Origin of the sequence: Flagellimonas yonaguniensis, assembly GCF_029193885.1 — a bacterium.
GTDB classification, from domain to species: Bacteria; Bacteroidota; Bacteroidia; order Flavobacteriales; family Flavobacteriaceae; genus Flagellimonas; species Flagellimonas yonaguniensis.
Genome location: NZ_JARFVB010000006.1, coordinates 57672 through 173014 on the forward strand (window position 1 = coordinate 57672; position 115343 = coordinate 173014).

The window sequence follows — 115343 nt, forward strand, 5'->3', positions numbered from 1 at the left end:
AGGTCGCCCCTTCAACTTAGTACCGTAAAAGGAGACCGTATTTTCAACTTTGTCAGCGAGTCGGACCGATTGGTGTTCGATCTTTCCATAGACCATTACAATCAATGTTTGACTGATGGAGTGGCACCCGTTTACATGGAAAAGGCAGGTCCGAGACAGGATATATTTTTTGATGGCAAGAATACCACTGCGGCCATTGTTACCTGTGGAGGACTTTGTCCTGGAATCAACAATGTGATTCGGGGCCTGGTCATGGCCCTGCATTATTTTTACGGGGTCAAAAAGATTGTTGGAATACCTTATGGGTATGAAGGCCTAAATCCTCAAAAGGGGCATGATCTTGTGGAATTAACGCCTGATAAAGTCAAGGATATCCATCAATTCGGGGGTACCTTTTTAGGCTCGTCTCGAGGTGGACAAGATGTATCGGTCATGGTGGATACCCTTGAGAACAACAAGGTGGACATGCTTTTTGCCATTGGGGGCGATGGAACCTTGAAAGGAGTGAACGCCATAGGTGAAGAAATTTCCAAAAGAAAAGCAAAGATCAGCGTAGTAGGGATTCCAAAGACGATTGATAATGATATTGACCTGATTGACGAGTCCTTCGGATTTGAAACCGCCTTTGATGTGGCCAGTCCCATTTTACGTGATGCCCATAACGAGGCTACAGGTGCCTACAATGGTATTTCCATTATCAAATTGATGGGAAGGGATAGTGGCTTTATTGCCGCATCGGCTGCTTTGTCCATGCCTGTGGTCAATTTTGTATTGATTCCGGAAATGGATTTTGCCCTCGATGGAGAAGATGGTTTTTTGAAAGCTCTGGAAAAGCGGTTGCATCAGAAAAAACATGCCGTAATTGTGGTGGCAGAAGGTGCGGGCCAACAATTGTTCAAAGAACGAAAGATTGTAAAGGATGCTTCGGGAAATGTACAACATGAGGACATTGGGGTTTTCCTAAAGGAAAAAATATCCGAATACTTCAAAGGGAAGAGCCCTGTGACCATCAAGTATATCGATCCTAGTTACATCGTGCGATGTGCACCGGCCAACTCGAGCGATAGTGTTTATTGTAGTCGATTGGCCTATCATGCGGTGCACGGGGCCATGGCTGGCAAGACAAAATTTGTGGCCAGTAGGGTCAACAACAGGTATGTGTATATCCCGATTGACGAAGTCACAAAAAAGAGGAAAAAAATTGATGTGGAGGGGGAGTTTTGGTTCTCCGTGCTCCAAAGTACAGGTCAGCCCTTCTTCTTGGGATAGGAATCAATTTTTAACTGACAATTGTCATTAAATTTTAGCGGCAGTAGTCATAGATTTGAATATAATCAAAACAATAATCATGGAAGTACAAGTTCAATATCAAAAGATGATGACCAGTGAATCACTAACCGAACTGTTAATGAAAAAACTGGAAGGTTTGGAAAATAAATATAACTGGTTGATCAAAGCCAATGTGCTTTTTAAAACAGAGAACGATAAAACCGGGGAAGGTAAGATTTGCGAAATTGAACTGAGTGCCCCTGGACCGAGAATCTTTGCCAAGTCCAATACCGATGATTTTGAAAAGTCCATGTCCAAAACCATTGAGGATTTGAGAAGACAACTTGAAAAAAGGCAAGCTACATTTGCCGCACATAAATAGAAACAAAATCCTTGCTGCGCATGAATCTTTAAAACTGCGACGATGAAACTCAAATTGATAGGCATAAGTTTACTGCTCCTTATGGGATGCTCTTCAACCAGATTGGTTGGTACCTGGAAGAATCCGGATATTGTACTTTTTGATGCATACCAAGTACTTGTAGTGGGTATGGTGCGGGATGACAATGCACGCATGGAGTTCGAGACCAGTTTTGTGGACGCCTTGAAAGAACAGGGCGTGGATGCCGTGCGCAGCATTGATCTTTTTGATGTGGAATTTACATCATCGGAAAGGTCTGAAGAGGAACTGGCGGAAGTGGAGCAACAATTGTTGGACAAAGGGTTTGATGCCATTTTGTTTACCAAGGTCGTGGGAACCGAGAACCGCAGAACATTCAGGGAACACATTAATAATGTGGACCAAATGCTTGTTCGGTTCAGTACGGATTATCTGGAGCATCAAGAAATCTACTATAACCCAGAATACTACGATACTTTCAACATATATCATTCAGAGACTTCCCTGTACTGTATATGTATTGGAAAGGAAATTGAATTGATTTGGCGGGGGGAAGTGGATGTCACAGAGCCCGAAAACGTGAATAGGGCCATAGACTCCTACATTAAGTTGGTGACCAAGTCAATGGGGGAGCAAGATGTCATTTTTAATCAGAAAGTCCAATAGCCTCCAATACCCCTAGAAAATCCAATGCGATCAAAATGGGAATTGCAATCAATATTACGATCAATACAAAAACCATGATTCGTAAAAACCCGACCATGAGTTTGTTTCCTATGCTAATTTCATCTGCCATAATAGTGTAATTTCCATCAATTTAAGAAATTATTCGCGTATACCCCTTAAGATAAAGCCCACTGATCGATTAACGGATGTTTTTTTGGCATGTGCTGTAAACCAATCACTTGGATTTGTCCTGCTTTCCACTGAGCAATTTACCGAGCTCCTCAAGTGTGATTCCTTTGGTTTCCGGCATCATGAACATAACCCATAGCAATTGTAATACCATCATTACTGCGAAAAAGATAAAGATAGGCCAAGGATTGTCCTTGAAGATGCCGATGTCAGCATCCAAAAAGGTAGGGGTAAGCAAGGTGATCAAAGCCGCAAACACCCAGTGTGTTCCCGTTCCCCAAGACTGTCCATAGGAACGAACGTTGTTGGGGAATATTTCCGAGATAAATACCCAGATAACGGCGCCTTGCCCTACGGCATGAGAGGCGATGAATATCAAAATAAAGGTAAGCAGTAGCAAAGAACTGGCGCCCGAATAGAAACACCAACCTACCATGGACAAACTCACAATATAGCCGATGGAACCAATGTACATGAGTTGTTTTCTGCCCAACTTGTCAATGAGGGATATGCCCACAAAGGTAAAAATCAAGTTGATGACCCCGATGGATATGGAACTGAACAGCGATTCGCCAGAGGCCAATCCTGCCCGTTCCAATATTTCAGGGGCGTAGTACAGTACAAAATTTATACCCGATAACTGATTGAAAAATGCAATCAGAAATGCCAGTAACAAGGGTTTGTTGTATCTACCCGAGAACAAGCTTTCATTTTTCTTTTCCTTTGTTTCGACAATAGCAACCTTGATTTGCTCCAGATGAAGCGAGGCCTTATCCTTTGCAATGCCCAAGAGCGTGATGGATTCCATGACCATTGCATCCGTTCGGTCTTTCATTAAAAGCCATCTAGGGCTGTTGGGTATTTTAAAGACCATGAAGGTATATATCAGTGCAGGAAGTCCCTCAATGCCCAGCATCCAACGCCAAGCTATGCTTTCATCAAAAATCATCCCGATGAGGTAGTTGGAGATAAAAGCCAATAGAATCCCAAAAACTATGTTGAACTGGTACATCGCCGTTAGTCTTCCTCGTGTCTGAGCAGTGGAAATTTCGGAAATGTACACGGGTGCTGCCACCGATGATGCACCCACACCGACCCCGCCGATAAACCTAAAAAATGAAAAGCTATAAGCTTCGGGAGCCAGGGCAGAACCCATTGCGGAGGCAAAATAAAGGATACCTATCCAGAAGAGGGTCTTTTTTCTGCCCAATCGGTCTGTGGGAATGCCTCCAAACAGTGAGCCTAGAACAGTCCCCCATAGGGCCATGGACATAATAAAGATGCCATGAAAAGTAAAAATGGAATCGCCCAAAAACCAGTTGGTGTCCCATATTTCCTTTATGGGTTGATTGGCGCCTGAGATAACCACCGTGTCAAACCCAAACAAAAAGCCCGCTAGGGCCGCTGTCAATGAAATTCTGAAAATACGCTTGTCCATAAGAGGATGAATTTTGCTAAAGCTAACCAAATTTTACAAAATCCCGGAAATGTATTTCAGGATCAAGTCGGCAGCTCCTCGGTTGGAGTTGATATAATTGGAGTTGATATCCCCTGTGTTTTTGATGGAAATGGGGTTGTTCAACAGGTCGCCCATTAAATTGTTGAAGCTATCTTGACTGGAAATGGGAATAATCCCCCCTTCGTTGACCAAGTCCTCGGCTTCCTTGAAACCCTGAAACTGTGGCCCTATGATAATTGGGATGCCAAAAACCGCTGGCTCCATGGTGTTGTGCAGCCCTGTGGCAAAGCCACCACCAACGTAGGCAATGTTGGCATAGCTATAAATTTTGGTCAGCAAACCAATGGTGTCAATAATAAGGACATCGATTTCCTTTAGGTTTTGGTTGTCCAATTCGGAATAGCGTACCACGGTTTTTTCAAGGGATGAGGTGATTTTATCAATATGGACAGACTTTATCTCGTGTGGAGCGATGACAAACTTTAGTTTTTCGTTGGTGCTGTTGATGTAATTGACCAGGATTTTTTCATCTTCGGGCCATGTACTGCCAGCTACCAAGCACAGTTGGTCATTTTTGAATCGATCCATGAAATCCAATTGGTTGTTCCGTTTCAATATCTCGGAAACACGGTCCAATCGGGTATCGCCACCAATACTGGAATTGTTTAAACCAATGGATTCCAAAAGCTCTTTGGACTTTTTATCCTGAACAAAATAATGGTCGAACTTCCCTAAGCTTTTTCGCATAAACCCTCCAAAGGATTTGAAATAAACCTGCCTCTTAGAAAAAATGGAAGAGACCAAAATGGTCGGGACGTTTCTTTTTCCAAGATGATACAGATAATTGGGCCATACTTCATATTTAACAAAAATGGCCAGCTGTGGATTTACCAGATTTAAAAAACGCTTCACTTTGGAATTGCTGTCAATGGGCAGGTATACCACAATATCGGCTACCGAGGTGTTCTTTTTAACCTCGTAGCCCGAGGGCGAAAAAAAACTGAGAACCAATTTGTGTTCGGGATATTTGGACCGCAATCGTTCCAAAATGGGAAGACCTTGTTCAAACTCGCCCAAGGAAGCTACGTGCATCCAAATGGTGTTGTCCGTGGGGCTGAGTTTTTCTTCCAACAAGGGAAAAGTGCTTTTTCTGCCTTTTACGAACAATTTGATCTTGGCATTGAAAAGTGCGACCACTTTCAAAGCAAGCCAAACGATGTTGATCAAAATATTATATAGAAAACGCAAGGGCATCATTTTTCGCTAAAATACATTCTTTCGATCAGAGACCATTATGGCATCTTAATTTCTTAATTTTGACCTATTAATTTATTCCGATGAAAAAAATACAAATGGTTGACCTCAAAGGTCAATACGAAGGCATAAAAACCGAGGTCAACGACGCCATTGCGGAAATCTTGGATTCCTCCGCATTTATAAACGGACCCCACGTTCACGCGTTTCAAAGTGAATTGGAAGAATATTTGGGTGTAAAGCATGTGATTCCCTGTGCCAACGGGACCGATGCGCTCCAAATATGTATGATGGGCCTTGGATTGCAACCAGGGGATGAAGTGATTACGGCGGATTTTACCTTTGCTGCTACCGTGGAAGTGATCGGTCTGTTACAATTGACACCAGTTTTAGTGGATGTGGAACCCGATACCTTCAATATAGATGTGAAGGCCATTGAAAAGGCGATAACACCTAAAACAAAGGCAATTGTCCCCGTGCATCTTTTTGGACAGTGTGCCAATATGGATGAGATCATGGAGTTGGCCAAAAAGCACGATTTATTTGTTATTGAAGATAATGCACAGGCTATTGGAGGGTCTTACTTCTCCAAAGATGGTTCCAAACAAAAGGCTGGGAGCATCGGGCATGTTGGTGCAACATCATTTTTCCCATCCAAGAACTTGGGTTGTTATGGTGATGGCGGCGCTATTTTTACCAATGATGATGATTTGGCGCATACCATTCGCGGTATCGTGAACCATGGAATGTACAAAAGGTATTATCATGATGTGGTCGGTGTAAACTCACGTCTGGACTCTATTCAAGCCGCTGTCTTGAGAGCAAAATTGCCAAAATTGGACTTTTACAATCAAAAACGTTGGGAAGCTGCATCAAAATATTCCAAGGCATTTGAAGCTCAGGAACACATTTTAGTGCCAAAAGTGTCTTGTAATTCTAAATCAAGCGAAAGCAATCATGATTGCCATGTGTTCCATCAGTATACCCTAAGAATCACAAATGGCAAAAGGGATGCTCTGGTGCAACATTTAAATGATAACAACGTTCCTTGTGGGGTATATTATCCAGTTCCATTGCACAAACAGAAGGCGTATGTTGATGACCGTTACAACGAGGATGATTTCCCTGTGACCAATCAGTTGGTGAACGAAGTGATTTCACTTCCCATGCACACCGAATTGGATGATGAGCAAATAGAATACATAACCAAGTTGGTGATTGACTTCGTAAACAAATAAATATGAAAATACTCGTGACCGGTGGTTTGGGCTTTATCGGTTCCCATACCGTTGTTGAATTACAAAATGAAGGCTTTGAGGTAGTGGTTGTGGATAATCTGTCCAACTCATCCATCAATGTTTTGGAAGGTATTGAAGCCATAACTGGCAAAAGGCCCATTTTTGAAGAATTTGACCTTCGGGATAAACCAAAGGTCCAGGATTTCTTTCAAAAGCATGATGATATTGCAGGAGTCATTCATTTTGCGGCATCAAAAGCAGTGGGGGAAAGCGTGGAAGAACCTTTGCTGTATTACGAGAACAACCTTGGGGTATTGGTCTACGTACTACAAGAGTTAAAGAAAAAAGGAGATGCAAGCTTTATCTTCAGTAGTTCTTGTACCGTATATGGTCAGGCGGACGAAATGCCGATTACAGAGGCTGCACCTGTAAAGCCGGCAGAATCACCCTATGGCAATACCAAGCAAGTGGGTGAGGAGATCATTAGGGATACCTGCAAGGTAAATCCAGAGCTGAAAGCCATCTCGTTACGGTATTTCAATCCCATTGGGGCGCACCCTTCTGGAAAGATTGGGGAACTTCCCATTGGAGTTCCTCAAAACTTGGTGCCATTCATCACGCAAACAGGTGTTGGTCTTCGTGAGCAATTGTCTGTTTTTGGCGATGATTACCCCACGGAAGATGGTACCTGTGTCAGGGATTACATTCATGTAGTCGACTTGGCCAAAGCACACGTGGCTGCCTTACAACGTTTGTTGGAAAATAAAAATGAAGGCAACTACGAAGTATTCAATTTGGGTACGGGAACAGGAAGCTCCGTATTGGAAGTCATTCAAAGTTTTGAACGCGTATCCGGCGAAAAGTTGAACTATAAAATTGTGGGCAGAAGGCCTGGAGATGTAATCCAAGCTTATGCCGATACCAAAAAAGCAAATGAAATCTTGGGATGGAAGGCAAAATCCAGTCTGGATGATGCCATGAAATCCGCTTGGGAGTGGGAGAAGATCGTAAGAAGTTAGGGCCGAAAAAATCCTAAAACATTTTTTGGTCGTACATACTGTATGTTACCCAGTTACAATAACAGTTTGGAGTTGCTGGAAGGTGTTCGGCACGAGCAACTCTATCAAAACCTACTGCTGCAACTCAAAAAGGATTTTGAATTGGCCAATGTGCCCATCAATATCCCTATGGATATATCCCCCGAGGAACTTAAAAGTACCATTCACGAAAAAATCTACTTTTTGATCGTGGAAAAGTTTCCGGAGTACCTCAATTTATTATATGTGGTGGACATCTCTGAGAGCAAAGTCAAAAAGATAGCTCCGTCCGATGTTGTTGATATTTCGGCGGAGGTATCTTTTTTATTGTTGAAAAGGGAATGGCAAAAAGTGTGGTACAAGGCCAAATATAGCAGCTGACCTTTGGTCATACCTTTACATAAATGCCTTTTTTGTCCATAAAATAGCCCACGACCCAACAAGTGAGCATTACCCAAAGAGCAAATAGCAAAGAACCCACATGTCCGCCAGACCACGAAATAAATATATTGTCGGCAATCCATCTATATAAAGATTCTCCGTTGATATCGATGGCAAAAAGGGTTATGATGAATAGTTCCGACAACAAATAAATGAACAAGGTGTTTTTGCCGAAAACCTCGAAAAAGTAGCTCCAACTTTTGGCCTTTTTCATGTCCAGGATATAAATAAGTATGGCAATGGCAAAAAGGTCTATGCCGCAAGTGAGCAGTACAAAGGAACTTGTCCAAAGTTTTTTGTTGATAGGCAGAATAAGGTCCCATGCCAATCCTGCAAAGACCAAGGCAACCCCAACCATCATTAATTTGGCCACCGTTTCAAAGTTTTGTCCATTGTTCTGGATAAATCGACCCGCTAAGTAACCAATGATCACATTTACAATGGCGGGAAGTGTACTTAATAATCCTTCGGGATCAAAGGCAATGCCCTCCCCATGGTACATGTGGCTGGGACCAATGAGCCATTCATCCAATTTTAATACAGCGTTGCCCGTTAAGGTAAGGTCCCCAAAACCAATTAAAATGAGATGGTAGCCCACTAAAAACAAAGCGCTGAGCCAAATGGCGGTTTTGCTCTTCACAAAGTGAAGGATGATGGAGGCGAACATATAGCACAGTGCAATACGCTGCAATACCCCAAATACCCTTGTCTCTGAAAACGGTTTTAATTGTCCATCATCAAAAAACGGATACCAGTACATTAAAAAGCCCAAAAGGAAAATAATGGCCGTTCGCTTCAATATTTTCTTGAAAACGGCGGATTGCCCCATGCTCTCATATTTCTTCATGCTAAAACTCATGGAATTTCCCACGACGAATAAAAAAGTGGGAAAAACAAGGTCGGTCAATGTAAAACCGTTCCAATTGGCATGTAACAATGGCGAAAAGGTGGTAGAGCCGTTCCCCGGTGAGTTGACAATAATCATCAAAGCGACATCCAGCCCCCTGAAAACATCAAGGGAGAGGTATCTGTTTTTAAGTTTGGACATATTAAGTTGGTTTAGCTGGTAGCTCAAGTTAAATTATTTTTAGTTTCCCCTGTTAATTTCAGTTAAAAATTTCATTTTTATTGCTTTGGTGTTCATTCTGTGATATAGTTGTAAATTTGAATAATAAATTAAAGGGAATGCAAGTATATAAATGCTAAAACCCGTATTTTTGACAAAATTTTCCATAAAGTTTTGGAGAAACAGAAAGAATGGACAAATATTCATTTTTAAATGCTGCGCACACATCGTTTTTTGCGGAGCAATACGATAAATATCTAACGAATCCCGATACTATAGAGCCCAGTTGGAGGGCTTTTTTTCAAGGATTTGATTTTGGTTTGGAAGGTTCCCTCGAAGATTTGGGTGTCGAATCCGACAAGGGGGGCATGGTTGTGCTCTCCAACGGAAAGAAAGTGGAAATGCCGGAAGCGCTCCAAAAGGAGTTTCAGGTCATTCGCTTGATCGATGGTTACCGTTCCCGAGGACACCTCTTTACCGAGACCAATCCGGTAAGGGAAAGAAGAAAGTATGTCCCTACTTTGGACATCGATAATTTTGGGTTGAACCAAGAAGACCTTGATACTGTTTTTGATGCAGGAAAGATATTGGGTATCGGCCCAGCTTCATTAAAGGAGATCATCCGTCATTTGGAAAGTATCTATTGTGATGCCATTGGGGTGGAGTACATGTATATCCGTACACCGGAACGTATACAATGGATCCAGGATTGGCTCAACAAGAACGATAATCATCCAAATTACACTGCGGACGAGAAGAAGAACATTCTCAGGAAATTGAATGAGGCCGTTTCTTTCGAGAGCTTTTTGCACACGAAATATGTGGGGCAAAAACGATTTTCGTTGGAAGGAGGCGAATCTTTGATTCCGGCTTTGGATGTAATCATTGAAAAAGCTGCGGACAAAGGCGTAAAGCAGTTTGTGGTGGGTATGGCCCACAGGGGACGCTTGAACGTTCTTACCAATATTTTTGGGAAATCGCCGAAAGACATCTTCAGCGAGTTCGATGGAAAGGATTACGAAGAAACCATCTTTGATGGTGATGTGAAATATCACTTGGGATGGACCTCAAAACGTGAAACGGATTCTGGAAAGATGATCAATATGAACATTGCCCCGAACCCATCGCATTTGGAAACAGTGAACTCCATTGTTGAAGGCATTTCAAGAGCCAAGCAAGATCACGACCATAGTGAAGAAATATCCGAGGTATTGCCGATCTTGATTCATGGTGACGCCGCTTTTGCAGCCCAGGGAGTCGTTTACGAAACAATTCAAATGGCACGTTTGGATGGATATACCACAGGAGGTACCATCCATATTGTGGTGAACAACCAGATTGGATTTACCACGAACTACTTGGATGCAAGGTCGTCAACTTACTGCACGGATGTGGGCAAAGTGACACTTTCGCCCGTATTGCACGTAAATGCCGATGATGCTGAGGCCGTTGTGCATGCCACAACCTTTGCCTTGGAATATAGGATGCGTTACAAACGTGATGTTTTCTTGGATTTATTGGGGTACAGAAAGTATGGCCACAACGAGGGGGATGAGCCCAAGTTTACCCAGCCCTTGTTGTACAAATCCATTTCCAAGCACAAGAACCCAAGGGATATTTACGCAGAGAAATTGATTGCCGAAGGAGTGATTGATGAAAACTACGTGAAAGAACTTGAGGAAAAATATAAAAACGATCTCGAGGAGGATCTTTTGGATTCCCGTAAAATAGAGAAGACCAGAATAACCCCTTTCATGCAAGATGAATGGGAAGGGTTTGAGCAGGTGGCCGAAGAGGTGATGCTGAAACCTATGGACACCACGTACGACCTTAAAAAGTTGGACGAGGTGGCCCAAAGCATTACCAAGCTTCCCGAGGATAAGAAGTTCTTGAGGAAATTGGTAAGGCTGGTGGAAGGTCGCCATAAAATGTATTTTGAGGACAACAAGCTCGATTGGGCCATGGGAGAACTTTTGGCCTATGGATCATTGATTGAGGAAGGTTACGATGTTAGGATGACAGGCCAAGATGTGGAAAGGGGAACCTTTTCTCACAGGCATGCGGTCATCAAAACAGAAATGCACGAGGAAGAAGTAGTGTTGTTGAACGAAATGGGAGATAACCAAAATGGAAAGTTCCATATCTACAACTCTTTGCTATCGGAATACGCTGTGATGGGATTTGATTATGGCTATGCCATGGCAAGCCCAAAAACCTTGACCATTTGGGAAGCGCAGTTCGGGGACTTCAGTAACGGAGCCCAGATTATCATAGATCAATATTTATCCTCTGCGGAAGACAAATGGAAACTGCAGAACGGATTGGTGCTCTTGTTGCCCCATGGTTACGAAGGTCAGGGGGCGGAACACTCATCAGCTCGTATGGAAAGGTACCTGCAATTGTGTGCTAAGGACAATATGTACGTGGCGGATGTGACCACTCCAGCCAACCTGTTCCATCTTTTCCGTAGACAAATGAAGGCCAAATTCCGTAAGCCATTGGTGGTATTTACGCCTAAAAGTTTGTTGAGGCACCCAAAAGTGCATTCCACAAAAGAGGAAATGGCGAAGGGTAGTTTCCAAATGGTAATAGATGATGCAGATGCTAAAGCTGCCAAGGTAAAAACGTTGGTCTTCTGTACAGGCAAGTTCTACTACGATCTTCTGGACAAGAGAGAAGAATTGGAGAGGGATGATGTGGCTTTGGTTCGCGTGGAGCAGTTATTCCCATTGCCAGCTGAGGAAATGCGAAGCATCATCAAAAAATACAAGAACGCCGATGATATTGTTTGGGCCCAGGAAGAGCCAAGAAACATGGGAGCTTGGAGCCACATGTTGATGCATTTGGACGAAGCCAAGCGATTCAGGGTGGCATCCCGTAGATTCTATGGTGCGCCAGCTGCAGGTAGTGCAGTGCGTTCAAAAAGACGTCATGCCCAAGTGTTGGACTACGTTTTTGATAAGAGTAAGGACAATATGCAAATAAGATAATACAAGTATATAAACTACAATAAAGATGGTTTTAGAAATGAAAGTTCCCTCGCCAGGGGAATCCATTACAGAAGTAGAAATCGCCGAGTGGTTGGTTGAGGATGGAGACTATGTGGAGAAGGACCAAGCCATAGCCGAGGTGGACTCGGATAAGGCAACATTGGAGCTTCCTGCAGAGGAGAGCGGAATTATTACCCTTAAGGCCGAAGTGGGTGACGCCGTAGCTGTTGGCGAGGTAGTTTGCCTCATCGATACGAGTGCGGAAAAGCCTGAAGGTTCATCGGACGCATCCGAGAAAAAGGAGGACACCAAGAAGGAAGAACCTAAAAAAGAGGCACCCAAGAAAGAGGAGCCTAAAAAGGAAACCTATGCTTCTGGTACGCCATCTCCTGCGGCCAAGAAAATATTGGACGAAAAAGGAATCGAGCCTTCATCGGTTTCAGGGAGTGGAAAAGATGGGCGTATCACAAAGGATGATGCGGTAAAAGCAAAGCCATCCATGGGAACCCCGACAGGAGGTAGCCGCGGTGAGAGCCGTTCCAAATTGTCCATGCTGCGTAGAAAGGTGGCCGAGCGTTTGGTTGCTGCGAAAAACGAGACGGCAATGTTGACCACCTTCAACGAAGTGGATATGTCCGCTATATTTGAATTACGTAGCCAGTATAAGGAGGAGTTCAAGAACAAACATGGTGTTAGTCTTGGATTTATGTCCTTCTTTACCAAAGCCGTGATTCGTGCATTGCAAATGTATCCTGCCGTAAACTCTATGATCGATGGCAAGGAAATGATCACCTACGAATTCTGTGATATCAGTATTGCGGTATCAGGACCTAAAGGTTTGATGGTTCCGGTAATCAGGAATGCGGAAAACTTGACATTCAGGGGAATTGAATCCGAAGTAAAACGTTTGGCCATCCGTGCTAGGGAAGGTGAGATCACTGTGGATGAAATGACCGGTGGTACTTTTACCATTACCAACGGAGGTGTGTTCGGTTCCATGTTGTCTACCCCTATAATCAACCCACCGCAAAGTGGGATTTTGGGTATGCACAACATTGTGGAGCGCGCCATTGTTAGGGATGGGGCCATTGCCATTGCACCTGTAATGTACGTTGCACTTTCTTATGATCACAGAATTATCGATGGTAAGGAATCTGTTGGGTTCTTGGTTGCCGTGAAAGAAGCTTTAGAAAGTCCAGAAGAATTGTTGATGGACGGAAACGTGAAAAAAGCGTTGGAATTGTAAATATAAGATATGCCAGCAGGCGGTCCGTTAGATCATCCATTGTCTGATATATTGACTCATGGTTTAAATGTATACACTCCGGAATGTGATAGGATGATTCGAGAATTGAACAAGATTGTAAGTAGGAAGGAGTTGTTTGAAATGTTTGATTGGTTAGATGACTTAAGTGCATCTGAAAGTGATAAACTAGAGTTTGAAAAGAAAGTCAGGATAAAATACCTGATGTTAAAAGGGAAATGATGATTTGAAATTAGGTGCGCTTTTCATTAAATTATATGGCTCGAACTGACAAAAGCCTTTACTTTTTTAAGTAAAGGCTTTTTTTATTGTAGTCGATTACGGCCTTTCCTTTTTTAAGTACATCGGCACCGATAATCCCGTCTACAGGCAATGCGTTATGCGCTACCAAGGCTTGGTTTACGTGGGTAAGGTCAAAAAGGACGACTTTCTGCTTTTTCTTTTTCCAGTCCCCGATCTGGATTTTGTTTTTATTGGAGATCAACGTTTCCATTTCCGTGGCGCCGGCACCGGCCGCTTTGATGTCCGTGGCTTCTGAGGCCATTTCAAAAAACTCGATTTTGTCCATCCCCACACAAGTGTTGGAGGCTCCCGTGTCCAAAATGAACTTGCCAGTAACCCCATTAATGCTGGCAACGAGTTCAAAGTGGTTGGTTTCGGTCAATACCAAAGGTATTTTAATGTATTCTTTGGATTTGAGGAATTTTTTGAGTGATGCCATAGGGAAATATGCTCTTGAGGAATCTTTAATCGGAAACAAAGTTTTGGGTCGTCTAAGATAAGCCTATTTTTGCGATATGATTGTTACAGATACCCATACCCATTTATATAGTGAAGCCTTTGATGAGGATAGAAGTGAAATGATGCAACGTGCCATGGATGCAGGGGTGGAACGCTTTTTTATCCCCGCCATCGACTCAACTTACACCCAGTCCATGTTGGATTTGGAAACCGGCTATCCCGACAATGTGTTTTTGATGATGGGCCTACATCCAACGCATGTAAAAGAAAATTACAAGGAAGAGTTGGCCCATGTGGAAGAGTGGCTGACCAAAAAGAAGTTCTACGCTGTGGGCGAAATAGGGGTAGATCTATATTGGGACAAGACCTTTTTGAAGGAGCAGCAAGAAGCTTTTGCCTATCAGATTTGGTTGGCGAAAAAACATCAATTGCCCATTGTGATCCATTGTCGCGATGCCTTTGACGAGGTTTTCGAAGTGTTGGAGCAAGAAAAAGGAAATGACCTCTTCGGGATTTTTCATTGTTTTACAGGAACTTTGGAACAGGCGCATCAAGCCATGTCCTATAATATGAAGTTGGGCATTGGGGGAGTGGCCACCTTTAAAAATGGTAAAATCGATAAATTTTTGAATCAAATCGACCTAAAGCATATTGTACTGGAAACCGATGCTCCGTATTTGGCACCGACACCCTATCGCGGAAAACGAAATGAAAGCTCTTACATCATAAAGGTGTTGGAAAAACTATCTTCCATATATGGTATGCCCGAAGAAGAAATCGCGGCAATAACCACGGAAAACTCCAAGGAAATATTCGGAATCTGATCTATGAAAAAGAAGACCAACATATTACTGATCTATACTGGGGGTACCATCGGTATGGTAAAGGATTATAAAACCGGTGCGCTCAAGGCCTTCAATTTTGAGGAACTGGTAAAAAATATTCCAGAGCTGAAGCAGTTGGATTGTAACCTAAGGGGTGTCTCGTTCGATGACCCCATTGATTCTTCCAATATGAATCCACATCATTGGGCGGTTATCGCATCCATTATCGAGGAGCATTATGAAGACAATGATGGTTTTGTGGTACTGCACGGTAGCGATACCATGAGTTATTCTGCATCGGCATTGAGTTTTATGTTGGAAAATTTACAAAAGCCGGTCATCTTCACCGGTTCTCAATTGCCCATTGGGGATCTGCGTACCGATGCCAAAGAAAATCTGATCACGTCCATCGAAATAGCTGCCCTTCAGAAAAAGGGGGAGCCAGTTTTACAGGAAGTCGGACTGTATTTTGAGTACAAACTCTATCGGGCCAATAGGACCACAAAGATAAATGCCGAACATTTTGAAGCCTTTGATTCGTTGAACTATCCACCTTTGGTGGAATCGGGGGTCCATTTGAAGGTGCATCAGAATTATTTGATTAAAAAAGTGACCAAAAACAAGTCGCTTCAGGTCCATAAAAAAATGGACAATCGAGTGGCGATCTTAAAATTGTTCCCAGGTCTCAACCAAAATGTGCTCCGATCCATGTTGGGCATTCCCGATTTAAAGGCACTTATTCTGGAAACATACGGTGCCGGGAACGCCCCAATGGATGAATGGTTTTTGAATGCGATAAAAAATGCCGTGGAAAATGGATTGCACATAATTAATGTGACACAATGCTCGGGAGGAAGTGTTTTTATGGGACATTACGAAACCAGTGAAAAACTTAAGGAGATGCAACTGGTTAACGGAAAGGATATTACAACAGAGGCGGCCATCACAAAAGTGATGTACCTTTTGGGGACAGGGGTTCCCGACAAATTGTTCAAGACGATTTTCGAGACACCACTTCGTGGTGAAATGGTGTAAAATTAACGCCTCAAATTTCTATAACTGATTATTTTTTTGTTTATTGGTCGGCCTAAATGAAACAATAGAGAGGTGGCCGAGTGGTCGAAGGCGCACGCCTGGAAAGTGTGTATACACCAAAAGTGTATCGAGGGTTCGAATCCCTTCCTCTCTGCTAGGTATTTTAATTTTTCAATTGTAAAATTTTTATATCTTTATATTATTAACTAACTAAATTTAAGTTTAAGTAAAATGAAAAAAATATCCTTTACTCTGGCTGCTGCCGGAATGTTTGTGATGGGAACTACAACTGCATCTGCAGCAATGTTGCAAGAAGAAGCTGAAGCCAGCAAAGGTTTCACCCAAGTATTGAAAGAGCAATTTATCCAAGGGGGACCTGATTTTATGGGTATTGTATTGCTTTGTTTGATTTTGGGATTGGCTGTAGCCATCGAAAGAATTATTTATTTGAATTTGGCAACTACAAATTCCACTAAGTTGAAGCAACAAGTTGAGGACGCTTTGGCTTCAGGTGGTGTAGAAGCTGCTAAAGAAGTTTGTAGAAACACAAAAGGACCTGTTGCTTCCATCTACTACCAAGGTTTGGATAGGGTTGATGAAGGAATCGAGTCTGCTGAAAAAGCTGTTGTGGCATACGGTGGTGTACAAATGGGTCAATTGGAGAAAAACGTTTCTTGGTTGTCTTTGTTTATCGCTATTGCTCCCATGCTAGGGTTTATGGGTACGGTAATTGGTATGATTCAGGCGTTCCAGAAAATTGCAGCAGTAGGTAACTTGAGTGCTTCCTTGATTGCAGGTGACATCCAGGTTGCGTTGTTGACGACCGTATTCGGTTTGATCACGGCGATTATCCTTCAGATTTTCTACAACTATATTATTGCTAAAATCGATAGTATCGTAAATGACATGGAAGACAGCTCAATTGCATTGATTGACATGTTGGCTGCCCACAAGAAATAATTACGAATTAAAAACTATCGAGAATCATGAATAAAATAGTAAAAATATTACTCATCGTCATCGGATTGGTTGCAGCCGTGCTTTGGTTCTCCCTTCCGTCTGCCGATGATCCAAATGCCATTAGTAGTGGAGCAATGAACTTTATGTTCATTATCATGTACATCCTATTGGCTATTGCGGTAATCACTTCAGTAGTTTTTGGATTGGCAAAATTGTTCACTACCAAAGGTAGTATTAAGAAAGCCCTTTTCGCCATTGGCGGATTGGCTATCGTCGTAGCCATATCTTACGGGATTTCTTCAGATAACATGGCTGTGGTGGAAACTATGTCCGATAGAGGCATTGAGACCACGGAAGGAACTGTGAAAAACATTGGAATGGGATTGAATGTATTTTTCATCCTAACAGCAATAGCTGTGGTTCTAATGGTATTCCCAGGATTGAAAAGAATGTTTGTTAAGTAAAAAGTTGAATTATGCCTAGAAGAAAAGGAGCACCGGAAGTAAATGCCGGCTCCATGGCGGATATTGCATTCCTCTTGCTTATCTTTTTCTTGGTGACCACCACCATTGAAACAGATGCAGGTCTGGACCGTATGTTGCCGCCGTTTGAGCCGCCAAATGAGGAACCGCCTATAATTAAGCAGAAAAACATTTTTACTGTAAGTATCAATAGAAATGGTCAGTTGCTGGTTGAAGATCAATTGATGGAAATCGAAGATTTGAGAGAAGCTGCTGCAAAGTTTCTTGAAAACGGAGCCGATGGAACTTGTGACTATTGTAAAGGTAGAAAAGATCCTTCATCATCCGATAACCCAGTAAAAGCGATTATCTCATTGAAGAACGACAGGGAAACCAAGTACAGTACTTATATTACAGTTCAAAACGAATTGGTAGGTGCGTATAATGACTTGCGTAACCGAGAAGCTCAACGTTTGTACGGAAGGGATTTTACCGAAATGGAAGCGGACTACCTGAATCCAGAAACTCCTTCCAGCGTTAGAGATGACTTGAAAGACAAAGTGAAACGTGTCCAGGATATGTTCCCGCAGAAGCTTTCAGAGGCAGAAACATCAACCAATTAAAAACTATTTATATGGCTAAGTTTACCAAAAAGAAGGAAGGGGATTTGCCAGCGGTGTCAACGGCTTCATTGCCAGATATCGTTTTCATGCTCTTGTTCTTCTTTATGACAGTGACCACAATGAAAGATAGTTCTTTAATGGTTGCCAACACTCTTCCCAACGCTTCGGAAATAAAGAAGTTGGAAAAGAAGGATCGCGTTATTTACATTTATGTAGGAACACCTACCCAAGAATATCAAAAGGTTTTTGGTACAGAACCAAAAATCCAATTGAATGATAAATTTGCCAATGTGGACGAAGTAGGTTCATTTATTTTGGCAGAACGTGCAAAGAAACCGCAAGAACTTCAAAATGTATTGACTACTGCTTTAAAAGTCGATAAGGAGGCCAATATGGGTCTTATTACCGATATTAAGCAAGAATTGAGAAAAGTAAATGCCCTTAAAGTGAATTATACCACTTACGAAGGAAACGCTTTTAACAATCTACAGTAGGCAATAGCTTAGATTTAGTGGGAAACGCTCCAAATTTTTAATTTGGGGCGTTTTTTGTTTTAAATTGTCACATGATTCGAACCGTTTTATTTACGATTAGTGCACTGCTTTTATTGATTCCCATTGCTGTTTTGGGTCAAGAAGAAGAGGATGGTTTAACAGTGACGGACAACCGTTATCTGGAAGATCAGTTTTATATCGGTGTTGGTTACAATGTTTTATTTGATGGGCCAGATGCTATTGATCAGCGTAATCTTTCCTATAATCTTCAGGCTGGTTTTATTAAGGATATCCCGTTTAATCGTCAAAGAAATTTTGGAATGGGTCTTGGCTTGGGTTATGCTGTGAATTCGTATTATTCAAATATGGTGGCCACCCTAGATAACAATGGCATAACATACGATATATTGGATGACGCTGACTTTAACCGCAGTAAGTTGGCCACGCATACCATTGAGATCCCTTTTGAAATAAGATGGCGAACATCAACTGCCAGTGAGTATAAATTCTGGAGGGTTTATGCAGGCGCAAAGGTGGGATATGTATTTTCAGGTAGGTCGAAATTGGTAGTGGACAGTGGTAATGATTCCTTTTCCAATAATGATATCGAAAAGTTTCAATACGGATTAATGTTGAATTTTGGCTATAATACCTGGAATATCCATGTGTATTATGGGTTGAATCCTTTGCTTAAAGATGAAGCAATGTTGGCTGGTGAGGCCATAGACTTGAAAGTACTTAGGGTTGGGCTTGTTTTTTATATCCTATAACCAGTATTTCAAAATAATCAGCTGAGAGCAACAGCCCAGAAGAAATCCTATCAACAACTCATTTTTGGTATGCGCCCGTAGATACAATCTTGACGTGGCCACCAAACCCGTAAAAAGAGTGAACAAACTTATGGCGATGGTAATGTTGATCTCAAAATGGATGCTCAACGCCACCATAAAGGTCAAAATGCTGCCCATGCCCAAAAGATGCATACTGGTCTTAAATTTGAAGAATAGTAAAATCAATGTGGCACTTGTTGCCGTTAGAAGGCCGGTAAAGTAGTAAAAGAGCTCGTGTACGTAGTTATTGGGTATTACTTTGTACAATATCATTAAAAATATAATACAACTAATATAAAGTGGGTATTTGCGTTCTTGAATCGTGGGCAGGAATATGGAGTTGATCACTCCTAGGTTTTTCAATATCAGAAAAAAGATAATGGGAATGATTACCGTAAGGATGAAAATGGGGAGGATATTTCCGCTTTGAGTCTCCAAGGTACTGTAAGGTGCCACCATAAAATACATTGCCGTGCCTCCAATCGGTATGAACAATGGGTGGAAAATGTAGGAGATGATGTTGTGTACGTGGTGCATCAAATTTCTTTACGTAGCCTTGCCACCGGGATATCGAGCTGTTCCCGATATTTGGCCACGGTTCGTCGGGCTATGGGATACCCTTTTTCTTTTAGCATTTTTGCCAGTTTCGCATCGGTAAGCGGTTTTTTCTTGTCTTCGTCCCGGATAACGGTCTCCAATATCTTTTTGATTTCCCTAGTGGATACATCTTCGCCTTGTTCGTTCTTCATGGATTCGGAAAAGAAATCCTTGATCAGTTTGGTACCGTAGGGTGTGTCCACATACTTACTGTTGGCGACCCGTGAGACCGTGGAGACATCCATGTCTATTTTATCGGCGATATCCTTTAGGATCATAGGACGTAATTTCCGCTCGTCCCCCGTCATGAAATATTCCTTTTGGTATTCCATAATGGTGTTCATGGTAATGAACAGGGTTTGCTGGCGCTGTCGAATAGCATCAATGAACCATTTGGCGGCATCCAACTTCTGTTTGATGAACATGACCGTGTCCTTCTGTGATTTTGATTTTTCCTTGGCATTTTTGTACCCCTCCAGCATATTACTGTAATCTTTGGAAACATGTAGCTCTGGGGCATTTCTACCGTTAAGGGTAAGCTCCAGCTCGCCATCCACGATTTTGATTGAAAAATCGGGAACTATATGCTCTATCATCCGGGTGTTTCCAGAATAGGAGCCACCAGGTTTTGGATTCAGCTTTTCAATTTCCGAAATAGCATCCTTGAGCTCTTCTTCGGAAATATGGTGCTTTTGTATGAGTTTGGAATAGTGCTTTTTTGTGAAATGGTCAAAAGATCGTTCCAAAATATTAATGGCCAATTCCACCGAAGGTTTTTGTTCTTTGCGTTTTAATTGGATAATCAGACATTCGTCCAAAGATCGTGCAGCTACCCCTGGCGGGTCCAAATCCTGTACAATTTTTAGAACTTCCACTATTTTATCCTCTTCTACATATATATTTTGGGTAAAGGCGAGATCGTCCATAATATCAGGAAGTGGTCTGCGTATGTAACCGCTTTCATCCACACTGCCCACCAAAAATTCGGCAATAGCCCATTCCTGGTCATCCAGATACACGGTGTTCAGTTGATTCAGTAAATATTGATTGAAGGAGGTTCCAGCAGCGTAAGGCACCCTTTTGTCCTCATCGTCAGTGCTATAATTGTTGGCTTGGGTGCGATAATCAGGGATTTCATCATCACTCAGATAATCATCAATGTTGATTTCATCTGTGTCGATGTTCTCATTGTCGGCAGAATCATCGTAGGTGTCCTCATAGATATCATCCAAAGCATCAGTTTCCTCTTTACCACTCTCCAATGCAGGATTTTCTTCCAACTCTTGCTTCAATCGCTGTTCAAAAGCCTGTGTGGGCAGTTGAATAAGCTTCATGAGCTGAATCTGCTGTGGAGACAGTTTTTGGGAAAGCTTAAACTGTAGATGTTGTTTCAGCATACGGATCGATGATTTACAATCTTACCTTCTTTAAAATAACAAAAACAAATCAAAACTCGGCATTCTGCGGTGTTCTGGGGTATGGAATTACATCTCTGATGTTGCCCATTCCCGTGGTAAATTGGACCATGCGCTCAAAACCTAGTCCAAAACCACTGTGCACTGCAGTACCGAACTTTCTCAGGTCCAGATACCACCAAAGCTCTTTGGCATCGATATCCAGTTCTTTGATTTTCTGTTCCAGTACATCCAATCGTTCTTCTCTTTGGGAACCTCCCACGATTTCCCCGATGCCCGGGAAAAGTACATCCATGGCACGTACGGTTTTGCCGTCTTCGTTCAATCGCATGTAAAATGCCTTGATGTTTGCGGGATAATCAAAAAGAATCACAGGACACTTAAAGTGCTTTTCCACCAAGAAGCGTTCGTGCTCACTCTGTAGGTCCGCTCCCCATTCATCAATCGGGAATTGGAACTTCTTCTTTTTGTTCGGTTTGCTGTTCTTCAATATGTCAATGGCCTCTGTGTAAGATACCCTTTTGAAATTGTTATCAACAACAAACTTTAGTTTTTCTATCAAGGCCATTTCGGAACGTTCGTTCTGAGGTTTGGTCTTTTCCTCGTCCAGCAAACGCTTCTCTAAGAACTGTAAATCGTCCTGACAATGGTCCAGTACATACTGAATGATATACTTGATGAAATCTTCGGCCAGGTCCATGTTTGCGTCCAAATCATAGAAGGCCATTTCGGGCTCGATCATCCAGAATTCCGCCAAGTGGCGTGATGTGTTGGAGTTCTCGGCTCTAAAGGTGGGTCCAAAGGTGTAGACTTTGCCCAATCCCATGGCGTAGGTCTCGGCTTCCAATTGTCCCGATACGGTCAGATTGGTCTCCTTTCCAAAAAAGTCTTCGGAATAATCCACTTCACCCAAATCATTTAGAGGTGGTTTCTTGGCATCCAATGTGGATACACGGAACATTTCGCCCGCACCCTCGGCATCCGAACCGGTAATGATTGGGGCGTGCATATAGTAAAATCCGTTCTGCTGAAAATAGCTGTGAACGGCAAACGAAAGTACCGATCTAACCCGCATTACTGCGGAAAAAGTGTTGGTTCTTACTCTAAGATGTGCCTTTTCCCTTAAAAACTCCAACGAATGTTTTTTGGGTTGAATGGGGTAGGTCTCAGGGTCGGCGGTACCATGCACAAATATGTCGGTAGCTTGTATTTCCACACTTTGTCCCCTTCCTTGGCTTTCTTCCAAAGTCCCTGTTATCTTTAGGGCTGCCCCGCTAGAAATTTGTTTGAGCAATGCTTCGTCCAATTTTTCAAAATCCACGACACATTGTAGGTTATGTATGGTGGAACCATCGTTCAAGGCGATAAATCGGTTACTTCTAAATGTTTTTACCCATCCATTTACTTCAACGGAATCTCCTACGGGTTGCTTTTCTAGCAATTCTTTTATGGAATAAGACATCATTCTAAAACTATCGTAATTTAGTTGGTAAAGATAGCTTTTTGATAAAAAACGATGGCAATGGAATGGCCTAATTTATGGCCCTTGCAACCACTATTTGTCCTTGAGGTTGTCCTCGTCCTTGGGTAAAATGTCGATTTGGGGCTTTTTAAGCACTTCTTTGTTGGCAATGCTTCTTTCCAAAGAAAGTAACAGAGATGGCAATAATATCAGATTGGATAGCATAGCGAACAGCAAGGTTGCCGATACCAATCCTCCCAATGCTTTGGTCCCTCCAAAATCAGAAATAATGAAAACAGAAAATCCGAAGAACAGGACAATGGAGGTATAGAACATACTTACCCCCGTTTCCCGCAAAGCAGCATAAACAGATCGTTTTATGTGCCAACGGTGTGTGGCCAGTTCTTGTCGGTACTTGGCCAAAAAGTGAATAGTATCGTCTACCGAAATACCAAAGGCAATACTAAACACCAGAATAGTGGAAGGTTTTATGGGAACGCCCAAAAAGCCCATAACCCCGGCGGTAATAACCAATGGGAGTAGGTTGGGGACCAGTGATATGATAACCATTCTGAAGGAACGGAACAGGTATGCCATGAATAAAGAGATCAGCCCAATCGCCAGAGCGAGCGATAATAAGAGGTTTTTGACCAGATACTTTGTGCCTTTTAAGAACAGTAATGCTTTTCCCGTCATGAAAACATTGAACCGATCCGCTGGAAATTCTTTTGTGATGGCCTGTTGTACGTCTTGTTCGATTTCTTCCATACGGTCGATTTTCACATCGCGCATATAAGTGGTCAAACGTGCAGTTTGCCCAGTGCTGTCCACAAAACTCTGCAACAGCTCATTGGTCCCTTCAGTCGATGATTTTTGAACAGCATTCATGATGAAGGTATTCTCTTGACTAGTGGGTAGTTGATAGTATTTGGGTATTCCGTTGTAAAAAGCTTGTTTGGAATATTTTACCAAATCAACAATGGAAATGGGTCGGGATAATTCCGGTATTTCATCAATTACAGCACCCAATCGGTCCATGCGTTTCAGGGTGGCAGGTTTGGTCGCCCCATTTTTACGTTTGGTGTCCACCACGATTTCCATGGGCATGATGCCATCAAACTCTGCTTCAAAAAATTGGATATCCTTATAAAAGTGGCTTTTTTTCGGGAGGTCTTCAATTCGACTTCCTGTAATCCGCATTTGGTAGATTCCAATTATGCTCAAAACCAAAACAGCCACAGTGGTAATGTACACGGCAATTCTATGGTTCCGAACCATGTTTTCCATCCAGTTCACAAAAATGTCCATCCACTTTTTGTTCAAGTGCTTTAAGTGCTTCGTCTTGGGAAGTGGCATAAAGCTATAAACGATAGGGATGATCAAAAGGGAAAGAATGAATATCCCGACGATATTGATAGAAGCTACGATACCAAATTCCTTGAGCAGGTCGCTATCCAAAATGATGAAGGTGGCAAAACCTGAAGCCGTGGTAATATTGGTCATCAAAGTGGCATTTCCGATTTTGGAGATGACCCGTTGTAAGGATAAAGCCTGGTTTCCGTGCTTTTTTACTTCTTGCTGATATTTATTGATGAGGAAAATACAGTTGGGAATTCCGATTACGATGATCAATGGTGGAATCAGTGCAGTGAGAATCGTGATTTCGTATTGCAAAAGTCCAAGTATTCCAAAGGCCCACATTACCCCAATGATCACTACGCACATGGAGATGAAAGTGGCCCTAAAGCTTCTAAAGAAAAAGAAGAAGATGAGGGAAGTGACAAGTAATGCACCTACGATAAAAAGGCCGATTTCATCAATAATTGATTTTGTGTTCCAAGTTCTGATATAGGGCATTCCCGAAACCCGGACATCCATTTGTGTTTCCTCTTCAAAATCGGCCACAAGTTCCCCAAGGTCGTTTAGAATGAACTGGTTTCTCACTTCCGTGTTCATAATGTCCTTATCCAGATAGACCACGGTTTGAATGGTGCCGCTCTTAGGGTTGTACACCAAATTGTCGTAAAAAGGAAGCTCCTTGAACAGATGATTGGTAAGGGAATCTATTTCTTGTTTGGTTTGCGGAGCGGACGATATCAAAGGCTCCATGGAGAAGGTCTGGGTGTCGCTGTCCTTTATGAGCTCTTTCAGATTCTCAAGGGAAATTACATAATCAACCTCGGGGAAGGCATCGAGTTGTTTGCTCAGCGTGTTCCACCGATTGAAATTTTTAGGGGTAAACAAAGCGGAATCCCTAATGGCCAAGACTATGGCGTTGCCTTCTTCGCCAAAAATTTTGGTAAAGGCGTTGTATTGTATGCTTGCGGGATGGTCGTTAGGTAGAATATTGGCTTCGGTATTGGAAAATTGCATGTTTTTCCATTGTAAAGCCAAAAAAACGGTAAAACCAGCAACCGCTAAAAGAATAAGGATTCTATTACGGAGTATGATTCTTGCGACCTTGGGCCAAAATCCTTTAGTAAGCTTTGCTACCATGTGATTTTTGTTGGGCGCAAAGGTAGAAAATGATATGTTGTGTTCCTAGAAAAGAGGTAGTGCAAAATCCAAGTTTTACACCTTCATGATCTCGGCCTCTTTTGCGGATAGGATGGCATCCACTTTATCGCCATAAGTATTGGTCAGTTCTTGGACATCAACTTCAGCGTTGCTCAATAAGTCTTCGGAAATATCCAAGGCCTTGAGTTCCTTGTTGGCGTCTTGTCTTGCGCTACGGATACTTACTTTGGCGTCTTCGGCCTCAGACTTTGCTTGTTTAGCCAGTTGTAGCCTTCTTTCTTCGGTCAATGGGGGTACGTTGATGATCACCATCTCACCATTGTTCATGGGGTTGAAGCCCAAATTGGCGTTCATGATGGCTGTTTCTATCTCGGTCAACATGCTTTTTTCCCATGGCTGGACGGAGATGGTTCGGGCATCGGGCGTATTGATATTGGATACTTGGGAAAGTGGGGTTTGCGAACCATAATAATCCACCATAACCGTGGAGAGCATCATGGGGCTGGCTTTACCTGCCCTGATTTTGGTCAACGCTTTTTGCAAGTGTTCGATACTTGCATCCATACTTTCTTTCGTACTATCGAGAATAAATTTTACTTCTTCGCTCATAACCTTCAAATTTATAAAATTGAAACCAAAGTTTATGCCCACTTAGACATTGACCACCGTTCCTATATTTTCTCCTGAAACTATTTTCATTAAGTTGCCTTTAGTGTTCATATCAAAGACTACAATGGGCAACTCGTTTTCTTGGCTCAATGTAAATGCGGTGGTGTCCATTACTTTTAGTCCTTTGGAAAGCACTTCGTTAAAGGAAATGGAATCGAATTTAGTGGCATTCTTATCTTTTTCGGGGTCGGATGTGTAAATACCATCTACACGGGTTCCTTTTAAAATTACATCCGCCTTTATTTCGATGGCCCTCAAAACTGCAGCGGAATCCGTAGTGAAATATGGATTTCCCGTTCCACCTCCAAAAATGACCACTCTTCCTTTTTCCAAATGACGAATGGCTCTTCTTCTGATGAAGGGTTCTGCTACTTCATTGATTTTAATGGCTGATTGTAATCGAGTTTGCACACCTTTGAGTTCAAGGGCACTTTGTAATGCCAAACCGTTGATTACCGTGGCCAACATGCCCATGTGATCTCCTTGTACTCGGTCCATGCCTTGACTGGCACCTGCAAGGCCTCTGAAAATGTTTCCCCCGCCAATTACGATGGCAACTTCAACACCCTTTTCCATTACGGATTTTATCTCCTCGGCGTATTCATCCAATCGCTTGGCATCAATACCATATTGTTGTTCGCCCATTAGGGCTTCTCCACTTAACTTTAATAAAATTCTTTTGTAATGCATTGAGAGTTTCTTGAAGTCCGGACAAAAATAATCAAAATTATTTATGGGAAATGAAGAATTTTGGGATTGGTATGGGTATAAAAAAACCGCCTCTTTCGGGAGGCGGTTTTTTAAAAGTATTGTTATGGTAATTAACCAAGTGCCACTCTGCTGAAACCAGTAACTTCCAAACTGGAATCTACGGATTTAACGTATTGGGCAACACTTTGCTTGTTGTCTTTGATGAAATCCTGGTTTACCAAAGTATTGTCTTTGAAGAAACGCTTCAATTTACCTTGAGCGATCTTATCCAACATTTCTTCTGGCTTGCCTTCTTGACGCAATTGGTCCTTTGCAATCTCGATTTCCTTGTCGATGATGGATTGGTCAACACCGTCCTCGTTCAAGGCTACGGGATTCATTGCGGCAGCTTGCATGGCTACATCCTTTGCAGCTTCGGCAGCACCGTCCACATTGGCGGACAGGCCTACCAAAGTGGCAATTTTGTTGCCAGCGTGGATGTATGAGCCCACGAACGGAGCGTTCAATTTTTCAAAGCTTCCGATTTCGATTTTCTCACCGATGACACCAGTTTGCTCGGTTAATTTATCGGCAACGGTCATTCCATCAAAGGAAGCGGCAAGGAAATCATCTTTGCTGTCGAAACCAAGTGCCAAATCGGCCAAATCATTGGCTAGTTTCACAAAGCTGTCGTTCTTGGCAACAAAGTCTGTTTCGCAGTTCAAAGAGATAACCGCACCTTGGGTACTATCTCCATTTACTTTTGCGATGGCTGCACCTTCTGAAGATTCTCTGTCAGCTCTTTTTGCAGCGACTTTTTGTCCTTTTTTCCTAAGGATTTCCACTGCTTTATCAAAATCGCCTTCTGCTTCGACCAAAGCTTTTTTGCAATCCATCATTCCAGCTCCAGTGGCCTTTCTTAATTTATTTACTTCTGCGGCGGTAATCTTTGCCATTTTCTTTTCTTTTTAAATTTTATGTAAAGTAAAACACTATGAAAGTGTTTTTGTTTAGGACAATGTTAAATCAGTGAGTTTATTCAACACCACCTTTTACGTTGTCTTGCCATTCTTTAAGTTCGTCCCATTTTCCATCAGCAGCCATTTTAGCTTGTTTTGGCCAAGATGTAGGATCCAAGTGAGCTAAAGTTGAACTTGCCTCTGTAAGGATTTCCTTGATTTTTTCAGCATCTGCTTCAGCAAGTTCAGCGTAAGTTTTAACTCCGTTGGCTACCAAGGCTTCAGCGGCTTTTGGTCCTACACCTTCGATTTTGGTAAGGTCTTCAGGCTTTGCTTCTTCTTTGGTTTCTTTTTTAGGAGCAGCTTCAGCTTTTTTGGCTGGCTTTTCTTCAGCGGCTTTTTCTTCTTTCTTTGGAGCTTCTTCTGTTTTGGCAGCTTTAGCTTCTTCCTTTTCTTTGTCTTTTCCGTTGTTTTTCTCGCTCTTGCGCTCTTCCAAACCTTCGGCAACAGCACTTGTTACGGATTCCAAAATTGCTTCGATGGATTTACCTGCATCGTCGTTGGATGGGATGGCATAATCAACATCACGAGGATCGGAGTTGGTATCGACCATGGCGAAAATTGGAATATTCAACTTTTGGGCTTCTTTTACGGCAATGTGTTCACGCATGGTGTCTACGATAAATAGTGCACCTGGCAAACGGGTCATGTCGGCGATGGAGCCCAAGTTTTTCTCCAATTTGGCACGCAAACGGTCAACTTGCAATCTTTCCTTCTTTGAAAGTGTGTTGAACGTACCGTCTTTCTTCATGCGGTCGATAGCTGCCATTTTTTTGACAGCTTTACGAATGGTCACAAAGTTGGTCAACATACCACCTGGCCACCTTTCAGTGATGTAAGGCATGTTTACTTTGGATACTTTGTCCGCTACAATGTCCTTTGCTTGTTTTTTTGTGGCTACAAAAAGGATTTTTCTTCCTGAGGCAGCAATCTTTTTAAGGGCTTCATTGGCCTCGTCAAGTTTTGCAACCGTTTTGTAGAGATTGATCACGTGAATCCCATTACGCTCCATGTAGATGTAGGGAGCCATGTTCGGGTTCCACTTTCTAGTAAGGTGTCCGAAATGCACACCTGCTTCCAGTAAGTCTTTTACTTCAATTTTACTTGCCATTTTTTGTACTTAGTTTACGTTCCGTTGTAAGTAGCAATGCACTGGTGGTCACAAAATTTTGTTCGCCCAGCCCATTTAGATGCTAAACTAGTTTCCAAAAAGTTGAATTGTTTATCCCTTTTGGAACAACGACAACTTGGTTAAAAATTTAACCCTGAAAATATATGGCATAGTTTCAGGGTTTTCAATGAACTTATCTATAGTTGAATGCCAAAGGCATCCAGAATATATTAACGTTTGGAGAATTGGAATTTCTTACGGGCTTTCTTCTGACCGAATTTCTTTCTTTCCACCATCCTTGGGTCTCTTGTCAACAAACCTTCTGGCTTAAGAACAGCTCTGTTCTCTGCGTCTATTTCGCACATAGCTCTTGACAAAGCCAAACGAACAGCTTCTGCTTGACCGGTAATACCACCACCGTAAACATTTACTTTTACGTCGTAGTTACCTTCTGTTTCAGTTAAAGTGAAAGGTTGTTTTACTTTGTACTGCAATGTACCAGTGGTAAAGTAATCGTTAAGATCTCTTTTGTTTACTGTGATGTTTCCTGATCCTTCGGAAACATAAACTCTGGCCACAGCTGTTTTTCTTCTACCTATCTTATGAACCACTTCCATTATTTGTAGTCGTTTAAGTTTATTGCTTTTGGTTTTTGCGCTTCCTGTCCGTGCTCAGCCCCAGCATAAACCTTAAGGTTTCTGAACAAGTCAGCACCAAGTTTATTTTTTGGGAGCATTCCTTTTACGGAGCTTTCGATAATGCGCTCAGGATGCTTTTCCAATACTTCTTTCGCAGAAGCGGAACGTTGTCCACCTGGATATCCAGTATATCTTTGATATTCCTTGTCATCCCACTTGTTGCCGGACATGTCGATTTTTTCAGCATTGATGACAATAACATTGTCTCCACAATCAACATGGGGGGTAAAGTTGGTCTTGTATTTCCCTCTAAGTATTTTGGCTACTTTAGACGCCAATCTTCCCAAGGTCTGTCCTTCAGCATCAACCAATAACCATTGCTTGTCAACAGTAGATTTATTGGCGGAAATAGTTTTATAACTTAATGTGTCCACTTCTCGAATATTATTGATTTAAATAACCTATCCCGATTAACGGGCTGCAAATGTACAATTATTAGATTGAATTACAAACGGTTGGTCGGGAATATTTTTTTACTTTTTTAGAATTGAATCTTTGCGTCTTAAAAACGGTTGCAAAGTAGTTCGATAAGTGTTAAAAAAAGATTAAAAAAAATCAGCAACTGTAACTCGTCACATTTTCACGGGTCTTTATCATATCCATCTAATCAAAAAACAATCAAGTGAGAAACGCAGCACTGGTTTTCCTGACCCTATTTTTCATTTATTCAGCTCAAGCACAAGATTCTACCGAAGTCATTATCAAAAAGAAATATACCACACAAGCCTTGGGCGAGTATGCAGTTCCGAGCATTAACGGTATTTTGGAAGATGAGGCCTGGAACCTTGTGGAATGGGGTGGGGAGTATATTGAATGGCAGCCCGACGAGAACACACCACCCACCCATCAAACCAAATTCAAGATATTGTATGATAGCAAGAACCTATATATAGGTGTACGCTGTTATGATACGGAACCCGATAAGATTGTGAAAAGATTGTCGCGGAGGGACGGTTTTGAGGGAGACTGGGTTGAGTTCAACATTGATAGTTATTTTGATAAGCGTACCGCCTTTTCTTTTACCATTACCGCAGCAGGGGTCAAAGGGGATGAGTTCATATCCAATAACGGGAACAATTGGGACGAAAGTTGGAATCCCATTTGGTATGCCAAAGCACATGTGGATGATGAAGGATGGACAGCCGAATTGCGTATACCTTTAAGTCAGCTAAAATTTGGTAGTGCCGAAGAGCAAGTATGGGGCTTTCAATCCACCAGAAGATTTTTTAGGAACGAAGAACGTTCCGTTTGGCAGCGTAAACCAGTGGATCAACCTGGATGGGTAAGCGAATTTGGGGAGCTGCACGGGTTAAAGAACATTCAGCCACAAAAGCAGTTGGAGATTCAGCCCTACACAGTTGCAAAGACCGAAACCTACGAAGCCGAAGAGGGTAATCCATTCAGGGATGGGAGCGAAAACAACATAACAGCTGGACTTGATGCCAAGATTGGCATTACCAACGACCTTACCTTGGATTTGACCGTCAACCCTGATTTTGGTCAGGTGGATGCTGACCCGTCGGCCATTGCGTTGGATGGGTTTCAGATTTTTTTCCAAGAAAGACGACCGTTTTTTGTGGAGAACAAGAATATCTTCGATTTCAGGGTTTCGCAATCCGAGGCGGGAAACACCTTTGGCTCCGATAATATATTTTATTCGAGAAGAATTGGCAGGAGTCCGCAAGGTTATCCAGACACTACGGATGATGAATTTGTTGACCAGCCCGACAATACCCCGATCATTGGTGCTGCAAAATTCAGTGGAAAGACCAAGGATGGATGGGCCATAGGTGTTCTCGAAAGTGTGACGGCTCAGCGAACCGCTACCATACTAAACGGTAATGGGGATTCCCGAAAGGAAATGGTAGAGCCCCTGACCAATTATTTTGTGGGAAGGTTACAAAAGGATTTCAATCAAAGGAATTCCTATATCGGCGGTATTTTCACGGCGACCAATCGCGAGCAAATTCCCGAGCAACTCAGTTTTTTACATGATGCAGCTTACACGGGCGGTTTGGATTTCAAGCACCAATGGGCCAATCGTGATTGGTATGTTGGGGGTAACCTTACCATGAGCCACGTTCAGGGGAGTGAAGATGCCATTACCAACACCCAAGAATCCATTACACATTTATTCAATAGGGTGGGGGCGGAGCATGTTGCAGTGGATACCACAAGAACATCATTGACAGGAACTGGGGGTAATGTTCAAATAGGGAAAATAGGCAATGGCCATTGGAAGTTTGAATCAGGAGCCACATGGCGTTCACCGGAATTGGAACTCAACGATATTGGTTTTCAGCGCCAGGCCGATGATGTGCGGCATTATACTTGGATTGGGTATCAAACCCTGAAACCCGACAGTACCTTTAGGCGGGTGGGTATCAATTATAACCATTGGACGGCTTGGGATTTTCAAGGTAACCACAATTATTTGCAGTTCAATACCAATAGCTGGCAAAACTGGAAAAACAATTACCGAACCAATATAGGATTCAATTTTGCGCCCATCGAGTATTCCAATTTTGCCTTACGTGGAGGGCCAAGGTTGCGACAATCCCCATGGATGAGTTTTTGGAACAGCATCAATACCGATAACAGGAAAAAATTGCGATTCTCGTTTTTTCACAATGGAAGAAAGGCTTTGGACAATTCGATAAAGACCTATTACATGGAAGGAGGTTTTGTGTATCAGCCCATAAATGCCCTACGTATTTCCGCTTTTCCGTCTTTACAAATCAATCATGACAAATTGCAGTTCATTGATAATTTTGATGATGTCAATGGATCACCACGTTACCTGAACGGGGAAATCAATCAACGAACCCTGAGCATGTCGTTTCGCTTGAATTATACTATCAACCCCAACCTGACCATTCAGTATTGGGGGCAACCGTTTATTTCTCGCGGACGCTACTCCAATTTTAAACATATCACGGACCCAGTAGCCAAAACATTTGATGATAGATTTGTGCAGTACACGGACGAACAGACTACATTGTCCGATAGCACTTACACCATTGATGAAGATTTGGATGGTGTGACCGATTTTAGTTTTGACGACCCCGATTTTTCTTTTGTGCAGTTCCGCTCCAATTTGGTCATCCGATGGGAGTACATTCCAGGTTCCGAGATATTCTTGGTCTGGTCACAGGATGTCTCGAGAGATGGCGATCCTACCAACGGGTTGCTCTCCAGCTTGGGAGATAATATTTTTGGGCAAAAGCCGCAAAACATCTTTTTGTTGAAGGCTACGTACCGGTTTGTGCTATAAATGTCACATCGAGCGCAGTCGAGATGTCTTTGAAGATTGAATCTTCTTCCGTACGGATGCTGAGCGTAGTCGAAGCATGATGCGGAATCTCATCAGGTTTTGAAGTAAGAATTAGATGAGATGCTGAAATAAATTCAGCATGACGGGATAAACACTGAAGTGTCATTCTGAGCAATGCGAAGAATCTTTTTTCTCGTCAACCTGAACCTGTTTCAGGCCCTCATAATGATTTGAATTTTAAGGGGAACCGAAGCCTTACATATCCATTATTTTCCTTAAGGCCTTAACGAGTGCTTCATTAGCCTCTGCATTACCTATGGTGATGCGTACTTTTCCAGGTGCGCCAAATTGTGAAACAGGTCGCACCATGATTCCCTCTTCCATCATTTTATCCGTGAATTCCATTTCGGGCAACGGTGGGTCTATGATAAAAAAGTTAGCTTGACTTGGCCAATATTTTATACCTAATTCATCAAATGCTTTGGTAATATATTTTCTGCCCTCCAAAACGGTTTTCACGGTTGCTTCGATGAATTCTGTATCGTTCAAAGCCCCAATAGCAGCCTCAATGGAAGTCAACGGTAGTAAGAAGGGTTTGTGTATCAAGCGTATATAGTTGGCAATTGTGGTTGTGGTGTAACCGTACCCGATGCGTTGCCCTGCCAATCCGTAGGTTTTGGAAAAACTGTTGAGCCCGATCATATTGTGTCCTTCTAAAACATAGGGCAATGCCGTAACATAATCGTTGGCATCGGCAAAATGGCGATAGACTTCATCAAATACCACGAGAATATTTTTAGGGACACGAGCCATAAAATCGTCCATCACGGATTTTGGAATGTAAGTGCCCGTAGGATTGTTGGGACTGGTCAAGAAAATGACCTTGGTTTTCTCGTTGATGGCATTCAATATGCCTTCCACATCCAACTCATAATTGGGTGTTAAGAGTGGGATATCCACCTGATGGGCACCATACCATCGGGAAAAAACGGAGTAGGGCAGAAAACAGGGATTGGAAAAAATCACTTCATCCCCTTCGTTGATAAAAGCCCGAAGCAGCATATCAATAACCTCGGATCCGCCATTGCCGCAGAAAAATTGGTCGGCGGTCAATTGTCCATCAAAATCTTTGACCAGCGCCTCACGCAAACGAATATCGGTCTGGTCAGGGTAAATGTTGATGTCATCCAAGGCCGCTTTCATGGCAGCAACGGCTTTGGGCGAGGCACCCAAAGGATTTTCGTTGGAGGATAGTTTGTATATTTTTTTATCGGTTGGGGGAATGTTTTTTCCGCCTTTGTATACTTCTTTGGGCACTAAATGGGCCTTGAAAATGGATGTTATGTCTTTTTTCATGCTTTCTTTGAATGTTGATCGAATCAGTTATGTGTTGGCAACGTTTCGTCTGCGCTATAAGCTGCATTCATTTGTTTTGAGTATTCAGCTATAGTAGTTTTGAATCCCATTACTTTTCTAAGGCTATCTACTTTAGTCGGGTCTTTTATTGGCCAAACAAAGAAGTTGTTGGTTACATGACCATTCTCATCTTTATATGAGCTTATCTGACTGCCGTAAACCTGTTTTTTACCATCATTCTTAAGAATTCTATCTTTCATAAGTGCATAGTGAGTTAGTGAGGCCTCCCCTTTAAAAGCAGCTTCTTTTAATTCGCCAACATACTTTTTCATATGTTTTTGGTCACTGTGTTGAAGTATATAAAAGATGCCTTTGCATATCTTCTTGCCATCTTCTGAATATATTGGGTATCCATATTTTTCAAGAAATCTAAAAGCATATATCTGATTAATAGAATCAATTTGCCCCATTCTCTGGTTTAATTCCAAATCTATATTTCCTGTTTTTTGATATTTTTCCATGAACTTTTCCCTAATTTCTTGATCTCTGTCAAGACCTAGTTCAATTTGCTCTTTTAATTCATTGTATTCTTTGGAACTCTTTGCACAAGAACAAATTGAAATCAATAAAATCATCAAAATTGTGATTCTCATGGTTTAAAGTAATTTGGATTACATCTACTGATTTTTATAAACTTTCTCCATAAAGTAGCAGAGCCATCGCCTTTTCCGTATCACCATTTTCCAATAGCTGTTTGGCCAAGGTATGCAGTTCGGTTTTAGAGGCATTTTGTATACTTTCATTGGCTATTATCGATTTGATATCTGCCGTAGAGGGAACACTTTCCAAATTCCCCAATCGGCCTAAATTGTTTCCCGTGAGCACATCGCTTTCACGTATGCCCTTGGGCAATGCATCCACTCCAATACCGTGGGTGCGAATGGGCTTCGGAATCTCGAACAGGGATTCTTTAATGGCTCGGATGTACCAATTGCCGCCCATGCGGCCCACCAAATCCAATTTTTCGGTATCTAGTACATCATCCGTTAAGTATTCATCGCTGATATGGATCATATCCACCTGGGCGATTATCAAGTTTCCTGCTCCAGGGGTCTGTGCAATTTCGACCACTTCCAAAACTGTGCATTCGAACGATACGGGGGCTTCGCCCACACGTGGGGGTTTTACTTTTACGCTGGGAACTTCAGTAAAACCTGCTTTCACGAATTCGTTCACTCCTTTATCGTAAGCCGTACTGGACAGTGACATCTGCTCCGCCATTTTGTGGTTCACCACATTGATGACCACTTCGGGTACTTCCACCACATTTTGATGCGTATGTTTTAAAGAATTGTCCCTACCGCTTCTCGTCGGGGAAAACACCATCACGGGGGGATTGGAACTGAAGACATTGAAAAAACTGAACGGGCTCAGATTCACATTGCCTTTTGCATCCACTGTACTTGCAAAGCAAATTGGCCTCGGCGCCACAGCTGTCGATAGAATACTGTACAGTTCTGGTTGAGGTATGGTGGTTGGGTCTATGGTTTTGATCATTAAGTTTATTTTTGTCATTCCTGCGAAGGCAGGAATATCTATTCATTTTTTGTCTAGGTGGCTGAGCGGAGTCGAAGCCACATTTTAATGGTCAAGTTGCATCGACTCCGCTCAGCTACCAAAATTATTTAGCAGGCAACACTTTAGTGGACACTTCGCCAAATCCGACTCTAATATCGCCATTTTGTGCGTAACCGCGCATCTTTACCGTGTCACCATCATCAATGAATTTTCGTTCAATTCCATCTTTTAGTATGATGGGTTTTGTGCCGCCCCAGGATAATTCCAACATAGAGCCAAAACTGTTTTCTTCCTTACCTGAAATAGTTCCGGAGGCCACCATATCCCCAATGTTGATATTGCATCCGTTGACGGTATGATGTGCCAATTGCTGGGCCATGTTCCAATACATATGTTTGAAGTTGCTAAAGCAAACTGTGGTTTCTTCACCTTGTTCTGGTTGGATATCGACTTCTAGGTTGATGTCATAATTCTTTTCCCCTTTATATTGCAGATAAGGCAATACTTCGGGCTCTTGTTTGGGGCCACTTATCCTGAAGGGCTCCAAAGCTTCCAAAGTCACCACCCATGGGGAAATGGACGAAGCAAAATTTTTGGCCAAGAACGGTCCGAGTGGCACATACTCCCACTTTTGAATATCACGGGCCGACCAATCATTGAAAAGGACTAAACCGAAAATGTAATCTTCAGCATCTTTTGTGGAAACGGATTCGCCCAATTGGGTGTCCTTTCCGCAGATGAATCCTATTTCCAGTTCAAAATCCAAACGTTTTGTTGGTCCAAAAGCAGGCGATTTAGCTCCATTGGGCATTGTCTGTCCTTTAGGACGATGAATGGGCTCTCCACTCACAATAATGGAACTCGCCCTACCGTGATACCCCACAGGAATGTGTTTCCAATTGGGCAAAAGGGCATTTTCGGGGTCGCGGAACATTTTACCTACATTGGTGGCGTGCTCCAAGCTGGAATAAAAATCGGTATAGTCCCCGACCGCTACGGGCATGTGCATTTGGGCCTCGGACTGCTTCACGAAAAGTTCGGGTTTTCCGGCCAAAACGGAATTATCGTCTTTCAGCCAATATTGAATCTTTTTACGGACCCGTGCAGTGATTTCTTTCCCGAGAGAGATAAAATCGTTCAAGGTGTCTTTTTCCAGCAATGCCGTGTTGAAGTCGAACACATCCAACTCGGCCACGGCGGCCAAATCCAAAATATGTTCCCCAACAGCAACGCCCACTCGTGGGCTTCTTTCCTGTGTGGAAAATATTCCGAAAGGAATATTGTGAATTGAAAAATCTGAATTTTCAGGTATTTCTATGATCATATAGTAAGTTATATGTCATTCCCGTGAAAACGGGAATCAATCTGTAATTCTATTGGCATGATGCTTCGGCTACGCTCAGCATCCAATTGTAATCTTATTTTGTCAGCTCGAGCGCAGTCGAGAGCGATTTATAGTCTTCATTTCTCGACTCCGCCCAGCATCCGTGCGGAATGACAACTTTGTTGACTTACTCCAACCAAGATTTGTAATATTTGCCATCATCTATTTTGAGGGCATTCTCTGTTACTTGAAGAGGCTTAAAGGTATCGATCATCACTGCCAATTCCTCAGTGCCCTTTTTGCCGATACTTGCCTTATAAGTGCCAGGGTGCGGTCCGTGGGGAATACCCGCTGGGTGCAATGAAATATAACCTGGTCCAATTCCTGTACGACTCATAAAATCTCCATCGACATAGTACAGCACCTCATCCGAATCTATATTGGAGTGATTGTAGGGTGCAGGAATCGCTTTTGGGTGATAATCATACAATCTCGGGCAGAACGAACACACCACAAAAGCACCCGTCTCAAAAGTTTGATGAACTGGAGGCGGTTGGTGCACACGTCCCGTGATCGGTTCAAAATTATGAATGGAAAATCCGTATGGATAGTTGTACCCATCCCAACCCACTACATCAAAAGGATGAGTGGCATAAACCAATTGGTGCAACATACCCTGCTTTTTGATTTTCATCAAAAACTCGCCTTTTTCATCAAAAGTTTGAAGGTCTTGCGGCAATTTATAGTCACGCTCACAAAAGGGAGAGTGCTCCAAAAGTTGTCCGAACCAATTCCGATATCGTTTTGGGGTATAAATGGGGTGGAAGGACTCAGCATACAAAATACGGTTGTCCTCTGTATCAAATTCAATTTGATAGATCATTCCTCGGGGAATGATGAGGTAATCCCCATATTCAAAAGGAATGTTCCCTAAAAAGGTTTTCAGGGTTCCCGACCCTTTATGGATAAAGAGCATTTCGTCCGCATCGGCATTTTTATAGAAATATTCCGTAACGGATTTTCTGGGTGCTGCCAATCCCACGTGAACGTCATTGTTTACCAATAAGGGTTCGCGAGATTCCAAGAAATCATCTTTGGGAGCTACATCAAAACCGATAAACTTTCGGCTGGCGATATTTTTTTCTACCGCAATCTTTGGACTCACATCCAACGCTTCTCCAATTTCTTTGACCTGAGTAGGTCGATGAACATGGTAGGACAGTGAGGACATCCCATCAAATCCGATAGTACCAAAAAGCTGCTCGTAATAGAGTCCACCATCAGGTTTCTCGAATTGGGTATGCCGTTTTTGCGGAATTTTCCCGAGTTTATGATAGATAGGCATTGCTTTGGTTTTAAGAGATAAGTGTTAAGTGATGCGCTCTAAATCAGTGCTCAAAACTCAACACTTATAATTTACAATTTTTAATGCAATGTACCACGAAGCTCTTGCTCACGCTCTATGGCTTCGAACAATGCTTTAAAGTTACCTTTTCCAAACGACTGAGCACCTTTTCTTTGGATGATTTCAAAGAACATCGTTGGTCTTGGTTCCACGGGCTTGGTAAAGATTTGCAACAAATACCCTTCATCGTCACGGTCCACCAAGATGCCCAATTCCTTCAATGGAGCAATGTCCTCGTCAATTTTCCCTACGCGGTCGGTAACTGCATCGTAGTAGGTTGCTGGAACACGTAGGAACTCCACACCACGACTTCTAAGGTCGCGGACGGTTTGGATGATATTGTCCGTGGCCACGGCAATGTGCTGTACCCCTTCATCTTCATAAAAATCCAAGTATTCCTCTACTTGTGATTTTTTCTGGCCTTCAGCTGGCTCGTTTATCGGAAATTTGATTCTTCCATTTCCATTGCTCATTACCTTGCTCATCAAAGCAGTGTATTCGGTGGAAATATCCTTGTCGTCAAAAGAAAGTATGTTTTTAAAGCCTAATACATCTTCGTAAAATTTAACCCAATGGTTCATTTTGTTCCAACCAACATTGCCGACCATATGGTCCACAAACTTTAGGCCTGTGGGCTCTGGATTGTAGTCGGGAGTTTCCCATTTTTTGAAGCCAGGAAGGAATGTTCCGTTATAGTCCTTGCGCTCCACGAAAATATGAACTGTTTCCCCATAGGTGTAAATTCCGGCACGGACCACTTGGCCATCTTTGTCTTCTTCAACTTGTGGTTCCATATAGGATTTGGCACCACGTTCCATGGCATTGTTGTAAGCTATTGTAGCGTCATCCACCCATAGGGCGACAACTTTGACACCATCACCATGCTTATCGATGTGTTTGCCGATTTCAGTTCCACTTTTAAGGGGTGAAGTAAGTACCAATCGGATTTTGTCCTGAACCACTACGTAGCTTTCACGGTCCTTAAGTCCGGTTTCAAGACCTGCTTGGGCATAGGATTGGAATCCAAAGGCGGATTTGTAGTAATGTGCTGCCTGTTTGGAATTGCCCACGTATAATTCCACGTAGTCGGTCCCGTTGATGGGCATGAAATCTTCGGAAGTATTTGTGTTTTTTGGAAGTGTTGATGTCTCCATGATTTATGCTGTTTTTTTATTGTTCAGTTCTATTTTGTTGCATCAACAACAAAAATAATAAATTTGAGATACGAAAGCGATTTTGTCAACTGAAATTTGAGTTAAAATCGACACTGTGATAGACAGTTTACAATGAACAAAATCGGAATCCCTATTTTTGTGGCTATTCTTAAAGCAAATGCTCAACCGTCTCGATGAAATACAGGGGATGGGGTTCCATTTGGATTTGGTGCTCCGTAAGATTCAAAAGGCTTATTTACGTAAGTTTGATGAACTTGGAGTGGAAACGACCATTGAGCAATGGGTGATTCTCTATCAAATCCATCAATTGGGAGATGATGCAAGTCAACGGGACATTGTAAATGAAAACTTTCGAAACCGAGCCACCACCTCTCGCGTAATAGGTGGATTGGAACGCAAAGGTTGGATTTCCAAGACCCGATTTGAAGGGGATCAAAAGCGTTTTAAATTGGAACTCACTCCAAAAGGACAGAAAATCCTCGATATTACCCTGCCCAGTGCCCTGGCTTTGCGGAAACTTGCCGTTAAAGATGTGGGTGCATCGGAATTTGAAACCTTTTTAAAGGTCTTGGACAAAATCGGGGAGAACTATGAGGATGACTAGCCCCAATGGTCAAAAGTCAACTTGGCTATGGTTACCAACCCAATCAAGAGAATCAAAATCAAGCTGATTTTTCTAAATTTTTCCTGTGGGATGTAATGCAGTATTCTTTTGCCCAAATAGGTGCCGACCAATCCAATCGCAAACAAAAAGGGCAGATAGGTCAGTTCTTGTTTGCCAATATATCCATTGCCATAGTATACGAAGGTTCTGGAAAAATCAATCATAAAATCAATAAAGGCCGAGGTGGCGATAAAGGCACTTTTCTCCAAGTTGAAGGCAGCCATGGTAAGTCCACGAATGGCACCGCCCGTACCCAAAAGCCCTGCGGAGAAACCCGATAAGGCACCTCCGATAACGGAATTCTTTTTATTGGGAAGCACTATGATTTCACTTTTGATGAGAAACAACAGGCTAAAGACCACAAGAAAAATACCCAACACAATTTCGAGCGCACTACTGTTGACCACTTTGGACAAAAAACCACCGACGATCACGAATAGTACAGATGGAACTCCGATGTAGAGCAGTAGTTTTTTATCCAACCCTTTTTTGAACAGAAATATTTTACTCAAGTTACTGGACAAGTGAAAAATGGCCGTCATACCGAGGACGGAGTAGAAATCAAAATAAAAGTTGCCCAAGGGCACAAAAAATACTGAAGAGCCAAACCCACCAATGGTCCCGATGATTTCCGCGACCAATGCCAATAGGAGAAAGATGTAATTCACTTTCATGCAATGGAAAGATACTGCTGTATATTATATTAAAGTTGATTTTGTGTCATTTTAACCTAAAAAATCTTAAATAAGTCTTTTTGTGTTAATAGAGCATATAAAGTGGATAATACAATAGACGTCAGGGTAAGAAAACTACCGCAACTTTGTACCCGTATAACTTTAGATGTACAATTGCTATGAAGAAGATGAATTTTTATCCAACGATATGGTCAACAGCTCCTTACACCCCAGGTGTAATGGCAGATTGGTATGACACACCGAACAAAGGGGCCGAACTTATTTTGAAAAATGAAGCTGCCACAACACTCCATGTTTCCGAAATGTCCCTGAACATTACCAAGTTCTCCGCATTGGACGAGAAGGGTAATGAACACTTTATAATAGATTTTCCTGGTCAGAACCCGGTTACCCTAAAGGGTATTGCTTCTGGTAACTTCATACGTTCCAAGAGCGTACTCACATTGCCTGATGGTAGATACACAGCATTACGCTTTTATATGGCAGGATGGGGCAACCAGTTTGTCTACCAAGATGGGGTGGCCGAATCTGCCAACTCGTTCAACCGCTTGGATTTTCAAATCGAGGATGGTTTTACGGTGGAAGAAGGCAACGCCCCCGAAGTTAAATTGTGGTTTGACTTTGCTCCCTACCAGTGGAAGCGACACTTTAAACCGCTTACGGATTTGTTTATGGGGAGCAAAAGTCAAAAACCACGATTGGCCAATAGTTTTGGCAATTGAATATGATGCTATGAAAAGGAATGAAAAAGGCACCGATCGGTGCCTTTTTTAATTTTTAGGAATTAGCTTGTTCTCCACTCAATCGCTTCAATTTATCCAGTACCTCATATACTGAAAAGCTTCGGGCAAAGCGGTACATTTCCTTGTTATCCATTTTGATGATGACCACAGGTAAGGTGAACACCATGGACTGCCCGGTAAATTCCACTTCCTCCTCCACATCCACCACCCGGATGCTCACGTTCGGAAAGTTTTCCTGCACTGCCTCGAGCAGTTTTGGCTTTAAAACTTTGCAGACACCACAGGTCTTTCCCGTAAAATAAATCAGTTCTATCATTTATGTTTTTATTGCGTGTTCAATAATCCGAATATTCGGTAGGGTAGAGGAACCACATATCTATATGTGACATATTGTTCTTGTACTTGGGCATGGCGATGAGTTCTTTCCACTCGGGAGCATTCACGAAGGCATCCCAATGCTCGTTTCTGGTGTCCATATCAGCATGGGTGGTCATGTACATTAGGTTGGGCATGTTAGCGCCTGAAAGTACCTCGCCATAAAAGACGGCCTGAAAGTCCAAACGGTCAAAAAGTGGGATTTCGCCACCGGCATTGAACATATCCACTTTATTGCGATAATGCTTTTCCGTGGAAGACTCGTAGCTACGCAGTTCGTACACCCGTTCCGACCTTGGACTGTTCAAATCAGGGGTTTCCATTTGTGGCATATCTGGGAAGGCCTGCAATAAAATGGATTGGATGCGATCATAAGGGGGATTGTCATAATTCGCATCGATATAAGCGGTGCCTGCCGCAGTATATGTTGAATCTTTTAAAACCTTGGTGTCCAGTTCTTGGAATTGCTCTAAACTCTCAAAGGGTAGCAGAACAAAGGTTTTTTGGACCGTATCGGTTTCGGAAGAACGTGATTTGAACACCCCGACTTTGTCGATACCCTGTTTTTTTACGGCGGGCATAAATGCATTTTTGAGATATGCATCCACCGTGGCCACTTGCTCTTCGGAGCTCATGGAGTAGATTTTGAGTTGATAAAATTCCCGCTGATCTTTTGTGGTTTCAGGTGTTTCGGTGCTTTCCTTTGTTTCGGGGGTTGGATTGCCGCAGCTTGCTATGGCCAATGCGACCAAAAGCAAGAGGAGTTTGATGGTTTTCATTTAATAACTGCTTGTTTTTTATTTGACCAATGAAATTGCTCTTCTAACTTCAAGCATATCTGGTTGGTGCTCATTACAATTTTGTACTGCCGAATCTAATTTATCCTTAATGAAATCATTGAAGTCTTTACAGGATTTGAAAATATTGAATTCACTGTTTTTAAAATCCCAAACAATGCCTTTTCCATTAATGAGGTCTTGAGAGGCCATTGCTCCAGCAGCACCAAAATTAGCAGCGGCTCCAGCAGCCCATTTATTTACTAATTCAGCCTCTGTGTATAGATAATTTCCACCACCGATAATTATTCTCACAAATGAATTGGCATGATTTGAATTTTGAGCCCTATCTTCTTTGTTTCGATTCTTTAAAATTGCTTTGATTTGAAAATATAATCCACCCTCATATGAAACTGCAAATGCATTTTTAACTTTTTTAGAATTGCTCCTGTCAAAAAAATAACAGTTGTGTGCTTTCATTATTTTGGGAAGTTCTTCTCTGCCATATAAACTAACAGGATAAACTTCTATAGTTGGGCTTGGTGTTTTTTTAATGAAGTCTTCTTTAGTTAAATAGATTCCTTCGGGATAATTTGAAACAAAAAGAGTGTCCTCTTGAGATTCAATTTTATCGGAACTTTGTCCAAATGCATTTGCATTCAGAAATAAAATGCATAAAAGGATTTTTTTCATAAATCGAAGAACTTCATGTTATAGTAATAATTCTTGTTGTCCAAAACTTAATGCGCCTCCAACCAATTCTCGCCAATACCCACTTCCACATCCAAGGGTACGGATAACTCGTAAGCGTGCTCCATTTCGGATTTAATGAGTTCTTTCATCTCATCCAGTTCGGGCTTGTAGCAATCGAACACCAGTTCATCGTGCACCTGCAATAACATCTTGGTCTTGTATTTTCCTTCAGAAAGCTTTTTATGGATGTTGATCATCGCAATTTTAATGATATCCGCAGCACTTCCTTGAATGGGGGCGTTCACGGCGTTGCGTTCCGCAGCACCGCGTACCACTTGGTTGCCCGCATTGATATCTTTGAGATATCGGCGACGGCCCAATACCGTTTGCACATACCCATGCTCACGGGCAAAATCCACTTGCTCGCTCATATAATTGCGCAGTTTGGGATAAGTTTTGTAATAGGTATCAATCAATTCCTTGGCCTCGGAGCGGCTTAAATCCGTTTGGTTGCTCAACCCAAAAGCCGACACCCCGTAAATAATCCCAAAGTTGACCGTTTTGGCATTGCTACGTTGCTCGCGGGTCACTTCATCAATCGGCACATTAAATACTTTTGATGCCGTGGAAGCGTGAATGTCCTCGCCATTTTTAAAGGCGGAGATCATGGTGTCCTCCTCGCTCAAGGCGGCAATAATGCGCAACTCTATCTGCGAGTAATCCGCAGCCAATAGCACATAGTTTTCATCTCGTGGGATAAACGCCTTTCGCACCTGTCTTCCTCGCTCGGTACGGATAGGGATGTTCTGCAAGTTCGGGTTATTGCTGCTCAACCGGCCCGTAGCGGCTACGGTCTGCATATAATCGGTGTGTACCCGACCTGTTTTTTCCTGAACCTCGTTGGGCAGGGCATCCACATAGGTGCTTTTTAGTTTGGCCAATCCACGGTAGTCCAATACGTTTTGAATGATCTTGTGATCCTTTGCCAAATAGGAGAGTACATCTTCCGAAGTGGAGAATTGACCCGTTTTGGTCTTTTTCGGTTTGTCCACCAATTTCAGTTTGCCAAAAAGAATCTCCCCCAACTGTTTGGGAGAAGCAATGTTGAATTCCTCGCCTGCATCTTCATAGATTTTCTTTTCCAATTCCGCAATGTCTGTCTCGAGTGCAGTCGAGAGGGTATTTAAATACTCTTTATCCAAATTAATGCCTTCCAACTCCATATCTGCCAATACACGAACAAGAGGAATCTCAATATCATCGAATAACTTATCGGTATGCGCCTCTTTGAGTTCGGGTGTGAATTTCAGTCCCAACTGAAAAGTAACATCGGCATCCTCCACCGCGTATTCCGTTTGTTTTTCCAAAGGAACCTCTCGCATACTGAGCTGGTTTTTGCCTTTTTTGCCGATAAGTTCGGTAATGGAAATGGGCGTGTAGTTGAGGTACGTTTCTGCAAGTACGTCCATATTGTGGCGCATATCGGGGTTGATGAGGTAGTGGGCCAACATGGTATCGAACAACTTGCCCTTGACCTCCACGCCGTAGTTTTGCATTACCTTGATGTCGTACTTGAGATTTTGTCCCACCTTTTCAATGGCCTCGGATTCAAAAAACGGCCGGAGTTTTTCAATCAAAGGCGCAGCATCGTTCTCATTATCGGGGAAGGGCACATAGAATCCTTTGCCAGGAGACCAACTAAATGCAATCCCGACCAGTTCCGCTTCCAACGGATTAAGGGAAGTGGTCTCGGTATCAAAACAGGCCGAAGGTTGCTTCATCAGCATCTCCAAAAAGAGTTCCATGCCCATACCATCTTGCACATTCTGATAAAAATGGGGCACATCGTCAATGGTCATACGGCTGTTCACATCCTTGATCGTGGCTGCCGCTTCTGATGGATCTCCACCAAATAGGGTAAATTGACCACTGCCAGCCACTTTGGCCTCTTCCTTGGCTGTTTTGGTATTTGTCACTTGGGTGCTGGCTTCTGCCTCGCCCGTAAATATTTTGATGAATTGGTCCTTTAGCCTGCGGAATTCGAGTTCCTCAAAAATTTCTTGGACCTTTTCCGCATCCGGCGGACACATTTCATAATCCTCTGCGTGGAACTGTACATCGCAATCGATTTTGATCTCCGCCAGTTTTCGGGATAGACGTCCCAGTTCGGCATTCTCCTCCACTTTCTCCTTCATTTTGCCCTTCAATTGATCGGTGTTGGCCAAAAGACCCTCCATGGAGTCGAACTGATCAATGAATTTTTTGGCTGTTTTGTCGCCTACACCCGGAAGTCCAGGAATGTTGTCGCTGGCGTCGCCCATCATTCCCAAATAGTCGATTACCTGTTCTGGACGTTTTACGCCAAAACGTTTCTGCACTTCAGGGATGCCCCAAATTTCAATGCCATTGCCCATTCGAGCAGGACGGTACATAAAAATATTTTCGCTTACCAACTGACCAAAATCTTTGTCGGGCGTTACCATAAAAACCTTGTAGTTCTCCTTTTCGGCCTGTTTGGCCACAGTACCGATAAGGTCATCGGCTTCGTAGCCCTCCAATTCCACGATCGGAATCTTCATGGCTTCCAAAATTTGTTGGATATAGGGAACGGCGATTCGGATGGCATCCGGCGTTTCGTCCCGGTTCGCTTTATAGTCCTCGAACATTTCGGTTCGCTCCACGCTGCCTCCTTTATCAAAAGCAACGGCCAAATGGTCGGGCTGCTCCCGTTTGATCACATCAAAAAGGGAATTCACAAAACCCATGATTGCGGAAGTGTCCATTCCCTTGGAGTTGATTCTCGGATTTTTGATGAGGGCGTAGTAGCCACGAAAAATAAGCGCGTAGGCGTCTAAAAGAAAGAGTCTTTTTTGTTCGGACATTTTATTCGGTTGTCAATTATCAATGTTCAATAAACAATATGAGGTACCCCAAATAGGGTAGGGGATTAAAAGTACGAATTGCGAATTAAAAGGTGTCAGATATCAGATATAAGATTTCAGCAGTCTTTATTCTTTCCTCTAACTGCGAAGCGGTCCAACGTCTACTCATAAAAACTGACCACCTCTCGATTCTCGTGTCCATTATCGGAATATTCTCGATAGGTAAATCCAGGGTGCACGCAGAAACCACCGGTTTCCCCATTTTTGTTGATGGCCAAGAACCCAATTTGGAAATCTTTGCGGCCCTCATTTTTCTTCATGATACGTTTTACGCCTTCCTCACAGGCTTCCTGCGGACTTTTCCCTTGACGCATCAATTCCACGATCAAAAAACTGCCCACGGTACGGATGACTTCCTCTCCAACTCCAGTGGCCGTGGCACCGCCGATTTCGTTATCGATAAACAGCCCAGCGCCAATAATAGGGGAGTCACCAACGCGTCCCGCTACTTTATAGCCCATGCCGCTTGTGGTGCATGCCCCGGCAATATCCCCGTTATCATCAATGGCGAGCATGCCAATGGTATCGTGGTTTTCTATGTTGATGGTGGTCTCGTATTTGGAAGTTTTCAACCACTCTTTATATTGCTTTCGTGTACTTTCGGTAAACAGGTCTTCCTTCTTAAATCCTTGTTCGTAGGCGAACTTCTCAGCGCCTTTGCCCGCCAAGATTATATGTGGTGTTTCTTCCATTACCTTTCTGGCCACGGAAACGGGATGCACAATATTTTGCATACAGACCACGGAGCCACAATTACCGTCCTTGTCCATAATGCAGGCATCCAAGGTCACATTTCCATCACGATCGGGACGGCCACCTTTGCCAACTGTTTCGTTGGTTTCGTCGGCCTCCTCTACCATAACGCCTTGCTCCACGGCATCCAAGGCATTACCTCCCGATTTTAAGACTTCCCAAGCCTTTTCCGAAGCATTGAAAAAGTTCCAAGTGCAGACCACAATCGGTTTTATCGGGTTTGAAGTTGGAATAATGGCAGCTGTTGCTTCTTCGGGTTTTGGTTCCGTTTTGCACGCGACCAATGTGGATGCGGAAACCAGTCCTGCGGCGGACAGACTGGAATTTTTAAGGAATTTGCGTCGTTCCATGGGTTGGTATGTTTAATTTTATGGGTTATAAATATACAATATGCTGGTAGAAGTTTGTACCAATTCCTTGGAATCGGCCATAAATGCCGAGCGGGCGGGAGCGGATAGGATAGAACTTTGTTCAGAACTTGGCGTGGGAGGTATTACTCCATCCGCAGGATTGATTCAATTGGTAAAGAAGGAGCTGACCATTCCTGTTCATGTTCTGATTCGTCCAAGGGGAGGACATTTTACGTATTCAGATGCCGAATTTGAAGTGGCGAAAGCCGATATTTTGGTGTGCAAGGCATTAGGGGTGGATGGTATTGTTTCTGGGATTTTGATGGACGATTTTTCAGTCGATGTCGAAAGAACTAAAGCCTTGGTGGAATTGGCCAAGCCGATGCATTTTACTTTTCACCGTGCCTTTGATTGGGTCTCGGAACCTTTGGAGGCCATCAAACAACTTGAAAGTATGGGAGTACAGACCATTTTGACCTCTGGCGGAGAAACATCTGCCGAAAATGGAATCATGAATTTAGGTGCATGGCAACAAGATACTTCCATTGTCATAATGGCAGGAGGAGGGGTGTCTCCCAAGAATGCATCAAGATTTAAGGAAATTGGCCTGCGTGCCATTCACTGTTCGGGAACTTCCTTTGGAAACCGATTGGGTTTGGAAGGAAAAATCAGTATGAACTCTGCAAAACATTTGGTTGAAGATGAGGTGGCGGTTTCCAATTTGGAAACACTGATCTCGATTGTTCGAGCCGTTAAATAATACTAAAAACCACTGCTAAATAGCATATTAGCACTAATTTTGTAAAAAAATTGTATGTCCCGATTCATCATTTTGGCAATCCTTTATGTGGTGCTGTCCGTTTATGGATTTCAAGCATTCCGCACACTGTTCAAGAGTCCTTTGATGCAATGGGCCTACATTGTACTGTTTTTGGGTGCCTTGATTTTTCTGACCATTAAAGTAATGACCTATGATCCTGGCAGCGGGTTCAAGGGTACTGCAGCAATAGCGGGGACTATTTTTGCCGCTTTCTTTTTGTTGGCTTTGGTCTTGGGCTTTTTCCTTTTGTTGGAAGATGTGGTCCGTGTATTGGGCTACGGTTACAATAAGATTGTCGGGGTTTCCGATGCGGATGCCGGTTATTTCCCTTCGCGTAGAAAGTTCATCAGTGGTATTGCCCTTGGTTTGGCGGCCCTGCCTTTTGGAGCTTTGTTGTATGGAATGTACCGAGGAAAATACAATTATCAGGTATTGAAATACGAACTGGAGTTCGATGACCTTCCGGATGCTTTCCATAATTATCAGATAACACAGATTTCCGATGTGCACAGTGGTAGTTTTGATGATTACCAAAAAGTGGAGTATGGCGTAAATTTGGTCAACGAACAGAAAAGCGATGTGATTTTCTTCACGGGTGACATCGTAAACAACCGTTCCGAAGAGCTCGAACCTTGGAAGGAAGTTTTTTCCCGTTTGGATGCGAAGGATGGGGTCTACTCCATTTTGGGCAACCACGATTATGGGGATTATGCCGTTTGGGATACCGAAGAAGAAAAAGCACAAAACTTGGAGGAATTGAAAGCCATGCAAAAGGAAATGGGCTTTGATCTATTATTGAACTCTAATCGTTTTTTGGAAAAAGATGGTAAAAAGATTGCTTTGGTCGGGGTCGAGAATTGGGGCCGCGGCGGATTTAAGAAAGCAGGAGATCTTCAAAAGGCCAAAGAAGGCGTTTCCAAAGAAGATTTTAAAATATTGTTGAGCCACGATCCTTCACATTGGGAAGATGTTGTCATCCATGACGATTACCATTTCCATTTGACTTTGAGCGGGCACACCCATGGAATGCAATTTGGGGTAGAGATTCCCGGTTGGGTAAAGTGGAGCCCCGTAAAATGGCGCTACAAGTATTGGGCGGGTATTTATAAGGAAATGGAGCAGTTCATCAATGTGAACAGAGGGTTTGGTTTTATCGGTTATCCTGGTCGTTTTGGCATTTGGCCTGAGATTTCCGTGATCACCCTTAAAAAGAAGGGGCTGGCCTAAGTTTTTTCCTTCCATGGCCTAAAGCATTGAAAGGCTGTAAAAACATTCAACTTTTTTCTTATTTTTGACTGTAAACCTTAGAATACATGTCCAAATTCGGAGAACTTATTGATTTACAAGTCCCAGTATTGTTAGATTTTTATGCGGAATGGAACGAGCAGTCCACTTCCATGCATCCAGTATTAAGTGATGTTGCTGCAGCCCTTGGCGATAAGGGAAAGGTCATAAAAATCGATGTGGACAAGAACAAGGAACTTTCGCAGGCGCTTCGTATCAAGGGGCTGCCCACTTTAATGATCTACAAAAAAGGTGAGATGGTCTGGCGCCAGAGCGGAGAGCAGGACGCCAATACGCTTATCGGAATCTTAAACGAATATATCCAATAAAAAAGCGAGGTTTCTGCCTCGCTTTTTTATATGCTATTCTTCTTCAGGAATTATACTTTCTGGAATCGTATCGGATGCATCCAATGGGACCGAGCCATTCATGTCAGGGTCTATTGGAATAGGTTCGTCAATCACATCCTCTTCATCGTCCACAAACTGTGAGAACATATCAATATATTCATTGAAGATGATCGTTTCAGACTCTGCCAGCTCTTTATCGCCGTTTTCGATGAGGATGTCAATGTTTCTTCGGTAGGCCTGCATATCAGATAGGATGTCGTCAATTTTATCGTATTGCTCATCCAAAGGTATATTGGCATAGTACTCCAAATGTTCTTGATATACTTTTTTCAATTTACCGAAAAGCTCACGTGCCTTATCGGTTTCGCCCACTTTATAGTAGCCATCAACAAACGGTTCCACAAAGGCATAAAAATAATAGTGGTCCACGGGCATGTTTTCCATGCTTATGTTGATAACGTTCTTGGCCTTGTCAATTTTGTCTTCGGCTATCAAGGTTTCCATCAGGCGTGCCAAATTACTCCTAAAGGAGAGTCCTTGTGAGCGGGTTTGTGGGTCGTGATAGATCTCGTCGCTTCCTGAGTTGCCCCAGTCCCAATCCTTTACAATGTCGTACATCAGGTCGGAATCTATTCGGCCCATTTCAAAGGAATTTCGGTTTGGCGTTTTGATGGGAACCAATTTGTACACGAGGCCATCCAGTTGTAGATAATCCTTCATCCAAATATATTCGGCATTGTCAAAACTACCTCCTGAGAAATAGATGGGACGTTTCCAATCGTTGTTGGCGATAAGGTCCAGCATCAAAATCCTGTTCTTGGGAAGTGCGCCTGTCGGTAGGTCAATGTCGATATAATCCACGATCAAAGCGGAATCCTTTTCTTTGACCAACCCACTTTCCAGTACATTTTGCTTGTTGACCGGAATCCTGATCTTATTGGTGGGATAGTAGACAATATCCAAGGTGCTTTCCGAATATTGACTCAAATCGGCTCCTTGGTTGGTCAAAATATGCCTGAATTTGGTCTGTGGCTTGTCACTGCCCACCCAATTGATGAAATCTTTGATGCTCCATCTATTATCGGTAATGCCTTGATAATAAATGGCATCCCTGGTCCCGTACCTGTACTTATCATGCGTAAGTTGTGATGGAATCGGGTCACTTTCGTAAGCTTTGCGCTTCATTTGGTCGATATACCAATCCGTAGCAAAAAGACTGGTGTTCACGACACGTACATCGGTTCTGTACTTTTCAATTTCCTGGGCATACCAAATCGGGAAGGTGTCGTTATCCCCAATGGTGAACAATATGGCACCGGCATCTTCCTGACAGGAATCCAGATAGGATTTTGCTGTTGATGGGGCTGTATATCGGTTGGATCTATCATGATCATCCCAGTTTTGGAAGGCCATCAAAAGAGGCACGGCCAGGAGGCACAAGGTCGTGATGGCGGGTGCGGCAATTTTGGCCGAAATCAATTTTTTGAACTCTTCGAACAATCCGTATACCCCAATGCCTATCCATATACAGAAAACGTAGAAGGATCCCACCAAGGAATAATCCCGTTCCCTGGGTTGGAAGATATAGGGGTTGGTATAGAACTGTATGGCCAGTCCCGTGAACATAAAGAATACGAACAGCACCCAGAAATGCTTGGGGTTCTTGGATATCTGGAATACAATCCCCAAGATGCCCAGCAGTAACGGGAGGAAAAAATAGGTGTTCCTTCCCTTGTTGTTTTTCCAATCGCTGGGCAGGTTTTCCTGACTTCCCAACCTGATGCTATCGATAAAGTTGATACCGCTGAGCCAGTTTCCATTTTCATCGTACCTGCCTTGTACGTCGTTTTGCTTTCCGACAAAATTCCACATGAAATAACGCATGTACATATAGCTGAACTGGAAATCGAACAGGTATTCCAGGTTTTGCCCCAAAGTTGGAGGCTGTACTTCTATATATTGACCAAATTCCCGAAGAAAGCGAATGTATTGCTCGGTATCGAGCTCTCCTTGCGAATAGGCTGTTTTAAACTGATTTACGGCTTCGCGAAGGTCGTTGTTGGAGATGTATTCCGATTTGATCCGAAAATCCAATGCCCCGAAATAGCGCATATAGTTTTCGGCATGCTGATCGCTCCACATTCTTGGCAAAAAGCCGACATGCTTTTCGTTGGGCCCCGGAACGGCACCCTTGTAATGGTTTACAATGACGTATTTGCCGAGTTCCAAATCCTTTTCATACTTAGGGCTGTCATCCCTGTCCTCTCCTGAAGGGGCGAAGGTGTCCGAATAATAGGCACCATAAACGGGACTGTCCACTCCAGGGTATTGTTCCCTGTTGTAGTAGGCCAACAAAGCCCTTGCATCAGCTGGATTGTTTTCGTTGACCACGGTCTTTGCATTTGCCCTGATGGGGAGCATCAGCCAAGACGAGAATCCTAAAATGAGGAACATCAAGCAGAGCACCACAATATTGGCATTGTGGTAATTGTGCTTTCTGGTATATCTCAGTCCGAAGTAAAACGCAGCAACAAAAAGGAGTCCCATGATGATGGAACCCGAATTGAACGGAAGTCCGATTTCGTTGATAAAGAAGACTTCGCTCCACCCAAATAGCTCCAAAACGTAGGTCAATGAAAATTTATAGACCAGGATCAGAATGGCCACAACGATAATGTTGGCCAATAAAAAGTTTTTTACCGTGGTGGTTTTATATTTTTTGAAATAGTAGAGCAACCCTATGGATGGAATGGCCAAAAAGCCCATGAACTGTATCCCGAAGGTAAGCCCGATAACAAAACAGATGAGTATGAGCCAGCGATGTCCCCTGGGGTCGCCCAGATTGTCAGTCCATTTCAATCCCAACCATAATAGCAGGGCCATGATCAAACTGGCCATGGCATAGACTTCGGTTTCCACGGCATTGAACCAAAAACTGTCCGAAAATGTGAAGGCCAGTGCACCGACCAATCCACTGCCCAAAATGGCGATAGCTTTGCTATTGCTCAAATCCCCCTTTTTGGGAATCATCTTTCCCACCAAGTTGGTAATGGTCCAAAAGGTAAACAAAACGGCAAAAGCACTGGAGACTATGGATACTGCATTGACCATGAGTGCTATTTTGGTTTCGTCGTCAAAGGCGAACATGGCAAAGAAGGCACCGATCATTTGCAAGAGCGGGGCCCCTGGGGGGTGTCCGACTTGCAGCTTCGCAGAGGTGGAAATGTATTCCCCAGCATCCCAAAAACTTCCTGTGGGTTCAATGGTCAGGGCATAAACTATAAACGCGATGGCGAAGGAAACCCACCCAAGGATGGTATCCCATTTTTTGAAGTCTTTTGCAAACATAAGAGTTGGTTGTTAACCGAATTGTGGCGAATTTAGTAAATATAGAACAGAAGCCTAGTCCTTTTTGGAAAACCTTTAACACCCTGATAAAAGAAAAATAGCGTGTATTCTTGCCAAAAATATTTGTTGAAACCAAAGTTTGTTTTAAATTTGCACGCTCAAATATGGCACTGACCCATGGTGTAATTGGCAACACAGCTGGTTTTGGTCCAGTCGTTCTAGGTTCGAGTCCTAGTGGGTCAACAAAAAGCCCCTTAAATCTTCAAATTTAAGGGGCTTGTTTTTTGAATTGACCTTGTTTTTATCCAATTTGCCTATCCAGAGTGGGCACAGGCCTATAGGTGTAATATTGTAGTACCTCCTCCAAAGCCATTTTCAGCGCTTTGTTAATGGGCATTATTTTGGATTCCATCTGATAATCGATTTGGTTCAGTTGCATATAATAGTCCGTAAATACCGGGACATACGTTCCTTTGGAGATGGCCTCCGAGGCTATACGGTAACTGTCCGCCTGCTCCTCTTTTATGGTTTTACAAGTGGCCAAACGCAAATTTCCGTGCTTATCCCTACTCGCAGCATAACCAAATAGCCTACAAATTAACCCTCTATGTTTGTAGCTGCCACAATGTCCCTTGCTTAAAATGGAAACTGGAGTAAGCAAAAAACAGGTTTTGGGAGTGTTTTCCTGTAAGGTGGCCAGAGCATCTTCGGCCTTGCCCGATAAAAATAGCTGAAAAGCCCAAGGTAAAAACTCCAGAGGGGAAGCATCAATGTTGGGATATGAGCAACATTTTCCACAGCCAGAAACACAACCAAGTCCAGATTTATCCTGAAATTGTTGGGTTTCCCGCTCCAATTGGTCGAATAACGCTTCAACCAATCGAACTTTTTGATCTAGTGTCATTTTTCGACATCGAAAGTATATCTTATTTAAATATGTTTTTAGAATATTTTGCATGAGTGATAAAGATTTTTAAAAAATAGTATCTTTTGGGTTATCGAGCACTTTAAAAAGTAACCGAACAATACTATGACCCCATGAGAAAACTAATATTCATTTTTCTGATAGTATCCTCTTTGGGATATGGCCAGACGATTGTGAAAATCCAAAATGGAAAAGTAGAAGGCTACACGGAAGGGGAGGTCACAATTTTTAAGGGTATTCCTTTTGCGCAACCTCCTGTCGGGGAATTAAGATGGCAAGCGCCACAACCAGTAAAAGATTGGGAAGGTCTAAAGGAATGTAAGGAGTTTGGTCCGAGCCCAATCCAAAATGCACCAGAACCTTTTTTGTGTTGGACCGAGGAATTTATTGCCAAACCAGAACCTTTGAGCGAAGATTGTCTGTATTTGAATGTGTGGACCCCCGCAAAAAACAAAGATGAAAAACTGCCTGTTTTTGTTTGGATTTATGGGGGCGGCCTGAGTTCGGGCAGTGCCAATTGCGATATTTATGATGGGCATCAAATGGCTGAACAAGGAGTTGTATTTGTCAGCCTAAACTATAGGGTAGGGGTGCTTGGTTTTATGGCCCACCCCGGGTTAAGCAAAGAATCTGGCCATAATGCTTCGGGCAATTATGGTTTTATGGACCAATTGCAAGGGTTGAAATGGATTCAAGAAAATATTGAGGCATTTGGAGGAGACCCGAACAATGTGACCATTGCAGGTCAATCGGCAGGTTCCTTTAGTGTAAATGTGCAGATTGCTTCACCACTTTCAAACGGATATTTCCAAAAAGCGATATGTCAAAGTGGGGGGATATTGGGAAATCAGATGATGCAAGATATTGATTCGGCCGAAAAACAAGGTGTAAATTTTATGGAGTCCGCCAACGCATCTTCCATTCAGGAATTAAGGAGAATGCCAGCAGAAAAACTTCAAGAGTTGAGCAACGACCCAAATGTAGGAAGGTTTGGAGTGGTCTTGGACGATTATTTTTTGCCAAAAGACCTTATGGAGCATTTTAAAGCGGGCAAGCATAATCAAGTAAAAGTAATGACGGGATGGGTAACTGGAGACTCCAATCTCTTTCCAATCGTAGAAGTGACAACGGAAAGTTTCAATTCGATGGCCAAAGAACGATTTGGTGCAGGTGCAGATGAGTTTTTAAAAATGTTCCCAGCCCAAACCGATGAAGAGGCACTTCGATCCCAACAAAAAATGAACCTGTTGAGCTTTGCCGGAGTACCTTCTTATCTGCTCGCAAAATACATGAAAGACGAGGTGTGGATGTATGAGTTCGCACACGTGCCTATTGATAAACCCGGTTTCCCCAACTATGGTGCCTTCCATACTTCGGAAGTGCCCTTTGCATTACATACACTAGATCAATGGAATCGAGATTGGCAAACAGATGAGCGAAAACTCGAAGACCAGATGTCGGCCTACTGGGTCAATTTTGCCAAATTCGGTAATCCCAATGGAAATGGGCTGCCAATTTGGAGCAGTTATAATCAAAACGGAGGTAAGATGCTGTTATTTGAAACCGATACTTTGGAACTAAATACAAAGTATTTGGATGAACTTCGTTTCTTAACGCGCTAATCCTTCACAACTCCGCTAAGGTCAAGTGGTTTTTCAAAGTATTCGTTTACCAAATAAAAATACTAACTTGAAGATTCTGAAGTAATTTGGAATGGATTCATCAGCCTTGACACAAATTATAGGAACTTTGGTTGATCTGGACCCAAGTGCAAGTTTGGCACTTGATGCCATTTGCGAACCTCTGTCCTACAAAAAAGGTGATTTTTTGTTCAAAGCTGGCAAAATCCCCCATCACGCTGCATTTATGGTGTCTGGTGTGGCCCGAGCGTTTTATCTGAACAACAAAGGCAGCGAGTACAATAAAACGTTCTTTTTAAAAAACTCCTTTCCTATGCCGCTGACCGCCTTGATCACTAAAAAACCTAATAAAATCAATTGTCAAGCTTTGACGGATTGTGAGGTTATCCTCTTCGATTTTTCTGAATTCAAGTCACTCTTTCAAACATATCCGTTGCTCAAGGATTTTTACATTAAAGCCATTGAGGGCGAATGGATCAAAAAAGAGCAACATGATATTGCCATGGTCACCAATGATGCAACCACGAATTATAATATTTTTTTGGAGACTTTTCCAGGGTTGGACCAGTTGATTCCACAATATCATATTGCTTCCTATTTGGGTATTACCCCAATACAGCTGAGTAGGATTAGGGCTTCATTGTTTAAATAAGCCCTTTTCCGGATTATTTGCTTTCACTAATTGTTATAAGGATTGTCAATAAACCCCGTATGAAACAATTGCCATTGCCCTTCGACCTTTTTATAAATACTGATAAAGCGCATATCCCTCAAATTTGCTTCGTCCTGTGAGGTTTCGTTATGGAATACTTCTTGTTGTGCATTTAAAAATAGTACGGTTGAAGCGTCAACAGGAATAAAGGCAATCGGGACAATGGTACTTTTGGTGGCTCTGTTTCCGGCATCGTGCCATTGCTTTACCCTTGCTAGAAAGTCGGCCCGGTCGGATACTTTGTCATTCGTCATGTACCAATTGGTGTAGTCTGCATGAAAATGTTGTTCGTAGGCCCCGTACCCTTCTTCGGATAAGATCAAAGGAATGTTCTCGGCTAAAGCCATGATCTCTTTTTTATCCTGTTCCGATAGGGTAAAGTCCAACAAAGTTACATTCTTTGAACTTTTATCATTTTGGGAACATCCTAAGGAGCAAAATACCATACAAAGTGAGATCATCTGTTTCATTACATGTGTTTTCATATGTTTTGATTTTTGAATTGTGATACAAATGTCTTTGTTGATGTCTTGAGAGCTATTAACCTATGTTAATAATCTGATATTCAATGGAAATAAGCATTTGTTTATTAAAGTATGTTAATGAAATCCACGGTTTCCTACCAGAAATTTGTCCTAAACATTAAAATCAATAATTATGAAGACATTATTTAATCATCCACTTGCAATTTATTTGGTGGCCGGGATTGCCTGTATGGCCATTATGATCATTGTTGACTACATTTTGGGTGCCGAAGCTGAGCATCTCAACGCTTGGGTAATTGTCAATAGATTATTCGGAAACGATATTGGTATTGCAGATAGTTTGGCTATTCGAAAACTGGGTTTGTTGGGTGCTTTTTTTGTGATGGTACTGGTAAATACCTTTTTAGGAGCAGTGCTTATTCAGCTTGTTCGATTAACAATCAACCTTTTTAAAGCTTAGCATAATGAAACTTATAGGTAAAACCATTTTGATCACAGGGGGGACATCTGGAATAGGGTTGGAACTGGGGAGTACGCTACTGCCCAAAAACAAGGTTATTCTTATGGGAAGGAACAAAAACCGATTAAAAGCGCTTAAGGCGGAAGGGTTTGAAATTATTGCGTGCGATTTGGCAAGTGTTGGGGCCATTGAAAAATGTGTGGTTCAATTGGAAAAGGAATATCCACAATTGGACGTGCTGTTCAATAATGCGGGGATTCAACTCAACTATTCATTTATGGATGATATCGTTGGACACGATAAGGTCGTTTCAGAGATCAACACCAATTTTACCGGCCAGGTATTGCTCACAAAATTGCTAATTCCCTTGATGAGCAATTCGGACCAGGCATTAATTGTCAATACGACTTCAGCATTGGGCATGGTCCCAAAACAGGATGCATTGATCTACAGTGCCACAAAGGCCGCCATGAGAAGCTTCAACTTTGGATTGAAGAAAATCCTGAATACCACGAATATTGATGTCATAGAGCTAATACCCCCTGTTACCGCCACAGCAATGACGGAAGATAGGGATGAGGACAAAATGTCCACAACAGATTTGATCAATTCGGTATTGCCACAGATTGAAACAGGAAAACCCATGGCCACCACAGGTAAAATCAGGTTTTTTAATGTTCTAGGCAAGTTGTTCCCAAATATGGCTTATAAATTAGTGAATTCTTAAGAAGTAACAGGGCGCTAGGGAATCTGTACTGGAAAAAACAGTGCAATTGGTGCTGAGCGTCCTTCCAATTCCATATCACCCAAAGAAACAAAATTGATATGTTCAGGGACTGCAATTTTTTGCCGCAACACATCCGAAACTACTATATCTCGGTCAAATTGTTTACATAATTTTTGAATGCGGGCCGTGACATTTAAAACATCGCCAGTAAAAAAGATTTCCTTTTTTAGAGCGCCAATTTCCCCAGTGGTCACTTTACCCATGTGCAATCCTGCCCTAAAGGATGGTGCCACACCATAGGTCTCCTCAAAATAAGTGGATTTCTTTTGTAGACTTTGCTTCATGGCGTAAAAGCAGTGCAAACAGTTTTGGTTTTGTAGCCCTTCTTGTTGTTCCCATGTAATCACTATTTCATCACCGATATATTGGTATACTTCGCCATGGTATTGAATGATGGAACCGGAAAGTTGATTGTAGTAATCCCTCAAGAACTTAAAATAATTCTGGTGTCCCAATTTTTCTGCCAATGATGTTGATGACTTCATATCCAAAAACATAAAAACACGGGATTCCTCTTCAGGATGATGGTATTTGCCCGAAAAAAAGTTGAGCAATACATTATGTCCTAGATGCTCGCTGATACCCGAGTAAAGTAGTGAAACAAAAATGCTGAAGGCCAACGAGACCATGGTGCTCAAAAAAGTGGGGCTTACGATATAGTTCGAAAATTTGTGCCAAACTTGGGTGTCCATAATCGGGGATTGAAGCTCAATGCTTGCTGCAATGGGGAAGGTTACAAGGTTGATGACCAGCATAAACAAAAGGTAAAACCCCATTTTATATAGGGTTTTTTGCCAAAATGCCTTGTGTTTAAAAAGCTTGCCCAACCAAAGCACTTCTACCGCGCCCATTGCGATGCCCACCAGAAAAACAGTGAGCGAGGCAAACAAAAAAATACTCCAGGTCACTGTAATATCGGTTTCAGGCCGTTGATTTTCATACCCCGTGGCCATGGACTCTATGAACAGGATGAACCAGCTCAACACCAGCCAAATAATCCCAAAGGGTAGAATACGCTTTAGATGGTAACGAAGCCTAGGGTTGGAAAAGTGGGTCATGCAGTAAAGGTAGCGTGAATTTGGTTTTAATCGTGGGGTTTGATTGTCAAAACCTTGTCTGAAAGTTGAAGAAGTTGTGATAGATATATCAATTTAGCGAAATTATTCGATAGATCAGGTGGATAAATCACTACTTTAGATTTGTTTTACTTTCAATGATTTCATTTTCAGTCTTTTGAAAATGTAATTTCATAAGAGGTTATAATCAAACATGCGCACATAAACTATTCAAACTACATTAAGATGGCGAAGATTAACTATGCACAGGAATTCAATCGCTCCATCAAGGATCCCGATAACTTCTGGATGGAGCAGGCGGCCAATATCAATTGGTTCCAAAAACCGCAAAGAGCATTGACCAAAGATGAAAATGGCTTTTATCACTGGTTCAAAGGTGGTAAACTCAACACTTCATACTTGGCCCTCGATGCCCATATTGAAAATGGACGGGGAGACGACATTGCACTTATTTACGATTCCCCTGTTACGCAAACGATTGAGAAGTTTACCTATTTGGAACTTCGTGATCGAGTGAGCCGGTTGGCGGGAGGTATGAAGCGCTTAGGAGTCGAAAAAGGTAATACGGTCATTATCTACATGCCCATGATTCCCCAGGCCGTGGTTTCCATGCTGGCCTGTGCAAGATTGGGGGCCGTGCATTCGGTGGTGTTTGGGGGTTTTGCCCCACACGAGCTGGCCATTCGCATTGATGATGCAAAACCTAAATTGATCATTACGGCAACTTCTGGCATCGAGGTTGATCGTATCATTCCATATAAACCCATGGTGGACGAGGCCATTAAAATGGCAACGCACACTCCCGAAAATGTGATTGTGTACAATAGACGGCTCGGAGCTGCCCGCCCCGATGGCGAGAATGATATTGACTACGCCACTCTAATGAAAATTGCAGATCCGGTCAGGTGCATTGAGGTGGATGCCACCGACCCATTGTACATTCTTTACACATCAGGAACCACAGGAAAACCCAAGGGGATTATCCGTGATAATGGAGGGCATGCAGTGGCCATGCATTACAGCATGAAACATATTTATGGTGTTAACCCTCGAGAGGTGTTCTGGGCCGCTAGCGATGTGGGTTGGGTCGTTGGACATAGCTATATAGTCTATGCGCCATTGATATATGGTTGTACCACGATTCTTTTTGAAGGTAAACCAGTTAGAACTCCCGATGCATCCACTTTTTGGCGTGTGATCAGTGATCACGAAGTAAAAGTGATGTTCACGGCGCCAACAGCCATAAGGGCCATAAAAAAGGAAGACCCACAAGGTGATTTTGTCAAACAATTTGATATGAGCGGTCTACGGTATTTGTTCTTGGCTGGAGAACGTTGCGACGTTTCCACCTTGAACTGGGCTGGAGAAAAATTGGATGTGCCCGTGATCGATCATTGGTGGCAGACCGAGACAGGTTGGCCCATAGTTGCCAATATGATGGGGTTTGAACAACCGTTTGATGTGAAGCCTGGTTCCGCAACAAAAGCTGTTTGTGGTTACGATGTGCTGATATTGCGGGAAGATGGTACTCCCTGCCATCCTGACGAAGAGGGCTACGTTGCTGTGAAACTGCCATTGCCCCCAGGTACTTTACCCAATCTTTGGAACGATACCGAAAGATTCATCAAGGGATACCTGACTAAGTTTGATGGCTATTATTTCTCTGGAGATGGAGGGTATATCGATGAAAAAGGATATGTGTTCATCACAGGAAGGGTAGACGATATCATTAATGTGGCAGGCCATCGTTTGTCCACGGCCGAAATGGAGGAAGTGGTTGCCAAGCATCCAGATGTGGCCGAATGCTGCGTAGTTGGAATAGCAGATGACCTAAAAGGTCAGATTCCGTTGGCCATTACGGTTTTGAAGTCGGGGGCCAACATCGAAAGTTTTCAATTACAATCGGAAGTGGTAAGCGATGTCCGAAAGGAAATCGGTCCTGTTGCCTCTTTAAAAAAGGTGCTGGTCGCAGAGCGATTGCCAAAGACCCGTTCGGGCAAAATACTTCGCAAAGTAATCAGGGCCATTGCCGATGGCAAGGAATTTACTGTTCCATCGACCATTGACGACCCAGAAATATTAACAGAGATTCAAAAGTTGTTCCAAGACCAAATGGTCGGTTCGTTCAACCAAAAAGCCAAAACCACATAAATGGACTGGTCTGGAATACTACTTCCTTAGTTTTTGTTTACCCGGAAGGTTGTGTTTCTATTGGTGATCACTCGCCCTGATCTGACTGATAAAGTAGCTTCATCCGATGTTAGTGCAGTGCAACTGCCAGAGCTGTTCGATACCATTACCCGGAAAATATAACTGTCCATATTGGTGTCTGGGGTGTTTACGGTTAGGTTGGCAGTTTGTGTGCCGGTATATTCAGTACCATCCACGATAGGGGAGAAATTACTTCCTCCATCGGTGCTGACTTGCCATTGATAGGTGTCGATATTCGATGCTATTATTGTAAACGTTCCATTATTGCCCACAAATACCGTTTGATCGGTAGGTTGGGATGATATGGAAAAAGGTGTAATTGTAATAGTCTGTTCTACATCCAATGTGTTTCCAGAGGCATCGGTAATCCGGTAGGTTCGTGTAATAATTTCTGGGTTGCTGCCACCGTCGCTTACATCGCTTACAAAAGTCACTGTTGGGCTAGGATCACAGTTATCTGCTTCATCCGTTATCACGGTTACATCCGGTAAGGGAATATCTGCAGCACAATTCACTGAAATTGGAGGGGGTGCACTTGCCGTAGGAGCAGTTGTTTCAACCGTAATCGTGGTTGTGGCAGCCAAATCCGGGTAAGGTGGGTCTCCTGGCATACCACCATACTCCACCAAATATCCTTTGGGTTGATAATCGCCACTTGCGGCCCCTGTATTGGAAAGATCGTTCCATGAGCCAGGCAAACCAACTCCAGGAGCTGTGATATGTGCGTAATCTTCGTCACCGGAGTTATTGGGTTCCCCTGAGTTCCAAAATTCATAGTCGTAGGCTGTTCCACCAGCATTGCCACGCCAGAACAAAGTTCCTGCTTCTGGCCCTGTTACCCAGTACCAATCGCCTTCAGTGGTGGCATCACTGGCCCCGATCCAACCTGCTCCGGGAGCCTGGGATCCCAATAGATCAGATTCATCTTGTATGGAAATGGTGGCCAAATACCCTTGAAGACCGTAAAAAGTTCGTAGTTCCGCAGCTGCCTTTGCAGCTGACCATGTGATTCCCAACGAAGGAACATATTCATAATAATGTCCTGTGGAAGCCAGATAATTGGCCTCGTTCATCACTATGGAAAAGGTTCGGGTGTCTCCGGAAGATACAGTGGCTGTAGTTTCAAATTCCACTGCTGCAATGGCTGCCTCAAATTCTGCCAAAGTAGTGGGTCCGGTTAAGGTGAGTTTTCCTTCAGAGGTATCCCAACTTGCTGTGATGTTCGGATGCGTTCCTGTAAGATTCAATACATCACCGGTTACATCATAATTAGATGAAATTTGGATAAAAACAGCATCCAATGTACTACTGTCCGGATCGGTAATGGATACACTTTCCACTATGGCAATGGCATTACCTGGGCACAAAACCTGATCGCCGGTTGCGGTTATGGAAGGAGGCTCGTCTTCATTCACCGTGTCATCCCTAAAGTCCAAATCTCCACCAGAACCGAGGTCTCCATCAGAATCGGGCAACATTTGTGTGCCACCTGTTGTATTGGTGGGGTCATCAATATTCCCTCCTGGATCGCTGTAACCGGTTGAAGTGTCCATATTGTCATCGAGTCCATCCCCGTCACTATCACTGCCTGATAAGGTTAGGGCAGCTTCGGTGGTATCGTTGGTGCCATCATTGTCGGAATCGGTATCCAAGAAATCTGGTGTACCATCTCCATCCGTATCGACATAGGCAATTCCAGCGGTTTCATAATTGTTGTCCAAACCATCGTTGTCGGAATCATTGCCGCTTGGGGAGGTGTATCCAGTGGAGGACTGTGCTTCAACATTGTCTGGAATGCCATCACCATCACTGTCCAGATCTTGGTAGTTGGGAATACCGTCACCGTCAGTATCTATTGTGCTACAATCCAAGGAACCTGGATAGCTGGCACCATACACTCTTGCTCCCACGTTCCATGCTATAACTTTAATGTATTGCAAACCACTTCCACTTACGGTAAAAGTCACTTCCTGAATGGAACCAGGTGTGATACCACCAGCTTCGTACAACCATCCGTTGTTTCCTCCGGCGGCAGTGGAACGTTGTATTTGCATATTGGTACTTGATACGGCCGGGTCGGCACCTAAAAATACACTAACGGTGGTTCCGTCTGGAATTGGATTGGCAAATCGCAGTAATATTTCAGATTGATCCTCATAGGTATAAACTGAGTTATAGGCGTAGGTAGTCCCTGGACTACCCTGGGCATTGGCAGGATCTCTAAAATATTGAACATTGGTGGCTGTCTGCACAAAATTACCGCTAATTCCCCCGCATTCATCAACGTCCAATATGCCATCGTTGTCATCGTCAATATCCACAGAATCGGGTACCCCATCTCCGTCAAGGTCAGTACTGGCCCCATTACAATTGGAATACAATTTGGTAAACGGAATATTCTGCTTGGAAACGGACGGCCCTTGATACTGCACGGTCAACGATTCCCCACCTCCATTTTCGAAAAAGAGAACGGTAATGTCATGCAAACCCGTAGTGAGGGTAATGTTTCCAGATCGTTCTTGACTGCCGTGAGCACCATCATTATTGACGACTTGAGTCCCATCAATATAGAGTTTGGAACCATCGTCCGAATTGGTATAAAAAGTATAGGAACCTTCGGTGTCTATTTGGATGTAGCCGTTATATCGAATACTGAAATTGTCAGTATCCCCGGGATCTTCTTGGTTTTGTAGGTCATCCACATCAAAACTGGTATAGGTGCCTGACCCCAAATATCCTGATGTTGGGATATTGTCTACCGAGTTGCCAGAAGGCGAGCTATCGTAAAACTCAAAATCCACTTCGCCATTACAAAGGTCCAATGTGCCTTGAACAGCAACATTGTCTATATAATAATATTCATTGCTTGCGGTATTGTAAAAACGTACCCTAATTTCTAAAGTAGAGCCTGTGGTGGCTAGGTTTACGGTATAAGAAGAATTTAAAGGGTCGTATGGGCTGGAATCTCCCGAAGCATTTTCAAACTGCACCCACGAACCGCCGTCGATTCGATATTCTCCTATGAAATAGTCCGTTCCTTGTTCAAATTGACTGGTGTCGGCCTGTGTGTCCACATCCAAGCTAAAGCTCACATCGGTATATTTATATATGTTGATGGGATCGGTCTGCCATGTGCTTTCCGTACCAAGATCATTGGCTTCGATTCTATTGTTCTGTACTTCCAAATTCCCAGAGCCACTTGTATCCCAGTCTGATGCAGAGGACCCAGTTGCTGTTCCATTGCCCGTTCCATTGGAATACCCGTTGAAATCCTCACTCCAAATGCCATTTGTTGACGAAGAGGAGAAACCTTCAACCAGTACATTGTCTATATAATATCGCTCGTTTCCAGAATTATTATACATCCTCACGCGTATTTCCAAAGTGGAGCCCGTGGTAGCTAAATTTACGGTGTAAGACGGACCCAAAGGGTCCGAGTTGGAGCCTGAAACGTCTACAAATTCTATCCAAGATCCTCCATCAACGCGATACTCCCCAGTAAAATAATCGGTGTTTTCAAATCGATTTGCTTGATAAACAGATGCATCCATACTAAAGCTTACACTTGTATAGCCGTAAATATTAATGGTCTCAGTTTCCCAAGTGCTTTCAGAATCCAAGTTTCGACCTTGTATCACATTTCCTTGGACATTTAACCTTCCAGTATTGTTAGTGGACCAATCAGATGCAGAAGCCCCAGTGGCCGTGCCACTTGAGGTGTTGTTGTTGTAATTGAAATCTTCACTCCAGAGGGTGGTTTGGGAAAAAGCTAAGGAGGTGCCCATAAGGAAAAGGGCCAATACTGGCATCCAACCATGAAAATAACGACTGGTTTTTACCTTAAAGAACGAGGTTGTGCCCATAATGCATGTTGATTTACTTTACAAAACTAATTTTGGTGGCCCCAATGGAAAATTTTTGTTGTGAAATGTGGTATTTGCTATGTTAAGCCTTGTTTTTTGTTGGATTTCGGGAACAGATCTTTTAATTCTGTGCACTTGCTTCCCCTCGATTTAAATAGTAGTAAATGGATTATAGGTGGAATATGGGTAAATATTGGAAAATAACCACTTAGCTTGAATAATTGTGGTGCAGGGTTGCAAATGCTGCATTAAATGTCGTATATTTGCGCCACTGAACGGATATAAAAGTATTCATGAGGGGACCTTGAGTCCCCTCTTTTATTACTGATTTCTTATGTTGAAGGAAAAAGTGGAATCGTTGTTGAACAAGGCCTTGGAAGAAAACCCATCCTTGTTCTTGGTCGATTTTAAAATGGGAGGCGACAACAGCATAAAAGTGGTTTTGGACGGCGATCAAGGGATTAGTTTGCAAGATTGTATGGACGTTAGCAGGGCCATAGAGCACAATCTTGATCGTGAAGAAGAGGATTTCTCTTTGGAAGTCACATCCGCTGGAGCTACATCGCCATTGCTATTGCCGCGTCAGTACAACAAGAATATAGGAAGAAAATTGCAGGTCAAGACCAGCGTAGGGCAATTTGAAGGAACACTGGTGGAAACCTCGACAAATAGTATTACCTTGGAGTGGAAGGCACGGGAGCCCAAACCTGTGGGTAAAGGAAAAGTTACAGTGCAGAAAAAGCAGGAAATCGCCTTTTCTGACATTCAAGAAGCAAAAGTGAAATTAAAATTTTAATTGTAGTAGAAAATGGAAAACCTAGCGCTCATCGAATCCTTTTCGGAGTTTAAGGACGATAAGTTTATTGACAGGGTGACCCTTATGGCGATTTTGGAAGAAGTCTTTCGAAGTGCGCTCAAGAAAAAATTTGGTTCTGACGACAATTTTGATATCATCATCAACCCCGATAAAGGGGATTTGGAAATATGGAGAAACCGTATCGTTGTTGAAGATGGTGAAGTGGAAGAACCGAATGAGGAAATTTCCTTGTCCGAAGCTAGAAAAATCGAACCCGATTTCGAAGTTGGGGAGGATGTTTCGGAAGAGGTAAAATTGATCGATCTGGGCAGAAGGGCAATTTTGGCATTGCGTCAAAACTTGATCTCCAAGATCCATGAGCATGACAATACCACCATCTACAAGCAATTTAAAGACTTGGAAGGTGAGATTTATACGGCTGAAGTGCACCATATTAGGCACCGTGCCGTAATTTTGTTGGATGATGAAGGAAATGAAATCATCCTTCCAAAAGAAAAGCAGATTCCGTCTGACTTTTTCCGCAAAGGGGACAACGTTCGTGGTATTATTGAAAGCGTGGAGCTCAAAGGAAACAAGCCTGCGATCATTATGTCAAGAACTTCGCCAAAATTCTTGGAGCAATTGTTTTTCCAGGAAATCCCGGAAGTGTTCGATGGTTTGATCACCATCAAGAAAGCAGTTCGTATTCCTGGGGAAAAAGCGAAGGTCGCAGTGGATTCCTATGATGATAGAATTGATCCCGTAGGTGCCTGTGTGGGTATGAAGGGCTCAAGAATCCATGGAATTGTTCGTGAGTTGGGCAACGAAAACATCGATGTGATCAATTGGACGAACAATCCGCAATTAATGGTGACCCGTGCGTTGAGTCCTGCAAGGGTAACATCCGTCAAATTGAACGATGAGAAAAAAACAGCTCAAGTATACCTAAAGCCAGAGGAGGTTTCCAAGGCCATTGGTAGAGGTGGGCACAACATTCGTTTGGCCGGTCAATTGACTGGTTATGAAATAGATGTGTTCCGTGAAGGGGTGGAGGAAGATGTGGAGTTGACCGAGTTTTCCGATGAAATCGAAAGCTGGGTGATAGAAGAACTCAAGAAGATTGGATTGGACACCGCACGTAGCGTTTTGGAACAAGATGTGAAGGATTTGGTAAAACGAACCGATTTGGAAGAAGAAACAATCCAAGAGGTCGTTCGCATCCTCAAGGAAGAATTTGAAGATTAGGCTTATATTAGCAGCGAAAATTTAGGGCAAGTAAAATTATTTATGGCAGAAAATCCAACAATACGACTTAATAAAGTTCTCAGAGAATTGAACATTTCACTGGATAGGGCAGTCGATTACCTGGCCTCGGAGGGGCACGAGGTAGAGGCACGTCCTACCACAAAAATATCCAATGAAGTGTATCAAGTTCTGTTGGATGAGTTCCAAACGGATAAGAGCAAAAAGGTTGCTTCCAAGGAAGTTGGTGAGGAAAAGCGCAAAGAAAAAGAAGCTATCCGAATCCGTATGGAAAAGGAACAGGAGGAGCGCAGATTGGCCAAGGAGAAAAAGGAGGCGGAGCAGCAAGTAGTGAAAGCCAAAGCTGAACTTTCCGGACCTAAGACCGTTGGTAAAATCGATTTGGATAAAAAACCAGAAAAGGCAAAAGAAGAGAAGCCTAAAGAAGAAGTCGAAACGCCCAAAGCTGAGCCCGAAAAGGTTGTTGAAAAAGAGGAAAAGCCAAAAGTTGAAACCAAACCTAAGGGAGAAAAGAAAGAGGTAGAAGCAAAAGAGGAGGTCAAGGAAAGTACAGAGGAGACGACAGAGTCGGGTACCATAAAAACCAAATATCAAAAACTTTCCGGTCCCAAGATCACTGGGGACAAAATTGACCTTTCCCAATTTAAGAAACCTGCCAAAAAGAAGAAAGAGGACAATAAAGGTCCCAATAAAGGAGGTTCATCTGATGGCGGCGAGCGAAAAAAACGCCGTAGAAGAATAGTTAAGAACGGCCCGCAATCTGGTGGAGGCCGAAATAATAGGGGAGGTGCTCGAGGAAAAGGACAGCGTTCATCCGCGCCTAAAGTGGAGCCTACCGAGGAAGAAGTACAAAAACAAGTGAGGGAGACCCTTGAAAAACTTCAAGGTAAATCCAATAAGGGCCGAGGTGCCAAATATCGTAGGGAAAAACGGGATCAGCACCGTCAGCAAACGGAGAAAGATCTTGAGCAACAAGAGTTGGAGAGCAAAATTTTGAAGGTGACCGAGTTTGTTACCGTTAATGAGCTTGCCACCATGATGAACGTTTCCACTACGCAGATCATTTCTGCATGTATGTCCCTTGGTATCATGGTAACCTTGAACCAGCGTCTTGATGCTGAAACCCTTTCCATTGTTGCAGATGAATTTGGTTACGAAGTGGAGTTTGTTACTGCTGAAATCGAGGAGACCATAGAAGAGGTCGAGGATGCTCCGGAAGATTTGGAACCACGTGCACCAATTGTTACAGTAATGGGTCACGTAGACCATGGTAAAACATCCTTGTTGGATTATGTTCGTCAAGAGAACGTAATTGCAGGTGAGAGCGGTGGAATTACACAGCACATTGGAGCTTATGGTGTTTCGCTTGAAGATGGACAAAAGATTACATTCCTGGATACACCAGGTCACGAAGCGTTTACCGCGATGAGAGCCCGTGGTGCCCAGATAACGGATATCGCCATTATCGTAATTGCCGCGGATGATGACATCATGCCTCAAACAAAAGAGGCCATTAGTCACGCACAAGCAGCAGGAGTACCTATTGTATTTGCCATAAACAAAGTGGATAAGCCAACGGCAAATCCTGATAAGATCAAAGAAGGATTGGCGCAAATGAATCTCTTGGTCGAGGATTGGGGAGGAAAAGTTCAATCTCAGGACATTTCTGCCAAAACTGGTCAAGGCGTTCAGGAGTTGTTGGAAAAAGTGTTGTTGGAAGCTGAATTACTTGAGCTAAAAGCTAATCCGGATAGACTTGCTACAGGTGCAGTCGTTGAGGCTTTCTTGGATAAGGGAAGAGGTTATGTGGCCACAATCCTTGTGCAGACAGGTACCTTGAAAATTGGGGATTATGTGCTTGCAGGAACTTGCAGTGGTAAGGTCAAGGCAATGCACGATGAAAGAGGAAATAGTATAGAAAGCGCAGGTCCATCCACCCCGATATCCATTTTAGGATTGGATGGGGCGCCACAGGCAGGTGATAGGTTCCATGTATTGGAAGATGAGCGTGAAGCAAAACAGATAGCAGCAAAACGCTCGCAATTGCAACGTGAACAATCCGTGAGAACGCAGCGTCACATTACATTGGACGAAATTGGACGAAGAATCGCATTGGGCGACTTCCAAGAGCTTAACATTATCCTTAAAGGTGATGTGGATGGTTCTGTGGAGGCCCTGACCGACTCGTTCCAGAAATTATCCACAGATGAGATTCAGGTAAACATCATACATAAAGGTGTTGGTGCCATTACCGAGTCCGATGTCTTGTTGGCAAGTGCCTCAGATGCAATTATTATCGGATTTAATGTAAGACCTATGGGTAATGCTAGGTCCATTGCTGATAAAGAAGAAATCGATATCAGGTCATACTCCATCATTTATGATGCTATCAATGACCTTAAAGATGCTATGGAGGGAATGTTGTCCCCAGTGATGAAAGAAGAGATTACCGGTAATGCCGAAATCAGGGAAACCTTTAAGATTTCCAAAGTAGGTACCATTGCAGGTTGTATGGTGACCAGTGGTAAGATCTTCAGAAACTCACAAATTAGGTTGATTAGGGATGGTGTTGTGGTCTATACAGGGGAATTGGCTTCCTTAAAACGATTCAAGGACGATGTCAAGGAAGTCTCCAAAGGATATGATTGTGGATTGCAGATCAAGAACTATAATGACATTAGGGAGGGTGATATTGTAGAAGCCTTCCAAGAGGTTGCGGTAAAGAAGAAACTGTAAACCGAAAAATAATGCCAATAAAAAATCCCGCCTTTTGAGCGGGATTTTTTTATGATTTGATTTCTTTTTCCTCAGGCTTTAGGAGCATGGCGTCCGGATATTTTTTTCGGACCTCCAAGTACCTTCTTTCAGCTTCCAGTTTGGTTTTGAACCTTCCAAGTCTAACGCGGTATGTGGGCGATTCAAACTCTATTTTGGAATACCAGTCGGGAAAATCTATCTCTACTTGGCTCAATAGGTCCTGGGCCTTCTCGTAGTTGCCAAAACCGACTTGGATTTGATAAAATCCAGTGTTCGCATTTACTTTGGTATACAATTTTACCAACTCGTTGATTTTTGGGTCTTGCTGAATGGTCACTTGTCCATCTTGGGCCAAAACTTGAGAGGTAATCCCGATTAAAATTGCGGTAAATACAGCCGTTTTCATGATATTTGTATGTTGTACGATTTATGCTTAATGCAAATGTAGATTATTAAAGGTTAACCAAGTCGAGCGCAAGTTATTTAGAATCTTTATAAATTATGTGTTATGAATACCTTAAGATTTCAAAAAATGACTGTATGTCTTACTTTTGTTGCCATTCTTGGTAGGGTAAAAAGCTATTGCTCTCAAACTCAATAGAAAGAATCATGCCAAAGATTTCGATAGAAATTTCACGAATATGAAAAAGGTTTTATACCGCCATCTATTTTCTAAAGTTTTAGGTTTAACTCTCCTATTATTCTCATCATCTTTTTATGCACAGGAAGAAACCGAGGCTGCTGCTGATGTAGCCACGGAAGAAACTGCTGATGCAACTGGAGGGGATCCTGTAAAGGGGAAGCAACTCTTTAATCAGAACTGTGCTGCATGTCACTCCTTGGATAGGAAGATGACAGGTCCGGCATTGGCCAACGTGGAAACCAGGTTGGCAGATGATGAAGGGTTGGATAAGGAGTGGATTTATGCATGGATAAAAAACAGTCCTGGGGTAATTGCTTCCGGGGATGCCTATGCGGGCAAAATTTACGCAGAGTACAATCAAGCGGCAATGACGCCTTTTCCAACATTGTCCAACGAGGATATCGATGATATTTTGGCCTATACTGCCGCTCCGCCTTCCACACCTGCTCAAACTGCTGTGGCAACACCTGCTGGCGGTGAAGGTTCGGGAGGCTCAACCTCCGGTATTTCAAATGAGATGATTCTTGGGGCCTTGGCCTTGGTGTTCGGTCTTTTGGTCATCATGTTGATTTTGGTGAACAAGACCTTGCGCAGAATTGCAGAAGCCAATGGGGTTGTGCTTGAAAAGGAGAAAGAAAAGCGTTTGCCCATTTGGAAGGCGTTTGTGCAGAACCAGTTCTTGGTTTTGGTGACAGTGGTCTTCTTGTTGTTGGGCAGTGCTTATTTCGCTTATGGATATTTGATGCAGGTAGGTGTTGATCAAGGTTATGCGCCGGTTCAACCCATTCACTTCTCGCACAAGATCCATGCTGGTGATAACAATGTGGACTGTAAATACTGTCACTCTTCTGCAAGGGTGTCCAAAACTTCAGGGATTCCTTCCTTGAACGTTTGTATGAACTGTCATAAATCAATCTACGAATACACGGGTAATCCAGAAGGGCCATCTGCAGAGGATTTAGCTGCAGGGCATACCAATGAGTTCTATACTGGGGAAATCAAAAAACTATACAAGGCAGTGGGATGGGATGAAGAAAACCAAGGCTACACAGGCGAGACACAGCCAGTGGAGTGGGTAAGAATCCATCAATTGCCAGACTTTGCTTATTTCAACCACTCCCAGCACGTTTCTGTTGCAGGTGTGGAATGTCAGACTTGTCACGGTCCGATCGAAGAAATGGAAATTGTGGAACAATTCGCCCCATTGACCATGGGATGGTGTATCAACTGTCATAGGGAGACCAATGTCAAGGTGCAGGGTAATGCCTATTATGAGGCAATCCACGAGGAGTTGTCCAAAAAGTATGGTGTAGAGGAATTGACCGCAGCAATGATGGGTGGTCTGGAATGTGGAAAGTGTCACTATTAAGAATTAAAAGAAGATAATCTCAGATATATCGTATGGCATCAAACAAAAAATACTGGAAAAGTGAAGCGGAGTTGAATCCGAACGATTCCATTGTTGAGGCGCTAAGAAACAACGAGTTTACCGAAGAGATTCCCGTTGATGAATTTTTGGGCGACAAGGAAAATTTGTCCGCCTCTAACACATCCCGTAGGGATTTCTTAAAATATGTAGGTTTCAGTACGGCAGCAGCTACGGTTGCGGCGTGTGAAGGCCCGGTTCACAAATCCATCCCCTATGTGGTTCAGCCGGACAATATCGTTCCCGGTGTTGCCAACTACTATGCGACCACAATCGCTGATGGATTTGATTTTGCCAGCATCTTGGTAAAGACCCGAGAAGGAAGGCCGATCAAAATTGAAAACAATGCCGATGCAAAAGTAAACGGTGGTGCCAATGCAAGAGTGCAGGCATCTGTGTTGACTTTGTACGATAGCAAAAGGGTTCAAGGGCCGATGGCCAACGGAGAACCTGTGGAATGGAAAGTGTTGGATGCCACCATGAAGGCGAAGTTGAATGCTTTGAAAGGTTCCAACAAACAAGTGGTGCTGTTGACCCAGACTTACGCCAGTCCATCGACCACAAAATTAATAGCTGAGTTTAAAGCGGCTTACGGAGACAATGTAAGCCATGTGGTTTATGATGCCATTTCCGAAGATGCTGCATTGAATGCATATAATAAAGCCTACGGCGAGCGTGCCTTGGCCGATTACGATTTTGAGAAAGCAGAACTGATCGTTTCTTTCGGGGCTGATTTTCTTGGTGATTGGCAAGGGGGCGGATACGATACAGGTTATGCCAAGGGTCGTGTTCCCAAAAACGGAAAAATGTCCAGGCATGTACAGTTGGAGTCCAATATGTCTTTGACGGGTGCCAATGCGGACAAGAGATATCCGATGACCCCTACACAACAAAAGATTGCCCTTGCCAAATTGTATGGTAAATTGAATGGTAGCAGTGTTGGTGGAGGTACTTCCGATGTGGATGAAGCTGTTGATAAGGTTGCGGCCGAAATCAAAAAAGCGGGTAGCAAGGCAGTTGTTGTTAGTGGCTTGAATGATGAAAACGCACAAACTGTAGTGTTGGCCATCAACAAATTGTTGGCAAGTGAGGCTTTTGATTCAGAAAAACCGAAATATGTACGTCAGGGCGATGCTGCCAAAGTGAGCAAGTTGATTGCTGACATGAATGCAGGTCGTGTTGGGGCATTGATCATGGATGGTGTTAACCCGGCTTATACATTGCCAAATGCAGATGAGTTCCTTTCCGGACTTGGTCAGGTGGATGTGTCTGTTGACTTTGCTTATACCCATGATGAAACTGCGCAAGCTTCTAGTTATGTGGCTGCGGCTTCACATTACTTGGAATCTTGGGGCGATGCCGAATTCAAAAAAGGAGAATATAGCTTGATGCAACCCGCCATTCGTGAGTTGTTTGATACAAAACAGTTTCAAACAGCCCTTTTGACATGGATGGGCGTCGAGAAAACATATTACGAATACATCAAAGAAACTTGGAGTACGGACATTCTTCAGGGTGGTTCTTGGAACAAAGCCTTGCAAGATGGTGTGTTCGCAGCGCCAACAATGGTAATGGATGCTGTCGAGGTTGAAACGGTTCAGACGGATGCTGAAGAAGAGCAGTCTGGGATAGTGCCGATTGCTTCTGCAATCCGTTCATTGGTAAATGCAACAAGTCCGGGTACCGAATTGGTATTCTATTCCAAAGTTGGAATGGGGGATGGTCGTCAGGCCAACAACCCTTGGTTGCAGGAATTCCCCGACCCGATTTCCAGGGTATCTTGGGATAACTATGTAACCGTTTCCAAAGCGGATGCTGAAAGCTGGGGTCTGGAAAATACGATTGAGGCCGATGGAGGTGTAAACGGAAGCTATGTAAACTTAACTGTGGACGGAACAGTGTTGGAAAGTGTTCCAGTGATTGTTCAGCCAGGTCAGGCAGTAGGTACTGTGGGACTGTCTTTCGGTTATGGTAAGAAGGCCGGAATGCAAGAAGAGATGGCTACAGGAGTGAATGCCTATACTTTGTATAGCAACTTCTCGGATGTGCAGTCCGTGACTGTTGAGAAAGCAGGAGGTGAGCATGAGTTTGCTTGCATTCAATCCCATAAAACATTAATGGGTAGAGGGGATATCATCAAGGAAACTACCTTGGAAATCTTCAATACCAAATCCCACGCAGAGTGGAACCCAATGCCGCATGTAACCTTGAATCATCAGGAAATTCCTGTGACTTCTCCAGATGCGGATCTTTGGGAAGAATTTGATAGAAGCGTTGGGCATCACTTTAACTTGTCCATCGATTTGAATGCATGTACCGGTTGTGGTGCTTGTGTTATAGCATGTCATGCAGAGAACAACGTTCCTGTTGTTGGAAAACGCGAAATGCGTCGTTCTAGGGATATGCACTGGTTGCGAATTGACAGATATTATTCTTCCGAGGAAACTTTCGAGCTTGATAACGAGAAGAAAGAGGGAATGGAAGGTTTGTTCGGAGATAAAGGTGCTCTTGGAGGATTTGGCGAAATGGAAGATCCATCGGCCAACCCGCAAGTGGCATTCCAGCCTGTAATGTGTCAGCACTGTAACCACGCACCTTGTGAGACTGTATGTCCAGTTGCTGCGACATCGCACGGTAGACAAGGTCAAAACCATATGGCATACAACCGTTGTGTGGGTACAAGATATTGTGCCAACAACTGTCCGTATAAAGTTCGTAGGTTCAACTGGTTCTTGTACAACAACAATGACGAGTTCGACTTTAACATGAACAACGATTTGGGTAAAATGGTAATCAACCCAGATGTGAATGTACGTTCAAGAGGTGTTATGGAGAAATGCTCCATGTGTATCCAAATGACCCAAAAGACCATTCTGGATGCCAAGAGAGATGGAAGAGTCATCAAAGATGGTGAGTTCCAGACAGCATGTTCTGCAGCTTGTAGCAGTGGAGCTATGGTGTTCGGGGATATCAATGACCATGACAGTAAGGTAGCGGAGTTGAAGGAAGATGACAGAATGTACCATTTGTTGGAGCATGTGGGGACCAAACCAAACGTGTTCTACCATGTGAAAGTTAGAAACACCAACGAGGCTTAATCAATAAAAAAAGAAGTAACTAGAAGATAAATTATGGCGTCGCATTACGAAGCACCTATTCGAAAGCCCTTAGTGGTCGGAGACAAAGGATACCACGATGTATCAGTTGACATTGCCCGTCCGGTTGAGGGAAAGGCCAACAAACAATGGTGGATTGTATTTTCCATTGCATTGGTGGCATTCCTCTGGGGTTTAGGATGTATCATTTATACCGTTTCCACGGGTATTGGGGTTTGGGGACTTAACCGAACCGTTAACTGGGCCTGGGATATTACCAACTTTGTATGGTGGGTAGGTATTGGTCACGCAGGTACACTGATTTCAGCTGTACTCTTGCTTTTCCGTCAAAAATGGAGAATGGCGATCAACCGTTCTGCAGAGGCGATGACCATTTTCTCGGTTGTTCAGGCCGGTTTGTTCCCGATTATCCACATGGGTCGTCCTTGGTTGGGTTACTGGGTACTTCCCATCCCTAACCAATTCGGTTCGCTTTGGGTAAATTTCAACTCGCCCTTGCTTTGGGACGTGTTTGCGATTTCGACTTACCTATCTGTGTCATTGGTGTTCTGGTGGACAGGGCTACTGCCTGATTTCGCCATGATTCGTGACAGAGCGGTAAAACCATTCCAAAAGAAAATTTATAGCCTGTTGAGCTTTGGTTGGACAGGTCGCGCAAAAGATTGGCAGCGTTTTGAGGAGGTTTCCTTGGTATTGGCTGGTTTGGCCACACCTTTGGTGCTTTCCGTGCACACGATTGTATCTTTTGACTTTGCTACGTCGGTAATTCCAGGATGGCACACCACCATCTTTCCACCGTACTTCGTTGCGGGTGCGATTTTCTCTGGATTTGCCATGGTAAACACACTTTTGATCATTATGCGTAAAGTGTGCAGCCTTGAGGCGTATATCACAGTACAGCACATTGAGTTGATGAACATCGTGATCATGATTACGGGTTCCATCGTGGGATGTGCCTATATCACGGAGCTGTTCATTGCATGGTACTCAGGAGTTGAGTATGAGCAGTATGCTTTCTTGAACAGGGCCACGGGACCTTACTGGTGGGCTTACTGGTCCATGATGACATGTAACGTATTCTCTCCACAGTTCATGTGGTTCAAGAAATTGCGTACAAGTATCATGTTCTCCTTTTTTATTTCCATTGTGGTGAACATAGGTATGTGGTTCGAGCGTTTTGTGATCATTGTAACCTCATTGCATAGGGATTACTTGCCGTCTTCTTGGACTATGTTCTCCCCGACCTTCGTGGATATCGGAATCTTTGTGGGGACCATAGGGTTCTTCTTCGTGTTGTTCCTGTTGTACTCTAGAACATTCCCTGTAATTGCACAAGCGGAAGTAAAATCCATTTTGAAGGCTTCTGGTGAGAAGTTCAAAACCTTAAGGGAAGCTGGAAAGCCATTGTATGAAATGCCTGCTTCCAAAGGTAAAACCAAAATTGAGACGGCTCCAAAAGTAGAGACAAGTGAAGAACATGTGTCTACCTTATTGGAAGCATTGGGTACTTTTGATTCCGAAACTGAAACTGCAGATGACTTGAAAAAGGTTAAAGGAATTGGCCCTCAAATGGAGGATGCTTTGAACAAGATTGGAATCCATACTTTCGCTCAGGTGAGCAAAATGACCGAAAAAGAATACGATTTGCTGGATTCTATCACAGGTTCTTTTCCAGGAAGGGCACAACGTGATGATTGGGCAGGTCAGGCTAAAAAATTAAATGAAGATAAATAATTATGGCATCAAAAGTTATACAAGCACTTTACAACGATGACGATGTGTTGATGCATGCCGTAAAAAAGGTTAGGGCAGAGCACCATCATATAGAGGAGGTGTACACTCCGTTTCCTGTTCACGGTTTGGACAAGGCAATGGGATTGGCGGATACCCGAATAGCTATTACCTCTTTCCTTTACGGATGTTTAGGATTGACCGTTGCCATAGTTATGATGAACTTCATCATGATTGAGGATTGGCCGCAGGATATTGGTGGTAAACCAAGTTTCAGCTACTTGGAGAACATGCCGGCCTTTGTTCCGATCATGTTCGAACTTACGGTTTTCTTCGCAGCCCACTTGATGGTGATTACCTTTTACCTTAGAAGTAGAATGTGGCCGTTCAAAAAAGCGGAAAACCCCGATAAACGTACTACCGATGACCACTTTTTGATGGAAATAGGTTTGCACGACAACGAAAATGAACTTGCTGACTTGTTGTGGGAAACAGGAGCGGTAGAAGTAAAAGTTACAGAAAAGGAGTCTTAATAATATGAAGCAATTAGGTAAAATAAGTGTTGTTTTGGTTCTTGTGTTGTTCGCAGCATCTTGCGCGGACAAGAACAGTCCAAACTACCAATTCATGCCAAACATGTACGAACCTGTAGGATATGAAACCTATCAAGGCGTTGACAATGGATTGTTTCCTGACGGAACAGAAGCCCTGTTGCCGGTAGAGGGAACTATTTCCAGGGGATACATGCCCTATGAGTTTGAAAACACTCCAGAAGGAAAAGAACTCGCAAGATTGAACACAAGTCCATTGGATTCCCTGAATCAGGAAGAAAACTTGGTGAAAGGGGCAGAGCTATATGCGATTTACTGCGCCGTTTGTCATGGACCTAAAGGGGATGGACAAGGAAATCTTGTGAAAAGAGAAAAAATATTGGGTGTTCCCAGCTACGATGATGCAGCTAGAAATATTACTGTAGGAACTACGTACCATACTATTTATTACGGATTGAACTCCATGGGCTCCTATGCCTCCCAGTTCGCCAATGAAAAAGAAATGTGGCAAGTGTCCGAATACGTAATGAAGTTAAAGGAAGACCTAACAAAATAATAGGATAAGAAGAAACTATGTATACCTTTTCAAACAAACTTAGACTAGGATCTTTCATAGCCATGGGGCTTGGATTTATTTTCCTTGTAATTGGTTTTATGTCTGCCCCATCAACTGTGGAAGAAGCCAAGGCCATGGTAGCGGTACATGACGATGGTCATGGAGGAGGGCATGCAGAAGCAGTGGCCGAAAGCCATGGAGAAGAGCAGGGTCACGGTGCATCCGAAGCACACGGGGAAGAACACGATTCTTCACACGATGAGCATTTGTTGCAACAGTTGCAAAACCGTCCTTGGTCCGCACTTTACGTAGCTGCATTCTTTTTCTTTATGATTGCATTGGGTGTTTTGGCCTTTTATGCCATTCAACGAGCTGCCCAGGCTGGATGGTCCCCATTGCTTTTTAGGGTTATGGAGGGGATTACCGCCTACTTGGTTCCCGGTGGAATCATTGTATTCGTGATTTTGTTGCTTTCCGCATTGCACATGAACCACATGTTTGTGTGGATGGACCCTGAAGTTGTGGCCCACGATGAATTGTTACAAGGGAAAGCCGGGTATTTGAACCCAACTTTCTTTTTGATTAGAGCTGCCATATTCTTGGGAGGATGGATTTTCTACCGTCAGTATTCAAGAAAATTGTCTTTGGCTCAAGATGAGTCTGATGATAACAGCAACTTTGTAAAGAACTTTAGATGGTCAGCAGGCTTCTTGGTATTCTATTTGGTAACTGAATCCATGATGTCTTGGGACTGGATCATGAGTGTGGATCCGCACTGGTACAGTACACTTTTTGGATGGTACGTATTTGCCAGTATGTTTGTTTCAGGTATCACAGTGATCGCCATGGTAACCGTTTACCTAAAATCAAAAGGATATTTGGAGCAAGTAAATGACAGCCATATCCATGATTTGGCCAAGTTCATGTTCGGTATCAGTATTTTCTGGACCTACCTTTGGTTCTCCCAGTTCATGTTGATATGGTATGCGGATATCCCTGAAGAAGTAACCTACTACGTGGCAAGGTTCCAGGATTACAAACTGCCTTTCTTCGGTATGTTGGCCTTGAACTTTGTATTCCCATTGTTGGTGCTTATGAACAGTGATTACAAAAGAATCAACTGGTTTGTTATCATGACCGGTATTGTGGTGCTATTTGGCCACTATTTGGATATATTTAATATGATAATGCCTGCAACGGTTGGTGACCAATGGTTCATTGGATTGCCAGAGATTGGTGGTATTTTGTTCTTCGGAGGTTTGTTTGTGTACTGGGTGTTCACGGCTTTGACAAAAGCGCCCTTACAGCCCAAGCGAAACCCGTTCATTGAGGAGAGTAGACATTTTCATTATTAATACAATACGATTTAAGTCTTAGATAGATAAACGATGACTGCATTATTAACATTAGCTGTTTTAGTATTAGTTGCAATTGCGATTTGGCAAATGACCAAGATTTTTGAACTATCGCAGACTAAAACAGAGAAAGCTGAGATAGCTAACGATTCCGACAACAAAAACAATGGTTATCTGTTGTTCGTGTTCTTGATTTTCATTTATGGAATTACCATTTTCAGTTTTGCCAAATATGGAAAGGCATTATTGCCAGAAGCTGCATCTGAACATGGTGGAGAGTACGATCAATTGATGTTGGTTTCCATGGGGATCATATTCTTTGTGCAAACCGTGACCCAAGCCCTATTGCATTACTTTGGTTACAAGTACAGGGGACAAAAAGGAAGAAAGGCATTGTTTTTCGCCGATAATGACAGATTGGAGTTTATCTGGACCATTATTCCCGTGATTGTTTTGGCTGGTTTGATTCTTTGGGGATTGTATACTTGGACCAATATCATGGATGTTAACGAGGATGATGACCCATTGGTTGTGGAACTGTACGCCCAACAATTTAATTGGACTGCTAGGTACGCCGGAGATGACAACGTTCTTGGTAATGCCAATGTTAGATTGATTGATATCAACAATGCCAATGTGCTAGGTTTGGATGAATCCGATCCCAATGCTGAAGATGATATCCTTGTAAAGGAATTGCACTTGCCCGTTGGTAGAAAAGTGAACTTTAAAATGAGGTCACAAGATGTATTGCACTCTGCTTACATGCCTCACTTTAGAGCTCAGATGAACTGTGTTCCTGGAATGATCACTCAATTTTCGTTCACACCTACCGTGACCACAGAGGAGATGCGTTTAAACCCTGATATCGTTGACAAGGTAAAAAGAACCAATGCGATACGTGCTGAAAATGCCAAAGACCCTTGGGAGTTCGATTATGTATTGTTGTGCAACAAAATATGTGGAAAATCACACTATAACATGCAGATGAAGATTATAGTGGAAACCGAAGAAGAGTACAATAAATGGATAGCCGAGCAGAAAACGTTCAAAGAAACCGTGATGGTCGATGAAACGGCTCAAGCCTCGAACACAATGGAAGTTGCTGATGTGGAATTTAACGAAACAGCTTCGGTAGAATAACTAACAAAAGAGAATAACGAAAAAAATCAATTGGAATATGTCTGAAGTAGCCCATGTAAGTCATGATGATCACCACGATGATCATGGACATCACCATAAGGAAACCTTCGTAACAAAATACATTTTCAGTCAGGACCATAAGATGATATCCAAGCAATATCTGATTACAGGTCTTATCATGGGATTCATTGGTATTGCTATGTCGTTGTTGTTTAGAATGCAATTGGCATGGCCAGGAGAATCTTTTGGGATTTTTGAAGCTGTATTGGGCAAATGGGCCCCAGATGGTGTAATGGACGCCGATATCTACTTGGCATTGGTGACCATTCACGGTACGCTCATGGTATTCTTTGTGTTGACACAGGGATTGAGTGGTACCTTCAGTAACCTATTGATTCCATTGCAGATCGGTGCTAGGGATATGGCATCCGGGTTCATGAACATGCTGTCTTACTGGATGTTCTTTGTTTCATCCGTAATCATGATCATTTCCTTGTTTGTGGAAGCAGGACCTGCAGCTGCAGGTTGGACCATCTATCCACCATTGAGTGCGCTTCCTATGGCACAGCCAGGTTCAGGTATGGGTATGACACTTTGGTTGGTGTCCATGGCCATATTCATCGCATCCTCTTTGTTGGGATCCTTGAACTACATCGTAACCGTAATCAACCTTAGGACAAAAGGAATGTCGATGACCCGTCTTCCTTTGACTATTTGGGCATTCTTTGTAACTGCGATTATCGGTGTGGTTTCCTTCCCGGTATTGTTGTCAGCGGCTTTGTTGTTGATCATGGATAGAAGTTTTGGTACATCGTTCTTCCTGTCGGATATCTTTATCCAAGGAGAAGTATTGCACTACCAAGGAGGTTCGCCCGTATTGTACGAGCACTTGTTCTGGTTCTTGGGACACCCTGAGGTATACATTGTATTGTTGCCGGCATTGGGTATCACTTCCGAAGTAATGTCCACAAACGCTAGAAAACCAATTTTTGGATATAGGGCAATGGTTGCCTCTATCTTGGCGATTGCATTCCTATCCACTATCGTATGGGGGCACCACATGTTCGTATCCGGTATGAACCCGTTCTTGGGATCTGTATTTACATTCACGACCCTTTTGATCGCGATACCATCAGCAGTAAAAGCATTTAACTATATCACTACACTCTGGAAGGGTAACCTGCAACTGAACCCGGCGATGTTGTTCTCCATTGGCTTGGTATCTACCTTCATCACAGGTGGTTTGACAGGTATCATTTTGGGTGATAGTACTTTGGATATCAACGTACACGATACCTACTTTGTGGTAGCTCACTTCCACTTGGTAATGGGTATATCGGCCTTGTACGGTATGTTTGCAGGAATCTATCACTGGTTCCCGAAAATGTTCCAAGGACGTATGATGAACAAGAACTTGGGTTACGTCCACTTCTGGATTACCGCAGTTTGTGCCTATGGGGTATTCTTCCCAATGCACTTTGTGGGAATGGCAGGGGTGCCACGTCGTTACTATGAGAATACGGCCTTCCCAATGTTCGATGAGTTGACGAATGTTCAGGTGTTGATGACCGTATTTGCAATCATAGCAGGTTTGGCACAGTTGATATTCGTTTACAACTTCATCTCCAGTATCTTCTACGGTAAAAAAGGACCTGTTAACCCATGGGGCTCCAATACATTGGAATGGACAACTCCTCAAGAGCATATCCATGGGAACTGGCCAGGAGAAATCCCACACGTTTACCGTTGGGCATACGATTACAGTAAAACCTACGAAAATGGTGAGTACATTATCGCTGGACAGGATTTTGTTCCGCAAAATGTTCCGCTTCAAGAGAACGAAGAAGAACTCAACCATTAAGAAATAGATTTATATTAGTGAAAGAGCCCGTCCGTTTTTGGATGGGCTTTTTTTGTTGAAATGGATTTTGAAGTGAAATGTATATCTTTAAAAAGCAATTCCCCAGCAAAAGAGAACCATCATGAAAAAGTTACTTATCCTGTTACTGGTCCTGTCCCCACTAATGTCTATTGCCCAGCGCAAGCCTAAGATCAAGGGCAGCCGGATTGTGACCCAAGTAAGCGAAGAACTTCCTCCATTTAATGCCATAGTGTTGAACGATGACCTAGAAATCAATTTGAACAAGGCGTTGGGCCCAAGCTATCATATTTCTGCCGATGACAATCTCATCGATGTGTTGAAATTTGAAGTGGAGGACGGAACATTGGTCATAAGCTCTTACTATGATATTACCAGGAAAAAGGAACTGGTCATAACCGTAAACTATACAGAGTTAGGAGCCATAACAGTTAAAAATGGAGCCATGGTTTCCAAGGATGTGATTGAATCCGATGAACTGTTCGTGGATGGGTTCAATAATACGAAGTTGAACATCAAGGCAGATGCTGCGGTAATGGACATCAATCTGGAAGATACCAGTAGCGGCGATTTCCATGTCGAGGTCGATTCATTGAATGTAAATCTCAATAAAAGGGCACAAGCCTATGTGTATGCCCAAATAAATGCAGGGGCACTGAACTTGGAAGGGAACTCCTCTTTGGCCATGGAAGGCACTTCGGATAGGTTGCATGCCAATTTGCTCGATTATGCCAAATACAAGGGAGAAGCCATGCAAATAAATTCTTGTCAACTAAACGTGGCAGGAAAAGCCAATGCAAGGGTGTATGCATTTGGGGATATTAATATCCATTCCACGGGAGATGCCAGTATTTATCTCTACGGAATCCCAAAGATTACCATAGAAGAGTTTTTGGATTCCTCCCAACTCATCAAAAAACAAGAGTAACGTTTATTTTGTAATAGGAGCCGTAAGGCAATGCTCCGGAATACCAAAACCATCGACCAAAACCTCGATATGTGGCCGCAGTTCGGTGGATAGACGTTCCACCCGCTGACGGATGGCCTTCGATTTTGTACTCCCAATATAGCCCTGCTCCAAATACCATCTCGCATCCGAATTGATTTGATCAAGAGCATAAAGGCAACCCACTTTTTCCATCAATGCTCGGTATTTTAGGTCTATTATCTGTTCGCAATGGTCACAAAAAATATGATAGGCCAGCTCCACACTGTACGCTTTCCCAAGAGCTAACAAGTGGGTCTGTACCTTTAAAAAGGCCTGATACGAGGGAATTCCTTTTTTTATGTAGTTGCGAATGCGCATGGCAAGGGTATAAGTGAGTCTTCTGGTGCGATAATCAAAGGCGTGCTTATGAAACTTTGGGTTATAGAGGTGTTCCGCATCGACCTTATTTGAATATAAGGGGTTGATGGCCGCAAGTTTGTCCGAAATCTGTGTCTGCAAAAGCTTGAGTACCGAAGAAAACCCTACACTATTGAACTCCGCTCTAAAATCCGATAGTATACCCTTGGCCGCTAGTTGTAACAATACCGTATTGTCTCCTTCAAAGGTGGTGAAGATATCCACATCGCCTTTAAGGTCCGCAATTCTGTTCTCCAATAAATAACCCTTGCCGCCACATGCTTCACGGCATTCTTGAATGGTTTCATTGGCAAACCATGTGATAATGGACTTGAGACCCGCTACTTGGGTCTCTATCTTCCTCTTGTCAGATTGTGGGTCGTCACTGTATCGCTTCATCATCTCCTCCAAGGTAAAGTGATAAACATATGCCCCAGCAATAGCAGGGGTGAGCCTTAGTTGATGCGTGGGATAGTCCATGATCAGATCTTCCTGGATCTTTACATTATCATTGAACTGCCTTCGGTTAAGAGCGTACTTTACCGCAATGGACAAGGCCATTTTGCTTCCGCCAAGTGCACCTCGTGCCACGCAGATACGTCCACCGACCAAAGTGCCCAACATAGTGAAAAATCGCTTGTTCGGATTTTTGATGGAGGAAAAGTAAGTACCATCATCCCGTATCTCTCCGTATTTATCCAGCAGATTCTGCCTGGGAACCTTTACATTGTTGAACCAGATTTTACCATTATCGACTCCGTTCAATCCCAACTTGTAACCATTATCCTCAACAGTAATGCCGTCCAGGGTTTCGTGGTTTTCATTTCTTAGGGGAACCAAAATGGCATGTACGCCCTCATTTTTACCATTGACGATCAATTGTGCGAAAACGGTGGCTATTTTGGAATGCAGGGCGTTCCCAATGTATTCCTTATTATCGTTTTTGCCAGGGGTATGTATAATGATGGAATCTGAAGATTTTTCATAGGTAGCGGTGGTCTTGATGCCCCGTACATTGGAACCATGCCCCGTTTCAGTCATGGCAAAACAACCCAATAATTTGGTTTTCCCTGCTTCGGTCAAATATTGGTCATGGTGCTTTTTTGTGCCCAATTTTTGGATGCTTCCGCCAAAAAGGCCAAACTGTACGCCAAATTTTACCGCCAAACTGCCATCCACGAACATAAGATGTTCAAAAATGGCGGCATAAGCGGGCATGTTTCCTGTTCCTCCGTATGCATTGGGGTAGGCCATGGCACCGTATCCCGCCTCCCCCAAAAGCTGGACTTGTTTCAATATTTTATTTCGGAATTCTTCTTTGTTCCTTAATGTTTTCCAAGCAAAGTCGGGTTTGTCCAAAAACGTTCGAAACCCATCGACCACTTTGGAATGCTTTCCCTTTAGGATTTCATCCAGATTTTTGGCATCGTATTCATCCGAAGTTTTTTCATGGACCACTTCCACATCGAACAAATGATTGTAATGGTTGGGCTGTATGCCCAAATGGACTTCAATATGCTTGAGCTGTTCGTTCAAATCATCACTTTTGACCAATCGTTGACTGAGTGAAGTGAGCGGATAGGTATCGTTCTCGATCAATTTTACTTGGGAACTGGCGATGGTCTGTCTCCAATTTTTGATTTCATCATCAAGTGGAGGATTGTCCCTGTTCAACCAGCTCTGCAATTGAATTTTTTCGTCTTTATCAAGTGATGCATCAAGTCCTATGACTTTTTGTACCACGGAAATCTCGGAGGCCGATAATAGATCATCTGACCAAATCACATAAAAAAAAGGAATGTATTGAAGAATTCCTACAGAATAGTCTGTCGCAACCATATTGAACTTAATTGAAGGGATTATGACTTTCCTAAGTTAAGGTTTAGAAGACTAAGAACCATCCGAAGCACTATTTTTATGCGTATGGTTTTAGGTCGATGGGGTTTTCGGTTATATTTGTTGAAGAATGAACGAGAATTTAGATCCAACAGCCGATAATTTTTCTCCAGAGGAGCTCGATGTGGAAAGAGCTTTACGGCCCGTAAGTTTTGACGACTTTACAGGGCAGGCCCAAGTACTGGAAAACCTAAAGGTTTTTGTGCAGGCGGCCAACCTTAGGGGGGAAGCCTTGGATCATACTCTTTTTCATGGTCCTCCTGGACTTGGGAAGACCACTTTGGCCCATATTTTGGCCAACGAGCTTGGAGTGGGCATTAAGGTAACTTCGGGACCCGTGCTGGACAAGCCAGGGGATTTGGCGGGATTGTTGACCAATTTGGAAGAACGCGATGTACTGTTTATTGATGAAATCCACAGATTGAGTCCCATTGTGGAGGAATATCTGTATTCCGCCATGGAGGATTATAAAATAGACATCATGATCGAGACGGGACCCAATGCGCGTACCGTGCAAATCAATCTGAGTCCCTTTACGTTGATAGGAGCCACCACTCGATCGGGATTGCTTACTGCCCCTATGAGGGCCCGTTTTGGTATCCAGAGCCGTTTGGAATATTACAATACAGAATTGTTGTCCACCATCGTGGAACGCAGTGCGGAAATTTTGAATGTGCCCATTACCAATGATGCTGCCATTGAGATTGCAGGTCGAAGTAGGGGAACCCCAAGGATCTGCAACGCCCTCTTGCGTAGGGTAAGGGACTTTGCCCAGATCAAAGGGAACGGAAACATTGACCTTGAAATTTCCCAGTTCGGACTGAAGGCCCTGAACGTGGATGCTCATGGGTTGGATGAAATGGACAACAAAATCTTGACCACCATCATAGATAAGTTCAAGGGAGGTCCCGTTGGTATTACCACTTTGGCAACGGCCGTATCCGAAAGTGCCGAAACTCTTGAAGAAGTGTACGAGCCTTTTTTGATCCAACAAGGTTTTATAATGCGAACCCCACGGGGCCGTGAAGTCACTGAACTTGCATACAAACATTTGGGCAAGGTAAAAGGTGGTGCACAAGGAGGTTTGTTTTAATCTGTCGCTTTTTCATATATCGATTTTCATCAAGAAATACTTGAATTGTCAATACTTTTCGTATCTTAAGTAGACTTTTTTGGCTGTCAAACCCTTGTGGTTTTGTTTGTTTCTCCATCAAAATGGCCATAATGCTTCAAGAATACCCAAATTAATGCCATAAGAAGTTATAGTTTTAGAGCTACATTGCTCATGGTAAATTATTATGAACAATGAAGAAACGCTCAATAAAAAACAATACTCCAGAAGTAGGGGATTTTCAATCCTTATCCCATCAGATAAGAAAGCTCTGTATGCAAATAGGAATATGTATGGGGTTGATTGTTGTTTTGGGCTTTTCCATTATTATGATGGGATATGGGTTCTGGACTAAAGGTCAAGGTCAAGAAAAGTTCCCGGACGATGTGTATTACATGGATTACAATGTATTTAACCTGTCCAATTCCAGCAGTAATGAATTGATTAGGTTGGGATTTGATGTGTTTAGGAATACCCCTCTCCACATAGGTCCTAAACAAAAGGATTCCACCAAATTGTTTGCTGGAAACAATCTGGCATGCGCAAGTTGTCATTTAAACGGAGGCACAAAGCCTTATGCGGCTCCCCTCATTGGAGTAATCAAAAGGTTTCCCCAATACAGGGGAAGGGAAAATAAAATGGGGACCATTGAGGAGCGCATCAATGGTTGTATGGAGCGCAGCATGAACGGCAAAATGATGCCCGAATCCATCCAAGAAATGAAAGCTTTGATCGCTTACATGGACTGGTTGGGACGTGCAACCCCATCAAATGGGAAAATTGAAGGTCAAGGGTTTTTGAAAATGGAAATACCCGATCGAGCCGTAGATTTAGCCCATGGCCAAAAAGTTTTCGAGAATACCTGCGTGGAATGCCATGGCATGGACGGGCAGGGACAAATTCAAGAAAACGGACTTTACCTTTACCCGCCATTATGGGGGAGTGATTCCTATAACAACGGTGCAGGAATGACCCGTGTTATCACTGCTGCACAGTTCATCAAAGGAAATATGCCTTACGGAGCCACTTTTGATAAGCCCGTTCTTACAGATGAGGAGGCTTATGATGTGGCAGGATACATCAATCAAATGCTACGACCCACAAAACCAAACAGAGAAAGAGACTTCCCCGACCTGGTTAAAAAACCAGTTTCCACACCCTACGGTCCTTATGTGGACCCCTTCACTATTGAGCAACACCAATTAGGCCCGTTCCAGCCTATTATGGACTACTACGAAAAGGAACATCAAATTAGTAAATCCAAATAAACACTAGTAACAATGAAAACAACACAATCAACATCAAGACGAAGTTTTATGGGAGCGATGATGTTGGGTGCCACGGCATCCACATTGTCGGTTTTTAGAAGTCCTGTATTTGCAGGAATGACAGATTTTACAGATTTGGAAATGGGAGATGCAGAAGCTTGGATGAAATCAATCAAGGGTAAACACCGTATTGTTTATGATGGATCATACCCGCATCAAGGGTTTCCCATTATTTGGAATTGGGCCTATTACCTGTCCAACAATGAAATGGGGTCGCCCGATGACGAAATTACGGCAATGACCGTTTTAAGGCATGATGCCATCCCATTTGCATTGCATGATGATCTTTGGAAAAAGTACTCGTTGGGAGAAATGTTCCATGTGAAGAAAGCCGATGGAACAGCCTATGATCGTAACCCATACTATGAGCCGCAAGAAGGGGATTTTCCCATGCCGGTAATTCAAGGAATCAAGGATTTGATAGATAGAGGGGCCATGTTCTGTGTTTGCAATCTGGCCCTAAATGTGTACAGTGGTGCAGTGGCACAGCAAATGGGCAAGGACCCCAATGAAGTTTACGAAGAATGGAAAGCTGCGGTTCTGCCCAAAATCCAAATAGTACCCTCTGGGGTATGGGCATTGGGCAGGGCCCAAGAAGAGGGATGCGGTTACATTTTTGCAGGAAATACCATTTAAAAGATGAAAAAGATAGTTTTATTTTTAATGATGATGGTGTCGGGGTTGATCCTGGCACAGAACGAACCCATCAAAGTGGTATTTGATGTGACCAGCAGTAATCCAGATGTGCATAGAACCGCAGCCAAGCATTTAAGGTTGATGGCCGAGGCCTATCCAGAATCAGAGTTTGAATTGGTAATTTACAGCGGAGCCTATAAAATGGTAGATAAAAAGTCATCGGTGGCAGGAGAAACTTTATCGGATATTGTGAATAAAGACAATGTGGACATCGTGATTTGCCAACAGACTATGAAAAGACATGAAATGACCATGGATGATCTTATTCCGGGAGTGGGGTCGGTGCCCGATGGGATTTATGAAATCATCATGAAACAAAAGGAAGGTTGGGGTTATATAAAAGAAGCCCAATAGCAGATATGACCAAAATTGAATAATTATGAAGTAACTTTATGGCATGAATGCCGAGAAAAACACCCGATTGATAAAAACCGAGGCCAAGCGCCTCGGTTTTTTGTCATGTGGTGTGTCCAAAGCGGAATTTCTGGAGAAAGAAGCGCCTCGTTTGGAGAAATGGCTCAACCAGAGCATGCACGGCGAGATGCAGTACATGGAAAATCATTTTGATAAACGGTTGGATCCCACAAAATTGGTCGAGGGTTCCAAGTCGGTAATATCGCTCTTGTTGAATTATTTTCCGTCAGAAGAACAAAACCAGGATTCCTATAAGATTTCCAAGTACGCTTATGGGATGGATTATCACTTTGTGATAAAGAATAAGCTCAAAAGCCTGCTCCATTATATTCAGGAAAAAATTGGGGAGGTTCATGGCAGGGCTTTTGTGGATTCTGCACCTGTTTTGGACAAGGCCTGGGCGGCCAGAAGCGGTCTTGGCTGGATAGGGAAGAACAGTAATTTGCTCACCCAGCAAGTGGGGTCTTTTTATTTTATTGCAGAACTGATCGTGGATTTGGAACTTGAGTACGACACGCCAGTGACCGATCACTGCGGTACCTGTACCGCTTGCATTGATGCCTGTCCCACGGAAGCCATTGTGCAACCCTATGTGGTCGATGGCAGCAAATGTATTTCGTATCTGACCATTGAGTTGAAAAACGAGATTCCCTCCGAATTTGATGGCAAACTCGATGATTGGATGTTCGGATGTGATGTCTGTCAGGATGTGTGCCCATGGAACCGTTTTTCAAAATCGCATAGCGAACCACTATTCAATCCCCATCCAGACCTCTTGGACTTCACTAAAAAGGATTGGGAAGAGATTACCGAGGATGTGTTCCAAAAGGTGTTCAAGAAATCAGCTGTAAAGCGAACCAAACTTTCAGGGTTTCAACGTAATGTCAATTTTCTGAAGAAATAACATTATATTGAACCCTATTCCCGAAATATTCATACCCTTTTTTGAATATTATGGATACTAGCTAAACAAACAGCATGATTAAGATTAAAAAACCCAAATTAAGTTTTTGGCAGATTTTTAATATGAACGTTGGGTTCCTTGGAATCCAATATAGTTTTGGTTTGCAGCAGAGCGCGATCAATCCAATATTCCTTTTTTTAGGCGCCTCGGAAGAAATGCTTCCCATTTTAAATATTGCAGGTCCGGTTACTGGTTTGATAGTGCAACCCATTATCGGTGCCGTATCAGATAAAACGTGGTCGCCTCGTTGGGGCAGGCGAAAGCCTTTTTTCCTCATCGGTGCCCTGATGGGCAGTCTATGCTTGTTCTTCTTCCCGTTAAGTCCGGCTTTGTGGTTCGCTGTTGGATTATTGTGGATTTTGGATGTGGGGAACAATATGGCCATGGAGCCATACCGTGCATTTGTTGGGGATAAATTGCCAGAATCACAATTCAGTATCGGGTACCAAATGCAGAGTCTTTTTGTGGGAGCGGGTATTCTTTTGGCAAATGCCTCCATCTTTTTGTTCCAAGATTGGTTTGGTGGCGGTCAAGAAGTTGAGGGAGCAGTTCCTAAATGGTTGTATTATTCTTTTTTTATTGGATCGTTTCTTTCCATAGTTACCATTTTATGGTCTGTTTTAAAAACACCCGAGATACCACCTTCAGATAAAGAGCTGGCAGAAATCAATAAACATAAAGCGCTTCCCTTTGCGGAGCGCGTAAAGGTCCCTTTTGTGGAAATTATACATGCCGTTAAAGAAATGCCCAAATTTATGTGGAAGCTCTCTGCGGTATACTTGTTTCAATGGTACGCTCTTTTTGTGTATTGGCAGTACATTACCCCCTTATTCAGGGTTTCCTTAGGCTATGATACTTCTGAGGCTGCGGCCCAGGCAGCCAAAATGAGCACGACCTATAATGTGGTCACGGCGGTGGTTGCATTGGTCTTGGTGCCTTTGACCATGCGTTTTGGAGGTAAGAAAGTATATGCTTTAAGTTTGTTGGGGACAGCAGTCGCGCTATTTGCCATCCCATATATTCAGGACCCGCTTTATGTGCTGTTCCCCATGGTACTGTTCGGAATTGGATGGGCTGCAATGATGGGGATTCCCTATAGCATGGTTTCCAAAGTGGTGCCGCAGGAGAGAAGAGGCGTGTACATGGGTATTTTAAATATGATGATCGTAATTCCGATGGGAATTGAAACACTTACATTTGGTCCTATTTTTAAAAACCTTTTAGGGGCCAATTCGGTCAATGCGATGTTGTTTGCCGCCGTATGTTTCACAATTGCGGCAATTCTAGCCATGCGGTTGAACGTTTCCAAAGCGAAAAAAGAGTATCCGTTGGATGCTTGAAACATGCATCCTTATATCATTCATCAAACCTTTTGCTTTGTTTTCTGCAAGCCTTCAAATTGATGCTTAGGATTTTAAGATAAAACCAATGAATGTCCTAACTTTACCAATTCATTTTTGACAATATGAGCAAGGAAAAGCAAAGAAGAGAAGCACTACTGTACCATGCTAAACCGCAGCCTGGTAAAATAAAGATTGTACCCACAAAACCATATTCCACCCAACGGGATTTGGCCTTGGCCTATTCTCCAGGGGTCGCGGAACCTTGTTTGGAGATTGAAAAGAACAAGGATGATGTGTATAAATACACCGCGAAAGGCAACATTGTCGCTGTGATTTCAAATGGAACAGCGGTATTGGGTTTGGGAAACATTGGTCCAGAGGCTTCAAAACCCGTAATGGAAGGGAAAAGTTTGCTTTTCAAGATTTTTTCTGATATCGATGGAATTGATATTGAACTGGATACCACTGATGTGGATAAGTTCGTTGAGACGGTTAAGGCCATTGCCCCGACCTTTGGAGGAATCAATTTGGAGGATATTAAAGCTCCCGAAGCATTTGAGATCGAACGAAGGTTGAAGGAAGAACTCGATATCCCCGTGATGCACGATGATCAGCATGGTACGGCGATAATTTCCGCTGCAGCTTTACTGAACGCCCTTGAGATTGCCGAGAAAAAGATTGAAGAGGTCAAGATTGTGGTAAGTGGAGCGGGCGCTGCCGCCGTTTCTTGTACCAGACTGTATAAAGCCTTTGGCGCTTTGGCGGAGAATATAGTGATGTTGGATAGTAAAGGGGTCATCCGAAGCGACAGGGACAATCTTACTTCTCAAAAAAAGGAGTTTGCCACTGATAGAAAAATAGACACATTGGAGGAGGCCATGAAGGATTCCGATGTATTCATTGGGCTTTCCATTGCGGACATTGTTTCGCCGGAAATGTTGAATTCCATGGCAGACAAACCTATTGTTTTTGCGATGGCCAATCCAAATCCCGAGATTGAATACGATTTGGCCTGCAAGACCAGAAAAGACATCATTATGGCCACGGGTCGCTCCGATCATCCGAACCAAGTGAACAATGTGCTCGGTTTCCCATTTATTTTCAGGGGAGCCCTGGATGTACGTGCCACTAAGATCAACGAAGAAATGAAGATGGCCGCGGTAAGGGCCTTGGCCGATTTGACCCGTGAACCCGTTCCGGAACAGGTGAACATTGCGTATGATGCCACAAGGTTGGCCTTTGGAAGGGATTATATTATTCCTAAACCCTTTGATCCCCGTTTGATCACCAAAATCCCGCCTGCCGTTGCCAAAGCAGCCATGGACAGTGGAGTCGCAAGATTGCCGATTCAAGACTGGGAGAAGTACGAGGAAGAACTTTATCAAAGATCTGGCAATGACAACAAAGTGGTCCGATTGCTTCACAATAGGGCCAAGGTAAATCCAAAACGAATCGTATTTGCCGAAGCTGAATTACTGGATGTGATAAAAGCGGCGCAAATCGTTCACGAAGAGGGAATCGGTATTCCGATCCTATTGGGGAACAAGGAAACCATAGAGAACCTGAAAGAAGAACTTGAGTTTGATGCCGAAGTACAGATAATCGACCCACGTTCCGATGAGTTCAGTGAAATGCGTACTAGGTATGCCCTGAAACTTTGGGAACTCAGAAAAAGAAAGGGGGAGACAAAATACAGTGCTCGGGTAAACATGGGCAAACGCAACTATTTTGGTGCCATGATGCTCAAGGAGGGAGATGCTGATGGTATGATATCTGGATATTCCAGAGCTTATCCCAAAGTGCTACGCCCCGTTTTTGAGGTGTTGGGAAGGGCCAAAGATGTTCAAAACGCCAGTACCGTAAATATTATGATCACGGATAGAGGACCGCTATTCTTGGCGGATACTTCTATCAATATCGACCCCAATGCGGAAGAGTTGGCTGAGATTGCCCAAATGACGGCCAATGTGGCCAAAACCTTTGGTTTTGACCCGGTAATGGCATTATTATCCTATGCGAATTTTGGGTCATCAAGCCATCCAAATGCCCAAAAAGTACGTGAGGCAGTTCGAATTTTACACGAAAGAAACCCTGATTTGGTGGTTGACGGAGAGATTCAGACCGATTTTGCCCTTGATCCACAAATGAGCAATAATAACTTCCCATTCTCCAAAATATCAGGAAAAAAGGTCAATACCTTGGTTTTTCCTAACTTGGAATCTGCCAACATTACCTATAAATTGCTGAAAGGCCTCAATAATGCCGATTCCATAGGGCCTATCATGGTGGGACTTACCAGAGCTGCTCATATTTTGCAACTTGGGGCCAGCGTTGACGAAATGGTGAATATGGCCGCCGTTGCCGTTATTGATGCCCAAGAGCGGGAAAAAAGAAGAAAAGCTAAAATGCAAGGGGAGTAATCCCAATCAAACAGATTTTTTATGATCACTCACTTAAGAGGAAAACTTGTGGAAAAAAATCCAACCTACGCCATAGTGGAATGCAATGGGGTTGGGTATTTTTTGAATATTTCCTTGCATACTTTTTCCTTGCTTACCGATGAAGAAAACATCTTTATTTATACCGATCTATTGGTCAAGGAAGACTCTCACACCTTGTTCGGTTTTGCCGAGCGAGCGGAGCGCGAAGTATTCCGATTATTGATATCGGTTTCAGGGGTCGGGGCGAGCACTGCACGAACCATGTTGTCCTCGTTGTCCCCATCCGATGTCAGGGATGCCATTGCCAATGGCGATGTGCCCACAATCCAGTCCGTAAAAGGGATTGGGGCCAAAACAGCCCAGCGAGTAATCTTGGATTTAAAGGACAAGATTTTAAAAGTCTACGACATGGGCGAAGTTTCACAACAATCAAACAATACAAATAAAGAAGAAGCGTTATCTGCATTAGAGGTTCTTGGTTTTACCAGAAAACAATCTGAAAAGGTGGTCGACAAGGTACTTTCTCAAGACACTTCGTTAAGCGTAGAGAACATTATTAAACAGGCGCTGAAAAATTTGTAACTAGTTTGAAAAAAGGGGCAAAACCAATACTTAAACCCATACGTTTTAAGTACATCTTCTTTGTTGTTTGTCTACTGTCCATATCCAACCTAATGGCACAGGAGACCAACGAGCAGGCTCAGGATTCCGTGAAGATAGGAGTTGAGCTTGGTCGCCTTATCATGGGAAATCCAGATAGCATTGTTGCAAAATACACATACGATCCCAAGACCAATACATACGTTTATACAGAAAGCATAGGGGACTTCAATGTCAACTATCCCATAATCCTTACTCCCGAACAATACTACGATCTTGTGGAGAAAGAGCAGATGAAGCTCTATTTTAAACAAAAAGGGGATGCCTACGCAGGAAAAAAAGAGGGCAGTGAGGAAGCGCGGCGAAATCTTTTGCCCAATTTTTACGTGAACAGTAATTTTTTTGAGACCATTTTTGGAGGAAACACCATTGAGGTGATTCCGCAAGGATCTGTGGCCATGGATTTGGGTGTGCTGTGGCAGAAAAACGATAATCCTGCGTTGTCGCCGAGGAACAGAACCAATCTTTCTTTTGATTTTGATCAGCGAATCAGTTTGAGCTTGTTGGGAAAAGTAGGAGAGCGTTTGCAGGTAACCGCCAACTATGATACCGAAGCTACCTTCGATTTTCAGAACTTGGTAAAACTTGATTATACTCCAACAGAAGACGATATCATTCAGAAAATAGAAATCGGTAATGTGAGTATGCCGCTTAACAGTTCTTTGATTACAGGAGCACAGAGCTTATTCGGAGTTAAAACACAACTTCAGTTTGGGAGAACAACCGTGACCGCGGTTTTTTCGGAACAACGATCACAAAGTAACACTGTGGTTGCCCAGGGTGGCGGTACGGTCAACGAATTTGCATTGACGGCATTGGATTATGATGAGGACAGGCACTTTTTTCTAGCACATTATTTCCGCAATAATTACGATCGTGCATTGGAATTCTACCCATTCATTCAAAGTAGGGTGCAGATTACCCGTTTGGAGGTTTGGGTGACCAACCGAAACCAGCAAACAACGAATGTTAGAAATGTTGTGGCCATTCAGGATTTGGGTGAGGCCATTTCCGATAATACACGTATCGGCGCCAATAATGGCGATCCTGCAGGTTTCTTCAATAACCAAGCTGTTGTCAGCGGACTTCCGCAGAACGGTGCCAATGCCTATGATCCCAATCAAATTGGGAGTGGGGCACTGACATCGGCTATTCGTGATATTGCAACGGTGGAATCCGGGTTCAATGTGCCTGGATATACCGTGAATCAAGGATTTGATTATGCGATTTTGGAAAACGCCCGAAAATTGGAGGTGGGAAGGGATTATGAGTTTGATTCCCAATTGGGATACATTTCCTTGAGTCAGAGTTTGAGCAACGATGAGGTATTGGGTGTGGCTTTTCAGTACACGTATAATGGTGGGGTTTACCAGGTAGGTGAGTTTGCCAATGGAGGAGTGGATGCCACTACGATACCAGCGAATTCCAATTTGATAGAAAACAATGCATTGGTCTTAAAATTACTTAAGAGTAACATTACCAATGTGGTGGATCCTATTTGGGATTTGATGATGAAGAACATTTATTCCACTGGGGCCTATCAATTGAGTCAAGAGGATTTTAAACTGAACATTCTTTATTCCGATCCCACACCAAGAAACTACATTACCCCGGTTGATCCCAACGAAGGTTGGCCATCTGGCTTGGAAGATCAAATATTGCTCAGTGTCTTTAATCTGGATCAACTGAACATGTACAATGATGTGCAGCCGGGCGGAGATGGGTTTTTCGATTATGTTGAAGGAATAACAGTGGATTCGCAATCGGGACGCATCATTTTTACCAAGGTGGAACCCTTTGGGGAGTATCTCTTTGATAAGTTGGGAGGTGGTGTATATGATGTGGACAACGACCAAGGTTATAATTCGAACCAGAGGAAATATGTATTTCGTAACATGTACGCCAAGACCAAGGCAGCATCGTTGCAAAATGCGGAAAAAAACCGATTCCAGATCAAAGGGCGGTATACTTCGCAATCCAACAATGGTATTCCGATCGGGGCCTTTAATGTGCCACAAGGTTCGGTTACCGTGACCGCAGGTGGGCGACAGTTGCAGGAGGGTATTGACTATACGGTAAACTATCAAGCGGGTACGGTACAACTTCTTGATCCCAGTTTGGAAGCATCTAACACCCCCATCAATATTTCGGTGGAAAACAATGCGGTCTTTGGTCAGCAGACCAGACGTTTTGCAGGAGTGAACGTAGAGCACAAATTCAACGATAAGTTTGTTTTGGGCGGTACGTTCCTCAATTTGAATGAGCGGCCTCTGACACAGAAATCAAATTACGGGATTGAGCCCGTCAACAATACCATTTTTGGACTGAACGGTAATTTCAGTACAGAAATGCCTTTCTTGACAAGGTTGGTCAATAAGTTGCCTAACATTGACACGGATGTGCCTTCCAATCTGTCTTTGCGTGGCGAAGTGGCTTTTTTGCGACCCAATTCACCTAAAAATGCTGATTTCAGAGGGGAGACCACCACCTATCTGGATGATTTTGAAGGAGCACAGGCATTGATTGACATCCGTTCCTCATTGGGATGGACCTTGGCAAGTCCGCCAGTGGAATTCATAAATGATAGAACAGGTATTGATGTGGGACACGAACGTGCAAAAATGGCGTGGTACACCATCGACCCTATTTTTTATACCAATCAGAGACCATCAGGGATGTCGGACAATGATATTTCCCTGAACTCGACCCGTAGGGTTTTCATTGATGAAGTATTTACCGAGACGGATATTGCCCAGGGACAAACGCAGGTGCAAAGCACGCTGGACATTGTGTATTATCCGAACGATAAGGGACCGTACAATGCCAATCCAAGTTTTGAATCCGAAACACCGAATGCCAAGTGGGGAGGAATCATGCGACCGTTGAGCAGTACCAATTTTGAGCAATCCAATGTGGAATTTGTGCAGTTTTGGGTATTGGACCCTTATATCGATGGAGAAACAACCGATGCTAATGCAGGTGAACTTGTATTCAACTTGGGTAACATTTCCGAGGACATCCTAAAGGATGGTAGAAAGCAATACGAAAATGGATTGCCCGCAAGTACCAATAACGAAGTGCCAAGGGAGACCATTTGGGGTCAAGTGCCTTCCACACAATCTTTGGTGTATGCTTTTGATGCGGACGAGGCCAACAGAATGGCTCAGGATGTAGGTTTGGATGGTTATGGTGATATTGAAGAAGCTACAATTTACAATGGTCCCGCAGAAGACCCTGCTTTGGACAACTATCAATATTACTTGAATCGTGAAGGGGGTATTTTGGAACGCTATTTTGATTTCAACAATACACAGGGAAACTCTCCAGTAGCGGTAACGAACACCAATAGGGGTTCAACCACGCTGCCCGATGTGGAGGATATTGACAGGGATTTGACGATGAACACGGTAAACAGCTACTACGAGTACCGTATTCAGATAAAACCAAACACCACTATTGATGACCAATATGTGACCGATATCCGCGAAGGACAGACCCCGACCTTGCCCAATGGAACACAATTGAACCGTAGATGGATTCAGTATAAGATTCCATTGAGCGATTTTACCGATGCCGTAGGTGGAATCACGGATTTCAGGTCAATCAGCTTTATGCGAATGTATCTTACCGGGTTCTCGGATGATGTGGTGCTTCGTTTTGCAACGCTCGATTTGGTACGTGGCGATTGGAGGACGTATACCAATACCCTGCAGCCTGGTTTTGATAACGACCCATCGGATGATGCCACGGTAACCGATGTGAACACAGTGAACATCGAAGAGAACTACGGAAGGCAGCCCATACCTTATGTTTTGCCTCCTGGAGTGGTTCGTGAACAGCTCAATAACAATAATACGATCATTCGTCAAAATGAGCAATCCCTCTCTTTTGTAGTGGAGAACTTGGAGTCCCAGGATGCTCGTGGTGTATTCAAGAATGTGAATATCGATGTGCGCCAGTACAAACGTTTGAAAATGTTCATGCACGCCGAAAAAATATTCAATACCGACTACTCCGACAGTGATACGCCACTAGTCGGTTTCCTAAGGGTCGGTACCGATTTTTCCGAGAATTTCTACCAGATAGAACTGCCACTTCAATTTACCTCTTTTGGAGCTTCATCTGCAGAAGAGATTTGGCCCAGTGTCAACGAATTGGATGTTGCATTGAGCGACTTGAACAAAGTAAAATCCAAAGGAATATCCGATCAGACGTTGGATGAAATCAATTACTATGAAATTGTGGATGGTGAAGCCGTACTTGTGGATGAATTCGCACCCCGAACTTTGGGCAGGGTTCGAATAGGAATCAGGGGTAATCCATCTTTGGGAAGTATCCGCGGTATGATGGTGGGTATCAAAAACATTGATGATATTCCAGCCCGTGGCGAGGTTTGGTTCAATGAACTTCGATTGGCAGGTCTTGAAAACAGCGGAGGCTGGGCCGCTACTGCAGCCTTGGACGCCAACATGGCCGATTTTGCCAATGTAACGGCGACGGGAAGCAGAAGTACATCGGGCTTTGGCTCCATAGATCAAAAGCCAACAGAACGTGCTTTGGAAGATGCCATCTCTTACGATGTGGTGACCAATGTGAATGTGGGGCAGTTGTTCCCCAAAAAATGGAACTTGCAATTACCGTTCAACTACGGGATTTCCGAAACCTTGATCACTCCGGAGTTCGACCCCGTGTATGATGATCTACGATTGGACGACAGGATTGCCGCCGCTGCAACGGCTGAGGAGGCCGAAACCATAAAGGAACAGGCCGAGGATTACACCAAGCGTACCAGTATCAACTTGATCGGGGTGCGAAAAAATAGGGGAGAGGAAGCCGAAGAGAATTTCTTCGATGTGGAAAACTTTACCTTTAATTATTCCTATAACGAAACCAATCATAGGGATTTTGAGGTTGCCGAACTTCGAGATCAAAATGTTTCCACAGGATTTGTGTACAATCATAATTTTAGGCCGGCACCCGTGGCGCCCTTCGCCAAAAAGGATTCCATGCTCACAAGCAAATACTGGCAATGGCTGAAGGATTTGAATTTCAATGCCCTTCCCACAAGCTTTTCGGTAAATGCCAATTACAATCGTTCCTTTAATCAACAGCGGTATAGGGATGTATTGGAGCCGGGAGTGGATGCTTTGGAATTGCCCTTATTGCAACAACGAAACTATTTGTTCAACTGGCAGTATACGCTCAATTATAGTTTGACAAAATCACTAAGGGTAAATCTGACCGCATCCAACAACAATATCGTACGCAATTATTTTAATGTGGATGATGATCGGGATTCGGGCATCAACCAAACATTGGATCTTTGGGACGGCTTTTTTGATATTGGTGAGCCGAACAGGCATGCACAACAAATGGAATTGAACTATGAATTGCCCTTTAGCAAGATACCTTTCCTCAATTTTATAAATGCACAGTACACTTACTCCAGTAATTTTGATTGGCAACGCGGGGGCGATGCACTTCTTGAAGTAACAGGGGAAAACATCAACACGGTTCAAAATGCCAGCACCCATACGTTAACAGCGAATATGAGCATGCAGCGTTTTTATGACTTTTTGGGCCTTAAGAAGCGAGATGGGAAGGTAACTGCTAACCAAGCTGCAGTTAGAAGGGACAAAGCGGGCAATCCTGCCAATGACGATAATGCCAATGGACCACGGAAAACCAGCAAAGGATTCAATACCATGGTGGATATCTTGACCATGGTAAAAAGGGTCAATGTCAATTACAGTGAAAACCGAGGAACGGTATTGCCGGGTTATACACAATCCATAGGATTTATCGGAACTACACGACCTACTTTGGGCTTTGTTTTCGGTAGTCAGGCAGATGTAAGGTTCGAGGCCGCCCGTAATGGATGGTTGACGAATTATCCCGAGTACAGTAATCAGTTTATGCAAAACACGAACAAGCAATTGAACATTACCGCCACGGCCCAGCCTACCCAGGATTTGACCATTGATTTGAGTGCGGATAGAAATTACATGAGTTCGTTACAAGAGAGCTATAGTCCGGAGGAATGGATAAATGGTCAAGATGGACTGATCAACGAGATGGGGAACTTTAGCATCTCCACCATGATGATCGGCACGGTGTTCAAGAAAAGCGATGAGTTCGATTCCGGGACTTTTGAACAATTCAAACAAAATAGGATAACCATAGCCAATAGATTGGTGTCCGATAGGGGGCAGAATCCCGGGACATTGGATGAGGACGGTTTTCCGGAGCTTTACGGAAAAACACAGCAAGAGGTGTTGCTTCCCGCATTCTTTGCAGCTTATACAGGGCAGGATGTGGACAGGGTGAACATGGATGCTTTCCGTGATATCCCTATCCCGAACTGGAACATAAAGTACACAGGTTTGATGAAGAACAGATGGTTCAAGAAGAAATTCAAACGTTTCTCCTTGGGTCATGGTTATCGAGCTGCCTATAGTGTGAACTCGTTCCAGACCAATTTGGAGCGCCAGAATACCACATTTGACCCGGAAAACGGGGATTTGTTGCCCAAAACCCTCATTAATAACGTAGTGCTTACGGATGAGTTCAGTCCGTTGATGCGAGTGGACTTTGAAATGCAGAACTCCTTCAGTTTCTTGGCCGAGGTACGGACCAGCAGGACATTGTCCTTGAGTTTTGATAACAATTTATTGACTGAAATCAATGGAAACGAATATACCTTGGGATTGGGTTATCGATTTAAGGATGTGAAGTTCGTGACCAATATCGGGGGCGAAAAAACCCGTTTAAAGGGAGACTTGAACCTGAAGGCCGACCTATCACTCCGTGATAACATCACGATAATCCGTAATTTGGATATCGAGAACAATCAAATTACATCGGGGCAAAGATTGATGTCCATAAAGTTCACTGCCGATTATGCGCTGAGCAAAAGTTTGAACGCCATGTTCTTCTATGATCACTCCTTCTCGGAATTCGCAGTTTCCACGGCTTTTCCACAGACCACGATCAATACGGGCTTTACGTTGCGGTACAACTTTGGAAACTAATAAATGTCATAATTCATTTTTCCTTCATTTTGAGGCAAAGTTTCTTTGAAAAGCTTTACGCAATCTGTTACATTTGTCCATCGACTAATTCAAATAGTAAGTAATGAACATACCATCAGAATTAAAGTACACAAAAGACCATGAGTGGGTCAAGATAGATGGAGATATCGCAACCGTTGGAATCACGGATTTCGCCCAGAGCGAACTAGGGGATATCGTTTACGTTGAAGTGGAAACTTTGGACGAAACATTGGACAAGGAAGAGGTTTTTGGAACTGTTGAGGCCGTAAAGACCGTTTCCGATTTGTTTTTGCCTTTGGGTGGCGAGATCATCGAATTTAACGAGGCATTGGAGGACGAACCCGAAAAAGTGAACTCCGACCCTTATGGAGAAGGATGGATGGTGAAAATAAAACTAAGCGAGCCCTCCGAGGTGGAGGATCTGATGAGTGCCGACGACTACAAGGCATTGATAGGTGCTTAAGAAAAACAGATATACCTTATTATTCATAAGCTGGGTGGTGGTTATTACCATGCTCAGCTTATTTTCTTTCTCGAGCATGGATTTGGATACGGGAAGCTTGGATATCCCGTATGCCGATAAAATTACCCATTTCATATTTTATTTGGTGTTCGCTTTTGTAGGATGTCTTAGTTTAAGGGAGAGAAGTTCGGGAAGCATTGGGTTGCGTAAGACCTTGATTGTTGTTTTGGTTTTCGCTATATTATATGGTATACTTATTGAAGTATTGCAATATACGATCACAGCTGATAGAATGGCCGAGTTTGGCGATGTTTTGGCAAATACGCTGGGAGCATTTACAGGAATTGGACTGATTCGGTGGTTTTTTTCTAAGAAAAACCCGTTAAAATGGAAATTTTAATTGTTTATTTAGCCAATTAATAATTAAATTAGCAAACACTAAATTTAGAAAAGGAGAAAAAGGATGGAACCAAAAAAGAACCCGAAAGCAGATGTAGGAAGGAACAGCGCACTATATTTCGTTATAGGATTGGCTGCTGTTTTGGCATTGGTCTACGGAGCCATGGAGTGGAAAAAATATGACAAGGTCAATAATTATGACATTTCCATGAATGTTGAAGATCAGTTGGACGAAGAAGTGCCAATGACCGAGCAAATCAAAACTCCACCACCCCCACCGCCACCTGCTGCCCCCGAAGTTATCGAGGTTGTGGAAGATGAGGAAGAAGTGGAAGAGACCGTAATTGAGTCTACTGAAACCAGTCAAGAGGAAGAGGTAATCGAAATCGAGGAAGTTGAAGTGGAAGAAGTTGAAGAGGATATCACAGTGCCTTTCGCCGTAATCGAGGACGTTCCAGTATTCCCAGGTTGTGAAGGGGCTAGCGATAAAAAAGCCTGTTTTCAGGAAATGATGCAGAACCATATCCGTAAGAACTTCCGTTACCCAGAAATCGCTCAAGAAATGGGTGTTCAAGGTAGGGTAAGTGTGATTTTCGTTATCCAGAAAGATGGAAGCATCGGAAACATTAGAATGCGTGGACCAGATAAAAACTTGGAAGCTGAGGCTATGCGTATCATCCAAAAATTGCCTAAAATGACTCCTGGAAAACAAAGAGGTAGACCGGTAAAGGTTCCTTTCAGTATTCCGATTACATTTAAGCTTCAGTAAGAAGAAATATAGTATTCCTGTCGAGGCGGGAATGGGAAAAGCCCTGATGGAAACGTCAGGGCTTTTTTTGTGGATTTAACTCCAAGAATCATAAAACTTTAGCTTTGGTTGCAAAAGATATGCACTGGCGTTATCTTTGCCAGCCAATAAAGATGTGGATGAAATCTGCCGTAGGTTCCGTAAAAAATAATACCCTTTCCTTATTACTTTCCGATTTTAAGGAGATTACCAAGGCCAAACTGGCCGTTAGTGTGGTTTTCTCTTCAATCGCCGGGTATTTTCTGGGGGCGCATCAGGTAGATGTTGTTTCCCTGTTATTGTTGATGTTCGGAGGCTATTGCATGGTAGGGGCATCAAATGCATACAATCAGATCATAGAAAAGGATTTGGACGCTTTAATGAAGCGTACCAGAAACAGACCTATCCCATCAGGAAGAATGTCCGTGAGAACCGCATTGATCATTGCCGTGGTTTTGACGGTGCTTGGGATTTTGGCACTTTTTGCGCTTAGCCCCAAAACAGCCATGTTCGGAGCCATTTCCATTTTTTTGTACACCAGTGTGTATACCCCCTTGAAAACAAAATCGCCACTTTCGGTTTTTGTTGGGGCGTTTCCCGGTGCCATTCCTTTTATGTTGGGTTGGGTAGCGGCAACAGACGATTTTGGAATCGAACCTGGAACATTGTTCATGATACAGTTTTTTTGGCAGTTCCCACACTTTTGGGCACTCGGATGGATGCTGGATGAAGACTACAAACAAGCAGGGTTTAAAATGTTGCCCACGGGCAAAAAGGACAAGGGTACGGCATTGCAGATTATCCTGTATACCATTTGGATGATAGTGATTTCCATAATCCCCGTGTTCGGTTTTACGGGCAGATTGCACCTTTCAATTCCGGCGGCCGCGATTGTATTGTTGTCCGGATTGGTCATGTTGTTTTTCGCCTTCAAATTATATGAAAACAGGGACAACCCATCTGCGCGAAAGTTGATGTTGGCCAGTGTTACCTATATATCATTGATTCAAGTAGTATACGTAATAGATAAGTTTATAAGCTAAAATGGATTTAACCCAAGGAACAGCGGAGGAAAAGAACAGAAGGGCAAAAAAAATGATGCTCTGGTTCGGTATTGTGAGTTTGACCATGGGCTTTGCCGGTTGGACCAGTGCCTACATTGTAAGTAGTAAGCGGGAAGATTGGGTAAGCGATTTGGAGCTGCCAAGTGCTTTTTTCATCAGCACGGTCATGATTATCCTGAGCAGTATTACCTATTTAGTGGCCAAAAAAGCCGTGGCCAAGAACAATCAAAAGAAGGGAACTATTTTTTTGCTGATCACATTGGCGCTCGGTGTTACCTTCATATCGCTTCAATTTGTTGGATTTTCGCAAATGTTGGAGAACGGATATTACTTTACGGGACCCACCAGTAGCATAAAAATGTCCTATGTATTTTTGATAGCGGCAGTGCATATCGCCCACGTAGTTGCAGGATTGATTTCACTTTTGGTGGTGTTGGTGCAGCAACTCAGAAAGAAATATACCCCAGAGAATATGTTGGGGATGGAATTGGGTGCCACTTTCTGGCATTTTCTGGATTTTATTTGGGTATATCTCATTCTATTTATGTATTTCGTGAAATAAAATTTGATTGGAGCAGTTTTCACTCAAGTTTGTCTTTTACAATACGGCAAAAAATGTAAATTTGTGAAAGTTTTAATAAAACGACCTTTTATATGGATACAACGGTAAGTACCGGTACAGAAGACAGCGTTTGGGGAGGCGGGAACAGACCCCTTGGTGCTAGCTATGGAAAAATGATGATGTGGTTTTTTATCATGTCGGATGCCTTGACCTTTTCCGGGTTCTTGGTGGCCTATGGTTTCTCAAGATTTAAGTTTATCGAGCTATGGCCCATTGCCGATGAGGTATTTACCCACGTACCTTTTTTCCATGGGAATTACCCCATGTATTATGTGGCCTTCATGACCTTTATTTTGATCATGTCTTCCGTAACCATGGTATTGGCTGTGGACGCAGGTCATAAATTGAAGCAAAGCAAGGTTGTCCTGTATATGTTCCTTACCATTATCGGTGGTGCCATCTTCGTTGGCTCACAGGCATGGGAATGGGCAACTTTTATAAAAGGCGATTACGGAGCAGTAGAGACCAATTCAGGTAGGATCCTTCAGTTTGTGAATGCTGAGACCGGCGAAAGAGCCGCATTGGCCGATTTTGCCGAAACACTGCCAGAAGAAAGAGTGAAGCATGTTGCCAGCGAAGGGATTTGGTTCGAGGGAGAAGGTTACAAGACTTCGTATTCATTGAATGAAGTTGTTGAAGGCTTTAAAGCAACACCGAATATCTTAATCCGTACAGAGCAAATCAATGAAGAGGGTGAAAAGACCCTTTTGGACAGAAAAGAATCATTGGCCAAAATTTTGGAGGCCAATCAAGTGGTGGAAGGTGCGAACCTTGTCCACAATGAATACGGACACAGACTATTTGCCGACTTCTTTTTCTTTATCACAGGATTCCACGGGTTCCACGTATTCTCGGGTGTGGTCATCAACATCATCATTTTCTTTAATGTGATCTTAGGTACCTATGAGCGTAGGGGTCACTACGAAATGGTTGAGAAAGTTGGACTGTACTGGCACTTTGTTGACTTGGTATGGGTATTCGTATTTACATTCTTTTATTTGGTATAAAAACATTGATGATAAATGGCACACGAGCATAAACTTGAGATTTTCAGAGGACTGGTAAAATTCAAATCAAACACCCAAAAAATTTGGGGGGTTCTTATTTTCCTTTCCATAGTTACAACCATCGAAGTTGCATTGGGTATTGTTAAGCCAAAGGCGCTTACCCACAGTCATTTCTTGGGAATGAAATTGTTGAACTGGATATTCATCATCCTAACCTTGGTAAAGGCCTATTATATTGCATGGGACTTTATGCACCTTAGGGATGAAAAGACTCCTTTGAGAAGGGTGATTGTATGGACTCCTATATTCCTGATCTGTTATTTGATATTCATTTTGCTTTTCGAAGCGGATTATATTTACAATGTCTACAAGGATGGATTCATAACCTGGAACTTCTAAAAAAGCATTTAACATATTTAAAAGACGGTTTTCCAACCGTCTTTTTTTATTTTTGTAGGGTTCAGACACTATGAAAAAGAAAATTGTATTAGCTGCCCTTTTTATACTTCCCGTGGTGGTGTATTTATTTTTTGCATCCGGGGTGAACAATTTTGGACGTTTGCCCATTCTTACCCAAAAAATAGCTGGTATTTCCGAAATGGACCCCAGCGTTCAGCTTAAAAACAAGATTACCATTTTAGGTTTTTTGGGCAACAATGTGGAAAAGATGCAGGGGAATGCCTTTAACCTGAACCAAAAGATTTACAAAAGGTTTGGGGAGTTCAACGACTTTCAAATGATCATGGTGGTTCCCGAAGGTAATGAGGAGCAGGTAGAGGAGATGAAGACTGAATTGGGGAAACTGTCCAATGTGGACAAGTGGCACTTTGCCTTTGGTTCCGAAAATGAAATCAAGACATTTTTTGAGTCCTTGAAGACCAATGTGGATTTAGATGAAAATCTGGCCACGCCAAACGTTTTTATAATTGATAAAGACTTAAGTCTTCGAGGACGAACAGATGATGAAGATGAGGGCGTCAAATATGGTTTTGATACCTCTTCGGTAGCAGAATTGAACAATAAAATGGTGGATGATGTCAAGATTATCTTGGCAGAATATCGCTTGGCCTTAAAAAAGAACAATGCCGACAGGAGCAAATAACAAAAGGAAGCACACCTATATCTGGGTGTCCGCAATCATCCTGATTTTTGGGATTTTTGCCGTATATGAAATCACGAAACGAGTAAAGGGAGGCACGATTGTGGAAAACGATCGCATGAGCACCAGTTCCAATGACGTTAAAGTTGGCTTTGTGGTCAATCAAGGGGAAAAGCGAAAGGTGCCCGACTTCTCATTTTATAATCAAGATAGTGTTTTGGTCACCAATGGGGATTTCTTGGGAAAAGTGTATGTGGTCGAGTTTTTCTTTACCACTTGCCCTACCATCTGTCCGGTAATGACCAAGAATTTGGTGGAGCTTCAGGAAACCTTTAAAAATGATGCTGATTTTGGGGTTGCTTCCTTTACCATCAATCCGAGATATGATACGCCATCCGTATTGACCGAGTATGCCGACAAGTACGGGATTACGGATAAGGACTGGCATTTGATGACCGGCGACCAAGAGAAGATCTATGAATTGGCGCAGCAAGGTTTTTACATCTTTGCCACTGAAGATGAGGATGCTCCAGGAGGTTTTGAACATTCTGGCATGTTCGCATTGGTTGATAAAAATGGGTATATTCGCTCACGTGAAGATGAATTCGGTAACCCTCTGATATATTATCGTGGGACCATTACTGAAAAACAAAAGGTAAACTCGGATGGGGAGACCCAACAGATTACCATTTTAAAAGAGGACATTAAAAAACTTTTGGCAGAATGACCGAAGAAGTTACTATAAAGGAAAAGCGGTTCAATAAATTGATAGCTGTAATTTCCGTTGCAATACCCTTGGTGGTTGCCCTATTGTTTGGGTTTAAGATTCCGAATGCAAAACCATTGTCGTTCCTACCACCCATATATGCCACGATAAACGGACTTACGGCAATTTTGTTGATTGCTGCGGTGGTGGCCATCAAAAATGGACGGGAACGGACGCATCAAAGGCTAATGACCACAAATATTGTGCTTTCAGCTTTGTTTTTGGTTATGTACGTAGCCTATCACATGACTTCCGAGACCACGGTTTATGGAGGTGAAGGACCGATGAAATATATCTATTATTTCATTTTGATGACGCATATTGTGTTGTCCATTTCCGTTATACCTTTGGTATTGATCACCTATTCAAAGGTATATCTCGATGATTTTGAAAGCCATAGGCACTGGGCCAAGTATACTTTCCCTATATGGTTGTATGTGGCCATAACAGGGGTTTTGGTGTATATAATGATTTCCCCGTATTATCAATATTAATTTTCCATGAAGACAAGATTGCTGATCATATTGTTCATCCTATTGGTTTTCCCCACCATCTCGGAAGCCCAATGTGCCATGTGCCGTGCGGTGGTGGAAAGCGAATCGGATGGGAAGACCGCTGAAGCGATCAATAACGGAATCGTATACCTTATGGCCGTTCCCTATGTATTGGTAGCAGGCCTGTTTTACTTCATTTATAGAAAAATGAGAGGTTAACCCTCTTTTTTACTTCCAACTGTAACATTTAGCGGTTTTTATAGTCTTATTGGTATACGCTTGCATCACTCATCAATCAAAATCGCTAACCTATGTTCGACCTGGAACGGTGGCAAGAAATATTTGACACCATACGAAAGAACAAACTCCGGACATTTCTGACCGGGCTTTCCGTAGCCTCGGGCATCTTCATTTTGGTTATCCTGCTTGGGTTTGGCCAAGGCATGCGCAATGGTATCGAAAACGAATTCAAGCAGGACGCATCGACCAGTGTTTGGGTTTGGCCCGGGGTCACTTCAAAAGAATATAAGGGGCTCAATCCAGGTAGGCGTATTCAACTCGTCAACGAAAATTACACAAAGGCAAACGCTATGTTCAAGGATGATATCGAATACGGATCATCTAGGATTTTTGTGCGTGGGGTCAGTGTGAATTATGGTAAAGAAGCACTCATTTATGGGGTACAGGGCGTAGCATCCGATTTTCAATTTATAGAAAATGCCGATATGGTGGAGGGTAGGTTCATCAATTATAGCGATGAAGTTTCCAACGGCAAAGTGGCCATTATCGGCAACAAAATAAAAAAAGATGTTTTTGGCGATGTAGAAACCCCGATTGGGGAGTTCGTGGATATTTCAGGGATACCTTTTAAGGTAATAGGAGTGTACAAAGAGATGGAGGACCGCGAGGAAGAGCGCATCTATATCCCTATATCAACGGCACAAAGAACCTTTAATGGCGGGAACAGGGTCAATAATATCTCTTTTACCCTGCCACCAGTTGAAAATTTTGATGAAGCCGTTGCCCAGGCCGTTGACTTTAAAAACGGGGTCCGACAATTTTTACAACAGACCCACACCATAGCCCCCGATGACACAGGGGCAATCGAGGTTTGGAGTGCTATGGAAGAGGCCAAACGCTACTACGGCCTAACCAATAACATTAAACTATTCTTCTGGTTTGTGGGCGTATGCACCATAATCGCAGGAGTGGTTGGCGTGAGCAATATTATGATGATCGTCGTCAAGGAACGAACCCGCGAGATAGGGATACGAAAGGCACTTGGGGCAAAACCATGGTCCATAATCGCCATGATTCTCCATGAGGCCATTTTTGTTACTGCAATTTCCGGTTTTGGAGGACTCATTTTCAGTATGGCCCTTTTGGAGATTGTAGGCCCCAATATTGAGGTGGATTACATTATGAATCCATCCGTGAACTTCAATGTGGCCTTTTCCACGGTAATCGTTTTGATAGTGGCAGGAACCCTTGCGGGTTTTGTGCCCGCTTATCGAGCGGCAAAAGTTAAAGTAATCGAATCCTTGAGGGACGAATAAGCAAAACTGTATGTTCAATAAAGATAGATGGCGGGAAATTATCGAGGTGCTCACTACCAATGTGTGGCGCACCATCTTTACGGCTTTTGGGGTCTGTTGGGGCATATTTATATTGATTGTATTATTGGCCGCCGGCAAAGGATTGGAGAATGGCATCAAACAGGATTTTGGAAATATTGCCACCAATACCATGTTTATGTGGACCAGGGCCACCACCAAAGGCTATGAAGGCCTGCCCAAAGGGAGGCGCTTTGAGTTTAAGATTGATGATGTGGCCGCATTGCGCGATAATGTGCCCAATCTTCGGTTTATTTCCCCTCGGAACCAATTGGGCGGTTTTGGTGGGAACAACAATGTGGTACGGGGAATCCGGACCGGAGCGTACAATGTATATGGTGATTATCCCGAAATCATCAACCAAGATCCCATGGCTGTCACGGCCGGACGGTTCCTGAACTATAATGACATCAAGGAAAAAAGAAAAGTGGCCATTATCGGGCAAGGGGTAAAAAACGACCTGTACAATAAGGACGAAGATGCACTGGGAACTTACATCAAAATACAAGGGGTCAACTTTATGGTCATAGGAACCTATAAAAAAAACAATAGTGGAGGGGGTGAAGAGGGCCAAAAGGAAATATTCGTACCCTTTACCTCATTCTCCCAAGCCTTTAACCGAGGTGAAGATGTGGGTTGGATGGCCATTACGGCCAACGATGGCAGTTCCATTTCCCAACTCAAGGATAATATTGTGGATGTGATGAAGAAACGTCATAAAGTACACCCTGAGGATACCCGTGCGGTGGGCTATTTTGATCTCTACGAACAATACAATAGGGTGGAAAGCCTTTTTGGAGCGTTAAAAGCAGTTGCCTATATCGTGGGGGTCATGGTGTTGCTTTCAGGAATCATCGGTGTGAGCAATATCATGCTCATTGTGGTAAAAGAACGTACAAAGGAAATAGGAATACGCAGGGCACTTGGCGAACAGCCATGGTCCATAAAAAAGCAAATTTTGATGGAGTCCATTTTCCTGACCCTGATTTCGGGGATGGTGGGAATCATATTCGGGTCCTTGGTCATTTTTGGCATCAACTCCTTGCTTGATAGTGTTGGGCCAGTGGATATGTTCATGAGTCCAAGTGTGAGCGTTGGTGTGGTCACAGGGGCCTTGACCATTTTGATGGTGTCCGGGCTATTGGCAGGTTTCATTCCAGCACAGAGTGCCATACGAGTTAGGCCCATCGAAGCGTTGCGAACAGAATAGTAGGTAAGAATCAATCAATTAACAGAAATTAAAATGAAAAAATCGGTAACCATTGTCATCTTGTTGCTCATCGTAATAGTGTTCGGTGGCTCCATGTACTACTTGTATCAGAAAAATGCTGAGGACCCAGTGGTATATCAAACAGAAACACCTTCCAAGCAGACCATTGTAAAAAAAGCGGTGGCCACGGGGAGCATTCTTCCTTTGGAAGAAGTATTGATCAAGCCCAATATCTCAGGAGTGATAGAGGAAATTTACGTAGAAGGTGGTGATTATGTAAAATCTGGTGATCTATTGGCCAAAATAAAGGTTGTCCCTAACTTATCTGCCCTTAACGATGCACGAAATGCCATTGATGAGACAAAAATAAATTTGGATGATCAAAAACGTAATTACGAACGCCAATCAACGCTATTTGGAAAAGGGGTAATTCCCAAAACAGATTTGGAGCGAGCCCAAGTTTCTTATGATCAAGCAAAACAAGCTTACGCTGCTGCCAATAAACGTTATGATATTGTAAAAACAGGAACCACGAGCGGCCTGAGCAGTTCTGCCAATACCATGATCAGGGCCACCGTTAGCGGTATGGTTCTTGAAGTGCCTGTTGAAGTCGGTAATCAGGTCATTGAGAGCAATACCTTTAACGAGGGGACTACAATTGCAGCTATTGCCGATGTCGACAAAATGATTTTTGAAGGAAAGGTTGACGAATCCGAGGTGGGCAAAATCAAAGAAGATTTGCCATTGGAAATTACCGTTGGTGCCATCGAAAATCATGTTTTTGACGCCGTTTTGGATTATATCGCACCTAAAGGCAAAGAAGAGAACGGTGCCATCCAATTTGAGATCAAGGGAACTTTAAAGAAGAACGATACCGTTTTTATAAGGGCAGGACTCAGTGCAAATGCATCCATTATCTTGGCACGAGCCGATAGCGTTCTGGCAGTAAAGGAAGCACTGGTTCAGTTTGATGATGACACCAAAAAACCATTTGTTGAGGTGGAAACCGCAGATGAGCAGTTTGAAAGGAAAGTAGTGGAACTCGGGGTCAGTGATGGTATCTTTGTAGAGGTAAAGTCAGGCATAACGGAGACTGACAAGGTCAAGGTGTGGAACGCGCTGGCCGAGGAATAGTGTACAGAAATCACTGTTCGCAAAAAAAAGTAAAAAATCTTGTAACATTTTAACAACATATATGTCTTACTAGCAGAAGTAAAAGTAAGATAGCTAACATCATCAATCATGATAGAAATCAAAGATCTTCATAAATCCTATAAAATGGGGAGCAACTCCCTTCATGTTTTAAAAGGCATAAATTTTAAAGTAGAAGAAGGGGAACTTGTGGCCATTATGGGGTCTTCAGGATCTGGTAAATCTACTTTGTTGAACATTTTGGGGATGTTGGATGGGGCGGATTCCGGTGAGTATACCTTGGATGGTGTACCGATTAAAAATTTGAGCGAAACCAAAGCTGCCCAGTATAGAAACAAGTTCTTGGGATTCATTTTCCAATCCTTTAACCTTATCAACTACAAAAGTGCCGTCGAAAATGTGGCATTACCGTTATACTACCAAAAAGTACCAAGAAAGGAGCGTCAGGAAAAAGCGATGCAATATTTGGAGAGGGTTGGGCTAAAACCTTGGGCCGACCACCTGCCCAGTGAACTTTCCGGTGGGCAGAAGCAAAGGGTGGCCATTGCCCGTGCCATGGCAGCAGAGCCAAAAGTGCTTTTGGCGGATGAGCCAACAGGTGCTTTGGACAGTAAAACTTCCTATGAGGTAATGGACCTGATCCAAAAAATCAACGATGAAGGAAACACTATATTGGTAGTGACCCACGAAGAGGATATTGCACACATGTGCAAGCGAATTGTACATCTAAAGGACGGTGTTATCGTAGAAGATAAAAAAGTCGAACAAGTAAGAGCGGAACAGTATGTTTGATCGGGACGTTTGGCAGGAAATATTCAATACACTTAAGACCAATAAGCTGAGGACCTTTTTGACGGGGTTCTCTGTGGGGTGGGCCATCTTTATTTTGGTAATGCTCCTAGCTTCGGTCAATGGCATGCAAAATGGTTTTGTAGGTCAGTTCAATGATGATGCCACCAATTCCATTTTCGTTCGTCCAGGAACCACTTCCAAGGCATACGGTGGTTTTGAGGCAGGTAGACGTATCCAGCTAAAGAATGATGACCTGGAATATATCAAGCAAAGCTTTCCAAACGATATTGAATATATAAGTGCCCGTTATTATGCAAACGCAATAGCACGATACAAGGAGGAAACGGGGTCTTACTCCGTGCAAGCTACTCACCCTGACCATCAGGCCATAGAAAAAACTTTGGTGACGGCTGGCAGGTACATCAATGAGGCGGATATCATCAATAAGGCCAAAGTTGCGGTAATTGGTAGAAAGGTCGCGGAAGACCTGTTCAAAAACGAAGACCCACTTGGAAAATTTGTCGAGTTCAATGGCCTGCCTTTTCGGGTGATCGGAATATTTACCGATGATGGCGATGATAATGCAGAAAGAAGGATCTATGCCCCAGTAAGCACTTATCAACGCATTTATGGGAACACCAATGAAATAGCCAGTATAGCATTGACCTATAATCCCAATTATGATTTAACGGAGGCATTGGATTTTTCGGAACGATTGGAAATATTGATGAAGCGTAGGCATAAAATCGCACCAGAAGACCAAGCTGGACTGAATGTATGGAACTATGCTGAGGCGTTCAATAATATCAGCAGCTTTACAGCGGTGCTGAAAGGAATTGGTATAGGGGTCGGCTTCTTGATCCTCATTGCGGGAATCGTGGGTATCGGAAATATCATGGTCTTTACCATTAAAGAACGGACCAAGGAAATAGGGGTGCGTAAGGCATTGGGTGCAAGACCACGACAAATAGTCAACCTAGTATTGTTGGAGTCCGTTTTCATCACGGCTATTTCCGGTTTTGTAGGACTATTGTTCGCCTGGATGATATTGGCCGCCATTGGCCCCATGATCGAGACACCGGCATTCAGCAATCCATCCGTAAGCCTTTCGGTGGTGGTCACGGCCACGATAATATTGATTATTGCAGGTGTGTTGGCGGGATTGTTGCCAGCTATGAAAGCTGCAAATGTGAAACCCATTGTTGCACTTAGTGATAAATAGTTATGTGGTTATTTGATAAAGACTTGTGGATAGAGATTTTTCATACCCTGGGCAAGAATATGTTCAGAACCTTCCTTACCATGCTTGGAGTGATCTTTGCCATGATTATTTTGGTGCTGTTGTTGGGTTCTGCCAATGGGATGAGCAATGGTTTCAATAAAATATTTGCGGGGACGGCTTCCAACAGTTTATTTGTATGGGGGCAGTCAACCTCTGAACCATACAAAGGTTTTGAACGGGGAAGAAGGATTCGCTACAAATTGGAAGATGCCGAAATCTTAAAAAAACAGATTCCAGAAATAGAAGTGCTTGCCCCTAGAATAGAGTTGGCAAGCCATAGAGGGACAGTAAGTGTATACCGTAACGGGCAAACCAGTGGTTCGGCTGTATATGGGGATTATCCGGAGATAGATAATATTACCAAAAAGAAACTGGTGGAAGGTAGGTTCCTGAACCAAACCGATATTGATTACTCAAAAAAAGTATGTGTGATCGGGGAGGAGACCTATAAGCTCCTTTTTGAGAAAGGAGAGAAGGCCATGGGGGAGGAAATCCGTATCAATGGGGTATACTTTACCGTGGTGGGGATTTACAAGCCTAACAATAATATCAACATTGATGGTGAGAATGCGGTGTTTATTCCGTTCAGTACCTTTCAAAAAGCTTTCAATTCAGGTGATAGAATGGGCTGGATGGCCATTGCTGTA

The 115343-nt window shown here is 43.1% G+C and carries 99 protein-coding genes and 2 tRNA genes (2 of these 101 cut by a window edge); 67 read left to right on the forward strand and 34 right to left on the reverse strand.

Annotated elements, in window-relative coordinates; all coding sequences use genetic code 11:
* The 3 genes from PY092_RS11525 to PY092_RS11535 all read left to right on the forward strand — a co-directional run.
* Positions 1–1269, forward strand: the 3' portion of a protein-coding gene (locus tag PY092_RS11525; RefSeq protein WP_275615961.1) for an ATP-dependent 6-phosphofructokinase. Its footprint begins 51 nt before the window's first position; 1269 of the gene's 1320 nt are visible here — the last part of the coding sequence; its start codon lies beyond the left edge, outside the window; the stop codon is at positions 1267–1269.
* 79 nt (positions 1270–1348) lie between these two features.
* Positions 1349–1651, forward strand: a complete 303-nt coding sequence (locus PY092_RS11530) for an HPF/RaiA family ribosome-associated protein (protein WP_275615962.1) — start codon at positions 1349–1351, stop codon at positions 1649–1651.
* Between the two features lie 42 nt (positions 1652–1693).
* Positions 1694–2335: a hypothetical protein gene (locus PY092_RS11535; protein ID WP_275615963.1), complete on the forward strand. Its 642-nt coding sequence runs from the start codon at positions 1694–1696 to the stop codon at positions 2333–2335.
* Here the strand turns inward: PY092_RS11535 and PY092_RS11540 are convergent.
* From PY092_RS11540 to PY092_RS11550, 3 genes are all read right to left on the reverse strand, one after another.
* Positions 2316–2465 carry a hypothetical protein gene (locus PY092_RS11540; RefSeq protein WP_275615964.1) on the reverse strand — a complete coding sequence of 50 codons (150 nt, stop codon included), beginning with the start codon at positions 2463–2465 and terminating at the stop codon, positions 2316–2318. The genes PY092_RS11535 and PY092_RS11540 overlap by 20 nt on opposite strands.
* Before the next feature lie 105 nt (positions 2466–2570).
* Entirely contained in the window at positions 2571–3962 is a 1392-nt protein-coding gene (locus tag PY092_RS11545) for a sugar porter family MFS transporter (protein WP_275615965.1), read from the reverse strand.
* A 33-nt stretch (positions 3963–3995) separates the two neighbouring features.
* Positions 3996–5237 (reverse strand): 3-deoxy-D-manno-octulosonic acid transferase, encoded by a 1242-nt coding sequence (locus PY092_RS11550; protein WP_275616070.1) that lies wholly within the window; start codon positions 5235–5237, stop codon positions 3996–3998.
* An 83-nt stretch (positions 5238–5320) separates the two neighbouring features.
* Between PY092_RS11550 and PY092_RS11555 the strand changes: the two genes are divergently transcribed.
* From PY092_RS11555 to PY092_RS11565, 3 genes are read left to right on the forward strand one after another with little or no spacing between them, the layout of a single operon-like run.
* A complete protein-coding gene (locus tag PY092_RS11555) occupies positions 5321–6475 on the forward strand; it encodes a DegT/DnrJ/EryC1/StrS family aminotransferase (protein ID WP_275615966.1) in 1155 nt (384 codons plus the stop codon).
* Between the two features lie 2 nt (positions 6476–6477).
* Complete coding sequence (gene galE / locus PY092_RS11560; protein ID WP_275615967.1) at positions 6478–7494, forward strand: UDP-glucose 4-epimerase GalE; 1017 nt, start codon at positions 6478–6480, stop codon at positions 7492–7494.
* A gap of 42 nt (positions 7495–7536) precedes the next feature.
* Positions 7537–7893: a hypothetical protein gene (locus tag PY092_RS11565; protein ID WP_275615968.1), complete on the forward strand. Its 357-nt coding sequence runs from the start codon at positions 7537–7539 to the stop codon at positions 7891–7893.
* Between the two features lie 7 nt (positions 7894–7900).
* On the opposite strand, the gene PY092_RS11570 is transcribed toward PY092_RS11565, so the two are convergent.
* Positions 7901–9001, reverse strand: a complete 1101-nt coding sequence (locus PY092_RS11570) for an acyltransferase family protein (RefSeq protein ID WP_275615969.1) — start codon at positions 8999–9001, stop codon at positions 7901–7903.
* Positions 9002–9210: 209 nt separating this feature from the next.
* Here PY092_RS11570 and PY092_RS11575 point away from each other — a divergent pair, with 209 nt between their 5' ends.
* The 3 genes from PY092_RS11575 to PY092_RS11585 are packed head-to-tail and all read left to right on the forward strand — an operon-like array spanning position 9211 to position 13495.
* Entirely contained in the window at positions 9211–12009 is a 2799-nt protein-coding gene (locus PY092_RS11575) for a 2-oxoglutarate dehydrogenase E1 component (protein WP_275615970.1), read from the forward strand.
* Between the two features lie 25 nt (positions 12010–12034).
* Positions 12035–13255, forward strand: coding sequence for a 2-oxoglutarate dehydrogenase complex dihydrolipoyllysine-residue succinyltransferase (gene odhB / locus PY092_RS11580; RefSeq protein WP_275615971.1), 1221 nt, complete (start codon positions 12035–12037; stop codon positions 13253–13255).
* A 9-nt stretch (positions 13256–13264) separates the two neighbouring features.
* A complete protein-coding gene (locus tag PY092_RS11585) occupies positions 13265–13495 on the forward strand; it encodes a hypothetical protein (protein WP_275615972.1) in 231 nt (76 codons plus the stop codon).
* A gap of 58 nt (positions 13496–13553) precedes the next feature.
* Here PY092_RS11585 and PY092_RS11590 read toward each other — a convergent pair whose 3' ends face one another.
* Positions 13554–13994, reverse strand: a complete 441-nt coding sequence (locus tag PY092_RS11590) for a retropepsin-like aspartic protease family protein (RefSeq protein ID WP_275615973.1) — start codon at positions 13992–13994, stop codon at positions 13554–13556.
* A gap of 76 nt (positions 13995–14070) precedes the next feature.
* Between PY092_RS11590 and PY092_RS11595 the strand changes: the two genes are divergently transcribed.
* From PY092_RS11595 to PY092_RS11630, 8 genes are all read left to right on the forward strand, one after another.
* The gene (locus PY092_RS11595; RefSeq protein ID WP_275615974.1) at positions 14071–14838 is read left to right on the forward strand and encodes a TatD family hydrolase; all 768 of its coding nucleotides are present in this window, start codon (positions 14071–14073) and stop codon (positions 14836–14838) included.
* 3 nt (positions 14839–14841) lie between these two features.
* Positions 14842–15873: an asparaginase gene (locus PY092_RS11600; protein WP_275615975.1), complete on the forward strand. Its 1032-nt coding sequence runs from the start codon at positions 14842–14844 to the stop codon at positions 15871–15873.
* A 66-nt stretch (positions 15874–15939) separates the two neighbouring features.
* A tRNA-Ser gene (locus PY092_RS11605) sits at positions 15940–16027 on the forward strand.
* Positions 16028–16104: 77 nt separating this feature from the next.
* The gene (locus PY092_RS11610; RefSeq protein ID WP_275615976.1) at positions 16105–16833 is read left to right on the forward strand and encodes a MotA/TolQ/ExbB proton channel family protein; all 729 of its coding nucleotides are present in this window, start codon (positions 16105–16107) and stop codon (positions 16831–16833) included.
* Between the two features lie 26 nt (positions 16834–16859).
* Positions 16860–17297 carry a hypothetical protein gene (locus tag PY092_RS11615; RefSeq protein WP_275615977.1) on the forward strand — a complete coding sequence of 146 codons (438 nt, stop codon included), beginning with the start codon at positions 16860–16862 and terminating at the stop codon, positions 17295–17297.
* A gap of 11 nt (positions 17298–17308) precedes the next feature.
* Complete coding sequence (locus tag PY092_RS11620) at positions 17309–17917, forward strand: ExbD/TolR family protein (protein WP_275615978.1); 609 nt, start codon at positions 17309–17311, stop codon at positions 17915–17917.
* Positions 17918–17928: 11 nt separating this feature from the next.
* Positions 17929–18411: an ExbD/TolR family protein gene (locus tag PY092_RS11625; RefSeq protein WP_127136483.1), complete on the forward strand. Its 483-nt coding sequence runs from the start codon at positions 17929–17931 to the stop codon at positions 18409–18411.
* A gap of 71 nt (positions 18412–18482) precedes the next feature.
* On the forward strand, positions 18483–19181 hold the full coding sequence (locus PY092_RS11630) for a porin family protein (protein WP_275615979.1): 699 nt from the start codon (positions 18483–18485) through the stop codon (positions 19179–19181).
* Here the strand turns inward: PY092_RS11630 and PY092_RS11635 are convergent.
* From PY092_RS11635 to rplM, 10 genes are all read right to left on the reverse strand, one after another.
* Positions 19176–19778 (reverse strand): hypothetical protein, encoded by a 603-nt coding sequence (locus PY092_RS11635; protein ID WP_275615980.1) that lies wholly within the window; start codon positions 19776–19778, stop codon positions 19176–19178. The genes PY092_RS11630 and PY092_RS11635 overlap by 6 nt on opposite strands.
* Positions 19778–21235: an RNA polymerase factor sigma-54 gene (gene rpoN / locus PY092_RS11640; protein WP_275615981.1), complete on the reverse strand. Its 1458-nt coding sequence runs from the start codon at positions 21233–21235 to the stop codon at positions 19778–19780. The genes PY092_RS11635 and rpoN overlap by 1 nt, the downstream gene beginning before the upstream one ends.
* A gap of 49 nt (positions 21236–21284) precedes the next feature.
* A complete protein-coding gene (gene asnS / locus PY092_RS11645; RefSeq protein ID WP_275615982.1) occupies positions 21285–22718 on the reverse strand; it encodes an asparagine--tRNA ligase in 1434 nt (477 codons plus the stop codon).
* Positions 22719–22808: 90 nt separating this feature from the next.
* Positions 22809–25211, reverse strand: coding sequence for an efflux RND transporter permease subunit (locus PY092_RS11650; protein WP_275615983.1), 2403 nt, complete (start codon positions 25209–25211; stop codon positions 22809–22811).
* Between the two features lie 75 nt (positions 25212–25286).
* On the reverse strand, positions 25287–25841 hold the full coding sequence (frr, locus tag PY092_RS11655; protein ID WP_275615984.1) for a ribosome recycling factor: 555 nt from the start codon (positions 25839–25841) through the stop codon (positions 25287–25289).
* A 42-nt stretch (positions 25842–25883) separates the two neighbouring features.
* Positions 25884–26591, reverse strand: coding sequence for a UMP kinase (gene pyrH / locus PY092_RS11660; protein WP_275615985.1), 708 nt, complete (start codon positions 26589–26591; stop codon positions 25884–25886).
* Positions 26592–26722: 131 nt separating this feature from the next.
* The gene (gene tsf, locus PY092_RS11665; RefSeq protein ID WP_275615986.1) at positions 26723–27547 is read right to left on the reverse strand and encodes a translation elongation factor Ts; all 825 of its coding nucleotides are present in this window, start codon (positions 27545–27547) and stop codon (positions 26723–26725) included.
* 79 nt (positions 27548–27626) lie between these two features.
* A complete protein-coding gene (gene rpsB / locus PY092_RS11670; RefSeq protein WP_275615987.1) occupies positions 27627–28721 on the reverse strand; it encodes a 30S ribosomal protein S2 in 1095 nt (364 codons plus the stop codon).
* Between the two features lie 230 nt (positions 28722–28951).
* On the reverse strand, positions 28952–29338 hold the full coding sequence (rpsI, locus tag PY092_RS11675; protein WP_275615988.1) for a 30S ribosomal protein S9: 387 nt from the start codon (positions 29336–29338) through the stop codon (positions 28952–28954).
* Positions 29338–29793 carry a 50S ribosomal protein L13 gene (gene rplM, locus PY092_RS11680; protein WP_275615989.1) on the reverse strand — a complete coding sequence of 152 codons (456 nt, stop codon included), beginning with the start codon at positions 29791–29793 and terminating at the stop codon, positions 29338–29340. Before rplM ends, rpsI begins: the two co-directional genes overlap by 1 nt.
* Before the next feature lie 248 nt (positions 29794–30041).
* Here rplM and PY092_RS11685 point away from each other — a divergent pair, with 248 nt between their 5' ends.
* A complete protein-coding gene (locus PY092_RS11685; protein ID WP_275615990.1) occupies positions 30042–32693 on the forward strand; it encodes a DUF5916 domain-containing protein in 2652 nt (883 codons plus the stop codon).
* Between the two features lie 255 nt (positions 32694–32948).
* On the opposite strand, the gene hisC is transcribed toward PY092_RS11685, so the two are convergent.
* From hisC to hppD, 6 genes are all read right to left on the reverse strand, one after another.
* Positions 32949–34049: a histidinol-phosphate transaminase gene (hisC, locus tag PY092_RS11690; RefSeq protein ID WP_275615991.1), complete on the reverse strand. Its 1101-nt coding sequence runs from the start codon at positions 34047–34049 to the stop codon at positions 32949–32951.
* Between the two features lie 23 nt (positions 34050–34072).
* Positions 34073–34702 (reverse strand): DUF6624 domain-containing protein, encoded by a 630-nt coding sequence (locus PY092_RS11695; protein ID WP_275615992.1) that lies wholly within the window; start codon positions 34700–34702, stop codon positions 34073–34075.
* Positions 34703–34736: 34 nt separating this feature from the next.
* Positions 34737–35606: a flavin reductase family protein gene (locus PY092_RS11700; protein ID WP_275615993.1), complete on the reverse strand. Its 870-nt coding sequence runs from the start codon at positions 35604–35606 to the stop codon at positions 34737–34739.
* Between the two features lie 124 nt (positions 35607–35730).
* A complete protein-coding gene (gene fahA, locus PY092_RS11705; RefSeq protein ID WP_275615994.1) occupies positions 35731–36951 on the reverse strand; it encodes a fumarylacetoacetase in 1221 nt (406 codons plus the stop codon).
* A gap of 187 nt (positions 36952–37138) precedes the next feature.
* Complete coding sequence (locus PY092_RS11710; RefSeq protein ID WP_275615995.1) at positions 37139–38296, reverse strand: homogentisate 1,2-dioxygenase; 1158 nt, start codon at positions 38294–38296, stop codon at positions 37139–37141.
* Positions 38297–38376: 80 nt separating this feature from the next.
* Positions 38377–39510, reverse strand: coding sequence for a 4-hydroxyphenylpyruvate dioxygenase (gene hppD / locus PY092_RS11715; RefSeq protein ID WP_275615996.1), 1134 nt, complete (start codon positions 39508–39510; stop codon positions 38377–38379).
* Positions 39511–39688: 178 nt separating this feature from the next.
* Here hppD and PY092_RS11720 point away from each other — a divergent pair, with 178 nt between their 5' ends.
* On the forward strand, positions 39689–40135 hold the full coding sequence (locus PY092_RS11720; protein ID WP_275615997.1) for a MarR family winged helix-turn-helix transcriptional regulator: 447 nt from the start codon (positions 39689–39691) through the stop codon (positions 40133–40135).
* Here PY092_RS11720 and PY092_RS11725 read toward each other — a convergent pair.
* Complete coding sequence (locus PY092_RS11725; protein WP_275615998.1) at positions 40132–40869, reverse strand: sulfite exporter TauE/SafE family protein; 738 nt, start codon at positions 40867–40869, stop codon at positions 40132–40134. The genes PY092_RS11720 and PY092_RS11725 overlap by 4 nt on opposite strands.
* A gap of 179 nt (positions 40870–41048) precedes the next feature.
* Between PY092_RS11725 and PY092_RS11730 the strand changes: the two genes are divergently transcribed.
* Positions 41049–41612: a hypothetical protein gene (locus tag PY092_RS11730; protein WP_275615999.1), complete on the forward strand. Its 564-nt coding sequence runs from the start codon at positions 41049–41051 to the stop codon at positions 41610–41612.
* Positions 41613–41667: 55 nt separating this feature from the next.
* Here PY092_RS11730 and PY092_RS11735 read toward each other — a convergent pair whose 3' ends face one another.
* The 5 genes from PY092_RS11735 to PY092_RS11755 all read right to left on the reverse strand — a co-directional run bounded on the left by PY092_RS11735 (position 41668) and on the right by PY092_RS11755 (position 47522).
* Entirely contained in the window at positions 41668–41949 is a 282-nt protein-coding gene (locus PY092_RS11735) for a thioredoxin domain-containing protein (RefSeq protein ID WP_275616000.1), read from the reverse strand.
* 19 nt (positions 41950–41968) lie between these two features.
* Complete coding sequence (locus PY092_RS11740; protein WP_275616001.1) at positions 41969–42787, reverse strand: NIPSNAP family protein; 819 nt, start codon at positions 42785–42787, stop codon at positions 41969–41971.
* Between the two features lie 18 nt (positions 42788–42805).
* A complete protein-coding gene (locus tag PY092_RS11745; RefSeq protein ID WP_275616002.1) occupies positions 42806–43477 on the reverse strand; it encodes a hypothetical protein in 672 nt (223 codons plus the stop codon).
* A gap of 47 nt (positions 43478–43524) precedes the next feature.
* Positions 43525–46359 (reverse strand): DNA polymerase I, encoded by a 2835-nt coding sequence (gene polA / locus PY092_RS11750; protein WP_275616003.1) that lies wholly within the window; start codon positions 46357–46359, stop codon positions 43525–43527.
* 161 nt (positions 46360–46520) lie between these two features.
* Positions 46521–47522, reverse strand: a complete 1002-nt coding sequence (locus tag PY092_RS11755) for an isoaspartyl peptidase/L-asparaginase family protein (RefSeq protein ID WP_275616004.1) — start codon at positions 47520–47522, stop codon at positions 46521–46523.
* 40 nt (positions 47523–47562) lie between these two features.
* On the opposite strand from PY092_RS11755, the gene PY092_RS11760 reads away from it, so the two are divergent.
* The 3 genes from PY092_RS11760 (at position 47563) to PY092_RS11770 (ending at position 49955) form a co-directional block, all read left to right on the forward strand.
* A complete protein-coding gene (locus tag PY092_RS11760; protein ID WP_275616005.1) occupies positions 47563–48282 on the forward strand; it encodes a copper homeostasis protein CutC in 720 nt (239 codons plus the stop codon).
* Between the two features lie 54 nt (positions 48283–48336).
* A complete protein-coding gene (locus PY092_RS11765) occupies positions 48337–49569 on the forward strand; it encodes a metallophosphoesterase (protein ID WP_275616006.1) in 1233 nt (410 codons plus the stop codon).
* 86 nt (positions 49570–49655) lie between these two features.
* A complete protein-coding gene (locus PY092_RS11770; RefSeq protein ID WP_100817192.1) occupies positions 49656–49955 on the forward strand; it encodes a thioredoxin family protein in 300 nt (99 codons plus the stop codon).
* A gap of 33 nt (positions 49956–49988) precedes the next feature.
* On the opposite strand, the gene PY092_RS11775 is transcribed toward PY092_RS11770, so the two are convergent.
* Positions 49989–53324: a glycosyltransferase family 117 protein gene (locus tag PY092_RS11775; RefSeq protein ID WP_275616007.1), complete on the reverse strand. Its 3336-nt coding sequence runs from the start codon at positions 53322–53324 to the stop codon at positions 49989–49991.
* A 171-nt stretch (positions 53325–53495) separates the two neighbouring features.
* Here PY092_RS11775 and PY092_RS11780 point away from each other — a divergent pair.
* Positions 53496–53567: transfer RNA gene (locus PY092_RS11780), tRNA-Gln, on the forward strand.
* A gap of 58 nt (positions 53568–53625) precedes the next feature.
* Here PY092_RS11780 and PY092_RS11785 read toward each other — a convergent pair.
* Positions 53626–54228, reverse strand: coding sequence for a YkgJ family cysteine cluster protein (locus PY092_RS11785; protein ID WP_275616008.1), 603 nt, complete (start codon positions 54226–54228; stop codon positions 53626–53628).
* A gap of 134 nt (positions 54229–54362) precedes the next feature.
* On the opposite strand from PY092_RS11785, the gene PY092_RS11790 reads away from it, so the two are divergent.
* Positions 54363–55871, forward strand: a complete 1509-nt coding sequence (locus tag PY092_RS11790) for a carboxylesterase/lipase family protein (RefSeq protein WP_275616009.1) — start codon at positions 54363–54365, stop codon at positions 55869–55871.
* Positions 55872–55962: 91 nt separating this feature from the next.
* Positions 55963–56541: a Crp/Fnr family transcriptional regulator gene (locus tag PY092_RS11795; RefSeq protein ID WP_275616010.1), complete on the forward strand. Its 579-nt coding sequence runs from the start codon at positions 55963–55965 to the stop codon at positions 56539–56541.
* Positions 56542–56567: 26 nt separating this feature from the next.
* On the opposite strand, the gene PY092_RS11800 is transcribed toward PY092_RS11795, so the two are convergent.
* On the reverse strand, positions 56568–57086 hold the full coding sequence (locus PY092_RS11800; RefSeq protein ID WP_275616011.1) for a nuclear transport factor 2 family protein: 519 nt from the start codon (positions 57084–57086) through the stop codon (positions 56568–56570).
* A 172-nt stretch (positions 57087–57258) separates the two neighbouring features.
* On the opposite strand from PY092_RS11800, the gene PY092_RS11805 reads away from it, so the two are divergent.
* Together PY092_RS11805 and PY092_RS11810 are read left to right on the forward strand one after the other, a co-directional pair.
* Positions 57259–57546, forward strand: a complete 288-nt coding sequence (locus PY092_RS11805; RefSeq protein WP_275616012.1) for a hypothetical protein — start codon at positions 57259–57261, stop codon at positions 57544–57546.
* Positions 57547–57550: 4 nt separating this feature from the next.
* The gene (locus PY092_RS11810) at positions 57551–58273 is read left to right on the forward strand and encodes an SDR family oxidoreductase (RefSeq protein ID WP_275616013.1); all 723 of its coding nucleotides are present in this window, start codon (positions 57551–57553) and stop codon (positions 58271–58273) included.
* A gap of 14 nt (positions 58274–58287) precedes the next feature.
* Here the strand turns inward: PY092_RS11810 and PY092_RS11815 are convergent, their stop codons facing one another.
* A complete protein-coding gene (locus PY092_RS11815; protein WP_275616014.1) occupies positions 58288–59391 on the reverse strand; it encodes an adenylate/guanylate cyclase domain-containing protein in 1104 nt (367 codons plus the stop codon).
* Positions 59392–59634: 243 nt separating this feature from the next.
* Between PY092_RS11815 and PY092_RS11820 the strand changes: the two genes are divergently transcribed.
* On the forward strand, positions 59635–61560 hold the full coding sequence (locus PY092_RS11820; RefSeq protein WP_275616015.1) for a propionyl-CoA synthetase: 1926 nt from the start codon (positions 59635–59637) through the stop codon (positions 61558–61560).
* Between the two features lie 26 nt (positions 61561–61586).
* On the opposite strand, the gene PY092_RS11825 is transcribed toward PY092_RS11820, so the two are convergent.
* Positions 61587–65483 carry a PA14 domain-containing protein gene (locus PY092_RS11825; protein WP_275616016.1) on the reverse strand — a complete coding sequence of 1299 codons (3897 nt, stop codon included), beginning with the start codon at positions 65481–65483 and terminating at the stop codon, positions 61587–61589.
* 334 nt (positions 65484–65817) lie between these two features.
* On the opposite strand from PY092_RS11825, the gene rimP reads away from it, so the two are divergent.
* From rimP to infB, 3 genes are read left to right on the forward strand one after another with little or no spacing between them, the layout of a single operon-like run.
* On the forward strand, positions 65818–66279 hold the full coding sequence (gene rimP / locus PY092_RS11830; protein ID WP_275616017.1) for a ribosome assembly cofactor RimP: 462 nt from the start codon (positions 65818–65820) through the stop codon (positions 66277–66279).
* A gap of 12 nt (positions 66280–66291) precedes the next feature.
* Positions 66292–67524, forward strand: coding sequence for a transcription termination factor NusA (gene nusA / locus PY092_RS11835; protein ID WP_275616018.1), 1233 nt, complete (start codon positions 66292–66294; stop codon positions 67522–67524).
* A gap of 42 nt (positions 67525–67566) precedes the next feature.
* Positions 67567–70278, forward strand: coding sequence for a translation initiation factor IF-2 (infB, locus tag PY092_RS11840; protein ID WP_275616019.1), 2712 nt, complete (start codon positions 67567–67569; stop codon positions 70276–70278).
* Between the two features lie 49 nt (positions 70279–70327).
* Here the strand turns inward: infB and PY092_RS11845 are convergent, their stop codons facing one another.
* Positions 70328–70705: an SPOR domain-containing protein gene (locus PY092_RS11845; protein ID WP_275616020.1), complete on the reverse strand. Its 378-nt coding sequence runs from the start codon at positions 70703–70705 to the stop codon at positions 70328–70330.
* Between the two features lie 235 nt (positions 70706–70940).
* Here PY092_RS11845 and PY092_RS11850 point away from each other — a divergent pair, with 235 nt between their 5' ends.
* The 9 genes from PY092_RS11850 to PY092_RS11890 all read left to right on the forward strand — a co-directional run bounded on the left by PY092_RS11850 (position 70941) and on the right by PY092_RS11890 (position 83624).
* The gene (locus PY092_RS11850; protein ID WP_275616021.1) at positions 70941–72311 is read left to right on the forward strand and encodes a cytochrome c3 family protein; all 1371 of its coding nucleotides are present in this window, start codon (positions 70941–70943) and stop codon (positions 72309–72311) included.
* 32 nt (positions 72312–72343) lie between these two features.
* The gene (locus PY092_RS11855) at positions 72344–75466 is read left to right on the forward strand and encodes a TAT-variant-translocated molybdopterin oxidoreductase (RefSeq protein ID WP_275616022.1); all 3123 of its coding nucleotides are present in this window, start codon (positions 72344–72346) and stop codon (positions 75464–75466) included.
* Between the two features lie 33 nt (positions 75467–75499).
* A complete protein-coding gene (gene nrfD, locus PY092_RS11860; protein ID WP_275616023.1) occupies positions 75500–77218 on the forward strand; it encodes an NrfD/PsrC family molybdoenzyme membrane anchor subunit in 1719 nt (572 codons plus the stop codon).
* A gap of 2 nt (positions 77219–77220) precedes the next feature.
* Complete coding sequence (locus PY092_RS11865) at positions 77221–77748, forward strand: DUF3341 domain-containing protein (RefSeq protein ID WP_127136524.1); 528 nt, start codon at positions 77221–77223, stop codon at positions 77746–77748.
* 4 nt (positions 77749–77752) lie between these two features.
* Positions 77753–78322 carry a c-type cytochrome gene (locus PY092_RS11870; protein WP_275616024.1) on the forward strand — a complete coding sequence of 190 codons (570 nt, stop codon included), beginning with the start codon at positions 77753–77755 and terminating at the stop codon, positions 78320–78322.
* A 17-nt stretch (positions 78323–78339) separates the two neighbouring features.
* Complete coding sequence (locus tag PY092_RS11875) at positions 78340–79677, forward strand: quinol:cytochrome C oxidoreductase (protein WP_275616025.1); 1338 nt, start codon at positions 78340–78342, stop codon at positions 79675–79677.
* Between the two features lie 33 nt (positions 79678–79710).
* Positions 79711–80817: a cytochrome c oxidase subunit II gene (locus PY092_RS11880; protein ID WP_275616026.1), complete on the forward strand. Its 1107-nt coding sequence runs from the start codon at positions 79711–79713 to the stop codon at positions 80815–80817.
* Between the two features lie 37 nt (positions 80818–80854).
* Complete coding sequence (locus PY092_RS11885) at positions 80855–82678, forward strand: cytochrome c oxidase subunit I (RefSeq protein ID WP_127136528.1); 1824 nt, start codon at positions 80855–80857, stop codon at positions 82676–82678.
* Between the two features lie 121 nt (positions 82679–82799).
* On the forward strand, positions 82800–83624 hold the full coding sequence (locus PY092_RS11890; protein ID WP_275616027.1) for a GIN domain-containing protein: 825 nt from the start codon (positions 82800–82802) through the stop codon (positions 83622–83624).
* A 3-nt stretch (positions 83625–83627) separates the two neighbouring features.
* Here PY092_RS11890 and PY092_RS11895 read toward each other — a convergent pair whose 3' ends face one another.
* Positions 83628–85880, reverse strand: coding sequence for an acyl-CoA dehydrogenase family protein (locus tag PY092_RS11895; RefSeq protein ID WP_275616028.1), 2253 nt, complete (start codon positions 85878–85880; stop codon positions 83628–83630).
* 127 nt (positions 85881–86007) lie between these two features.
* Between PY092_RS11895 and ruvB the strand changes: the two genes are divergently transcribed.
* The 26 genes from ruvB to PY092_RS12025 all read left to right on the forward strand — a co-directional run.
* Entirely contained in the window at positions 86008–87030 is a 1023-nt protein-coding gene (gene ruvB / locus PY092_RS11900) for a Holliday junction branch migration DNA helicase RuvB (protein WP_275616029.1), read from the forward strand.
* 212 nt (positions 87031–87242) lie between these two features.
* Positions 87243–88316, forward strand: a complete 1074-nt coding sequence (locus PY092_RS11905) for a c-type cytochrome (protein WP_275616030.1) — start codon at positions 87243–87245, stop codon at positions 88314–88316.
* 12 nt (positions 88317–88328) lie between these two features.
* Positions 88329–89012, forward strand: coding sequence for a Tat (twin-arginine translocation) pathway signal sequence containing protein (locus PY092_RS11910; protein WP_275616031.1), 684 nt, complete (start codon positions 88329–88331; stop codon positions 89010–89012).
* A 3-nt stretch (positions 89013–89015) separates the two neighbouring features.
* Complete coding sequence (locus tag PY092_RS11915) at positions 89016–89426, forward strand: DsrE family protein (RefSeq protein WP_275616032.1); 411 nt, start codon at positions 89016–89018, stop codon at positions 89424–89426.
* Between the two features lie 43 nt (positions 89427–89469).
* Complete coding sequence (gene queG / locus PY092_RS11920) at positions 89470–90390, forward strand: tRNA epoxyqueuosine(34) reductase QueG (RefSeq protein ID WP_275616033.1); 921 nt, start codon at positions 89470–89472, stop codon at positions 90388–90390.
* Between the two features lie 74 nt (positions 90391–90464).
* On the forward strand, positions 90465–91790 hold the full coding sequence (locus PY092_RS11925; protein WP_289623247.1) for an MFS transporter: 1326 nt from the start codon (positions 90465–90467) through the stop codon (positions 91788–91790).
* A 125-nt stretch (positions 91791–91915) separates the two neighbouring features.
* Positions 91916–94213, forward strand: a complete 2298-nt coding sequence (locus PY092_RS11930) for an NADP-dependent malic enzyme (RefSeq protein ID WP_275616034.1) — start codon at positions 91916–91918, stop codon at positions 94211–94213.
* Positions 94214–94234: 21 nt separating this feature from the next.
* Positions 94235–94816, forward strand: a complete 582-nt coding sequence (gene ruvA / locus PY092_RS11935; RefSeq protein ID WP_275616035.1) for a Holliday junction branch migration protein RuvA — start codon at positions 94235–94237, stop codon at positions 94814–94816.
* A gap of 5 nt (positions 94817–94821) precedes the next feature.
* Positions 94822–101925, forward strand: coding sequence for a T9SS outer membrane translocon Sov/SprA (sov, locus tag PY092_RS11940; RefSeq protein ID WP_417958160.1), 7104 nt, complete (start codon positions 94822–94824; stop codon positions 101923–101925).
* Between the two features lie 103 nt (positions 101926–102028).
* Entirely contained in the window at positions 102029–102409 is a 381-nt protein-coding gene (gene gcvH / locus PY092_RS11945) for a glycine cleavage system protein GcvH (protein ID WP_275616037.1), read from the forward strand.
* 49 nt (positions 102410–102458) lie between these two features.
* Positions 102459–102809, forward strand: a complete 351-nt coding sequence (locus PY092_RS11950; RefSeq protein WP_275616038.1) for a VanZ family protein — start codon at positions 102459–102461, stop codon at positions 102807–102809.
* A 63-nt stretch (positions 102810–102872) separates the two neighbouring features.
* Positions 102873–103577 carry an energy transducer TonB gene (locus PY092_RS11955; RefSeq protein ID WP_275616039.1) on the forward strand — a complete coding sequence of 235 codons (705 nt, stop codon included), beginning with the start codon at positions 102873–102875 and terminating at the stop codon, positions 103575–103577.
* A gap of 158 nt (positions 103578–103735) precedes the next feature.
* Positions 103736–104638: a heme o synthase gene (gene cyoE, locus PY092_RS11960; protein ID WP_275616040.1), complete on the forward strand. Its 903-nt coding sequence runs from the start codon at positions 103736–103738 to the stop codon at positions 104636–104638.
* A gap of 1 nt (position 104639) precedes the next feature.
* Positions 104640–105221, forward strand: a complete 582-nt coding sequence (locus PY092_RS11965; protein WP_275616041.1) for a cytochrome c oxidase subunit 3 — start codon at positions 104640–104642, stop codon at positions 105219–105221.
* 92 nt (positions 105222–105313) lie between these two features.
* Positions 105314–106288, forward strand: a complete 975-nt coding sequence (locus tag PY092_RS11970; protein ID WP_275616042.1) for a cytochrome c oxidase subunit 3 — start codon at positions 105314–105316, stop codon at positions 106286–106288.
* Between the two features lie 15 nt (positions 106289–106303).
* Positions 106304–106687 carry a cytochrome C oxidase subunit IV family protein gene (locus PY092_RS11975; RefSeq protein ID WP_275616043.1) on the forward strand — a complete coding sequence of 128 codons (384 nt, stop codon included), beginning with the start codon at positions 106304–106306 and terminating at the stop codon, positions 106685–106687.
* 70 nt (positions 106688–106757) lie between these two features.
* A complete protein-coding gene (locus PY092_RS11980; RefSeq protein ID WP_275616044.1) occupies positions 106758–107390 on the forward strand; it encodes a hypothetical protein in 633 nt (210 codons plus the stop codon).
* Positions 107371–108114 carry an SCO family protein gene (locus tag PY092_RS11985; protein ID WP_275616045.1) on the forward strand — a complete coding sequence of 248 codons (744 nt, stop codon included), beginning with the start codon at positions 107371–107373 and terminating at the stop codon, positions 108112–108114. Before PY092_RS11980 ends, PY092_RS11985 begins: the two co-directional genes overlap by 20 nt.
* A complete protein-coding gene (locus PY092_RS11990; RefSeq protein ID WP_275616046.1) occupies positions 108111–108647 on the forward strand; it encodes a DUF420 domain-containing protein in 537 nt (178 codons plus the stop codon). The genes PY092_RS11985 and PY092_RS11990 overlap by 4 nt, the downstream gene beginning before the upstream one ends.
* A 6-nt stretch (positions 108648–108653) precedes the next feature.
* Positions 108654–108866, forward strand: coding sequence for a hypothetical protein (locus PY092_RS11995; protein ID WP_275616047.1), 213 nt, complete (start codon positions 108654–108656; stop codon positions 108864–108866).
* A 92-nt stretch (positions 108867–108958) separates the two neighbouring features.
* Positions 108959–110203 (forward strand): ABC transporter permease, encoded by a 1245-nt coding sequence (locus PY092_RS12000; RefSeq protein WP_275616048.1) that lies wholly within the window; start codon positions 108959–108961, stop codon positions 110201–110203.
* A gap of 10 nt (positions 110204–110213) precedes the next feature.
* The gene (locus PY092_RS12005; protein ID WP_275616049.1) at positions 110214–111470 is read left to right on the forward strand and encodes an ABC transporter permease; all 1257 of its coding nucleotides are present in this window, start codon (positions 110214–110216) and stop codon (positions 111468–111470) included.
* 33 nt (positions 111471–111503) lie between these two features.
* The gene (locus tag PY092_RS12010) at positions 111504–112604 is read left to right on the forward strand and encodes an efflux RND transporter periplasmic adaptor subunit (protein ID WP_275616050.1); all 1101 of its coding nucleotides are present in this window, start codon (positions 111504–111506) and stop codon (positions 112602–112604) included.
* A 108-nt stretch (positions 112605–112712) separates the two neighbouring features.
* Complete coding sequence (locus PY092_RS12015; RefSeq protein WP_275616051.1) at positions 112713–113414, forward strand: ABC transporter ATP-binding protein; 702 nt, start codon at positions 112713–112715, stop codon at positions 113412–113414.
* Positions 113407–114636 carry an ABC transporter permease gene (locus tag PY092_RS12020; RefSeq protein ID WP_275616052.1) on the forward strand — a complete coding sequence of 410 codons (1230 nt, stop codon included), beginning with the start codon at positions 113407–113409 and terminating at the stop codon, positions 114634–114636. Before PY092_RS12015 ends, PY092_RS12020 begins: the two co-directional genes overlap by 8 nt.
* A gap of 59 nt (positions 114637–114695) precedes the next feature.
* Positions 114696–115343: the 5' portion of an ABC transporter permease gene (locus tag PY092_RS12025; RefSeq protein WP_275616053.1), read on the forward strand. It continues 552 nt past the right edge of the window; only the first 648 of its 1200 coding nucleotides appear in the window; the start codon lies at positions 114696–114698; its stop codon lies beyond the right edge, outside the window.

Excerpts from the sequence above, each read along its gene's own strand:
- PY092_RS11530 (WP_275615962.1), top strand. The coding sequence starts at position 1,349 with ATGGAAGTACAAGTTCAATATCAAAAGATGATGACCAGTGAATCACTA.
- PY092_RS11535 (WP_275615963.1), top strand. The coding sequence starts at position 1,694 with ATGAAACTCAAATTGATAGGCATAAGTTTACTGCTCCTTATGGGATGC.
- PY092_RS11540 (WP_275615964.1), bottom strand. The coding sequence starts at position 2,465 with ATGGCAGATGAAATTAGCATAGGAAACAAACTCATGGTCGGGTTTTTA.
- PY092_RS11545 (WP_275615965.1), bottom strand. The coding sequence starts at position 3,962 with ATGGACAAGCGTATTTTCAGAATTTCATTGACAGCGGCCCTAGCGGGC.
- PY092_RS11550 (WP_275616070.1), bottom strand. The coding sequence starts at position 5,237 with ATGCCCTTGCGTTTTCTATATAATATTTTGATCAACATCGTTTGGCTT.
- PY092_RS11555 (WP_275615966.1), top strand. The coding sequence starts at position 5,321 with ATGAAAAAAATACAAATGGTTGACCTCAAAGGTCAATACGAAGGCATA.
- galE (WP_275615967.1), top strand. The coding sequence starts at position 6,478 with ATGAAAATACTCGTGACCGGTGGTTTGGGCTTTATCGGTTCCCATACC.
- PY092_RS11565 (WP_275615968.1), top strand. The coding sequence starts at position 7,537 with ATGTTACCCAGTTACAATAACAGTTTGGAGTTGCTGGAAGGTGTTCGG.
- PY092_RS11570 (WP_275615969.1), bottom strand. The coding sequence starts at position 9,001 with ATGTCCAAACTTAAAAACAGATACCTCTCCCTTGATGTTTTCAGGGGG.
- PY092_RS11575 (WP_275615970.1), top strand. The coding sequence starts at position 9,211 with ATGGACAAATATTCATTTTTAAATGCTGCGCACACATCGTTTTTTGCG.
- odhB (WP_275615971.1), top strand. The coding sequence starts at position 12,035 with ATGGTTTTAGAAATGAAAGTTCCCTCGCCAGGGGAATCCATTACAGAA.
- PY092_RS11585 (WP_275615972.1), top strand. The coding sequence starts at position 13,265 with ATGCCAGCAGGCGGTCCGTTAGATCATCCATTGTCTGATATATTGACT.
- PY092_RS11590 (WP_275615973.1), bottom strand. The coding sequence starts at position 13,994 with ATGGCATCACTCAAAAAATTCCTCAAATCCAAAGAATACATTAAAATA.
- PY092_RS11595 (WP_275615974.1), top strand. The coding sequence starts at position 14,071 with ATGATTGTTACAGATACCCATACCCATTTATATAGTGAAGCCTTTGAT.
- PY092_RS11600 (WP_275615975.1), top strand. The coding sequence starts at position 14,842 with ATGAAAAAGAAGACCAACATATTACTGATCTATACTGGGGGTACCATC.
- PY092_RS11610 (WP_275615976.1), top strand. The coding sequence starts at position 16,105 with ATGAAAAAAATATCCTTTACTCTGGCTGCTGCCGGAATGTTTGTGATG.
- PY092_RS11615 (WP_275615977.1), top strand. The coding sequence starts at position 16,860 with ATGAATAAAATAGTAAAAATATTACTCATCGTCATCGGATTGGTTGCA.
- PY092_RS11620 (WP_275615978.1), top strand. The coding sequence starts at position 17,309 with ATGCCTAGAAGAAAAGGAGCACCGGAAGTAAATGCCGGCTCCATGGCG.
- PY092_RS11625 (WP_127136483.1), top strand. The coding sequence starts at position 17,929 with ATGGCTAAGTTTACCAAAAAGAAGGAAGGGGATTTGCCAGCGGTGTCA.
- PY092_RS11630 (WP_275615979.1), top strand. The coding sequence starts at position 18,483 with ATGATTCGAACCGTTTTATTTACGATTAGTGCACTGCTTTTATTGATT.
- PY092_RS11635 (WP_275615980.1), bottom strand. The coding sequence starts at position 19,778 with ATGCACCACGTACACAACATCATCTCCTACATTTTCCACCCATTGTTC.
- rpoN (WP_275615981.1), bottom strand. The coding sequence starts at position 21,235 with ATGCTGAAACAACATCTACAGTTTAAGCTTTCCCAAAAACTGTCTCCA.
- asnS (WP_275615982.1), bottom strand. The coding sequence starts at position 22,718 with ATGATGTCTTATTCCATAAAAGAATTGCTAGAAAAGCAACCCGTAGGA.
- PY092_RS11650 (WP_275615983.1), bottom strand. The coding sequence starts at position 25,211 with ATGGTAGCAAAGCTTACTAAAGGATTTTGGCCCAAGGTCGCAAGAATC.
- frr (WP_275615984.1), bottom strand. The coding sequence starts at position 25,841 with ATGAGCGAAGAAGTAAAATTTATTCTCGATAGTACGAAAGAAAGTATG.
- pyrH (WP_275615985.1), bottom strand. The coding sequence starts at position 26,591 with ATGCATTACAAAAGAATTTTATTAAAGTTAAGTGGAGAAGCCCTAATG.
- tsf (WP_275615986.1), bottom strand. The coding sequence starts at position 27,547 with ATGGCAAAGATTACCGCCGCAGAAGTAAATAAATTAAGAAAGGCCACT.
- rpsB (WP_275615987.1), bottom strand. The coding sequence starts at position 28,721 with ATGGCAAGTAAAATTGAAGTAAAAGACTTACTGGAAGCAGGTGTGCAT.
- rpsI (WP_275615988.1), bottom strand. The coding sequence starts at position 29,338 with ATGGAAGTGGTTCATAAGATAGGTAGAAGAAAAACAGCTGTGGCCAGA.
- hisC (WP_275615991.1), bottom strand. The coding sequence starts at position 34,049 with ATGAAAAAAGACATAACATCCATTTTCAAGGCCCATTTAGTGCCCAAA.
- PY092_RS11695 (WP_275615992.1), bottom strand. The coding sequence starts at position 34,702 with ATGAGAATCACAATTTTGATGATTTTATTGATTTCAATTTGTTCTTGT.
- PY092_RS11700 (WP_275615993.1), bottom strand. The coding sequence starts at position 35,606 with ATGATCAAAACCATAGACCCAACCACCATACCTCAACCAGAACTGTAC.
- fahA (WP_275615994.1), bottom strand. The coding sequence starts at position 36,951 with ATGATCATAGAAATACCTGAAAATTCAGATTTTTCAATTCACAATATT.
- PY092_RS11710 (WP_275615995.1), bottom strand. The coding sequence starts at position 38,296 with ATGCCTATCTATCATAAACTCGGGAAAATTCCGCAAAAACGGCATACC.
- hppD (WP_275615996.1), bottom strand. The coding sequence starts at position 39,510 with ATGGAGACATCAACACTTCCAAAAAACACAAATACTTCCGAAGATTTC.
- PY092_RS11720 (WP_275615997.1), top strand. The coding sequence starts at position 39,689 with ATGCTCAACCGTCTCGATGAAATACAGGGGATGGGGTTCCATTTGGAT.
- PY092_RS11725 (WP_275615998.1), bottom strand. The coding sequence starts at position 40,869 with ATGAAAGTGAATTACATCTTTCTCCTATTGGCATTGGTCGCGGAAATC.
- PY092_RS11730 (WP_275615999.1), top strand. The coding sequence starts at position 41,049 with ATGAAGAAGATGAATTTTTATCCAACGATATGGTCAACAGCTCCTTAC.
- PY092_RS11735 (WP_275616000.1), bottom strand. The coding sequence starts at position 41,949 with ATGATAGAACTGATTTATTTTACGGGAAAGACCTGTGGTGTCTGCAAA.
- PY092_RS11740 (WP_275616001.1), bottom strand. The coding sequence starts at position 42,787 with ATGAAAACCATCAAACTCCTCTTGCTTTTGGTCGCATTGGCCATAGCA.
- PY092_RS11745 (WP_275616002.1), bottom strand. The coding sequence starts at position 43,477 with ATGAAAAAAATCCTTTTATGCATTTTATTTCTGAATGCAAATGCATTT.
- polA (WP_275616003.1), bottom strand. The coding sequence starts at position 46,359 with ATGTCCGAACAAAAAAGACTCTTTCTTTTAGACGCCTACGCGCTTATT.
- PY092_RS11755 (WP_275616004.1), bottom strand. The coding sequence starts at position 47,522 with ATGGAACGACGCAAATTCCTTAAAAATTCCAGTCTGTCCGCCGCAGGA.
- PY092_RS11760 (WP_275616005.1), top strand. The coding sequence starts at position 47,563 with ATGCTGGTAGAAGTTTGTACCAATTCCTTGGAATCGGCCATAAATGCC.
- PY092_RS11765 (WP_275616006.1), top strand. The coding sequence starts at position 48,337 with ATGTCCCGATTCATCATTTTGGCAATCCTTTATGTGGTGCTGTCCGTT.
- PY092_RS11770 (WP_100817192.1), top strand. The coding sequence starts at position 49,656 with ATGTCCAAATTCGGAGAACTTATTGATTTACAAGTCCCAGTATTGTTA.
- PY092_RS11775 (WP_275616007.1), bottom strand. The coding sequence starts at position 53,324 with ATGTTTGCAAAAGACTTCAAAAAATGGGATACCATCCTTGGGTGGGTT.
- PY092_RS11785 (WP_275616008.1), bottom strand. The coding sequence starts at position 54,228 with ATGACACTAGATCAAAAAGTTCGATTGGTTGAAGCGTTATTCGACCAA.
- PY092_RS11790 (WP_275616009.1), top strand. The coding sequence starts at position 54,363 with ATGAGAAAACTAATATTCATTTTTCTGATAGTATCCTCTTTGGGATAT.
- PY092_RS11795 (WP_275616010.1), top strand. The coding sequence starts at position 55,963 with ATGGATTCATCAGCCTTGACACAAATTATAGGAACTTTGGTTGATCTG.
- PY092_RS11800 (WP_275616011.1), bottom strand. The coding sequence starts at position 57,086 with ATGAAAACACATGTAATGAAACAGATGATCTCACTTTGTATGGTATTT.
- PY092_RS11805 (WP_275616012.1), top strand. The coding sequence starts at position 57,259 with ATGAAGACATTATTTAATCATCCACTTGCAATTTATTTGGTGGCCGGG.
- PY092_RS11810 (WP_275616013.1), top strand. The coding sequence starts at position 57,551 with ATGAAACTTATAGGTAAAACCATTTTGATCACAGGGGGGACATCTGGA.
- PY092_RS11815 (WP_275616014.1), bottom strand. The coding sequence starts at position 59,391 with ATGACCCACTTTTCCAACCCTAGGCTTCGTTACCATCTAAAGCGTATT.
- PY092_RS11820 (WP_275616015.1), top strand. The coding sequence starts at position 59,635 with ATGGCGAAGATTAACTATGCACAGGAATTCAATCGCTCCATCAAGGAT.
- PY092_RS11825 (WP_275616016.1), bottom strand. The coding sequence starts at position 65,483 with ATGGGCACAACCTCGTTCTTTAAGGTAAAAACCAGTCGTTATTTTCAT.
- rimP (WP_275616017.1), top strand. The coding sequence starts at position 65,818 with ATGTTGAAGGAAAAAGTGGAATCGTTGTTGAACAAGGCCTTGGAAGAA.
- nusA (WP_275616018.1), top strand. The coding sequence starts at position 66,292 with ATGGAAAACCTAGCGCTCATCGAATCCTTTTCGGAGTTTAAGGACGAT.
- infB (WP_275616019.1), top strand. The coding sequence starts at position 67,567 with ATGGCAGAAAATCCAACAATACGACTTAATAAAGTTCTCAGAGAATTG.
- PY092_RS11845 (WP_275616020.1), bottom strand. The coding sequence starts at position 70,705 with ATGAAAACGGCTGTATTTACCGCAATTTTAATCGGGATTACCTCTCAA.
- PY092_RS11850 (WP_275616021.1), top strand. The coding sequence starts at position 70,941 with ATGAAAAAGGTTTTATACCGCCATCTATTTTCTAAAGTTTTAGGTTTA.
- PY092_RS11855 (WP_275616022.1), top strand. The coding sequence starts at position 72,344 with ATGGCATCAAACAAAAAATACTGGAAAAGTGAAGCGGAGTTGAATCCG.
- nrfD (WP_275616023.1), top strand. The coding sequence starts at position 75,500 with ATGGCGTCGCATTACGAAGCACCTATTCGAAAGCCCTTAGTGGTCGGA.
- PY092_RS11865 (WP_127136524.1), top strand. The coding sequence starts at position 77,221 with ATGGCATCAAAAGTTATACAAGCACTTTACAACGATGACGATGTGTTG.
- PY092_RS11870 (WP_275616024.1), top strand. The coding sequence starts at position 77,753 with ATGAAGCAATTAGGTAAAATAAGTGTTGTTTTGGTTCTTGTGTTGTTC.
- PY092_RS11875 (WP_275616025.1), top strand. The coding sequence starts at position 78,340 with ATGTATACCTTTTCAAACAAACTTAGACTAGGATCTTTCATAGCCATG.
- PY092_RS11880 (WP_275616026.1), top strand. The coding sequence starts at position 79,711 with ATGACTGCATTATTAACATTAGCTGTTTTAGTATTAGTTGCAATTGCG.
- PY092_RS11885 (WP_127136528.1), top strand. The coding sequence starts at position 80,855 with ATGTCTGAAGTAGCCCATGTAAGTCATGATGATCACCACGATGATCAT.
- PY092_RS11890 (WP_275616027.1), top strand. The coding sequence starts at position 82,800 with ATGAAAAAGTTACTTATCCTGTTACTGGTCCTGTCCCCACTAATGTCT.
- PY092_RS11895 (WP_275616028.1), bottom strand. The coding sequence starts at position 85,880 with ATGGTTGCGACAGACTATTCTGTAGGAATTCTTCAATACATTCCTTTT.
- ruvB (WP_275616029.1), top strand. The coding sequence starts at position 86,008 with ATGAACGAGAATTTAGATCCAACAGCCGATAATTTTTCTCCAGAGGAG.
- PY092_RS11905 (WP_275616030.1), top strand. The coding sequence starts at position 87,243 with ATGAAGAAACGCTCAATAAAAAACAATACTCCAGAAGTAGGGGATTTT.
- PY092_RS11910 (WP_275616031.1), top strand. The coding sequence starts at position 88,329 with ATGAAAACAACACAATCAACATCAAGACGAAGTTTTATGGGAGCGATG.
- PY092_RS11915 (WP_275616032.1), top strand. The coding sequence starts at position 89,016 with ATGAAAAAGATAGTTTTATTTTTAATGATGATGGTGTCGGGGTTGATC.
- queG (WP_275616033.1), top strand. The coding sequence starts at position 89,470 with ATGAATGCCGAGAAAAACACCCGATTGATAAAAACCGAGGCCAAGCGC.
- PY092_RS11925 (WP_289623247.1), top strand. The coding sequence starts at position 90,465 with ATGATTAAGATTAAAAAACCCAAATTAAGTTTTTGGCAGATTTTTAAT.
- PY092_RS11930 (WP_275616034.1), top strand. The coding sequence starts at position 91,916 with ATGAGCAAGGAAAAGCAAAGAAGAGAAGCACTACTGTACCATGCTAAA.
- ruvA (WP_275616035.1), top strand. The coding sequence starts at position 94,235 with ATGATCACTCACTTAAGAGGAAAACTTGTGGAAAAAAATCCAACCTAC.
- gcvH (WP_275616037.1), top strand. The coding sequence starts at position 102,029 with ATGAACATACCATCAGAATTAAAGTACACAAAAGACCATGAGTGGGTC.
- PY092_RS11950 (WP_275616038.1), top strand. The coding sequence starts at position 102,459 with ATGCTCAGCTTATTTTCTTTCTCGAGCATGGATTTGGATACGGGAAGC.
- PY092_RS11955 (WP_275616039.1), top strand. The coding sequence starts at position 102,873 with ATGGAACCAAAAAAGAACCCGAAAGCAGATGTAGGAAGGAACAGCGCA.
- cyoE (WP_275616040.1), top strand. The coding sequence starts at position 103,736 with ATGAAATCTGCCGTAGGTTCCGTAAAAAATAATACCCTTTCCTTATTA.
- PY092_RS11965 (WP_275616041.1), top strand. The coding sequence starts at position 104,640 with ATGGATTTAACCCAAGGAACAGCGGAGGAAAAGAACAGAAGGGCAAAA.
- PY092_RS11970 (WP_275616042.1), top strand. The coding sequence starts at position 105,314 with ATGGATACAACGGTAAGTACCGGTACAGAAGACAGCGTTTGGGGAGGC.
- PY092_RS11975 (WP_275616043.1), top strand. The coding sequence starts at position 106,304 with ATGGCACACGAGCATAAACTTGAGATTTTCAGAGGACTGGTAAAATTC.
- PY092_RS11980 (WP_275616044.1), top strand. The coding sequence starts at position 106,758 with ATGAAAAAGAAAATTGTATTAGCTGCCCTTTTTATACTTCCCGTGGTG.
- PY092_RS11985 (WP_275616045.1), top strand. The coding sequence starts at position 107,371 with ATGCCGACAGGAGCAAATAACAAAAGGAAGCACACCTATATCTGGGTG.
- PY092_RS11990 (WP_275616046.1), top strand. The coding sequence starts at position 108,111 with ATGACCGAAGAAGTTACTATAAAGGAAAAGCGGTTCAATAAATTGATA.
- PY092_RS11995 (WP_275616047.1), top strand. The coding sequence starts at position 108,654 with ATGAAGACAAGATTGCTGATCATATTGTTCATCCTATTGGTTTTCCCC.
- PY092_RS12000 (WP_275616048.1), top strand. The coding sequence starts at position 108,959 with ATGTTCGACCTGGAACGGTGGCAAGAAATATTTGACACCATACGAAAG.
- PY092_RS12005 (WP_275616049.1), top strand. The coding sequence starts at position 110,214 with ATGTTCAATAAAGATAGATGGCGGGAAATTATCGAGGTGCTCACTACC.
- PY092_RS12010 (WP_275616050.1), top strand. The coding sequence starts at position 111,504 with ATGAAAAAATCGGTAACCATTGTCATCTTGTTGCTCATCGTAATAGTG.
- PY092_RS12015 (WP_275616051.1), top strand. The coding sequence starts at position 112,713 with ATGATAGAAATCAAAGATCTTCATAAATCCTATAAAATGGGGAGCAAC.
- PY092_RS12020 (WP_275616052.1), top strand. The coding sequence starts at position 113,407 with ATGTTTGATCGGGACGTTTGGCAGGAAATATTCAATACACTTAAGACC.